The organism is Winogradskya consettensis (genome assembly GCF_018332715.1).
Classification (GTDB): domain Bacteria; phylum Actinomycetota; class Actinomycetes; order Mycobacteriales; family Micromonosporaceae; genus Actinoplanes; species Actinoplanes consettensis.
Window position 1 is genome coordinate 1 of sequence record NZ_BOQP01000034.1, and the last position, 110,636, is coordinate 110,636.

Here is a 110,636-nt window from a genome sequence, read left to right on the forward strand (position 1 = left end):
GGCGCTCAGCCGGGGTACGGCGCTCAGCCGGGGTATGGCGCTCAGCCGGGGTATGGCGCTCAGCCTGGGTATGGCGCGCAGCCTGGTTACGGCGCGCAGCCTGGTTACGGCGCGCAGCCTGGTTACGGCGCTCAGCCTGGGTATGGCGCTCAGCCCGGTCACGGGGCTCAGCCCGGTTATGGAAATCCGCCCGGCTACAGCGGTCAGCCTGGCTACAGCGGTCAGCCTGGCTACAGCACTCAGCCTGGCTACAGCACTCAGCCTGGATATGGGACTCAGGCCGGTTACGGGACGCAGCCGGGTTACGGGAGTCAGCCGGGTTCCGGGGGGCAGCCGGCTCAAGAGCAGCAGTCATATGGCCAGCAGCCCTACGGGCAGCCATCGTCCTACCCCCAGCCGCAGCAGGGCCAGGCTCAGCAGGGCCAGCCGCAGCAGGGCCAGGCGCAGCACGGTCTGGAAGCGGGTCAGGAGCCTGGTTATGTCCGGCCGAGCAGTCCAGGGCCCGGGACGGGTGGTCAGCAGGCCTGAGGGCGGCTCAGAGGTAGAGGCCGGTGCCGTCGGATTCGACGCGGTCGGCGGCTACGGCGTGGACGTCGCGTTCGCGGAGGAGGACGTACTCCTGGCCGTGGAGTTCTACCTCGGAGCGTTCCTCGGGGTCGAAGAGGACCCGGTCGCCGACGACGATGGAGCGGACGTTCGGGCCTACGCCGACGGCCTTGGCCCACGAGAGGCGGCGGCCCATGGAGGCGGTGGCCGGGATGACGATGCCGGAGCTGGAGCGGCGTTCGCCTTCGCCGCCGTCGAGGCGGACGAGGACCCGGTCGTGCAGCATGCGGATCGGCAGCCCGGCCTCGGTCTGGGTGTCGGTGCTCACGGCTGTGACGGTACGCCCGCGCCTGCACGGTACGTGTGCCGGTCTCGACTACGGTGAGTTGGGCCCGAGGCGGGGCTGGGGTGACTACGGCGAGGGGGTGGGCGGTTGAGCCGCTTGCAACGGGTCCGGTCCAACCTGCGTAAGGCGTACGAGGCGGGGCGGGAGTCGGTGCGGATGGCTCGCACCGATGAGCCCGCGACCGTGGACGATGACGAGGTTGAGTACGAGTTGCCCGCGCAGCCGGCGACCTTCGAGCATCACTCGACGGCCAGTCAGGATGATGCCGAGGTGCCGCATTCGTTGCGCATCGCTGCGGCGTGGTCGTGGCGGCTGATCGTGGTCGGGGTGGTCGGCTGGGTGTTGCTGCGCTTCATCGGCATCATCAGCATCGTTGTCGTTCCGCTCGCCATCGCGTTGCTGCTCTCGGCGCTGCTCGCTCCGGCCGTCGGGTGGCTGTCGAAGGCGCGGCTGCCACCTTCGCTGGCGACGTTCCTGGTGCTGATCTGCGGGCTCGCCGCGGTGGCCGGCACGTTGACGCTGGTGGTCACCCAGTTCGTCGACGGATTGCCGCAGTTGACGAACAAGGCAAGTGCGGGCATCCGGCAGATCCAGGACTGGGCGCGTACGGGGCCGTTGCACCTGTCCGATGCCCAGGTCAACCAGGCGATCGACTCGGCGCAGGACTGGATCAACTCGAACACGTCGCAGCTCACGGCGACCGGTGTGGCGACCGCGGCGACTCTCTTCGAGTTGCTGACCGGGGCGCTGCTGGTGCTCTTCGCGACGTTCTTCTTCCTGCGGGACGGCCGCAAGATCTGGCGCTTCCTGGTACGCCTCTTCCCCGTCAACGCCCGCTGGAGCCTTTCCGACGCCGGTGACGCCTCGTGGGCCACGCTCGGTGCCTACGTCCGCGCGACCGTCCTGGTCGCCTTCATCGACGCGACCGGCATCGGGCTGGCCCTGGTGTTCCTGAAGGTGCCGTTCCCGTTCCCGCTCGCGGCGCTCGTCTTCCTGGGCGCCTTCGTGCCGATCGTGGGCGCGAGCGTGTCGGGCGCGGTGGCCGTGCTCGTGGCGCTCGTCGATCAGGGCTGGATCGCGGCGGTGATCGTCCTCGGCGCGGTGATCCTGGTCCAGCAGGTCGAGGGGCACGTGCTCCAGCCGTTGATCATGGGCCGCGCCGTGGCGATCCACCCCCTGGTCGTGATCATCGGCATCGCCTCCGGCGTCGTGCTGGCCGGCATCATCGGCGCGCTCGTAGCCGTGCCGCTGATCGCCGTCCTCAACACCGGCGTCCGCCGCCTGGCCCGCCGCCGCCCCGAAATCCCCCCGGACGCGGTCTTCGTCACCGCCGGCGAAAGAACCTGACCCCCGGCGGGCAAGAACCAACCCCGGCAAGGACGAAGAGGCCCACCCCGGATAGACAGGGCCAGCCCGCGCAGAGGGGCCGGCCCGTCAGCGGAGGGGTCAGGACTTGGCGAGGCGTTGGAGGGCGCCGAGGGCGACCTCCTGGCGGGTCGTGTACCAGAACGGTGGCAGTGACTTGCGAAGGAAGGCGCCGTAGCCGCGGGCGGTCTCCAGCCGGGAGTCCAGGACCGCGACCACGCCCTTGTCGCCCGTGGAGCGGATGAGCCGGCCGACGCCCTGGGCGAGCCGGATCGCCGCGATCGGCACGCTGACCGAGGCGAAGCCGGAGCCGCCCGTGGCGTCCACCGCGGCTGCTCGGGCCGCGGCCAGGGGCTCGTCGGGGCGGGGGAACGGGAGCCGGTCGATCACCACGAGCTGGCAGGCGTCGCCGGGGACGTCGACGCCCTGCCAGAGGGACATGACGCCGAACAGGCAGCTTTCCTTCTGCTCCTTGAACTTGCGGACCAGGATCGGCAGGGTCTCCTCGCCCTGGACCAGGATCGGGAGGTCGGTGCGGGCGCGGAGCAGTTCGGCGGCCTGGGTGGCGGCCTTGCGGGAGGAGAAGAGCCCGAGGGTACGCCCGCCGAGCGCCTCGACCAGTTTCAGCAGCTCCTCGCCGGCCTGGTCGGGCAGGCCGGAGGCGGCGGGGCGGGGCAGGTGGGACGCGACGTAGAGGATGCCCTGCTTCGGGTAGTCGAACGGCGAGCCGACGTCCATCGAGGTCCAGCCGTCGCCCGAGACCGGGGTCGCATCAGGGGTGAGGCCGGCGCGCGGTGCCGGGGCGGGGGAGCCCGCCGGGAGGCCGAGGGCGCGGGCCACGGTGTCGAAGCGGCCGCCCAGGGTCAAAGTCGCCGAGGTCGCCACCACGGTGCGCTCGTCGTACAGCCGGGTGGCGAGGGTGCCCGCGACCGAGAGCGGGGCGACCACGATCGCGCGGCGGCCGTTGCCGAGGTCGCTCTTCTCCACCCAGGCGACGTCGAACTCGGACTCCTCCAGGAGCCGCTGGGCGGTCGTCGAGAGCTCGTCGAGGGTGGCCTTGGCCTGCTGTTTGCGCACCGGGTCGGGATCGTCGGCCTTGATGTCGCCGATGGTCTCGAGGCCCCGCCGGGTGGCCGTGTCGATGAGCAGCACCGCCTGGTGCAGGTGCGGCGGCAGCCCGGTGGTGAGCCGCCCGGCGGGGATGTCGGCGAGCCCCACGGTGAGCGAGTCGGCGGCCTCGGCCAGCGAATCCGCGACGTCCTGGGGGAGCAGCGTGCGGGATCGCTTGGCGGCCCGCTCGACAGCCTCGGGGGTGAGCTCGGCCTGGGCGGCGGACGAGACCCGGTCGGCGAGCTCGTGTGCCTCGTCGACGATCAGCAGCTTGTGCGGCGGAACGATGTTGCGCTCCGCGAGCATGTCGACCGCGAGCAGGCTGTGGTTCGTCACCACGATGTCGGCCTCGCGGGCGCGCACGCGGGAGGCCTCCGCAAAGCAATCAGCACCGTACGGGCACCGCGCGACACCGGGGCAGTCACGCGACGGCATCGAGACCTGACGCCACGCGGTCTCGTCGACGCCAGGGTCCAGCTCGTCCCGGTCGCCGGTCTCGGTCTTCTCCGCCCAGGACTGGATCCGCAGGATCTGTTTGCCGAGCTTGCCCGCCTCACCGAGCCACTGGGTCGCGCGCGGCGGAGCATCGTCGAAGAGCGTGTCGGTCGGCGCTTCCTCGTCGGCGTGCTCGAGCTTGGCCACGCACAGGTAGTGGTGGCGACCCTTGAGCACGGCGAAGGTGGGGCGGCGGCCCAGCACCGGCTCCACGGCGTCGGCGAGTCGCGGCAGGTCCCGCTCGACCAGCTGGTGCTGCAGCGCGAGGGTGGCCGTCGACACCACCACCGGACCGTCCACGAGCAGTGCCGGTGTCAGGTAGGCGAGCGACTTGCCGGTGCCCGTGCCGGCCTGGACGAGCAGGTGCTCCCGCTCCTTGACGGCGCGCTCGATCGCCTCCGCCATCTGCTCCTGGCCGGGGCGGGTGGAGCCACCGGGCACGGCGCCGACCGCGGCGGTGAGCAGGTCTTTGGCGGAGGCGCGCTTGCGGCGGGACTTGGCGGGGGCAGTCACAGCGAAGACCGTACCCGGGACCACCGACAGAAGCGTCGCACCAGTAGGGTCTTGTCATGCGGAGTGAGATGGTCCGGGTCGTCTACACGAAGTACGACGGTTCGGCTCACCGGGACTACCCAGCTCGCCGCCTCAACGAGGATGACCTGGGGATCTGGGTCGGTGTGACGCGCGGGACGAAGTCGGTCTACCACGGCCACCCGTCCGTCGAGCAGATCCCGTTCGTGCTGCTCGTCCCGCATCACGCGTGGTGGACCGGCATGTTCAACCCGCCGCCGCGCACCAGCGAGGTCTACTGCGACATCACCACCCCGGCGCGCTGGGAGGGTGACACGGTCCACATCATCGACCTCGATCTGGACGTCTCGCGCCGCCGCGACTCCGGGCTGGTCGAGCTGCGCGACGAGGACGAGTTCGAGGAGCACAGGGTCCGGTTCGGCTACACCGACGAGGTGGTCACCGAGGCCCGCGCCGCGGCCGGGCGACTGTTCGGGGCGCTCGGCGACGGCACCGAGCCGTTTGCCACGGGCTATCGGAAATGGCTATCGGCCGTCGCCGACTGACGTGAGTTTGGCCGGGTTGAGCTGGCTGTAGAGAGCGGCGATGCGGCCGTCGTCGGTGACCACTGCCGTCATCACCGCGAAAGCGTCGCCCCGGACCACAACGCCGGCCGCACCGTTGACCAGCACCGGCTCGACGGTGACGTTGCGGGCCTTGCGGGTGAGCAGGCCCACCACGAAACGCGCGACCTTGTCGGCGCCGTGGACCGGGTTGCGGCCCGCGCTGACCACGCCACCGCCGTCGCTGATCGCCACCACGTCGGGGGCGAGCACGGCGGCGAGCGTCCGCAGATCGCCGGATGCGGCCGCCGCCAGGAACGCGTTCAGCACCCGACGCTGCTCGGCCACGTCCGCGGTGTGCCGGGCCTGGCCCTCCGCGGTCGCCTTGCGGCCCCGGGAGGCGTGCTGCCGGGCCGCCGCGACGCTCGTCCCGAGCACCTCCGCGATCTCCTCGAACGGCACCGCGAACGCGTCGTGCAGCACTACCGCGACCCGCTGCTCGGGGGTGAGCTTCTCCAGCACCACGAGCAGGGCAAGGCTGACTTCCTGTCGCTGCGCGACCTGTTCCGCGGGATCCTCCTGCGGGGAGACGACCGGTTCGGGAAGCCATTGACCCGGGTACGCCTCCCGCCGAACCCTGGCCGACTTGAGCACGTCGAGGCAGATCCGCCCGGTGACAGTCGTGAGCCAGCCCCGCACGTCGCGGATCTCGTCACCGCCCACCCGGGCCCGGTCGTAGCGCAGCCACGCCTCCTGGACGACGTCCTCGGCCTCGGCGCGGCTGCCCAGCATCCGGTAGGCGACCGCGAGCAGGTGCGGTCGCTCGGTCTCGAACTCGTTCACCAATGCGGCGGGCATGGCTGAATTCTGCGCGACGTTGCCCGTGCACGGATGTCACATGTGACACAGTGGTGGGCACTATATCTGCTTTGACCCGATTCGTGTACGGGAGAAACGGGGGACCGACAGTGGCGCAGGACGTGGCAGCCCTGCTCGGCGGCGTGGCCGGCGTTGCCGGTGTGACCGGGGCGGCGACGCTCGGGATCGCGGCGGCCCGCCGTCCACGCCCCTATCTGCCCGCGGGCCACGCGGTCGTCGACGAGCGCTACGGCGATCCGCTGCCCGAAGTGCTGCGGCGTGGGCTGGCCGGGCTGACCGTTCCCGTGCGGCCCGGGCCCAACGGCGAGTTGTTCCTGGGGGCGGGAGATCCGAAGCCCGGGCGTACGCTGCGCCGCCTGGTCCTGTCGCCCCTGTTCGCGCGCGCCCGGGCCCGCGGCGGGCGGCTCTGCCGGGATCAGCGGGCGCCGTTCCGGCTCGTGGTCGAGGTTGCCGGGCCGACTCGGGACGCGGTTGCGCTGCTCCGGGCGTACCGAATGCTCGATCAGCAGTTGAGAGACCATGCGCCCCTGCTCAGCCGGTGCCTGGACGGCCAGATCGAGCCGGGGGCCGTAACGGTGTCCGTAACCGGGATCGTGGACGTGCGGCAGCTGCTGGCAGGCGAAACCGACAGGTACGCGTTCGCGGACGGCTCGTTCGACGACATCGGCAACCCGGCTGCCCCGCCCGAGCTGGTGCCGATGCTCAGCGAATCCTGGACGCGGCGCTTCGGCTGGGACGGCTGCGAGGTCATGCCTGCCGAGGAGCGTCACCACCTGCACGGTCTCGTCGCCGCCGCGCACGAGGATGACCGTACGGTCCGGATGGGTGGGGTGCCGGGCGCGACCAAGGCCGCCCGCCGGGCCATCTGGCAGGAACTGCTCGCTGCCGGGGTCGATGTGATCGCCGACGCGGACCTCAGTGGTCTGGCGCGGCAACTGCGCAGGCATCCCGTACGCCAGGACGCGCCGCCGCCGTTAACCCGCAGTGCGCAACCTGCCTGAAAGATCCACATAAGCGACCGTTCAAGGTTAACTGGAGATGAACGAACTCTGAACGGGTGCTGAGCGGGGGTAGGCGGGCTCGGCAACCGGGGAGGCGTTTCCTAGCATTCCCTCGAATCCGCCCACCCTTCAGCGAGGTCCGCGCCGTGAAGTTCTCCTTCCGCCCCACCGAGGGCGCCTTCTACGAGCTGTTCACCCGGGCAGCCCAGAACCTCGTGCGCGGCACCGAGCTGCTCAATGAGCTGGCCCTGCCCGGGGTCGACGTGCAATCGGTCAGCGATCGGCTGACCGACGTCGAACACGACAGCGACGAGATCACCCACACGCTCTACAAGAAGATCAACTCGACCTTCATCACCCCGTTCGACCGCGAGGACATCTACTCACTGGGCTCCCAGCTCGACGACGTGATGGACCACCTCGAGGCGGTCGGCAACCTGCTCTACCTCTACGGCCTCACCGAGCTGCCGTCCCTGCCCCGCGAGATGCACGAGCTGGTCAACGTCCTCGACCAGCAGGCGAAGATCACCGCGGACGCGATGCCGAAACTGCGCTCGATGAAGGGCCTCGAGGAGTACTGGATCGAGATCAACCGGCTCGAGAACGACGGCGACCGGGCGTACCGGATGCTGCTCGTCCGCCTCTTCTCCGGCGAGTACGACGCTCTCACCGTACTCAAGATGAAAGAGGTCGCCGACGAGCTCGAGGCCGCCTGCGACGCGTTCGAGCACGTCGCGAACACGGTCGAGACCATCACGGTCAAGGAGTCCTAGACCTTGTCCCCCGAGCTCATCGCCACCCTCGCGGTGATCATCGCCGCGATGGCCTTCGACTACACCAACGGCTTCCACGACGCGGCCAACGCCATCGCCACCAGCGTCAGCACCCGGGCGCTGACCCCCCGCGTCGCGCTCGCCATGGCCGCGGTCGGCAACTTCATCGGCACCCACTTCGGCGCCGGCGTCGCCAAAACCGTCGGCGACGGCCTGGTCAAACTCCCCGAAGGCGTCCCCAGCCTCGGCGTCGTCTTCGCCGGCGTCTGCGGCGCCATCGTCTGGAACCTCCTCACCTGGTACTTCGGCCTGCCGTCCAGCTCCTCACACGCCCTCTTCGGCGGCCTCGTCGGCGCCACCTTCTTCGCCGCCGACGCCAAAATCGAATGGGCCACGATCACCGACAAGGTGCTCATCCCGATGGTCGTGTCCCCGGTCGTCGGCCTGGTCCTCGGCTTCGGCGTCATGCTCGCCATCCTCTGGATCTTCCGCCGCGGCAACCCGGGCAAACTCAACCGGGGCTTCCGCGTCGCCCAGACCGTCTCCGCCGCCTTCATGTCCGTCGGCCACGGCATGCAGGACGCCGCCAAGACCATGGGCATCATCGTCCTCGCGCTCTACACCGGCGGCTTCCAGGACAGCTCCACCGACATCCCCTGGTGGGTCTTCTGGACCTCCGCCGCCGTCCTCGCCGCCGGCACCTACGCCGGTGGCTGGCGCATCATCCGCACCCTGGGCCGCAAAATCATCGACCTGGGCCCCGCGGAAGGCTTCGCCGCCGAGGTGGTCGCCAGCTCGATCCTGTACTTCAACGCGCTCGTCCTGCACGCCCCGATCTCCACCACCCACACCATCACGTCCGCCATCATGGGTGTCGGTGCCACCAAGCGCCTCAACGCCGTCCGCTGGAACGTCGCCGGCAACATCGTCATCGCCTGGATCACCACATTCCCGGCTGCGGCGGCAATCAGCTGCGTCGTCTACTTCTGCGTGCGTCCGCTGTTCCACGCCTGATCACACACGCCACATGGTTGAGGCCGTCACCCGACCCGGGCGACGGCCTCACATCTGTTCAGGGCAGCGGAGCAATTACGAACTTCGCACCGAGCGCTCTGACGATCTTCTCAAGCGTTGCCTGGGTGGGATTAGCTTTGCCTCGCTCGATTCGCGAGATCTCCGACTGCCGCACGCCGGACCGTTCGGCAACCTGCTCCTGTGTCAGGTTGAGTTCCTCGCGGCGTGCGGCGATGCGTTCCCCCATCCCGAAGGTGCGCTCGGCGGCAGTCTTGAAGTGAACCTCGGCTGCGGCCGTGAACGCCAGAACGTCTGGGTCGGTGCTGACGAAGTCCTGCATGACCTCATCGAACGAACGGTTCATAGGTAACCCTCCCGCTGGGATTATGGGTTATAACACATGTGGTTGTCAAGAGACTAGCGCCGCATGTGGGCGCGGTTCACTGGTCTCGCCTGAACTCCCTGAGGATGGAGCGGGCTCGCCTGATCTCTCGTAGCTGGCGGAACCGCGACGGATCTCTGCCCTTGTTGTATCCGCCGAGTAAAAGCACGATTCGATCTCCGTAGGCGACAAAAAAGACGCGAAGTAGTACTCGTCCACCGCCAGGGATGCCGGAGGGGGGCTCGATTCCCGCCTCACTGCAGATCGCTGCCAGAGTTCGACGCACGCGGAACTCGTAGAGGCCTTTCCCGAGGGGCTTGCCCCATTCTGTTTCGCATACGGCATGCCCTCGGGTGGCGAGGACTGTCCTGATCGCGGTAGCGGCAATTGCTCGCTGGTATGGATTGAGTGAGCTGAGAAACGTGGTGAAGGGTTCACGTCCGGCCCGGGTTTTGCACACTTCGATCGTCCAGGTCGCTGGGGTGGGATCCGGCTGCTTGTTCATGCGCGTCACTCCGCTGTTGAGCCGCATCGAAGGGCATCGGTTGCTCCGCGACTAGGCTAGCGGGGTGACTAGATTTGATCCAGGGTGACGGTGGACACAAAAATGCCCCTGTCCCGGGCGGCGGGACAGGGGCGGGCGGTGCGGAAGGAGGTCAGTAACTGACACCGATCTCGGCACGGATGGTGTCCATCAGGGTCATGATTTCGAGCGTGGTGGTGTGCGGGACCAGCGGGCTCTCGGGGAAGTTGTGGGCCAGGCAGCGCTGGACCTCGATCGCCTCGAACTGGTAACCGCTGCCCTCGTAGTCCAGGTCGAAGGTTTCCACCGAACCGTTGCGGATCAGGTTGAACGACCGGGCGTTGAAGAAGCCCGGTGGGACCTCGATGCGGCCGCGGGTGCCGGTGATGGTGGCGGCGTTGCGGGATTCGCCGGAGATGCTGCAGGTGAGGGTGGCGACTGCGCCTGAGGCGTAGCCGAGCAGGATGCCGGTGGTCTCGTCGACGTGTTCGGGGGTGAGGGTGGCCCAGCTGTGGACCGTTTCCGGGGCGCCGAGCATGAGGTCGGCGAAGTGGATGGGGTAGACGCCGAGGTCGAGCAGGGCGCCGCCGCCGAGGGCGGGGTCGCGCAGGCGGTGGGTGGGTTCGAACGGGCCCTGGAGGCCGAAGTCGGCGTGGAGGGTGACGACGTCACCGATGGCGTCCTCGGTGATGAGCTCGCGGATCTTGCGGATGGCGGGGTTGCAGCGCATCCACATGGCTTCCATGAGGAAGAGCTCGCGGGTGCGGGCTTCCTGGACGAGCTGGGCCGAGCTGGCCAGGTCGAGGGTCATCGGCTTTTCGATGAGGACCGATTTTCCGCCTTCGAGGCAGACCATCGAGGCGGCGTGGTGGGACGAGTGCGGGGTGGCCACGTAGATCACGTCGACGTCGGGGTCGGCGGCGAGGGCGGCCCAGGAGCCGTGGGCGCGGGCGGCGCCGTGCTTGGTGGCGAACGCGTCGGCGGCTTCCTGGGTGCGGGAGCCGACTGCGGCCAGTTCGGCGCCGGGGACGAGCGGGAGGTCGGACGCGAACGTGGCGGCGATGCCTCCGGTGCCGAGGATGCCCCAGCGGGTGGTCTGAGCGGTCATGATCGCCACGGTATCTCCCGGTGGCGGCCGGAGGGCAGGCATCGCCGGGCGATGGGAGGATCTGGGGGTGAGTCTTTCGATGCCGTTGCCGGACGCCATGGTCAAGCGGGCGCGTGAGTTCTCCGGTCCGCCGGCGGTGGCTCGTCCCGCGGCGACCGTGGTGCTGCTGGATCCGGCCAGCCGTGACGTCTACCTGCTGAAACGGGCCGGGACGATGGTCTTCGGCGGTGTTTACGCGTTTCCGGGTGGGCGCGTGGATGCGGCTGACCGGCCCGAGACGATTCGCGCGGACTGGGCGCAGCGGCTCGGTGTGCCCGACGAGCAGGCGCGGGCCGTGGTCGGTGCGGCGATCCGGGAGCTGTTCGAGGAGGCGGGGGTGTTGCTGGCCGGGCCGGTGGGCGAGCCGGACCGTACGGTCGGGGACGTGAGCGGGCCCGGATGGGAGGCCGATCGGGCGGCTGTCGCGGCGCGGGAGCTGACCCTGGAGGCGCTGCTGGCGAAGCGGGAGTTGCGGTTGCGGGACGACCTGCTGCTGCCGTGGTCGCGGTGGATCACCCCGGAGTTCGAGCCGAAGCGATTCGACACGTGGTTCTTCGTCGCGCTGCTGCCGCAGGCTCAGACGGCGCGGGACGTTTCCGGCGAGGCTGAGGGGACGACGTGGGTGAGCCCGGATGCTACGGGCAACCTGGCGATGCTCCCGCCTACGCGAGTGACTCTGAACCAGCTGACGGCGTACCCGAAGATGGAAGATCTGGTGGCAGCGAGCGCGAGCAGAAACGCCGCCGTCCCGGTCATACCCCTGGTGGAGTTGACCGATGACGGCGGCGCCGTGGTGACGATTCCGTGAGGATCAGCCGAAGCGGCCGGTGATGTAGTCCTCGGTCTTCTTCTCCGTGGGGTTGGAGAAGATCTTCTGTGTGTCGGCGTATTCGATGAGGCGGCCGGGCTCGCCGGTCTTGTCGATCGAGAAGAAGCCGGTCTTGTCGCTGACCCGGGCGGCCTGCTGCATGTTGTGCGTCACGATGATGATCGTGAACTGGTCCTTCAGCTTGAACATCAGGTCCTCGATCGCCAGCGTGGAGATCGGGTCGAGCGCCGAGCAGGGCTCGTCCATCAGGACGACCTGCGGCTGGACCGCGATGGTGCGGGCGATGCAGAGCCGCTGCTGCTGACCGCCGGAGAGGCCGGCGCCGGGGCGGTTGAGCCGGTCCTTGACCTCGTCCCAGAGGTTCGCGGAGCGCAGCGACTTCTCGGCCGCGTCGTCCAGCAGGGACTTCTTCTTGACGCCGTTGAGCTTGAGACCCGCGACCGCGTTCTCGTAGATCGACATCGTCGGGAACGGGTTCGGGCGCTGGAAGACCATGCCGATCATCCGGCGGACCGCGGTGACGTCGACGTCCGGGTCGTAGATGTTCTGGTCGTCGATGGTCAGCCGGCCCTCGATGCGGGCGTTCGGCAGCACCTCGTGCATGCGGTTGATGGACCGCAGGAACGTCGACTTGCCGCAGCCGGACGGGCCGATGAGGGCCGTGATCGTCTTCGGCTCGACGGTCATCGAGATGCTGTCGATCGCCTTGAAGGAACCGTAATAGGACGAGACGTTGCTCGCCTCGATGCGCTTGGCCATGGGGGACACCTCTACTTCAGGACAGCCGGTTGCGGCGGGCGAGCAGCTTCGCTGCGATGGTCAGGATGAGGACCAGGGCGACCAGCGTCAATGCCGCCGTCCATGCGCGGTCGGGGGCATAGCGGGAGGCGTCGCCCGCCTGCTGGTAGACGAAGAGCGACAGCGACGACTGGTTGCCCGCGAACGGGTCCATGTTGATCGCCGCGGCGCCGCCTGCGACGAGCAGCACCGGCGCGGTCTCACCGGCGGCACGGGCGACCGCGAGCATGACGCCCGTGACGATGCCCGGCAACGCGGTGGGAAGGACAACCTTCAAGATCGTCTTCCATTGGGGTACGCCCAGAGCGTACGCACCCTCGCGAAGCGGCCCCGGCACGAGGCGCAGCATCTCCTCGGTCGACCGCACGATCGTCGGCAGCATCAGCACCGTCAGCGCGAGCGACGCCGCGAAGCCGGAGAACCGCGGTGTGCCGTCGTTGAACCAGGGGCTGACGATGAGCACCCAGAACGCCAGCACGAACAGGCCGGCGACGATCGACGGGATGCCGGTCATGACGTCGACGAAGAAGCGGACCGTCAGGGCGAACTTGCCCCGGCCGTACTCGACGAGGTAGATCGCGCCGAGGACGCCCAGCGGGACGGCCAGCAGGGTGGCGATGCCGACCTGCTCCAGGGTGCCGATGATGGCGTGGTACGCGCCACCGTTGGCGTCCCGGGCACCGATGTTGTTCATCGACGAGCCGAAGAAGTCGCCGTCGAGACGGGCGGCACCCTTGGAGACCAGCGTCCACACGACCGAGGCCAGCGGCAGGATCGCCAGCAGGCAGGCCGCGTAGATCATGGTGCGCCAGATCTTGTTCTTCGCGGACCGCTTGCCCTCGACCCGGCTCGCGGCGACGAAGAGCCCGACCAGGTAGAAGACGATGCCGAGGAACACGACCAGCACCCAGTTGCCGATGCCGGTGCCCAGTACCAGCGCCGCGGCGACGACCAGGGCGACGACCGCGACACCGAGTTCGGCGACGAGCGGCAGCTTCTTGGTCCGGATGTTGTCCGGCGTCATGATGACGCCATCGGTCTCACGCTCAAGAAGACTCATACTGAACTCACCTTCGGCATGCCCTTCTGGCCCTTCCTGCATTCCTTACGTTCGGTGCAGTCGGTCATGCTGTGCTCACCTTCGGCATGCCCTTCTGGCCCTTCCTGCATCCCTTACGTTCGGTGCAGTCGGTCATGCCGCACTGTCCCGGAACTCGCGGCGGCGGTAGATGATCGCCCGCGCTGCCATGTTGACCACCAGGGTGATGGCGAAGAGCACCAGGCCGGAGGCGATGAGTGCGCCGCGGCCGGTGGCGTTCGCCTCGCCGAAGGTGTTGGCGATGTTGGCGGCGATCGAGTTGCCGCCGCTCTGGATCAGGTTGGCCGAGATGGTGAACGTGATGCCGAGGGTCAGCGCCAGGGCGATGGTCTCACCGAGGGCGCGGCCCAGGCCGAGCATCACCGCGGCGAGAACGCCGGGCTTGCCGTAGGGCAGCACGGCTGTCCGGATCATTTCCCACTTCGTGGCGCCGAGGGCCAGCGCGGCTTCCTCGTTCATCCCCGGTGTCTGCTGGAAGACCTCGCGCGACAGCGAGGTGACGATCGGCAGGACCATGATGGCCAGCACCAGCGAGCCGAGCATGACCGAGCGGCCGAACGGGCCGTCGCCACCGAAGAGCGGGATCCAGCTGAAGTACTTGTTGAGCCAGATCGAGAAGCTCTGCACCGGCTCCAGGAAGACGTCGCGGCCCCACAGGCCGAAGACGACACTGGGCACCGCGGCGAGCAGGTCGATGACGAAGCCGAGCGGCGTGGCGAGCCGCTTCGGCGCGTAGTGCGACAGGAAGAGCGCGATCCCCAGCGCGATCGGTACCGCCACGATCAGCGCGATGACGGAGGTGAGGACCGTTCCGAAGGCCAGCGCCGCGATACCGAAGTGCGGCTGCGTGTCGTTCGGGAACCATTCCTTGGAGGTCAGGAAGTTCGCGTCGTTCTTGCTGAGGGCGGGCACGGCCTTCGAGACCAGGAAGATCGCGATGGCCACGATGATGACGAGCACCATCGCGCCGGCGGCCGTGCTCAGCCCTCTGAAGCCGGTCTCCATGGAGAACCGGGCCTTCTTGGGCAGCGCACCCCCACCACCCTGCGGCGGGCGGTTGCCGGAGAGGTCGTCGGGAGGGATCGGCGATACGCCGTCGCCGGCGGCCCGGGCGTGACGTGCTGTCACACCAGGACCGCCGGCGGCGTTGCTCGCCGAGCGGGACGGATAGTCACCCATTCGCTCGCTCGCTGTCGTCTAGAGGGGGTTGGCTACCGGCGGGGGTTAATTCAGGAGATCTTCGCGACCGAGGCCTCGACCTTGCTGCGCACCGACTCGGGGAGCGGCGCGTAGCCGAGCTCGGCGAGGGCCGACTGGCCACCCGTGCTCGAGGTGTAGGTCAGGAAGCCCTTGATCGCGGCGGCCTTCGCGCTGCCCTTGCTGCAGGCGATCTCGTACGTCACCAGAACGATCGGGTAGGCACCCGCCGTGGTGGTGCTGTAGTCGATGTCGAGCGCGAGGTCATCGCCGGTGCCCTTGACCTTGGCACCCTCGATGGTCTTGCCGGCGCTCTCGCCGGTCAGCTCGGTGTACTCGCCCGCGCCGTTCTTGATCTTGGCCTTGGACAGGTCGCTGTTCTCCGCGAAGGAGAGCTCCACGTACGAGATGCTGCCCGCGGTGCTCTTGACGGCCTGCGCGATGCCGTCCGAGCCCTTGGCGCCGGTGCCGCCCGGGGCCTTCCACGCCTTGGCGTTGCTGAAGGTCCAGTCAGCCTCGGCGGTCTTGCTGAGGTACTTGGTGAAGTTGTCGGTGGTGCCCGACTCGTCCGAGCGGTGGACGGTCGCGATGGCCGTGCTCGGCAGCGTGGCGCCGGAGTTCTCGGCGGCGATGGCCGGGTCGTTCCAGGTCTTGACCGTGCCGGCGAAGATCTTGGCGATCGTCGCGGACGAGAGGTTCAGGTCCTTGACACCCTCGACGTTGTAGACGACCGCGATCGGGCCGGTCACCATCGGGAGGTTCAGCGCCTGGCCACCGGGGCACTTGGCGTCGGCCTGCGGCTGCTCCTCCGGCTTCAGGGCGGAGTCGGAACCGGCGAAGTCGGCGGTGCCGGCGATGAACGCCTGGATGCCCGCGCCGGAGCCGGTGCCCTCGTAGCCGATCTTGGCGTCGGCGCACTGGCCCTGGTAGGTCTTGATCCACTCGTCCATCGCGTTCTTCTGCGCGGACGAGCCCTGCGCGGTCAGCTGACCGGCAGCGCAGTTCCCAGCTGCAGCCGAGGCGGCACCCGCGGTGGGTTCCTCGGCGTTGTCAGAGCCACACGCGGTGAGCGCGAATGCGGCGGTCATGGCAATACCAGCAACGTAGTACCGCTGGAGCTTCACGGTTTCCCCTTCAATGAAAATGCATATCCGGGCTCCGATGCTCCCGGCGGCCGAACTCTCATCGGCACATCGGAAAGCTAAAAGTTCCAGGTGACCGGGATGCCGGGCCTAAATGAACTGGGGGTGAACAGGTAGACCCCGCAAAGTTTCCTTTGGCTGAGGAGGGGTTGTCCGTTACGTGAACCGAGCGTCCGTTGACCGAAATGTCCGGCCATTTCCGGGCGAGTCACCACCCGATCACGCGGGTTGAGACGGGTGTGGCGGGTGGGATGTGCTCCTGATCACGAACCCAGAATTCACCTTCTGGACGTGCATTGGAGGCTTTTTCGTTTACCTGCTGATCATCCTGGGGCGCTGGTCAGGGGAGTGGGATGACCGGCTGCCACGGGAGGGGGGTTGACAGAACCATGGTGCTCGATGGCTGGCCGTACTTACCGAGTCTGTCGATCACCGTCTCGAAAGCCTCCATCGAGGCGGTCGCAACCCTCAGCACACTGCAGGCGTCGCCGGTGACCCGGTAGATCTCCATGATCTCCGGCCAGCCCGGCACCGCCTCGTCGAGCAGCAGGCAGGTCGCGCCGTAACAGGACATCGTGACCAGGGCGATCACGTCGCGTCCGGTCCGTGCCAGGTCGACGTGGGCGTGATAGCCGGTGACGACGCCGCTCTCCTCGAGCCGGCGGACCCGCTCGGCCACCGCGGGCGGCGACAGATGTACGCGCCGAGACAGCTCGCTGTAGGACAGCCGCGCATCGGCCTGGAGTTCCCGCAGCAGGGCCCAGTCCATCGCGTCCATCCCGGCCACCTTCCGATCTGAAACCGATCTTGCAAATCTAGTGTCCGATCACCTGTCCCGGGGGATCGGCACCGTTGATTCGGTATTCACCGCCGGGCGCTACGGCGAAAGGATGGTGATCGTGAATCTGGCATCGACGACCGCCGCGGAGCGGGACGAACGGGCGGCGCGTACCGGCGGCCGTCCCACCCTCGAGTTCGCACAGCGGGTGCCCTACGACACCTATACACACGCGAGCACCCTGCACACGCTGCAGCAACCCCTCAGCACGGACCCGGGCGAGATGTCGTTCCTGGTCGTCAGCCAGATCATGGAGCTGTACTTCAACCTGATCCGGCACGAGCTGCGCGAGGCCCGCACCCTGCTGCGCGCCGACGAGGTGTGGCCGGCGCTGGCCCCGCTGCGCCGCGCCGCACTGCACCTGGAAGGCCTCAACGCGGCCTGGCAGACGCTGCGCTGGATGACCCCGGACGACTTCAACCGGTTCCGGGACCTGCTGGGCGAGGGCTCCGGCTTCCAGTCGGCGATGTACCGGCACGTGGAGTTCCTGCTCGGTCTGCGTAACGCCGCCCTGGTCCGGCCTTTCCGCGGCAGCGACGTCCACGACGAGCTGACGACGGCGCTGCACGAGCCGAGCCTCTGGGACGAGGTGATCGCCCTGCTCGCCCGGCACGGTCACGACCTCGAGCCGGAGCTGCTCGACCGGGATCTGACCGTGGATCACGAGGCGGACGCGTCGGTGGCCGCGGCCTGGGTGCTCATCTACCGCGACAACGGCCCGGACAACCACCTGCGGATGCTCGGCGAGGCCCTCACCGACGTCGCCGACCGGTTCGGCGACTGGCGTTACCAGCACCTCAAAGCGGTGCAGCGCACGATGGGGGCGAAGGTCGGCAGCGGTGGCTCGAACGGGCTCGGCTGGCTGCAGCGCAGCATGAGCCGGACGGTCTTCCCCGAGCTCTGGACCTCACGAACCCAGATGTAGGCGACCGTATTGCACGTCGGTGGAGAAGACCTCGAAACCGAGGCGGCGGTAGAGCGCGACCGCCGCGGTGTTGGACTCGTCCACATAGAGCAGCGCGTCAGCGAGTCCCCGGGCGGCGAGGTGACGCAGGCCGGCGACGCTGAGCGCGGCACCGAGGCCGCGGCGGTGACCACCCGGGTCGACGCCGAGCACGTAGATCTCACCGATCGCGGGGGTGTCGCCCTCGGCGGCGTGGACCTTGGTCCAGTGGAAACCGAGCAGCCTGTCGTCGGCGTCGACGGCCAGCAGGAAACCGGCCGGGTCGAACCACGGCTCCGCGAACCGCACCCGCAGGTCGTCACGCGTCCAGCGGCCCTGCTCGGGGTGGTGGTCGAAGGCCCGGGAATTCACGCCCAGCCAGGCCTCGTCGTCCGCCCCCGGGACGAAGGCGCGTACCCGCACGCCGTCGGGAAGCGGAACGCCGGGCAGCTCGGGCGCGGTGAGGCTGCGGCGCATCTGCCAGAGGACGCGGTCACGGGTGAAGGCGAGCTTCTCCGCGAATGCGCGGGCGGCCGGCTCGTCGCCGTGGGCCCAGAACTGCAGCTCGCCGTCGCCCGCGGCGGTCAACAGCGCGGTGCCGTGGCCGTGCAGGCGGTGCTTGGGATGCACGATCAGCTCACCGGCGGTGCCGGAGACGTACGCATATCCCGCGAGGTCGCCGTCTTCGGCGTAGGTGAGAAGGTGCCGATGGGTCGTGCCGCGCAGACCGAGAACGCCGTCCTCGGAGAGCGGGTGGACGCCGTCGGCCTCAGCCGCCGCGGTGACCAACGCGGTTACGTCGGCCACCTCGGCGGCGGTGAGTTCAACTTCGGGCACTGACTCAGACCGGCAGCGAGACGGGCTCGTTGTCGGGAAGCTGGCGGCCGGTCGGCGGCACGACGAACTTGTAGCCGACCTGACGCACGGTGCCGATCATCGATTCGTACTCGGAGCCGAGCTTGGCGCGCAGGCGACGGACGTGGACGTCGACCGTGCGGGTGCCGCCGAAGTAGTCGTAGCCCCAGACCTCACGCAGCAGCTGGTCGCGGGTGAAGACCCGGCCCGGGTGCTGCGCCAGGAACTTGAGCAGCTCGAACTCCTTGTAGGTGAGGTCGAGCGGCCGGCCCTTGAGCTTGGCGGCGTACGTGTCGGGGTCGATGTTGAGCTCGCCGGCCCGGATGGAGCCACCGGCCCCGGCTGTGGCATTGGTCAGCCGGCCGACACCCAGGCGCAGCCGGGCCTCGACCTCGGCCGGTCCGGCGCTGGCCAGGATGACGTCGTCGACACCCCAGTCGGCGTTGAGGGCGATCAGGCCGGCCTCGGTCACGACGGCCATCAACGGCACGCCGATGCCCGTGGCGTGCAGCATGCGGCAGGTGGCCCGGGCCTCCGACAGCTCGGAGCGGGCGTCGACCAGCACGGCATCCGGGCTCGGGCCCGACACCAGAGTGCGCACATCGCGGGGAGCGGTGCGCACGGAGTGGGGCAGCAGGTCCAGGGCGGGGAGCACGGCGGAAGGCTCACCGGCGCGGGCCGTCACCAACAGGAGGATTTCCACACTCACCTCGATCCTCGCGGCACGAGGGCCGCTCGGGTGACCCGGTCTGCGCGGCACAGGGCTGCACATCCGGAGGGTCTCTTCCCGGCGTCACCGACGGGTGGGCTGCGAATACCTTAACCGATGCATTCGGTAGATCACCCATATCCGAACACCGAGTGATGTGATGAACGCCCCGGAGGTGGCCGAACGGCCAATTGGTAACCAGCCTTTTACCCGAGTGGCACATCACACCAGCTGGGAGCGTACCCATGTTGCCGGGGCGTGACGAAACGCCGGTCCGATCATGCCGGATAGCGGGACGGCCCGCGATGGGGACGTTTTGCTCCGGGTCTGGCACCATCGCAGACGTGTTTCCCACCACCCCGCGAGACAGCGATGCCTGGGACGAGGATGTCTCCCGGGAGATCGCTCGTTCCGCGCCGCGCCGGGGCGACTCCGGCTTCTACGCCGGCGACCGTCCGGAGGAGCCGGCCGAGGACGACGAGGACGAGTTCGAAGAAGAAGTTCGATTCGTTCCCGTACGCCGCCAGTTGTCGGTCGCTATCGGCGGCTTCGCGGCGCTGCTGGGTGCCGGCCTGATCCTCGGCGCGCAGTCGTCGGGCCCCGATGCGCGGCTGCCGTACGCCATCGTGCTCCTCGGTGTGCAGGCGCTCTACGTCCTGGCCTTCACGATGGCGATCCGGCCGCCCGCGGCCGGGATCGTCGCCGGGGTGTGCATGGCCACGGGCCTGGCAGCGGACTACCTGGCGGTGACCAGCGACCCGGCCGGCGTGCTGGACCTGATCTACCTGCTCGTCGGCGGTTTCGTGGTGGCGCTGGTCGGCCAGACCATCCGCGCCAAGGACCGGCTCCAGCTGCGTGACGCCCTCGGTGGCACGTTCGTCATCGTGCTCGGCGTGGTTTCCTTCGCGACGCCGCTCGTGCTCGTCCGCAAGCCGATCGGTACCCAGGCGGTGCTGGTCTGCCTCGCCGCCGTGGCGCTGTCCCTGCTGGTGGCGCATCTGACCGACGCGGTCTTCCCCAAGCCTCGGATCGCCCCGGCGGTGCCCCGCGGCGCGACCGGCGTGATCCTCGGCGCGATGCTCGGCACCCTCGCGGCCGCGGCTCTGGGCAGCGTCCTCGTGCTGCCGTTCACCCCCGCCAAGGGCGCGATCCTCGGCTTCGCGGTCGCGGGCATCGCGGGGCTGGTCGACCTCGCGGTCAATTTCTCCGAGGCGGGCCGCAGCATGGCCGGCGACGCGCCGACGTTCTGGGTGGCCCGGCACATGCAGGGTCCGCTCGGCGCGTTCGCGCTGTCCCTGCCCATCACGTACATCCTGACCTCCTTCATGCTTTCCTGACCCGTTACACGTGTTCCGGAGCGTGGCACTGGGCATATACCGTCGCCATCCCCTGAAGGTCGTCGCGAGGAGCAACAAGTGGCTGAGGTGTACGGGTCCGCCAAACCCCGCAAGAGGTGGGGCCGGCGCCTGCTGATCACCTTCCTGGTGCTCCTGATCCTGCTGGCAGTGGCGCTGGTCGTTGCCGACCGGGTCGCCGCGTCCTACGCGGAACGGGTCATCGGTGACCGCGTGTCGGACCAGCTCGCCAATCAGAAGGCGACCGCGGAGAAGCCCGACGTCACGGTTGAGGGCGTCCCGTTCCTGACGCAGGTCGCCAGCGGTGACTACCAGGAGATCAAGATCCTGCTGAACAACTTCACCGCCCCGACCGGCACCGCGGACCAGAAGATCAAGATGCCGACCCTCGACATCCGGGCCAAGGACGTCGACGCACCGATCGACACCCTGCGCAACGGCAACGGCGACATCAAGGCCGGCACGGTGACGGGCACCGGCACCATCGCGTACGCCGACCTGGCCACCCTCATCGGGCAGAAGGGCCTGACCGTGGGGGAGAAGGACGGCAAACTCGTCGGGACGGCGCCGGTCGAGGCACTGGGTCAGACGTTCAACGTCACCGGCACCGCGAATCTCGAGGTGACGGACGGCGTCGTGAAGGTCCGCTTCGCCGACGTGACCGCTGACGGGCTGCCGAACATCCCGCTGGTCCGCAACCTGATCGACAACTACGTGCAACAGCTCTCTTACGACCTCGCCGTGCCCGCGCTGCCGCTGAACCTCAAGGTCCAGAAGGTCGAACCCCGTGCGGACGGCCTGGTAGTGACCACGGGGGCCAACAATGTGTCGCTGAGTTCGGGCGGACTGTGACGGCCGCCTCCGTCCCGGATGGTGGTCGACGGTGTTCCGGGCTCTGGAACCGCTGGTAGGGTCAGCGACATGAGCCTCCTGCTGCTCACCAAGAGGCGCGCGGTCGACCTGTGCCGCGTGGCCGCCTGCCTGTGTTGCCCCGTCATCTGACGGGGCCACTTCCGCATTTCCTTAGCCCGGCAGTGGCGCCGTACGCAAAGCGTGATCCGTTTTCCCGGTTCAGCGCGCGTGCGACCTCTCCAAAGTCCCCCCGCGCTGACTCACCCCTCTCTCACCTGACCAAGGGAGTACCGCGATGAGTCGCGACACCGCACTCGTCTCTGCCGATTGGGCCGAGAAGAACCTCGAGACCCCGGGCATCGTCTTCGTCGAGGTCGACGAGGACACCACCGCGTACGACGGTGGCCACATCCCCGGAGCGATCAAGATCGACTGGAAGACCGACCTGCAGGACCCGGTCCGCCGGGACTTCGTGAACCAGGAGCAGTTCTCCAAGCTCCTCTCCGACCGCGGCATCGGCAACGACGACACCGTCATCCTCTACGGCGGCAACAACAACTGGTTCGCGGCGTACGCGTACTGGTACTTCAAGCTCTACGGCCACGGAGACGTGAAGCTGCTCGACGGCGGACGCAAGAAGTGGGAGCTCGACGCCCGCCCGTACACCAAGGACATCCCCACCCGGGCCGCTGCCACTTATGTTGCCAAGGCGCCCGACCTCTCGATCCGAGCGTTCCGCGACGAGGTCGTCGCCGCGATCGGCGAGAAGAACCTCGTCGACGTCCGCAGCCCCGACGAGTTCGCCGGCCGCCTCCTCGCCCCGGCCCACCTCCCGCAGGAGCAGTCCCAGCGCGGCGGCCACATCCCCACCGCGATCAGCGTCCCGTGGAGCAAGGCCGCCAACGAGGACGGCACCTTCAAGTCCGACGCCGACCTCACCAAGATCTACGGCGACGCGGGCCTGGACGGCAGCAAGGACACCATCGCCTACTGCCGCATCGGCGAGCGCTCCTCGCACACCTGGTTCGTGCTCAAGGAGCTCCTCGGCCAGGAGAACGTGAAGAACTACGACGGCTCCTGGACCGAGTACGGCTCGCTCATCGGCGTCCCGATCGCCCTCGGCGACGAACCCGGAAAGGCGTGACCCGGATGACCAGCCCCTCCAACATCGCGGACGGTTGCGCCGCCCCCGACCAGTCGGCCCCCATCCCGGCCAGCGTCGACCTCCAGAAGGAAACCGTCATCACCGGCACGGTGACCAGCGCCGAAGGCGAGGCGGTAGCCGGCGCGTACGTCCGCCTCCTCGACTCCACCGGCGAATTCACCGCCGAAGTCGTCACCTCCCCACAGGGCGTCTTCCGCTTCTTCGCCGCCCCGGGCACCTGGACGCTCCGCGCCCTCTCCCGCTCCGGCAACGGCGAACTGGCCGTCGACGCCACCCGCGGCGTCAACGAGGTAGGCCTCAGCGTCGCCGCAGCCTGACCCACGCTCTGCCACGACGGCCGGGATCCCGCGAGGGGTCCCGGCCGTCGCGCTTTATCCACAGGATTTCCCGACTTATCCACACCCACCGAGCAGGTCTCCTTCTTGATGGAATCGGCGGTGCTCCGCGGAGTGCGGGAGACCGCTGCCTCGAGAGGTGTACCGCTCGACGAGTTTCTCCGCCAGGCGGTCTGGCACTGGGCGATTGCCGAGTCCGCCAAGCTCATGGCGGACTACGAACGGCAGCACCCCGACGACATGCGCGACTGGCGGGAGCACCTCATGGACCAGATGTTCGCCAAGGAAACCGCATGAGGCGTGGCGAGATCTGGGTGGTTTCCCGCCTGGGCTCCAAGCGCTCAGTGGTCATCGTCGGCCACGACACGCTGACTGCTGAACGAGACGCGGTCCTGACCGCGCCGCTGTCGGACGTCATGCCGGTGCGGATCGCGGAGCCTGCCCTCAGAGACTCAACCGGAATGTCGGTGGGATCGCCCGGACACCCCTGCTCGGTCAGGTGATGAAGGACTATCTGATCGAGCGCCAGGGTGAGCTCGCGCCGGCCGGCGTGGCGAACCTGGATATCGCTCTCCGGGCGGTGCTCGACCTGTGAATGGGGCCGGGTTGGGGCGCGTGCGAGCATGGCGGGCGTGAGTTTGCCTGGCTACCCCGCTGACGCGTCCCCGCCTGATCCTGACGAGGCCGGGTCCGCTGGTGCCGGCGCACAGAATCCCGGCCCGGCCGACGCCGACGACGCCGGTCCTGAGCTGCCGACTTCCGGCCCACCGGCTAGCTCGTCCATTGGCATCGGGGGTGTCGGCGGGGAGCGCGCTGATCTTCAGTCGGCTACCTCTGAGCGCGCTGATCCTCGGACGGCTACCTCTGAGCGGGTTGATCCTCAGTCGGGTACCCCTGAGCTCGCCGACTCTGGCCCTAGCCCCGCTACCTCTGTTGCGTCCGCCGATTCCGCAACCTCGGAAACTGTCGGGCTTGAGGCGGGCATCTCCGAATCTGCGGCGTCCGAGGCTGCCATCTCTGAGCCCGACGATGCTGATGCCGCCGCCCCTGCCCCTGCCGCCCCTGCCGAGCCTGAGGCTGCTGCCCCTGCGGCTGCGGCTGCGGCTGCTGAGGCTGTGCCCCCCGCGGCTGTGACCCCTGTGACCTCTGGGGCCGTGACCCCCGCGGTTGCTGAGGCTGCTACCTCTGCGGCCCCGACTCCCTCGGCTGCTGCCCCCTCGGCTACTACCTCTGCGACTGCTGGCCCCTCAACTGCTGGCCCCGCGGCTGCTGGCCCCTCAGCTGCTGGCCCCGCGGCTGCTGGCCCCGCGGCTGCTGGCCCCGCGGCTGCTGGCCCCTCAGCTGCTGGCCCCGCGGCTGCTGGCCCCTCAACTGCTGGCCCCCCGGCTGCTGGCCCCTCAACTGCTGGCCCCCCGGCTGCTGACCCCTCGGCTGGGGTGGCGGGGGTTTGGGGGGTTGCGCCTGGTGGGGTGGGGGCGGGGTTGCCGGAGTCGTGGGCTGCTTGGCCTGGTCAGGTGGGGGCGCAGGGGGCGGGGGAGGCTGGGCCGGGTAAGCGGCGGTGGTGGCTGGTGGCGGTGGTGGTGGCTTGGGGGGTGGTGTTGGCGGGGGGTGTGGTGTGGTCGGTGCGCAATGATCCGCCGACCGTGGCTGAGCAGCGGGATATCGGTGCTGCGCTGCCGTTGGTGGAGCGGGTGACCGGGGCTGTTCTGGCTGCTGCTGATGGGCCGGATCGGACTGTGGAGCTGGGGGCTCTGAGGTTTGACCGGGGGTGTTCGCTCACGCCTGTCCGGGAGGGGGTGGAGGCGTTCCGGGATGTGGTTGTGCGGGTTCGTGATGACCAGGCGGCGGGGGTGCTGGAGTCGATCGCGAAGGGGTTGCCTGCGGGGTACGGGGCCGGGGTGCGGCACAACGCGGCGAGCACGCGGTTTGCGTTGCATGCCGATGCGGGGGAGTTCGTGGGGGTGGACTCCGAGGTTGCTGATACCTCGCGGGCGGTGACCGTGACGGTGAGTACGGGGTGCCGGCCGCTTTCGGCGGGGGTCGACTATGCGCCGGCTCCGGTGGTGCCGCCGCTCGGGGAGGTGCCTGATGCGTTCCTGGACGCACTGTCGGCGCTGAAGGGTGAACGCGTCTACAGCGGGGTTGAGGTGGCGTGCCCGGACGGGCGGGTTGCGCGGACGTTTGTGGCTGACAACGTCAAGGGGCCTGCTGACCTGGGGCGGGCGCTGGGGGATGTCACCGGTGGGGCCGTTGTGGTGCGGGCCGATGCGGGTGAGTGGGCGTACCGGGTCGGGGAGGTTTCTGTGGTGGTCACCGAGGGCGACGGGGTGGCGCGGGTTGCTGCCACGATCAGTTGCCGGTGAGTTGAGGGGCATCGACCGGCGGCTATCTATTTACGGCGGTGGTGGGGTGATTTACGATCCTGTAACAACAGGATTCGAACAGAATCCACCATGAGCGCACGCCCTGGCCCACCCGGAGGCTGCTGTGGATCGTCGCAAATTTCTGGCCGCAACCGCCGCCATCCCCGCCGGCGCGGCTATAACGCAACCGGCAGCCGAGCAACCAGCCAAACCGGCAACCAGACCGGGGGCCGGCCTCGGGCGGGCAGCTCCGGGCGGGTACGTCGTCAACCGCGCGCCGTTGCAGCCCGACGCCTTCATCCGTCTCGCGCCCGGCTCGACCCGGGCCACCGGATGGCTCGCCACGCAGCTCGATCACCAGCTCGCCGGTCTCAACGGGCGGATGACCGAGGTGTCGCACTTCCTGCAGTACGACAACACCGGCTGGATCCACCCGGGCCTTGGCGGCTGGGAGGAGGTTCCGTACTGGCTGAAAGGGTTCAGCAGCCTCGGCTACGTGACCGGCGACCCCCGGGTGCTGGCCGAGACCCGGCGCTGGATCGACGGGGTGCTCGCGGCGCAGGCGCCGGACGGCTATTTCGGGCCGGAAGGGCTGCGTACCAGTCTGAACAATGGCCCGGATCTGTGGCCGCACATGCCGATGCTGCATGCGGTGCGCGGGTTTCAGGAATTCACCGGGGACGCCCGCGTCCTGCCTTTCCTGACGCGCTTCTTCCAGTACGTGAACGCGCAGGCCACCAGCGTTTTCTCGCAGAGCTGGGGCAGTTTCCGCTGGGCTGACACGCTGGAGGTGGTGTTCTGGACCTACAACCGGACCGGGGACGCCTTCCTGCTCGACCTGGCGCGGAAGATTCACGCGAACTCGGCGAATTATCTGAACAATCTGCCCAGCCCGCACAACGTGAACCTCGCCCAGGGGTTCCGGGAGCCGGCCGTCTACTCGGTGCTGTCCGGGGAGGCCGCGCACCGGCAGGCCAGTTATCAGGACTATGCGGCGATCATGAGCGCCTACGGGCAGTTCGCGGGCGGTGGGTTCGCCGGGGACGAGAATGCCCGGGGCGGGTTCGGGGATCCCCGGCAGGGTTTCGAGACCTGCGGGATCGTCGAGTTCATGGCGAGCCACGAGATGCTGGCGCGGATCACCGGGGACGCCGTATGGGGGGACCGGGTCGAGGAGCTGGCGTTCAATTCGCTGCCCGCGTCGCTGGACAATCGGCAGACCGGGATCCACTACGTGACGAGCGCGAACAGTGTCGCGCTGCTGGACCGGGCCGGGAGCCAGGGACAGTTCCAGAACGGGTTCCCGATGCAGGCGTACATGCTGGGCATCGACAATTACCGGTGCTGTCCGCACAACTATGGGATGGGCTGGCCCTATTACGTCGAGGAGATGTGGGCCGCGAGTCCGGACGGCGGCCTGGTCGCGAATCTGCACGGCCCGTCCAAGGTCACCGCGGCAGTCACCGGCAACACGACGGTCAGCATTGCCTCCGATACCGCGTATCCGTTCGGGGACACGATCACCTACACCGTGAGTACGGCGAGCCCGGTGGCGTTCCCGCTCTACCTGCGCATTCCCGGGTGGTGTGCGGCACCGAGCCTCACGGTCAACGGCGAAGACACGCCAATAGCGCCGGGGCCCGCGTACGGAAAAATCAGCCGGACCTGGTCGGAGGGTGACCGGGTCGTCCTGAAGCTGCCCATGCAGGCGCGGGCCCGGACGTGGAGCGGCAACCACAATTCCGTCTCGGTCGATTTCGGGGCCCTGACCTTTTCGCTCGCGATCACCGAGAACTGGTCGCGGACCGGTGGCACCGACGAGTGGCCGACGCAGGAAGTGCGTCCCGGATCGGCGTGGAACTACGGGCTCGACCAGACCGCCGGTTTCGCCGTGACCACCGGGCTGGGCAATGCCGCGGACCCGTTCACGCCGGCGACCGCGCCGATCCGCATCACGACGACCGCGCGGAAGATTCCGGCTTGGACGGCGGATGCCGATCAGATCGTGACGACGTTGCAGGACAGCCCGACGCCCTCGGCCGAGCCGGTGGAGACCGTGACGCTCATTCCGATGGGCGCGGCGCGGCTGCGGATCACGTCATTTCCGAGGATCGGCGCCGGGCGGCCGTGGGTGCCGGCGGGGGTGGCGTTCCGGATCCAGAATCAGCACAGCGGGAAGGTGCTCGGCGTCGACCAGATGTCACTCGAGGACAGCGCGCGGGTGGTGCAGTTCGGGGACACCGGCACCGCCGATCATCTGTGGCAGATCGTCGACAACGGCGACGGTTTTGTGCGGCTGCGCTGCGTCAATTCGGGCAAGGTGCTCGGCGTCGACCGGATGCTGCAAACGGACAGCGCCCAGGTCGTCCAGTTCGCGGACAACGGCACCGCCGACCATCTCTGGGAAATCCTCGACAACGGCGACGGGTACGCCCGCCTGCGCAATAAGAACTCCGGCAAGGTCCTCGCCGTGTCCGGCATGTCCACCGCCGACTCCGCGAACGTCGTGCAGTTCAGCGACAACGGCACCGCCGACCACAATTGGCGATTCGTCCCGGACGGCACAGTCAAAATCGAGGCCGTCCACAGCGGCAAGGTCCTCGCCATTCAGGACATGTCGTCGGCGAACGGCGCGCAGCTGACACAGTGGCCGCCCACCGGCACGGCCGATCACGTGTGGCGCTTCGAGGACGCCGGCGCCGGGCATTTCCGGATCGTCAGCACCCTGACCGGCAAATGTGCCGACGTCAGTGGGGCGTCAACCGCGGACGGCGCGCGAGTGGTCCAGTGGGACTATCTGGGTGGCACCAACCAGCAGTGGCGGCTGGCCTGGGCCGGGCCGGGCATTTTCACGATCGTCGCCCGGCACAGCGGCAAGGTGCTCGGGGTCTCGGGCCAGTCCACGGCGGACGGCGCGATCATCACGCAGGCAGCCGACACCGGTCAGAAATGGCGCCTGATATTGGGTTAGTAGACGACAGCCTGGGCGCCGTCGGACATGATCTCCTCGACGAAGACGGCGGCGCCGGCGATGCGGATGCCGGGCAGCACGTCCGTCGGGGCGATGTCGCGGCGGGCGGCGCACTGGGTGCAGAGGGTCATCTTGCCGCTGGCCAGGATCAGGTCGATCAGGTCGGGCAGGGGGGCCGCGTGCGGCAGCTCGAACTCCGCGGCGCGGCCCGGCAGCGCGAACCAGGCCGACTCGCCGGTGAGCCAGAACGACACGTCGATGCCGGAGGCCGCCGCCGTGCTCGCGACCGTGAACGCCTGCGAGCAGCGCTCCGGGGCGTCCGCGCCGGCGGTGGTCTTGACGACGAGAAGGCGGGCCATACGGGTCAGCATAGGATGGCTCCGACATGGTTACTGAGATCGGGTACGTGAGCCTGCTGGTCGCCGGGATCGGTGCGCTGGCCGGTGGGCTGGGTTATCTGGCAATGCGCATAACAAGGGGACGCTGGTGAGCAGTGAGACGGAGAACCCGCTGGGACCGCCGCCCTGGATGAACGCCCCGCCGGTCGAGGAGTACCCGTTCGAGGACACCCACGACCTGCGTAAAGGCCCGGATCTGCACCCCGCGCTGCTGGGGCTGCTGCCGTTCATTGGGCTGTGGCGTGGCCGCGGTCAGGGTGGTTTCCCCGAGCCGGAGGACTTCAACTTCGCGCAGGAGGTGCGGATCAGCCACGACGGCCGGCCGTTCCTCGCGTACGAGTCGAGGATCTGGATTCTCGACGACGACTCGAAGCCGACCGGGATGGGCGAGCGCGAGGTCGGTTTCTGGCGCCCGGTGCTCAACGCCGAGGGCCGCCCCACCGACGAGATGGAAGCCACGCTGACCACGCAGAACGGCGTGATCGAGATCTACGAGGGCGCGGCGACCGGCACCCGGCTGGAGATGGCCACCGCGGGGGTCGGGCACACCGCCACGGGCCTCGCGGTCACCGGCTCGCACCGCCTCTACGGCATCGTCGACGCCGCGCTGCTCTACGCGCAGGAGCTGGCCACGGCCGACGGCCCGACGCTGCACCCGCACCTCTCCGCCCGCCTCATCCGGGTCGGTGGATAAAACCGAGCAGTCCGAGCAGGCGCGGCGTCCAGGGTGACGCCGCGCGTGCCGAGCCGTTCAACGTCCGGGCCTCGGCAAGACCCCGCAACGAGCTGACGAGCCAGATCGCATCGGCTTCCGCCAGCTCGTCGACGGAGATCATCCTTTCTTCGGTACGCAGCCCGAGCGCGACAACCGACGAGAGCAGCTTCGCCGCCGTGGTGCCGGGCAGGATCCCGGTCGGTTCAGCGGGAACCGTGCACAACGTGTCCCCGCTGAGCCAGACCAGGCTCGCGGTGGGGCCTTCGAGCGCGTACCCGTCGCTGGTCAGCCAGAGCAGGTCGTCGGCGCCCTGAAGCTCGGCCCAGCGCTTGGCGGCGAGGTTCTCGGCGTACGAGATGGTCTTGGCGCCGGAGAGTGACCACGGCGGCCGTTTCGTCAGTCCCAGGTCGTGCGTGATCAGCCGGATGCCGTCCCGGCGCTGGATCCGGGAGATCTGCGGCACATCGGAAACGGTGGCGAAACTCGTCGCGGGCGTGACCACGAGCCGCAGGGCGCCGTCCTCGTGGGTGAGCCCAGCCGCCAGATCGGCCAGCCCGTGCGGGACCGTGAGCCCGAGCAGCGCCGCTGACCTGGCTAAACGCTCCAGATGTGGGCCGAGCTCCCACGGCCCGTCCGGGCGCAGGTGCACGGTTTCGAAGACGCCCTCGCCGTAGAGCAGCCCGCGGTCGGTCGCGGTCAGCTCGCCGGAACCAGGAATTACCAGGATCGGTGCGCTCACAGCGCGGAGGGTATCGCCGCGCGAACTATGCTCGTAACGTGTCCGCCACATCCCTTGCCGAGATGCTCCGGGAGCGCGGCCTGCGTCTGACTCCGCAGCGCCAGCTGATCCTGGAGGCGGTCCACGACCTCGGCCATGCCACCCCGGAGCAGATCCATCACTGTGTGCGTGAGCGCGCCGCCGGAGTGAACATCACCACGGTCTATCGCACCCTCGAGCTGCTCGAGGAGCTGGGCCTGGTCAGCCACACCCACCTTTCGCACGGCTCGCCGACCTACCACGCCGCGGGCGAGGACCAGCACGTCCACCTCGTCTGCCGCAACTGTGGCTCGATCGACGAGGTCGACCCGGGGATCATGGCGCCGGTGAGCGAGAAACTGCTCGCCGACCGCAACTTCCGGGTCGACGTGGGCCACGTGTCGCTGTTCGGCGTCTGCGGCGACTGCAAGGAGGAGCCCTCATGACCACCGTCCTCATCCAGGATCTCGAGCCGGAGTCGGCCGACATCGGCGTGCCCGCGCACTACGGCGACCCGATGCGCGAGCAGCGCACCCTCGACACGGCGGTCGGCCTCGTCGACCGCTCCAACCGTGACGTCATCGCGGTGCCGGGTGTCGAGCGTGCGAGCTGGCTGCACACCCTCACCACCCAGCACCTCAGCGACCTGCGCGAGGGCCAGGGCACAGAGCTCCTGGTGCTCTCGCCGAACGGGCACGTCGAGCAGCACGCGATGGTCACCGAGGACGGCACGACGGCGTGGCTCGACACCGAGCCCGGTGCCGGCGCGGGGCTGTTCAAATACCTCACGATGATGCAGTTCTTCACCCAGGTCGAGCCACGCGACGCCACCGCTGAGATCGCGGTGCTGTCGCTGGTCGGCCCGGAAGCCGCGGCGACCGCGGCCCGGCTGCTCGGCGTCGAGCTGGCGGAGCCCCGGGTCTTCGACGTGCCGGGGCCGAAGTTCGCCGCCGGTTCCGTGCCGAACGAGCCGACTGCGCTCTACGAGGTGCGGGCCTTCGACGGGGGCCTTGCCCGGCGGGTGCCGCTCGGTGTTGACCTGCTGGTGCAGCGGGAGCGGCTCGACGACGTGCTCGGGAAGCTCGCCGACGTGCCCAGGGCCGGGTTGTGGGCCTATGAGGCCGTGCGCGTCGCGCGCAAGCTGCCGCGGCTGGGCTGGGAGACCGACCACCGCACGATTCCGGCCGAGGCGGAGCTGCTCGCGCCGGCCGTGCACCTCGACAAGGGCTGTTACCGCGGGCAGGAGACGATCGCCCGGGTGCACCACCTCGGCCGCCCGCCCCGGCGCCTGGAGCTGCTGCACCTCGACGGCATCGCCAGTGATCACCCGCCGGCCAAGGGCACCGAGGTCATGCTGGACGGGCGTGCGGTGGGCTTCATCGGCACGGCGGTGCGTCACTACGAGCTCGGCATGGTCGCGCTCGCCGTGCTGAAGCGCAACGTCGCCCCCGACGCGAGCCTGCTGGTCGGCGAGTCGGCCGCGGCCATCGACGCTGACTGAGAGCGGCGCCGGCGGGTCGGCCGCGGCCATCGATGCTGACTGAGGATGGCAGCGGCCATCGACCGTGGGCCGTGACGATCTCCGTGGCAGGATCTCGGTTATGACCGGGACCCTGATCACTGTCGCGCCCACCGGCGCGGAGAGCAGTAAGGCGGCCGTACCCGCGCTGCCGGTGACCCTGGACGAGCTCGTGGCCACCGCCAAGGAGTGCGAGGCGCTCGGCGCCGCGATCGTCCACGTCCATATCCGCGACGACGCGGCCGAGCCGACCCTCGACCAGGGCCGGCTGCGCGCGACCGTGGCCGCCTTGCGTGAGTCGACGGATCTGATCGTGCAGCTGTCCTCGGGTGGGGCGGTGACCGACCCGGAGGCCGCCCGGCTGGCGGTGCTCGACGCCGGCCCCGAGATGGCCTCCTGCACGATGGGCACGGTCAACTTCGGGGACGGCGTGTTCCTGAACCGCTGGGAGTTCATCGTCGACCTGCACACCCGCATGCAGGAGCGCGGCATCGTCCCCGAGTACGAGATCTTCGACCTGGGCCAGCTCACGACGCTGCAGGTGCTGCTCGACCGGCACGGGCTGCCGGCGGGCGGGCACGTCCACGTCGACCTGGTGATGGGCGTTCCGGGCGGGATGCCGGGAACGGCCGACGCGCTGGTCGCCTGTCACCGCGTGATCCGGGACCTGCCCGCAGGCACCACGTTCTCCGCCACGGGCATCGGGCGCAGCAGCATCCCGGTGATGCTCGCCTCGGTCTCGGCCGGCGGTCACCTGCGGGTCGGTATGGAGGACACCCTGACGTACGCGAAAGGCCGTGCCGTGGAGTCGAACATGCAGCTCGTGGCCCGCGCCGTGGGGCTGGCCCAGCTGGCTCAGCGCCCGCCGCTGACCACGGCTGAGGCGCGCGACCTGCTGGGGGTTCCGGTCCGATGATTCTCGCCGAGGTGGTGCGCTCGGGTTTCACCGAGTGTGTGCACGAGGGTGCCGTGGTGGTGCTGGACGCCGCCGGCGCGGTGGTGGCCGAGGCGGGCGACGTGACCGGGCCGATGTTCCCGCGTTCGTCCAACAAGCCGTTGCAGACGGTCGGGATGTTGCGCAGCGGTCTGCGTACGGCGGATCCGGCCGATCTTGCCCTGATCAGCGGCAGTCATTACGGCGAGCCGTTCCATGTGGCGCGGGCCCGCCGGATCCTGGAGACGGCCGGGCTGACCGAGGACGCCCTGCGCTGTCCCGAGGCGCTGCCGTCGCTGGAGAGCGAGCGCGACCTGGTCCTGCGTGAGGGCGGTGGGCCGTCGCGGATCCGGATGAACTGTTCCGGCAAGCACGCCGGGATGCTCGCGACCTGCGTCGAGAACGACTGGCCGCTCGACGATTACCGGGATGCCAAACACCCGTTGCAGGCTGCCATCGCCGCGGCGGTGACCGAGCTGGTAGGCGAGCCGATCGCCGCGACGGGGATCGACGGCTGTGGCGCGCCGGTCTTCGCGTTCTCGCTGACCGCGCTGGCCCGGGGGTTCCAGCGGCTGGTCGCGGCGCCGCCCACATCGTTCGAGCGGCTGGTCGCGGACACGATGCGGGCCGACCCGGAGCTGGTCGCGGGCACCGGTGCCGAGGACACGCTGCTGATGAGCGGGGTGCCGGGGCTGCTGGCGAAGGGCGGCGCGGAGGGCGTACAGGTGGTGGCGATCCCTGAGGTCGGTGCGGTCGCTCTCAAGATCTCCGATGGTGCCATGCGGGCGCGGATGCCGGTGCTGGTCTCGGGTCTGCGCAGGCTCGGCGTGGACGAGCCGGTCCTGACGCGGCTGGCCGCCGTGCCGGTGCTGGGCGGCGGCAACGAGGTGGGCGAGGTCCGCGCGACCTGGTGACATGCTTCACGCTAACTCTTGCTAGCGTTTTGCTTGCAAGAGTTAGCACCCCGCGCTACCTTCGATTCATGGCCACCGGTAAGGATCTGCCCCAGGACGTCGGGACGTTCATCCGCGACCTGCGGCAGACCGCGAAGATCTCGCTGCGGCAGCTGGCCGACCGGGCCGGGGTGAGCAACCCCTACCTCAGCCAGATCGAGCGGGGGCTGCGCAAGCCCAGCGCCGAGGTGCTGCAACAGCTGGCCAGCGCATTGCGGGTGTCGACTCCCGCGATGTACCTGCGCGCCGGCCTTCTCGACGGGGAAGGTCAGCAGGGGGTGATCGCGGCGATCGCGGTCGACCCCGATCTGACGATCGCCCAGAAGCAGTCGCTGACCCAGATCTACGAGACGTTCCGCAACGAGAATGCCCGCCAGGCCGCCGACGACGCTGCCGCGGCCGCTGATGCCGGCGCCACGGTGCCCGATCCCGCCACCGGCGAGGTCGAGGTCCCGGATGAGGACGCGGCCATCAAGGCGGAGCTCCTGAAAACGCAGACCACCAGCACTCAGCCCGAGGAGAAACCGTGACCGAGCAGACCAAGACCCGTTTCCCTGCCCCGCTCTACGCCGCCGCCGGTGCCGGTGACCTCGCCTGGCAGGAGCTTCGCAAGCTCCCCGCCGTGGTGAGCGAGCTCAGTGACCGCGCTGCCGCGTCGCTGAAGACCGCGAACGACACCGCCACCACCACCGCCGGATCGCTGCGGGAGAAGGCCGGCACGACCGACTTCGACAGGCTGCGCAGCACGGCCACCACGTCCGCCCTCACCTTCGCCCAGGTGGCGCAGGAGCGTGCGGTCTCCGTCTACACCACGCTGGTCGCCCGGGGCGAGCGCGTCGTCGGCACCGGCGTCGTCGACGCCGCCGACGTGGTCAACGCCGACATGCTCGCCACCGAGGAGCCGGCCGCCGCCATCGAGCCCGCCACCACCCCGACCCCGGCGACGGTGAAGCCCCGCAAGCGCGTCACCAAGCCGGCCGCTGAGTAATCGGCGACACGACCTTGATCAGCGGGCCCCCGTGAAAGCGGGGGCCCGCGGCATAGAATCGTCGACATGATTTCCAGCGCGCCGCTGTTCTATGGCCATGTCAAGTTCTACATCGACGTGCTCGTTGTCATCGGATCGATGGTCGTGCAGGCCGTCGCCTTCATCCACTGCGTCACACAGCGCGGCGACGGGTTCCAGGCCATCGGCACCCTGCCCAAGGGTGCCTGGCTCGCGATCCTCGCGGTCTGCATGGTGCTCACCCTGCTCGGCGGGGCCACCGGCATCTTCGGGCTGATCGGCATCGCCGCTGCCCTGATCTACCTGCTCGACGTCCGTCCCGGCCTGCGTGACCTGTCGGACGGCAAGGGCTTCTGGTGAGGTTCCGCCGCCCGGCACCCCCGGACGGTGGCCCACGGGCGCACGGCCCGGGACCCTCCGCGCCGCGGACCGGCCGGCCGACACTCCCGGCACCGCCGACCCAGCTCATCGAGACTCCGCACGGCGCGAGCATCGAGCAGCTGGTCACCGGCACGGGCGAGCCGGTCACGGTCTTCGCCCACGGGCTCGCCGGCGACATCTCGGGCACCCGTCCGCTCGGCAGCGCCGTCCTCGGCCGCCGGGTCTTCTTCCATTTCCGGGGCCACGGCCGCTCCGCGGCGCCGCCCGGGCCGTGGAGCTTCGGTGACCTCGCGGCCGACCTGCGCGCGGTCGCCGACAACGCCGGGGCGACCCGGGCCGTCGGGGTCAGCATGGGTGCGGGTGCGCTGTGCCGGTTGCTCGCCGAGGATCCCGGGCGGTTCGAGCGGATCGTCTGCTACCTCCCGGCGCCGCTGGACGGCGTGCGCCCCAAGGCGGCCGAGGAGCGGTTGACGCGGTTGCTGGCCGCGGTCGAGTCCGGCGAGGCCGCGGCGGTGGCGTGGGCGGTCGAGGAGGAGCTGCCCAACGCTGTTCGCGACACCCCGACCGGGTGGAGCTACCTGCGTCACCGGGTCGAGCAACTGCTGCGGGACGGGCTCGCGCCCGAGCTGGAGACGTTGTGGCGGGAGCCCGCTGTCGCGGATGTCGGGGCGCTCCGGGCGTACACAGGGAAGGCTCTGGTCATCGGTTGTCAGGGCGACGAGGTGCATCCCGTTCCCTGGGCGGAGCAGCTCGCCGAGCTCCTGCCCGACGCGCAGCTGCACGTGTACGACCGGCCGTCCGTGCTGTGGACGAACCGCCAGGAGTTGCGGGACCGAATCTCCACGTTCCTGAACAAGCCGTAACTTTTCGCGGGTTCGAGCGGTGTTAATGGCGTGCGGCTCACCCCGAAATCAGTCTTCCTCGGCATCGTGCTGCTCGGGTTCCCGTTCGCGGTTGTGCTCGGCTGGTCCCTGGGTCACCAGGAGGCCCCGCCGGCGATCGTGAGCGCGGAACCGGGCGGAGCGGGTGGCATCGGCGCGGCCCCGGTCCGGGTCGACCACCCCACGGCCGAGGCCACCACCTCACCTCGATCGGAGTCCGGACCGGTCTCCGTGATCGAACCCGTAGCGACCAGCGTCGCCCCCAGCGCGCCGCCGTCGTCCCCCGCGCCGGCCACCTCCGAGACCACGTCACCGGCACCGACGCTGACCGAACCGCCGGTGCCGACCCCGACCTCGGCGACCCCGAGCGAGCCGAGCGCGTCGCCCTCGCCGTCGGAAACTTCGGAACCTGCCCCCTCCTGGCTGGGCGGACTGTTCCTGAGGCGCTAGTCTCACGGGCCGTGACCGACTCTCCGCTCCGAGCCGCGGCCCAGCAGACCGGCGGCGCCGCCCGTGACTTCTTCACCGGGGCGGGCCTGCTCGGCCGTGGCCTCGGTCTGGTTATCGCCTCCCCGCGCCTGCTCGGCCTGGGCCTGCTGCCCGCGCTGCTCGCCGGGGTCCTCTACACCGGTGCCCTGTTCGCGCTGATCGCGTTTGTCGGCGACCTGGCCGCGGCGGTGACCTGGTTCGCCGACGGCTGGTCCACGGTGTGGCGGGACCTGATCCGGGTGATCGCCGGCGCCGCGCTGATCGGCCTGTCCGGGCTGCTCGGCGTCCTGACCTTCACCGCGGTGACGCTGCTCATCGGCGACCCCTTCTACGAGAAGATCTCCGGCCTGGTGGAGCGTCGCTACGGAGGCGTTCCCGACGAGGTCGAGGTGCGGCTGCTGCATTCGCTGCGCCGGAGCCTGACGGACTCGCTGCGGCTGATCGGCCTGTCGATCGCGGTCGGCATCCCGCTGTTCCTCGGCGGGTTCATCCCGGTGGTGGGTCAGACGGTGATTCCGGTGATCGGCGCTGCGGTCGGTGGCTGGCTGCTCGCCCTGGAGCTGACCGGGGTCCCCTTCGAACGCCGCGGCAAGCGCCTCAAGCATCGCCGCGAGGAGCTGCGCAAACGGCGGCCACTCGCGCTGGGCTTCGGCGTCGCGGTCTTCCTGTGCTTCCTGATCCCGCTCGGCGCGGTGCTGCTCATGCCCGCCGCCGTCGCCGGCTCCACCCTGCTCTCCCGCAAGGTGTTCGGCCTGCCTACCTCCATCGAGCGGGTGGCGTCGATCTAGGCGGAGGCGCGGACGACCAGCTCGGTGGGGAGGACCACTGCGGCGGGTACGTCGAGCCGGTCGTCGATCACGCCGAGCATCTGCCGTGCCATGGTGCGTCCCATGTCGACGATCGGCTGCCGGACGGTGGTCAGCGGCGGGTCGCTGAGCCTGCTGATCTCGACATCGTCGAAGCCGATGACCGCGACGTCCTGCGGGATCCGGCGACCCGCCTCCCGCAGGGCCTGCAGCGCGCCGTGGGCCATCATGTCGGAGGCCACGAAGACCGCGTCCAGCCCGGGGTCGCCGTCGAGCAGGACCCGCATCGCGCGGATGCCCGACTCGCGGGTGAAGTCGCCGATCGCGACCTGCTCGCTCAGGCCGGCCTCGGCGAGCGCGATGCGGTATCCGGCGAGCCGGTCGATGCCCGCGACCATGTCCTGGGGCCCGGCGATCGTCGCGATCCGGCGGCGGCCGGTGGCCAGCAGGTGACGCACTGCCGCGGCGACCCCGCCCAGATGGTCGACGTCCACGTAGGGCACCGGCAGCTCGGTGGGGGTCATCGGGCGCCCGCTGCACACCACCGGGATGCCGAGCCGGGCCAACGTGCCGGGCAGCGGGTCGGCGCCGTGCATCGAGGCGAACATGACGCCGTCGACGTGGCCGGCCATGGCGTACCGCTCGACCCGGTCGTGGCTCGCGGCCGAACCGGCCATCATCAGGACGAGCTGCTTGTCGGCCGCCTCGAGCTCCGTGCTCACCCCGCGGATCACCGCGGGGAAGAACAGATCGTCGGAGAAGACCCGGTTGGCCGTCTCGGGCAGAATCAGCGCGATCGACTCCGTGCGCTGGGTGACCAGGCTGCGCGCGGCCTGGTTGGGCACGTAGCCCAACTCCTCCACCGCCTGCTTGACCGCGTCGCGGATGGCCACCGCGACCGTGGTCGAACCGTTGACGACGCGGGAGACGGTCGCACGCGACACCCCGGCCCTGCGGGCCACCGCTTCGAGCGTCGGCCGCTCCCGCGTCACCATCAACTCACTCCAGACCGTTCCGTCGGATGACCGCGCTGTACCACTTGGCGCTCTGCTTGGGGAGCCGCTCCTGGGTCGCGTAGTCGACGTGCACGAGACCGAAGCGCTTGTTGTAGCCCTCGGCCCATTCGAAGTTGTCCATCAACGACCACGCGAAGTATCCCCGAAGGTCCACCCCGTGGGAAAGGGAGTCGAGACAGGCGCGCAGGTGCCCGTCGAAGTAGTCGATCCGGTCGGTGTCGTGCACCTCACCGGTCTCCGCGGACGGCCCGTCGCCGTACGACGCGCCGTTCTCCGTGATCATCATCGGCACGCCGTAGTCGTCGTGGATCCGGTTCAGCAGCCGGGTCAACGCGGCCGGCTCGATCTGCCAGCCGATGTCCGTGATCGGGCCGACCGGCTTGCGGAACGCGATGCCCTCGCTGCCCGGGGTGTCCAGGGCAGCCGGTGTGCCAGGCTTGGCCGATACGTACGTCGGCGTGTAGTAGTTCACGCCGAGCACGTCGATCGGGGCGTTGATGATCGCCTCGTCGCCGTCGTGGATGTAGTCGAGGTCGCCGAAGCGCGCCATGATCTCGCGGACGTCGGCGGGATACTCGCCCTTGAACAGCGGCTCGAGGAAGATCCGGTTGCCGACGCCGTCGACGATGCGGGCCGCGTCGACGTCGCCGGGGTTGGCCGGGTCGAGCGGCGCGACAGCCGTCGGGTTCAGGGTGATGCTGACCGTCCGGGCGCCGGCGTCGCGCAGTGCCCGCGCGGCGAGCCCGTGCCCGAGCAGCAGGTGGTGCACGGCCTTGAAGGTCGAGCCCGGGTCCTGGATGCCGGGGGCGTGCACGCCGTTGCCGTACCCCAGGTAGGCCGAGCACCACGGCTCGTTCAGCGTGGTCCAGGTGTTGATCCGGTCGCCGAGGCGGGCGTGGACGATCTGGGCGTACTCGGCGAAGGCCTCTGCGGTCTCGCGGTTGGTCCAGCCGCCGCGGTCCTGCAGCGTCTGCGGCAGGTCCCAGTGGTAGAGGGTGACGACCGGGTCGATGCCCTGGCCGATCAGCTCGTCGGTGAGGCGGTCGTAGAAGTCCAGACCGCGGGTGTTGACCGGGCCCGTGCCGTCGGGCTGGATGCGCGGCCAGGCGACCGAGAACCGGTAGGCGGCGAGCCCGAGGTCCTTCATCAGCGCCACGTCGTCGACGTAGCGGTGGTAGTGGTCGCACGCCACATCACCGGTGTGGCCGCGATGGACCCGCCCGGGTGTGCGGCTGAACGTGTCCCAGATGGACGGGCCGCGGCCGTCCTCGTTGACCGCGCCCTCGATCTGGTAGGACGCGGTAGCCGCACCCCAGACGAAGCCCTCCGGGAACCGGAGCCCCGCTGTCCGTGGCTCGCCGCTGGATTCCACCTCGACGGTTGCCGTCATGCGTCACCGCTCCCTGCGTGAAGGCCGCCGCTGCCGGTCGGCTGCGACCGGCCCCGGGGGCGCCGAACTTAACCGGTCCAGCGTACGGCCAAACACCTTCCCGGGAACCCTCCGGAAGTTGCGGAACCGACTGTTCAGCCTGCTCGCAGCGCGGAAATCAGCCGCGGATCGCCAACAATGTGAAGAATGTCTGGTTCGACGCGGCCCATCAAAGCGAGCAATAGGTCGCTCGCCGTGCCCGTGGCCTCGGCGCGCGGGTGATGATCGTCGGAGTCGAGGATCGTGCCCGTGTCGAGCAGCGAAATACCCGCGCCCCGCAGTCGCACGAACCACTCGTAGCTCGCGTCGGTCGCCACCAGGTGCACCACGCCGTGCAGATCGATCGGACCCTTGCGGCGCCCGGCCGGCAGCCAGGTGTCGAGCACCTCGTTGACACCGTCGGCGGCGAGTTTGGTCTCGATCGCGGTCGCTCGCCCGGCGGCCGCCTCGGCGTCCCAGCGGTGCACCGAGACCTCGTGGGCGATCCGGCGCTGCCAGAACACCGCTTTCTTGGCCTGCGCCGGCCAGGACCAGGCGGGCAGATCGGGATCGAGCGCGTCCAGCGTCTCGACCGTGCCGGTCAGCTCGCGGCGCAGAGCGTCCAGCGCCTCCGGCCATGGCGCCCGCGGGGGCTTGTCGGGATCCTCGGGCCGGTCGGTGACGCCGCGTGGCGCCGTCTCCCGGACCTGCCGCAGCACCGTGGTCAGGTGCTCGACGAGGTCGGCCACCGTCCAACCCGGACATGCGGACACGGTGACCTCGGGGCCGGTCTCGGCGACGGCGTCCTGAAACGCCGGGCCATCGGCGCGCAGCGCCGCCAGCCAGAAGTCCTTCGTCGCGTTGAGCCTGTTCATTCAGCTTCTCCCGCTGGAGGAGGACTACCTGTACGTCCCCTAGGGTGGACGTCGTGCCTGACGTTAGTGCTGATTCCCCCGCGACCGCATCCGCAGTGCATGCCAGTTCGCTGGAGGCGTACACGACGCTACGCCTCGGTGGCAAGGCGGGCGCGGTGACGGTCGCGTCCGAACCGGACGAAGCGGTTGCAACGGTACGCTCCGCGGCTCGCCGGGGTGAACCGGTCCTGGTCCTCGCCGGTGGCAGCAACGTGGTCATCGGTGACGACGGCTTCCCGGGCACGGTGCTCCTCCTGCGTACGCGTGGGGTGAAGATCGTCAAGCGGGACTCACGCGGTGTCCTGGTGCGGGTGGCCGCCGGCGAGCCGTGGGACGAGTTCGTGGCCACGACCCTCGGGGACGGGCTCGCCGGGCTCGAGGCGCTGTCCGGCATCCCGGGCTCCGCGGGTGCGACCCCGATCCAGAACGTCGGCGCGTACGGCACGGAGGTCGCCCGGACCATCGAGGCGGTGCACGTGTACGACAGGGAAGCCGACGAGGTCAAGGAGTTGTCGCTGCCCGAGTGCGGCTTCGCGTACAGGTCCAGCGTCTTCAAGAACAACGACCGTTGGCTGGTCCTGGAGGTCGACTTCCGGCTCGACGATGCCACGGTCTCAGCGCCTGTCCGGTACGCCGAACTCGCGCGGCAGCTCGGAGTGGAGATCGGGGAGCGGGTGGGTGCTGATCGCGTACGCGAAACGGTCCTGAAGTTGCGTGCCAGTAAAGGCATGGTCCTGGATCCCGAAGATCTCGACACGCGTTCCGTGGGTTCGTTCTTCACCAACCCGGTCCTTTCCGCGCAACAGTGGGCCGAGGTGCAGGATCGGCTGGTCGATGCCGGTGAGCCGCCGAGCTGGCCGGCGCCGAACGGCACGGTCAAGGTCCCGGCCGCCTGGCTGATCGAGAAGGCGGGCTTCGCCAAGGGGTACGCCGGACGTGACGGCGTGGCCATCTCCTCGAAGCACACCCTTGCGCTCACCCATCGCGGTGGCGGCTCCACGGAGGCGCTGCTCGATCTGGCCCGGGAGATCCGCGACGGGGTCCGGGACCGGTTCGGGGTCGTGCTGCACCCCGAACCCGTCCTGGTGAACTGCGCTCTATAGCGGGAGCCAGAGCGCGAGCACGTTCGGCGGCTCCCAGCTCACGATCGAGGTGTGCGCCTGCCGGCACTGGTAGCGCTTACCGCCGTAGGTCACGATCTGCCCGACCGTGTACGCGGTGTTGGGCGTCCACGCCGTCCCGGTGGGCGGGCTGGTCGTGGGCGGGGTCGTCGGCTTGCTCGTCGGCGGGGTGCTGGGCGGGGTTGAACTGGGCGTGCTCGGCGGCGTGCTCGGCGGCGCTGTCGTCGAGCCGCCGGACGTGAAGCTCTGCATGATCTGGCTGAACTGCCAGGTGCTCTGAGCGATCCCGGAGCAGTTGTCGGCCGCCGCGCCACCCGGGCACCCGCCGTTGTCGCGTTGCAGCGCCCAGAAGGACAGCGCCGCGATGCCCTGGGTCTTCGCCCAGGTGGTGACGGTCTGCGCGTTGGCGATGGTGAACGTCTCGGCCGGCCCGAAGTCGTCCACGCCGATCATCTCGATGATGCCGACCATCGCCCACAGCTGGGCCGTGGTCTTGGCCGGGTAGAGCGTACGCAGCTGCGTCACCAGCCCGTTGGCGGAGCTGATCGTGTCACTGGCCATGTTGTGCGCGGCGTTGTCGTAGTAGTCGAACGTCATCATGTTGACGATGTCGACCTTGGCGTTGTTGGCCACCGCGTTCTGCAGCACCGCGAGCCCGTTCGCCTCGAGCCCGTGCGTGGTGGTCGGCAGGGTGTAACTGAACTCGACCAGCCGCCCGTTCGCGGCTGCCCAGTCCTGCACCTTCTTGATCGCCTTGTTGCGCCGGTCGATGCCGTCGCTGCGGGTCAGCGAGTTGTCCTCGATGTCGAGGTCGATCCGGGTCACGTCGTACGTCGTGACCATCTTCTCGAACTGCGCGGCGATCGAGTCGACGCTGGTGCAGCTGTCGGCGATCTCGGTGCCGGTGTTGTCGGCTGCGTACCCGCCGAACGACGGGATGACGTCGCCGCCGCGCGCCCGGATGGCGCTGATATCGGAGCCGAACGTCGAACTGGCGACGGGCATCGACGTGTCGCCGTTCCAGTACGCGGTGCACGAGCCCACCGTGGCCGTCTGTACGAAGGCCATGGTCAGGAACTTGTTGCCGGACTGCTGGGACAGCGTGTTCAGGCTGTCGCCGTTGTACGCCTCGAAGTACGGGGCGAACACGTGCTGGGGGATGCGCGAGGCGGTCGCCGCCTGGGCGTCGGGGGAGGTGAGGGTGACGAATCCGGTCACCCCGGCGGTTACCGCGAGGGTGACGGCCAGGGTGGCGAGACGGGATCGGCGCATGGGGACTCTCCGGGGCGCGAGCGATCGTTAATAAAACTAACTAAGAGAACCGCTCGCGCCCGGATATGTCAATGCATCGATCTGATTCAGCGGTAGCCGAACACCTGAGCCCAGTAGTAGGTGCCGTCCACCGCACGCTGCACACCCGCCCCGAACGACCGGGCATCGCAGTTCAGGATGTTCTCGCGGTGCGGCGGGCTCGCCATCCAGGACGCCACGACCCGGTCCGGGCTGAGGTACCCCCAGGCGATGTTCTCTGCCGCGGGGGCCTCGTAGCCGATGGCCTTCGAACGGGTCTCGAACGTCGATCCACGCCAGCCCCGATGGCTGAAGTCGCCGGTCGCCGCCATGTAGTGGGCCTGGCGGACCGAGGCGATCATCAACTCCGGATCAACGCTCAACGGTTGGCATCCGCCGATCGCGCGCTGCTCGTTCGTACGATCCACCACCTGCGCCATCAGCAGTTGCTCGGTGGTCGGTTGGGCATCCGGATTGATCGCGGCCCGCGCGGGTGCTGCGGTGGCAGCGAGGATTGCGGCCGGCACGGCCGCGGCAAGGGTGATGCGGCGTACGAGGTCGAACACGGTACTTGCCTCCCGGTCCAAGGCCGGGTCCCTGTTCGCCCGGCAAACGTATCGGACCTGGCTTTCCGGCTGTCCGTCCCTTCTTTCATTGTTTCCGGCGGTACGGCAGGGTTGCTGTGTCAGTCTGTGGGGATGGTCAGGGGTAGGCGGATCTGTGCCCCGGCGCCCGTCTCGGGCTCGTAGGTCAGTTCGACCGTTCCGCCGTGCGCCGCCGCGATCGCCTCGGCGAGCAGGATCCACAGCGCGGTGCTGCGTCGCCGGTGCGGCGGCTCCGGATCGGCGAGCATCCCGGACATCAGGCTCTCGTCGGTGAGCTCCTCCGAGCGCTGCGCGGTGACCGTGACCGCCCAGCCGCCGGCTTCCGATACCGCGCTGACCGCGGCGCAGCGGTCATTGGCCCCGCTGGCCACCGTCCCGACCACGGCGTAGAACAGGTCGCGCAGCAGGGGCGCGTCGGCCTTGATCGTCGGTCCGGCGGTGGCCTCGACCGTGGCGGCGGTGTACGGCTCCCCGCTCGCCAGCAGGTCCGCGGCCTCCCGGATCAGCGCCCCGAGGTCGATGTCCGTGGGCCGCAGCTCCAGATCGCCGCTGTGCAGCCGGCTGACCACCATCAGATCCTGGGCCAGGGCGAGCATCCGGTCGGTGTTACGGCGTACGGCGGCCAGCGCGATCGAGCGCTCGATCGGCGCCAGATCGTCCGTGTCCAGGCTCTCGGTGAACGAGGCGATCGTCGTCAGCGGCGTACGCAGCTCGTGGGAGATCACCGCGAGGAAGCGAGCCTGCAGCGCGAAGGTGTTCGTGGGGGTTCGCACGCTGAACTATAACTTTCCGTATATGAACAGACACGTAACGCTATCGTGGGTTTTGGACATTTCATCTTCGTCACCCGCGGCTGCGGGGGGCGTGAGCAAGACGCTGACCCGCGACCGAGGGCGTGCCGCCCGGGCGGGCAGCCGCGTCAGGCGACGCGGGCGAAGGGTGTGGTGGTGAGCTCAATGAGCAGGTTGCTCGTGGTCGAGGATGACCCGGACATCGCACTGGCCCTGCGGTTGCTCTTCAGCCGGGCGGGCTACGAGGTGGCCCACGCCGGCGATGGGCGAACCGGACTCAAGGAGGCGTACGCCGAGCATCCCGACCTGGTCGTGCTCGACGTCGGCCTGCCCGAGATGGACGGCTGGCAGGTGCTCGAGCGGTTGCGGGACGTCTCCGACGTGCCGGTGCTCGTCCTCACCGCCCACGGACAGGAAGCCGAGAAGGTCCGCGGCCTGCGCGGCGGGGCCGACGACTACCTGACCAAACCGTTCGCCAACAACGAACTGCTGGCCCGGGTGGAGGCGCTGCTCCGGCGTTCGTCCGGCGGGCAGAACAGCTGGGCCAGCCAGATCTACGACGACGGTCTGGTCCATCTAGACCCGACGAAACGCCGGGTCTACGTCAAGGGTGACGAGAAACGCCTCACCCCGACCGAGTTCCGGCTGCTGAACGCGCTGGTCCGGCATGCCGGGGCGGTGCTCAGCCCCAACCAGCTGCTGACCCAGGCGTGGGACGACCCGACGGGCATCGGTCAGGAACGCGTCAAGTTCGCGGTACTGCGGCTGCGGCGAAAGCTCGGCTGGTCGGATCCCGAGGAGTCCCCGATCGAGTCCGTACGCGGATTCGGTTACCGCTACCGCCGGTCCGGCGGAGACGCCTGAGCGGTAGCCGCCCGGGTGTCCTCAGGTGGAGCTCTCGCAGGTCGATGAGGGCATTGGGAAACGAGCAGGAGGTAGGGCGTTGGAAGACCTTGGCGAGATCGTCGGCGAATTCCTCATGGAGAGCCACGAGAACCTGGACCAGATCGACCGGGACCTCGTGGCACTGGAGCAGGAACCCGGATCGCGTGACTTGATCTCCCGTATCTTCCGGGCGATCCATACGATCAAAGGCACGAGCGGCTTTCTGGCCTTCGGCCGGCTGGAGACGCTGGCACACGCGGGCGAGTCGCTGCTGTCCAGGCTGCGCGACGGTGTTCAGCCGGTAACGCCGACCACGATCACCACGCTGCTGGCGACGATCGACGGCGTCCGTAACCTCCTGGAAGCCATCGAGCAGAACAACTCCGAAGAGGGAGTTGACGTCGAGAGCATCATCACCGCGGTCCACGCGCAGATGGCTGCCCCGACCTCGGATGCGCCGGCAGCACCGGCCACGCCGGCCGCGGAGGCCGACAAACCTGAACCGCTGCAGGAGGTGCCTGCCCGTCCGGCGCCCGAGCCGGTCGAGGATCAGCGCCGCCCGCTGGGCGAGATGCTCGTCGAATCCGGCGCGGCCGAGCCCGCCGACGTCGGCTCCGCACTGCAGTCCCAGCTGGAGGGTGACGAGCGCAAGCTCGGCACGATCCTGCTGGAGGAGGGCAAGGCGCAGCCCGCCGCGGTCTCCGAGGCCCTGCAGAACCAGGCCCCGAAGCGCAGCGTCGCCGACAGTGCGATCCGGGTCGACGTCGACCTGCTCGACACCCTGATGAACATGGTCGGCGAGCTGGTCCTCGCGCGTAACCAGCTCGTTCGCGGCGTCATGGAGACCGGTGACTCCGGTCTGGTCCGCAGCGCCCAGCGGCTCGGCATGATCACCTCTGAACTCCAAGAGGGCATCATGAAGACCCGGATGCAGCCGATCGAGCACATCTGGTCCAAGCTGCCCCGGGTCATCCGGGACCTCAGCCAGTCGCTCGGCAAGAAGGTCGAGCTGGTGATGGAGGGCAAGGAGACCGAGCTCGACCGCTCCCTGCTCGAAGCGGTCAAGGACCCGCTGACCCACCTCGTACGCAACGCCGTCGACCACGGTATCGAGGAGGAGGCCCGGCGCATCGCCGCCGGTAAGAGTCCTGAGGGGACGTTGACGCTCCGGGCGTACCACGAGGGTGGGCACGTCGCCGTTGAAGTTGCCGACGACGGTGCCGGCATGGACGTCAACCGGATCGCCGAGAAAGCTGTCGAGAAGGGTCTGCTCCGCGCGGAGCAGGTGCCCGGCATGGACAAGCGCGAGATCATGGCGATGGTCTTCCAGCCCGGCTTCTCCACCGCCGCCAAGGTGACCAACGTGTCCGGCCGCGGCGTCGGCATGGACGTCGTCAAGACCAACATCGAGCGGATCGGCGGCGCGGTCAGCGTCGACTCGACCCTGGGTGAAGGCACGGTCTGGCGGCTCAACATCCCGCTGACCCTGGCCATCGTGCAGGCGCTCACGGTCGACTGCGGCGAGCAACGGTACGTCATCCCGCAGATCGCCGTGCTGGAGCTGGTCTACATCGACGGCAACTCCACGAAGGTCGAGTACGCGTCCGGCGCGCCCGTCTACCGCCTGCGCGGCAAGCTGCTCCCGCTGGTCCGCCTGGACCGCACGCTGGGCCTCGAGGTCGGCGGTGACAAGGGCGTCTACATCATGGTCCTGCAGGCGGACGGGCGGCGTTTCGGCCTGGTCGTCGACCGCGTCCTCAACACCGAGGAAGTCGTGGTCAAGGCGCTCAACAGCCGCTTCAAGGACATCGGGCTCTACTCCGGCGCCACGATCCTCGGCGACGGCAAGGTCGGCTTGATCCTCGACGTGTCGCAGCTCGCCCGCCGCTCGCACCTCACGGCCGAAGGCGACCGCGAGAACACGCTCGGCACCTCCCGCGCCACGGCCGGGGCCACCAACGGGGAGCGTCTGCTCATCACCGCGGTCGGCGAACGCCGGGTCGCGATCCCGCTCGACACGGTCACGCGGCTCGAGGAGTTCCCGCGCAGCCGGATCGAGCAGGCCGGTTCCCGCGAGGTCGTGCAGTACCGCGGCCAGATCCTGCCGCTCATGCGGTTGTCGCATGTGCTCGGGGCGTACAGCGACGCGGAAGAGGGCGACACCGTGTCGGTGGTCGTCTACAGCGAGGGAGGCCGCAGCGTGGCGCTGGTCGTGGACCGGATCGTCGACATCGCCGAGAATTCCACCACGGCGCGACGCGACGTGGAGGAGGACGGCCTGGTCGGCACCGCGGTCATCCAGCAACGGGTGACCGAGCTGCTGGACGTGCGCCGCGCGATCCTCGCCGCGGACCCGAACTTCTACCGCGAGATGACCGCCGACGAACTGGTGGAGGCCTGAGATGGCGAGCCGTCAGTTCGCCACCTTCGAGGTGGCCGAGCAGCTCTTCGGAGTCGAGGTCGACACGGTCCAGGAGGTGCTCTCCTACAGCGAGTACACCCCGGTGCCGCTCGCACCGCCGGCCGTCGGCGGGCTGTTCAACCTGCGCGGTCAGGTGATCGCGGCGGTGGACCTGCGGGTGCAGCTGGGCCTGCCCCGGCAGACCCTGGCCGGCCCGAAGATGAACGTGATCCTGCGGGGCGACGGCGAGCCGGTCAGCCTGCTCGTCGACCGCATCGGCGAGGTCGTCGACCTGGACGACGACGCGTTCGAGCCGCCGCCGGACACGCTCAGCGGGCACACCCGGGAGCTCGTCGTGGGCACGTTCAAGCTCGACGGGCGGCTGATGCTGGCCCTTGACGTGACCCAGGCTGTCGATACGTATCGAGCCACCACCTGATGTACAGCCTCGTCAGTGCCCCCGTTCTCGGCTTCGACCTGACCCGCCTCAAGGGCGGATCGGCGACCGCCGAGGTGCTGTTGCGCGCCCTGCGCCTCAGCCTCGGGGACCTGCCGATCCTCGCCGAGCGGTTGCCGGACGAGGGCGTACGCGGGCCGCTCTGGGTCGAGGTGGAGGGCGCGGCACGCAAGCTGCCGTCGCTGAAGGGGATGAAGGCCGACGACCCGGCGAGTTCGCTCGCCCTGGTCGAACGCGCCCCGATCGGCTCGGTGGACTCGCTGCTCACCTGCCTCCGGTACGACGTGATGGCCTGGACCTGGGAGGGCAGCGGCCGCGACGCCAAGCAGTCGGAGCAGGCCGCCGCGGCGACCGCGCTGCTGTGCGACGCCGCGGTCGCCAGCTACCTGCGTGAGGTGCTGGACGACTCGACGCGGCGGATGCTCGGGGCCGGCTGGGTGTCAGCGGTGCGCAAACTGCCGGTCGGCAAGCCGATCGACCTGGGACCGCACCACTACGCGGTATCGGCGCTGCTCGACCGGCTCCGGTCGATCACGCCGAGGGACCTGGCCCGGCTCGGGCAGTCGGCGGAGGACTCGCGCAAGAGCGCCGGAGGGTGGTCGCCGGCGGTGCACTCGGCGTCGTGGGCGGCGTACCTGTCGGATCGCGTCCGCACCGCCGCGGCAGCGCAGATGCTCCTCGTGCAAGCGATCGACACCGCCGCCATTCCGCTCGCGGAGCGGGCGGGCGGCGTCTGGAACATGCTCAGCGGCGCTGTCCAGGCCCTGGTCGTGCGCGACCTGCTGGACACCGCAACCGCCCACCGGCTGCTGGCCCCGGTGATCGCGGCGCTCGGCCCGGCCTGGCTCGGATGAGGGACGGAGGGTATCGATGATCAAAGTGCTCGTCGTCGACGACTCCGTGGTGGTACGCAGGCTCATCGTCGACTCGCTCGGCGGCGCCCCGGACATCGAGGTGGTCGGCACCGCCGCCAACGGGCTGCTGGCCCAGGCGAAGATCGACTCGTTGAAGCCCGACGTCGTCACGATGGACATCGAGATGCCGCAGATGAACGGCATCGAGGCTGTCCGGGAGTTGCGCAAGCGGCACCCACGACTACCGGTGATCATGTTCAGCACGCTCTCGGCCGCCGGGGCGAGCGCGACGCTGGAGGCGCTCTCCGCAGGCGCGACGGACTACGTGACCAAACCGAGCAACGTCGGTTCCGTCGCGCAGTCCATCGCCGCTGTGCGGGAGCAGCTCATACCGAAGATCCACGCACTCGCCGGCCGCCGCACCGTGGCACCGAGCCGGCCGGGTCTCGGCAACGCGCCGTCCCGGCCCGGAGCGCCACCTCCCATGCCCGGGCGACTCGGTCTTCCGCCCCGCCCCGGCTCGCAGCCCCCGGCGCGTCCTGCCGGCGCACCGGCGGTTCCGGTCCGGCGCGGACCGGCCGGCCGGGTGGACATCCTGGCGATCGGCTCGTCGACCGGCGGTCCGGACGCCCTGACCAAGGTGCTCCAGTCGCTGCCCAGCGACCTGCCCGTACCGATCGTGGTGACCCAGCACATGCCGCCGGTCTTCACCCGGATGTTCGCCGAGCGGCTGGACCGCAGCACCCCGCTGCACGTCGTCGAGGCTGTGGACGGCATGGAGCTGGCGCCCGGCACTGTCTATATCGCTCCCGGCGACAAGCACCTCGTGCTGCATCGCCGGGGCACCGCGACGCTGACCCAGCTCAGCGGCGCGCCGCCGGAGAACTCGTGCCGTCCGGCGGTCGACGTGATGTTCCGCTCGGTGTCGGCGCTCTTCGGGGCGTCCGTCTTCGCGACGGTGCTGACCGGCATGGGATACGACGGACGGAGTGGTGCGAAGGTGCTGCGTGACGCAGGCGCCGAAGTCCTGGCGCAGGACGAAGCGAGCTCGGTGGTCTGGGGGATGCCCGGGGCCGTCGTGGGCGCGGGCCTCGCCGACGAAGTGCTGCCCCTGGACCGGATCGCGGCCGCGCTGATCCAACGGGTCCAGGCCGGCCGCGCACCACGAGCTACGGCGGTGACCCGATGACCCTTTCGCAGTCCGACTTCGAATTCGTGTCGGCGATGGTCCGGCGTGAAGCGGCGATCGTACTCGCGCCCGGCAAGGAATACCTGGTCGAAGCGCGGCTGATCCCGGTCGCACGGCAGGTCGGCGCCGCCAGCGTCGCCGAGTTCCTGGCCAATCTGCAGCGCAAGCCGAACCCGGCCGACCAGCGCCGGATCATCGACGCGCTGACCACGAACGAGACCTCGTGGTTCCGCGACCGGGAGCCGTTCACCGCGCTCACCGACGTGGTGCTGCCCGACCTGGTCAAGAGCCGGGCCACCACCCGCAAACTGCGGCTCTGGTCCGCGGCGAGCTCCAGCGGGCAGGAGGCGTACAGCCTGGCCATCACGTTGCAGGAACAGCTGCCGGCCGGGTGGCAGTACGAGATCATGGGCAGTGACATCTCCACCGAGATGGTCAAGCGGGCCGAAGCGGCCGAGTACAGCCAGGTGGAGGTCAACCGCGGCCTGCCCGCGAGCCAGCTGGTGCAGTACTTCGAGCGCGCCGGCGCCCATTGGCGGATCGCGCAGCACCTGCGGCGCAACGTCTCGTTCAAGCACATGAACCTGACCACGCCGCTACCGGCCATGGCGCCGTTCGACGTGATCTTTCTGCGAAACGTACTCATCTACTTCGACGTCGCGACGAAGAAGTCGGTGCTGCGTAACGTCGCCCGGTTACTTCGACCGGACGGCTGGCTTTTCCTCGGTGCGGCCGAGACGACGATCGGGATCGATGACAACTACGAACGGGTGGCAGCCGGCCGGACCTCTGCCTACCGAGTTCGAAGCGCGGTACCAGCCGGTGCCGTTAGGAAGGGGTGAGCTGCGGTGCGCGCCATGGTGATCGACGATTCGCGGGCGATGCGGATGATTCTGAAGCGCATCGTCGCCAAACTGAACTTCGAGGCGGTGGAGGCAGGGGACGGCCAGGAGGCCCTCGACCTGCTCGCCACGATGACCGAGGTGCCGGAACTGGCCCTCATCGACTGGAACATGCCCAACATGAACGGGCTCGAGTTCGTGACCAAGGTCCGCTCGGAGCCGCGGCTCCGGGAGATGACCCTGGTCATGGTGACCACCGAGAGTGAACAGAGCCAGATCGTCCGGGCGCTCGCCGCGGGCGCCCACGAATACGTGATCAAGCCCTTCACCGAAGGGGCGATGATCGAGAAGCTGGCCCTGTTGGGCCTGGTACCGACCGGAGCGAACTCATGAGCGTCGAAACCGTGGTGACCCAGGACGACCTTGCCGAGATGGTGGAACAGGTCTGGGCGTCCTACCTGGACCCCGAGGGGGTCAGCCCGCTGATCCCCACCGGGGACGACAAGCAGGCCACGGAGGTGCACTCCACCGTCTCGATCACCGGGACCTGGCACGGTCACCTCGTGTACGCGTCGTCCATGCTGGCCGCCCGCAGGGCCGCCGCCGCCTTCCTGGCGATGGACGCCGACGAGGTCGGCGCCGAGGACATCTCCGACGTACTCGGCGAGCTGGCCAACATCGTCGGCGGCAACGTCAAGGCGATGCTGCCGGCCGGTTGCTTCCTGTCGCTGCCGACCGTGGTCCTGGCTCCCGAGACCGCGTCGTACTACCCGGCCGCCGAGCGGATCAGCGGCCTGTGGGGTCAGTGGGAGGGCGAGAGCATTTCTATTTCGATGTGGCAGAGCGTCAAGCATGGGGAGGCGGCATGAAAATCCTGATCGCGGATGACAGCCGGGTCATGCGTCAGATCGTGACCCGGACGCTACGCCAGGCCGGATTCGACGGCCACGACCTGGTCGAGGCCGCCGACGGCCAGGAAGCCCATGACAAGGCCCAGGCGGAGAAGCCCGACCTGGTCATCTCGGACTGGAACATGCCCGAGATGACCGGCATCGAGGTCCTGCGCAAGCTCCGCGCCGCGGGCAACGACGTCAAATTCGGCTTCGTCACCTCCGAGTGCACGGAGGAGATGAAGAGCGCCGCGGAGAGCGCGGGCTCGGCCTTCTTCATCGTCAAGCCGTTCACAGCAGAGCAATTCGACGAGGTCTTCTCTCCTATTTTGGGATGATATAGCTATGTCTGACACCTCGGTTATCCCCGTCGCCCTGACCGTCAAGAACCTCTTCGAGGACCTCCTCGGCAGGGACGTCACCGTCGCCTCCGGCGACCCCATGACCGCGACCGACCTGCCGACGGGCGTGTTCGCCATCTACACGGACACCTCCCAGCAGCTCTACGCGGTGCTGGGCATGCAACTCTCCCTGGCGGCGAACGCCGGAGCGGCCCTCGGCCTGCTCCCCGCCGGCGCCGCCGAGGACGCCATCGACGAGAAGAAGCTCTTCCCGAACCTCGCCGAGAACGTCTTCGAACTCTGCAACGTCCTGACCAGCCTGCTCAACCGCCAGGGTGCCCCGCACATCAAGCTCTACCAGGTGATCACCCCGGGCATGGACCTGCCCAACGACGCGCGGGCGCACCTGCTCGCCCTGGGCAAACGGCTCGACCTCACCATCGAGGTCGCCCGCTACGGCAAGGGAAAATTCTCGCTGTCACTGGCCTGACCGCGACACCCACTCGCAGAACGGGCCAGGGCCGAGCAACACGGCCCTGGCCCTTCCGCATGTGTGACGACCATCGCTGTCCGGTATCTGGCAGCGCCTGGAGGGCGTGTGCAGCTACGGCATCGCTAACGTGGTCGAATGCACTTGACTAGTGACAACCCTCTGCGATGCATCGGCGCACGATGCGACAGTCCAGGGAAAGAAAGTGGGGAGCGGCCTCAAAGAGGCGGCTCCCCAGCTTTAGTCGTCGAGCTTCCAGCTCTGCCACCCACCCTAGCATCGGGTGACTGACATGCCCAGCAACTTGGATGCGCCGCTGGGCTCCCCCTACGGTGCTCATGTCACGGCCAGGCTTCTCGACTTCTTCGCGGATACGACGCCGTGGCCGCGTCGATTGTGGGACGTCAGCAGCGTCCTCGCGCTGGAGGAAGCGTGGGAAGCCGGTGACTGGCAACGTCAGCAGGTTCTCTCCGCGGGTGCCGTGTCGTGGTATCTCCACACTCTCGAGCGAATACTCGGCCCTGACCGCGGGCTTGGTGACGGCATGGTCCGTAAAGAGTTGACCCAGTTGCTGCGTTCCGGTTTGGCCCCTGACAGCCAGCAGCGGCGGCGTCTGCGTCAGCTCATGCCGCTGGTTACGGATGGTTACCTGGCGCGGTGGATGGCAGCGGTGGAGGTCGTTGCTCCGCCATCACCTGAGCGGCTCGCGCGGGCCGTGGCGACCCACCTGCTGGATCGCGGCTGGAGTTCGGGCCGGCTGCACCGATGGGTGCGCGATGCCCTGTTGCTTCCGGGTGTCAGCCTTCGGGATCTCCTTCAGGAAGCCGCCGACTTCGCCGCGCTCGACGACAGCGAATTCGAGGTGCTGGTGCCATTCGTGTCTCTGCCCGATCATCAAGATCTGGCGGAATGGCTACCGGAGTGGCGCCCGGCGCCCGTGGTGGCAGCCTGGTTCGAAGGCCAGGGAGTGGCAAGCCGCCCGCGGCACAATGGGGCTTTTCTCTATCGGATTCAGGCCAAGGACGCGGTGGCGGCTGCGCGCAAGGCTGGGGCGCTGGTGTTGAGGCTGGAAGCGCGGAGCTCTTTCGCGCGTACCGGCAGGGACCGGCTACAGCCTGTCGGGCGGGTGTGGGTCGGGAATTATCCCGAGCCGTTGCCTGTGCAGTTTCCAGCCCGTGGCGCGGACGTTCTGGCTCTTCAGCGGGAGCGGACGATGTATTCGGTCACCGGCTCCGATCGTCTGGACGACGCGTTGGAGTTGGCGGCGCCTGTCAATGGCGGCCCACCCGCGTCGGCGGTGTCGGGGGCATGGGCGGCGATCGAGTCGTTGATGTACCACCCCGGGGACAAGAGCGACCCGAGTGCCGGTCGTGCGGTGGCGGCCGACCGCATGGCCTCTCTGGTGGCCTGCTCCTGGCCGCGAGCTGAACTCACTGCTTTGTCCTACCGCCACAAGCCGCCGGAGCCCGACGAATTGAGCCTCGCTCTTGCGAACGCACAGAGCAACGCTGAGCGCTGCGACGTGCTGGTCGGGGTGCTCAGCACGCCCGGCCAGCCGGCGCTGACGAGAGCGAGTGACGTTGCGGCCCGTCAGCGGATGGCGAATTTGCTGATGAGCCCGCACCGGGAGCTCGCTGACGTGCAGCTCGTGTACTCAGGCGTGTTGCGGCGGTTGTACAGGCAGCGCAACATCGTTGCTCACGGCGGCACCACTGCGGCGGTTGCTCTTGAGGCTGCGCTTCGAACGGCTGCGCCGCTGGTCGGCGCGGGCCTCGACCGTCTCGTGCATGCCTCGCTGACGCAGGGCCTCGAACCGCTGGAACTGGCCGCGCGGGCGGAGAATTCGCTTGCCCTGGTGGGCGACCCGCTCGGTCGAGGCGTGACCAGGCTGCTGGATTGAGGGGACCGAGAAGGTCGGCACGGGTCAGGGTTGGGTGGCGTCCATGCGGCGGTGGGCGCCCCCCTGTTCCGGGGGTGTGGTGAGGGCGGCTGTGGGGAGGTGGGCGAGGTTCTGGTCGCGGCGGAGGCGGGTGGCGGCCCGGCTGAGGGTCTGGCGGGCGGGGTCGAGGCGTTGGGGGGCTGCTGACCAGCCGTAGCGGAGCAGGTCGGCGGTTGGGGGGCGGGTGGTGGTGGAGAGTTCGTAGCCGTTGGCTTCGAGGCGGCTGCCGAGGGCTGCTTCGCAGAGGGCGATCTCTTCGGCGGTCAGCCGGGACTGCCAGCTGCGTACGCGTTGCGTGGTGACGGGTGTGTGCGTACGCGCGTGCCAGGTTTTGAAGGTCGGGACCGCGACCTGCGCGACGGCTGAGGGTTGGGCCATGGCCGGGTGGTAGTCCTCGCCGAGGTATTCGCAGAGTTCGGTGAGGCGGCCGTGCGGGTCGGCGACCAGGTCCTCGTAGCGTAGTTCGAACCACTGGGACGAGTTCAGTCTGCGGGCTGCGCGGCGGGCGTCGTCGACGGCGCGGGACCAGGCGGCGACCGTGGCGTAGATGTCCTTGCGGTGCCAGGACATTTCCTTCAGAGAGGCTACGCAGTCGCGGCCGTCGCGGACGATGTTGACGAACTGGGCGTCCGGGAAGAGGCGCAGCATGATGTCGATGTTGTGGAGGTACGCCGGCCGCTTGTCGCCCCAGCGCGGTTTGCCGAAGCGGGCCGCGTACTGCTGGAAGATCGTGCCGAGGGCGGAGCCGAGGGTGGCCTGTGCGGCGGTGATGCGCTCGACGGTGTCCTCGGGGTCGAGGCCCAGGTCGCAGAAGCGGGTTTCGCGCCGGTCGACGATGCTCCGGGCGAGGGCTCGCCGGTTCTCCGGCCGGCGCAGGTCGCCGTGTTCGCGGCGGTCCCGGTAGGCCGCCAGGACGAAGCGGGTTTCCGGCGGGATCGCGATCCGGGGGTGGGCATGCAGCATGAGCTGCAGCATCGTGGTGCCCGAGCGTGGGCAGCCGACGACGATGATCGGTCGGTCTGGGCAGTCGCTCACCGGACTTACCATATTGCCCGAAATGCCGATTGTTAACTAATTGTCAACGCGTGTCGCAAAGGTTAGCTTTCCGAAGCGGAAGAGGGACCGGGTGTCGGCGTCACCCGGGTCCCCGGCTCCTCCGTCCTGCCGTACCCCGCGGTGACAAAACGCAGGCCGGCCAGCAGTATCGCGGCGATCGGCACGGCGATGAGGAAGCGCAGCAGCACCTCGCCGATGTCGACCTCGTTGAGCACGTAGCGATACAGCGCCGGCGCGCTGATCAACAGCGCGAACGCCAGGACGGAGGGCCGGATCACGGGTCAGCCCCGGCGGGCCGGCCGGCGGGGCAGCGCAGCCATCGGCACCACGTCCGCCGCGATCCGGGCGCAGAGCATCGCAGCCCAGGAGTGCGGGGTGGCGGGCTTGCCGTCCAGCGAGACGATCGGCAGGTCCAGGCCGAGCACGGTGGCCGGGTCCGAGGTGATGTCCACCCCATGGACGACCAGCGCCTCGACGTCGCCGAGAGCGCGCAGATGCCGTGCGGTGTCCGCGGTCTTGCGCGTGGCGTCGACCACCGCCCACACCGCGGTCGCCCCGATCGCCGCGCACATGTCGGTGACCCAGATCGGATCGGTACGCCCCACGGTCGCGTCCACCACGACGATCCACGCGTGATCGGCGCTCTGCAGCTTCTCCGCCTTGGTCCTGGCGGTTTCCGGGTCGCCCAGGATCCGCGAGGAGTGCATGCCCGTACCCGCCGCTGTCGGTCCGCCCATGAGCAGGTGTGCCTGGTCGATCCCGGACTGCTCGCACAGCCGCTTGCCGATCGGCACGGCATGGTCGAAGTCGCCGGCCAGCACCAGGATCTCGCCCGGAGCGTCCGGGACACCCGGTGCCATCGGGCGGGAGGCGAGGACGCTCAGGACGCCGGCGTACGTGTCGCCGCCGACGATCTGGGCCGCCATCTCCTCGGGCATGCCGACCTTGATCAGGTTCTGCTGCACCGTGTCGTAGTGCTGGTGCCGGATCGTGGCGGGCGGCTGCGCCATCGGGCTCGTGATGTGCGTCGCCGGGATCGCCGACACCGGGCGGTCCAGGCCGAGCCCGCCGAGCTGCTCGACCAGGCTGGTCGCGGCCGGTGAGGTCGGGGCCAGCCCGTACGCCTCGGCGGGCGTGCGGGGCGGTGCCGGGCTCTGTGCCGCTCGCATCGCGGCCGGGGTCGGTGGCACCTGCGGGCTGTCGTTCACCCCGAGACCGCCCATCAGCTCCGCCAGGGACGGGACGGGAGGCAGGGGGCGTACGCCGCCCGCGGACCCGCCGTTGACCGGTGACCCGGTGGCCTGCGCCGGCCGGAAGGGCCGCACGGTCGGGCTTTCCGGCCGTTCTGGTTCGGCGGCCGCGGCGGGCGGCAGTGGTGGTGCCGTGGCGCGCGGAGCCGGCCTGTTGTACGCCTCAGCCCGGTCCAGGTTCGCCATCAGCTCGGCAAACGCCGTCTGCGGATCGCTCAGGCCACGAGAAGCCACCGGCCCGTCGCCGCTGAACGGGCCCCCGAGCCCAGAACCGCCGCCAAGCCCGAGACCGCTCCCAAGACCGGGCCCGCCAAGACTGGGCCCGCCTAGATTGGGCCCGCCTAGATTGGGCCCGCCTAGATTGGGCCCGCCTAGATTGGGCCCGCCAAGACTGGGCCCGCGCCCGGTCATGGCGGCGACGGTGTCGTCCATCCCCGCGCCCCGGCTCACGGCCCGGTCGATGCCGGCCGGCCCGTCGTCGTGCGCGATCCGGTCCCGGGACTCGGCCCGGGCCAGCAACTGCTCCAGCGTCTGCGGGCCGTCGTCGGCCGGAGCCGGGCGGCGTGGAGTGGCGGCGTGTTCGTCGGGGTCGGGAACCTCGACGGACAGCTCGTAGTGTTGCTTGGCGAAGAACCCGCCGAAGCCCCCGGACCGGACCTTGTCCGCCGAGATGATCCGTACCGAGGAGCCGTATTCGTCGCGCACCTGCGCGAGCAACGGCTCGATGGCCGGCCCCTCAAGCAGCACCCGCGTAGGCACCGTTCACCACCCCCATCGTTTCTATCTGTGCGGTGGAACCAGAGATCTCCGAGTAGGACAGCACCTGCACGCGTCGGGAACCGGCGCGCAGGAGACGCATGAGTGGCAGCCGTAGCTGCGGGGAGCAGGCCAGCACCGGGGTGATCCCGGACTGCTCGGCGGCCTCGACGAGCCGGCCGGCCTCGCTGACGATCGCCTCGGCACGCAGCCCGTCGATCGCCATGAAGGCACCGGTCTCGCTGGGCCGCAGGGCTTCGAGCAGGCCTTGCTCCAGCATGGGGTCGAGGGTGATCACCGTGAGCCGGCCGCCTGCGGCGTACTGGGCGGCGATGGCCGGGCCCAGCGCGGAGCGGGCCGCTTCGACCAGGCCGTCGTGCTCCGCGGAGACCTTCGCGCGCAGGGACATCGACTCGAAGATCCGGACCAGGTCGCGGATCGGTACGCCCTCGTCGAGCAACGCCTGCAGCACCCGCTGGATCTGGCCGAGGCTGAGCAGCGTCGGGGTCAGCTCCTCGACGACGACCGGGTGGGTGCGCTTGACCATCTCGGTCAGCGACCGCACGTCCTCGCGGCCGAGCAGGCGGCTGGCGTTGGTCCGGACGATCTCGGCGAGGTGCGTGATGATGACCGAGGCCCGGTCGACGACCGTCGCGCCGGAGAGCTCCGCCTGGTAGTGCAGCTCGGCGGGAACCCACTTGCCGGCCAGGCCGAACACCGGTTCCACCCCGGCGCGCCCGGGCAGCGCCTGCAGGCTGTCGCCGATCGCGAGGACCGTGCCGGGCGGCGCCTGGCCGGTGCCGGCGTCGACTCCGGAGATCCGGATCGCGTACGACGAGAGCGGCAGATCCAGATCGTCACGCGTACGCACGGGCGGCATGATGATGCCGAGCTCGAGCGCCATCTTGCGCCGCAGCGCGCGGACCCGGTCGAGCAGGTCGCCGCCGTTGGTGTCCACGAGGTCCACGAGGTCGGGCGAGAGTGCCAGTTCCAGCGGGTCGACCCGCATCTCACCGAGCAGCTGCTCGGGGGAGTCCGGCGACGGTTTCTCGACGTCGGCCACGGCAGCGGCGGCCGCCTCCTCGGGGTCCGGTTCCTTGATCCGCTGCGCGATGAGCAGCACCGTCGCGCCGATGATCAGGAACGGGACCTTGGGTAGGCCGGGGATGATGCAGAGGCCGAGCGCCGCGCCACCGGCGATCCGCAGGGCCAGCTTGTTCTGGCCGAGCTGGGCGGTGACGCTGGTGCCCATGTCGCCCGACGTCGCCGAGCGGGTGGTGATCAGACCGGTGGAGACCGACAGCAGCAGCGCGGGGATCTGCGACACCAGGCCGTCGCCGACGGTCAGCAGGCTGTAGACGTTCATCGCGTCGGCCGGGGACAGCCCCTGCTGGAGCATGCCGACGGCGAACCCGCCGACCAGGTTGATGACGGTGATGATGATGGCGGCGATCGCGTCGCCCTTGACGAACTTGGAACCACCGTCCATTGCGCCGTAGAAGTCGGCTTCCGCGGCGACCTCGGCGCGGCGGCGCTTGGCCTCGGCATCGTCGATGAGCCCGGCGTTGAGGTCGGCGTCGATCGCCATCTGCTTGCCGGGCATGGCGTCGAGGGTGAACCGGGCACCGACCTCGGCGACCCGCTCGGCACCCTTGGTCACCACGATCATCTGCACGATGATCAGGATCAGGAAGATCACCAGGCCGATGACCAGCGAGCCGCCGACCACGAAGTCGCCGAACGCGTGGATCACCTTGCCGGCGTCGCCGTCACGCAGCACCAGCCGGGTCGCACTGATGTTGAGCGCCAGCCGGAACAGCGTCATGACCAGGAGCAGAGCCGGGAAGACCGAGAATTCCAGCGGCTTCTGGACGAACATCGAGACCAGCAGGACCAGCAGCGCGATGGTGATGTTGGTGGCGATCAGCAGGTCGAGCAGGAAGGTCGGCAACGGCACGACCATCATGACGATGATGCCGATCACCCCGATGGGTACGGCAAATCTGCTGAGGTTGCGATCCTTCACGGCCCCCCTTCCACCTGCTGATACTGACGCAGGCGGGCCGCCGATGTGAGGAAAACTCCCAGATGGGACGGATTGTCAGGAGGGGTGTGGGTTCGGGTTGCGGTGCGTCCCGGCCGCCGCGCCCTTCGACTTGAGGCTCATCACGAACGCGAGCACCTTGGCCACCGCGCCGAAGAAGTCCGCGGGGATCTCCATCCCGATCTCGACGTTCTTCTCCAGGGCCCGGGCCAGGGCGATGTCCTGGACCAGCGGGATGCGGTTCTCGGTCGCCACGTCGCGGATCTTCTGCGCGATCGCGCCCTGTCCCTTGGCGATCACCCGCGGCGCGCCCTTGTCCGCCTCGTAGCGCAGCGCGACGGCGACGTGGGTCGGGTTGATCAGCACCACGTCCGCGGTCGGCACGTCGGCCATCTGGCGGTTGCGGGCCATCGCCATCTGCTTGGCCCGGATGTGGCCCTTGAGGTGCGGGTCACCCTCGGAGTTCTTGTTCTCCTGCTTGACCTCTTCCTTGGTCATGCGCAGCTGCTTGTTCGTGCGGCGGCGGACCACGAAGTAGTCGGCCGCGGCCATCACGATGCCGGCTACCGAGGCCGCCCGGATCAGCCCGATGGTGGCGTCGTTGACCACGGCGAGCAGGGACCCGATCTGCAGCCGGCCGGCGGTCATCAGCAGCGGGACGATGTCCTTCATCGTGGACCAGAGCACGAGACCCAGCACCGTGGTCTTGATCAACGCCTTGCTGCCCTCCCACAGCGCCTGCGGGCCGAGCATCTTCTTGATGCCGGGCAGCGGGTTGAGCCGGCTGAACTTGGGGATGAAAAGCTTGGTGGCGACCCGGATGCCGCCCTGCGCCCCGGCCGCCGCGATGCCGACCGCCATCATCGTCAGGGCCAGCGGCAGCACCGCCCAGGCCGCGCTCATCAGGCCGTTGCGCAGGATGCTGAGCGCCACCGAGGGGTCCGGGTCGGCGATGATCTCCGGGATCTTCGTCATCAGCTCGCGGGACTGGCCCATCGCGGAGCGCATCGTCCGGGGCAGCATGATGCTGGCGGCGAGCATGCCGAACCAGGCGCCGACGTCCTGGCTGCGGCCGATCTGGCCTTCGGCTTTGGCCTTCTTGAGTTTCTGGGGTGTCGGTTGTTCGGTTTTCTCACCGGACACGGATCACCCCCCGCCGCTGAGGTGGACGACCGCGCTGACCGCGTGGTTGACCAGCGTCTCCAGTGCCTTCGGCAGGATCGCGATCGCCGTGCCGGCGAGGGTGAGCACGAGGAAGATCTTCGCGGGGAACCCGAGCTGGAACGCGTTGAGCGCGGGTGCCACCCGGTTGAGCAGGCCGAACGCCACATCGGTGAGGAACAGGACGGCGATCAGCGGCCCGGCGATCTGCAACGCGGACACGAACATCTCGCCGACGCCCTCGATGAGCAGCTTGTTGAACGTCTCCATGGAGAAGCTCGCGTCCAGCGGCAGCGTCTTGTAGGACTCCATGAAGCCCCGGAGCACGAGCTGGTGGCCACCGCTGGCGAACAGCAGGGTCACCGCCACGAGGTTGTAGAAGCGGCCGAAGACCGAGCTCTGGTTCTGCGACAGCGGGTCGTACGCCGAGGCCAGGGTGAAGCCACCGAAGACGTCCAGCAGGTCACCGGCGGCCTGGACCGCGGCGAAGAGCAGCAGCGTGATGAAGCCGAGCGCCGCGCCGACGAAGACCTGCAGGGCGGTCGCCGCGATGATCGCCGACGTCTCGATCACCGGCACCGCGGAGGTCAGGTACGGCGCCATCGGCAGCGAGATCCCGATCGAGAGCAGCACCTTCACCTGCGCGGGGATCAGCCGGGAGTTGAACGGCGGGCAGAGCATGAGCCAGGCACCGGCGCGCGCCGCGCCGAGGAAGATCGCGATCAGCTGCCCGATCGGGATGTCCCAGTTCATCGGTACGAGCTGACAAGCGCCGTGATGATCAGCCCCCACCCGTTGACCAGCACGAACAGCAGCAGCTTGAACGGCATGGCGACGGTCACCGGTGGCAGCATCATCATGCCCAGCGACATCAGCGACGCCGAGACGACCATGTCGATGATGAGGAACGGGATGAAGACGACGAACCCGATGATGAACGCGGCCCGCAGCTCGGAGAGCACGAACGCGGGGATCAGCGTGGTCAGCTCGACGTCGTCGACCTTGGCCGGGGCCTCCTGACCGGACACCTTGATCATCAGGGCGAGCTCGTCCTGGCGCGTGGTCTTGAGCATGAACCCGCGCAGCGGCTGCACGCCGTCCTTGAAGGCCTGCGACTGGGTCTTGTCACCGGCGAGGTAGGGCTGCACGCCCTGCTCGTTGATGTCGCTCAGCACCGGGCTCATGATGAAGAGGCTGACGAACAGCGCCAGCCCGGCGAGCACCTGGTTGGGTGGCATGCTGGTGAGCCCCAGCGCGTTGCGGCAGATCCCGAGGACCATGAAGACCTTGGTGAAACAGGTGCAGAGCAGCAGCGCGGCCGGCGCCACCGAGAGCAGCGTCAGGCCGAGCACGATCACCAGCGAGGTCGCCGGTTTGCTGCCGTCCGGGTTCGTCCCGTTGATGTTGAAGTTGATGCTGCCGCCGCTCGGGGTCACCTCCGGCGCGACGGGCGCGGTCGGCCCGGGTGCCCGGGGAAGTTCATAGCGAACCGGCACGGGAACGGGTTGCGGCGGTGCGGCCTGTGCGGCTGCCGCGGGCAGCAGCCAGCCAAGGGCCAGCAACAGGATGATCACCGTACGCCGCCACATGTCAGCGCCTCGTCGTCCGGTCACGCAGAAAGTTCAAGGTCGAGCTCCAGGTACGCGGTGACAGCACCGAGCCGTCCAGCTTGCCGCCGTGATGGGGCAGCACCATCGGATGTGCCGGCAGCAGGTCGTCCGGCTCCATGGCCAGGTGGTCACGCTTCTTGAGCAGGTGGTGCGTCTCGTGCTCGAAGGCTTTCAGTTCGGTCTCGCCGAGCAGGCTGACCTGGGCGTCCGTGACACCGAGGATCAGTGCCCGGTCTGCCACCTGGACCACCGCGATCGACGAGCCCCGGCTGAGCGTCTGCCGGTTGAGCACGTGCAGGTTGCCGTGCCCGCTGCCGATGCCACCGCGCCGGATGACCCTCGCCAGCCCCCAGAGCAGGCCGAAGACGACCAGCAGCGAGAAGCCGATGCGCATGGCGAGCTCGAACAACGGTTACTCCCGTTCGCTGCCGGGAGAGACGATCTCCGTGATCCGGATGCCGAAGTTCTCGTCGATCACGACCACCTCGCCACGGGCCACGAGCCGGCCGTTGACCAGCAGGTCGGCGGGGCTGCCGGCGGCCCGGTCGAGCTCGACGATCGCCCCCGGGCTCAGCGAGAGCAGCTCGCGCACGCTCATCCGGGTCCGGCCCAGCTCGGCCGAGACCTCCATCTCGACGTCGTGCAGCATGTCCAGACCGCCACGCATCACCCCCGCGCCGGCCGGGCCGCGCTTCGCCATGCCACCCGGCGCACCGTCGGACGGCCACGGGCTCAGCGCCAGCGCCAGCACGGCCCGGATCTCGCCACCGTCGAGCAGCGGTACGGCGATCGCGTCGGGCTTGGCCGCGATCGCGCTCAGCGCCACCCCGGGTTCCATCAGCTGACCCGGGTCGAGCACGGTCGGCCCGAACGCCCGGGACGCGGCTTCCAGGGCCGGGCGTACGGCGGCGGTCAGGTCCAGCTCGCCGAGCGGGCTCTCCTTCAGCGCGTCGGCGAGGTCCTGGCCCACCACGACGACCACCTCGCCGGTGGCCGCGCCGGTGAACTTCGCGGTGATCGCCTGCCCGGTGGTCAGCATGTCGGGGGAGGCCGGCACGGGTGCGCCGACTATCAGCTCCCGGCTGGTCGGCAGCACCGCCAGGGCGGCCTCCGCGGCGGTACGGACCAGCGCGAGCTGTGGCTCGGTGATCGTGGGCGCGGTCATCTACGTTCTTCCTCCTTGGGCGACGGCACGACCAGGCACGCGAGCCGGGCACCCTGATTGCCGGGAACCGCATGAGCGAAAACGGTCTCGTTGACGGTCACCTCGAGCGGCACGCTGGTCAGATGGCCCAGCGGCACGACATCGCCGGGGCGTAGATCCACGATGTCATCGGTGCGCATCCGGATGGGGTGGAATCGGACAGCTACGTCGATCGGCGCCGCGGAAAGTCCGGCTGTGAGGTTGCGCAGGGAGTTCTCGCGTACCATGCGCTCGGCCGGGGTGAGCTCGATGGTCTCCTGCTTCTCCAGCACCGGCAGAATGGTGTTGAACGGCAGGCAGATGCTGGCCACGCACTCCTCGGTGCCGATCTTCATCTCGAACGAGGCGATCACCACCGCGTCGCCGGGCTGGTGCGCGCGCAGGAATTGCGCGTTGTACTCGATCTCCTTGAGCTTCGGGTGGATGTCCACCAGCGACTCGAAGCCGTAGCGCAGTTCGCCGAGCATCCGTTCCTGCAGCCCGCGCAGCAGCGGCATCTCCACCTCGGTGAGCGGCCGCTCCGGCTGGGCACCGCCGGGGCCACCGAGCATGTGATCAATCGCGGTCATCACGGCGGACGAGGCCATCTCCATGAGCACCGTGCCGGGCAGCGGGTCGATGGAGACCACGGCGATGACCGTCGGGTTGGACAGGGAGGCGACGTACTCGTCGTAGTTCAGTTGTTCGATCGAGACCAGTGAGACGCTGCTGATGACGCGCAGGCGGGTGGTGAACAGGGTGCCGCAGCTTCGGGCGTACGTCTCGAAAGCGATCTGCAGGGTCCGCACGTGGTCGCGGGAGAGCTTGATCGGCTTGCGGAAGTCGTACGTCGTCGGCCCCGCGCCGGCGCCTCGGCGGGACATCTTTCCGGAGGGACGGGTCGCGGAGGTGGTCACGTCGTCCTCATCGGCTCCCTTCCGCAACCGCTGAGGCGTACGGCGTGCTATGTCCTTATCTACGGCGAATGGGCGGATCCGCTCGCCGCGGACCCGCCCATGTCTGTGCCGGTGTTACTGGGTGACGAAGGAGGTGAAGTAGATGCCCATCACCAGGTCCTTGTCGTCGACGTTGTACGCCTTCTCGATCTTCTCGAGCAGTTCGCCCTTCACCGTCTCGCGGCCCTTCTCGGTCTCCAGCTCGCCGATCGCCATCCCGGTGTACTGGTCGATCGCGAGGTCGATCGCCTCCGCGGTGTCGACCTCCGTCTCGCCGGCCTCCTCGGTCATCTGCAGCGCGAACCCGAGCTTGAGGTAGTGGCCGTCGGCCAGGTTGATGGTCAGTGCGTTCTCCAGCGAGACGACCGCGCCCTTGACCGGAGCCTTCGGGGTGTCGTCGCTCTTTTTGAAGAAGAGGAAGTACGCGGCCGCACCGCCACCACCGAGCAGCACGACGGCCGCGATGATGATGATCAGCATCTTCTTGGACTTCTTCGGCGCTTCCGCCGCGGCGTCCTTTTCCTTCTCGTCCTTCGCCATCGGAACTCCTTCCGTCCTGCTCAGTCGTGGGTGGTGGTCGTCGTGGATTCGGTGGTGGTGCTGGTCTTGCCCGTCTCGGCCTTCTCCGCGGCCTCGGCGGCGGTCTTGGCCTGCTCCGAGGTCTGGCCGGAGTGCAGCTTGGCGTCGTCACCGGCCGCGGCCGGCAGCAGTGCCGCCTGCTCCGGGTTGAGCGTGGTCAGGACCACGACGTCGACGCGGCGGTTCATGGTGACCGCCCGCGGGTCCTTCGGGTCGATCAACGGCTTGGTGTCGGAGTTGCCGACCGCGGTCATCCGACCCTTGGCCAGCCCGTGGTCGATCAGGTAGCGCACGGTTGTCGAGGCACGTGCCGCCGACAGCTCCCAGCCGCTCGGGTAGAACGTCGTCGTCGCCTTGAGCTGGTTGGTGTTGCCGTCGACCTCGATGTTGTTCGGCAGCTTCACCAGGGCCGGCGCGATCGCGTCCAGGATCTTCTTGCCACCGGCCTGCAGGTCCGCCCGGTTGCCCGCGAAGACCACCTCGTTGGTCACGATGGTGACCACCAGGCCGCGCCGGTCGATCGTGAACTTGACCTGACCGAGCAGCTTGTTCTTCTCGAGCTGGTCGGCGATCTTGTTCTCGAGCTTCTTGAGGTCCTCGGCCTCCTTGGTCGCCGCCTGCGCGTCCTTCGAGGCCTGCGCCCGGCTCGCCGCCTGGACGGCGCGCTCGACGGCTTCCTTCTGCTCCTTGGTCATGCCGGCCGTGCCGCTCCCGCCGCTGCCGGGGTTGACGCCCGGGTCGATCGGGACGACGTTGGTGGCCTGACCCGCGCCGTCAAGGTTGGACACGTTGCCCTGGAAAGCCGCGCTGGAGGCGCCGAACCCCTCGGAGAGGCCGGCCGCCAGCTCGGCGAACTTCTTCTGGTCGACGCTGCTCATCGAGAACAGCACCACGAACAGCACGAAGAGAAGCGTGAGCATGTCGGCGTACGACACGAGCCAGCGCTCGTGATTGACGTGCTCTTCGTGCTCCTCGTGACCGCCCTTCTTCCGACGGCCCCCGCCTCCTGAGCTCATTCGTTATGCCGCCTTCTTGGTGGATGCGGCCTCAGCGGCCTTCGCAGCGTCGGGGGGCAGGAGACTACGCAGCTTCTGGGCGACCAGACGCGGGTTCGAGCCGGCCTGGATAGCGAGGACACCGTCGATCACGAGCTCCATCTCCTCGGCCTCGATACCCGAGAGCCGGGCGAGCCGGGCGGCGACGGGCAGGAAGATCAGGTTGGCCGAGAGCACACCCCACAGGGTCGCGACGAACGCCGCGGCGATGGAGTGGCCCAGCGACTCCGGCTTGTCGAGGTTCTCGAGCACGTGCACGAGGCCCATGACCGTGCCGATGATGCCGACGGTCGGGGCGTACCCGCCCATGTTCTCGAAGATCTTCATGCCGGCCTTGTCGGCCTTCTTCTTCGCGGCGACCTCGGCGTGCAGGATGTCGTGCAGCTCCTCCGGGTCCGTGCCGTCGATCGCCAGCTGCAGGCCGCGCTTCAGGAAGGGGTGCTCCACGGTCTTGACCGCGTCCTCGAGGGCCAGCAGGCCCTCGCGGCGGGCCCGCTCGGCCAGCTTCACGACATCGTCGACCAGCTTGTTCGGCGGGGCGACCTTGGCCAGGAAGGCCTTCTGCAGCAGCTTGCCGGCGCCGAGGGCGTCCTTGAGCACGCCACCCGCCATACCGGCACAGAACGCGCCGCCGAAGACCAGCAGCATCGACGGGATCAGGATGATGGAGGCGGGGCTACCGCCCTCCAGGATCTGCACGGTGAAGACGATCACCAGGGCGACGACTACACCAATGATGGTGGCGAGGTCCATCAACGGTCCTTTCGGTGCAGCGGCAGCACGGTCGCGTTCTTCGACGGTGCGTCCTCGGCGGTCAGGTCGGCGGTGGCCGGCTCGGCCTCCATGCGGCTCGCCTGGGCGATCAGCGAAGCGCGGTAGTGCCGCACCGAGTCGATGAACTCGGGCACGGACTCGGCAATGACGTACTTGGTGCCGTCCACCAGCGTGATGACCGTGTCGGGCGTGCAGTCCGCGCGCTCGACCAGGTCGGGGTTCAGGGCGAAAACGGCTCCGTTGAGGCGGGTTACGAGAATCACGACATCCGTCCTTGGGGCGTCTATTGGCTGGTGGGCCGTCCGTGGCCCTTCACATGACCATTCGGCCTGTTTCCGGTTGCCGATGAGCGCGTTCCGGTCGCATTCCGGGTGCGAGCATCGCCGGAAACGCAGATGCCGGGGCGGGCCATGCGGCCCGTCCCGGCATCGCCGGCTGTGCGGTCTATCAGCGCTTGAGGTTGACGAGCTCCTGGAGGATCTCGTCGCTGGTGGTGATGATCCGGCTGTTGGCCTGGAAACCGCGCTGCGCGATGACCAGGTTGGTGAACTCCTGCGCGAGGTCGACGTTCGACATCTCCAGCGCGCCGTTGGTGATCGTGCCGAGCCCGGCCGAGCCGGCCGCACCGACCTGAGCGAGGCCGGAGTTCACGGTGCTGCGGAACATCGAGTCGCCGATCTTCTCCAGCCCGTTCACGTTGTTGAAGTTGGCCAGAGCGAGCTGGCCGAGCGTTTGCTTGAGACCGTTGGAGAACACGCCGACGATCTGCCCGGTGTTCGACACCGTGTACGAGCTCAGAATGCCCGCCCCCGACCCGTTCGCGTCGCTGACCCGGGCCTCGGTGTTGCCGCTGTAATGCGTGAGGTCGGTGATGTCCACGTCGTAGGTCTCGGTGCCCTCGGTGAGGGTCAGGCTGGTCAACGGCGTGACACCGTCGGCGGCCACCGGTTTACCGTTCACGAACGTGATCGGGACGGCGGTGCCGGTCGGGGTCTTGGCGGTCCACTCGTTGGCCCCGGATTTGGTGAGGGTCACGTTCAGCGTGCTGGAGGCGCCGTTCTCGTCGACGACGGGAATCGGGATCACCTTGGAACTGCCCGCTGTGGCACCCGTGGCGTCGATCGGGGCCTCGTACGACAGATTGCCGGTCAGGGTGAACTTGGTGGTCTGCTCCGGCGCCAGGCTGATACCGATCGGCAGCTTGATGTTGCCGGGGGCCCCGGCGATGTTGACCTCGCCGTCGGTGTTCGCGGACCAGCCCTGCACGATCTGGCCGTTCGGGGTGGTCAGCGAGCCGTTGGCGTCGAAGTTGAACGAGCCGGCCCGGGTGTAGACCGACTCCCCGCCGCTCTTCACGACGAAGAAGCCGTCACCCTGGATCATCATGTCGCCGGACTTGCCGGTGGTCTGCGCGGCGCCCTGGCTGAAGTTCGCGTTGATGCTCGCCGTCTTCACACCGAGGCCGACCTGCGCCGGGTTGGTGCCGCCCGCGCCGTTCTGCGGGGCACCGGCGGCGTTGACCATCTGCGACAGCGTGTCCTGGAAGACGGTCTGGCTGGACTTGTAACCCGTGGTGTTGACGTTGGCGATGTTGTTGCCCGTCACATCCATCATCTGCTGGTGCGCGCGCAGGCCACTGATGCCGGAGAAGAGGGAACGCAGCATAGGTCAGATTTCCTTCGTGGTAGAGGAATCGGAGGCGGTGTTCTCAGTTGCGGTCTGCTCAGCCGGTTTTGCCCCGGCGGCCGGCGTCGGCGTTGCCGCGGCCGGGGTGGCTGCGACAGGCGCGGGGCTGGTGGTGGCCGCGGGCGTGGCGCCCGCCGCTTGCTGAACTTCCGTGACCTTGGACAGCTGCACATCCATGTTCCCGACCACGAGCGTCGGTTCGCTGTCTCCGTTGAGCTTCGTCTTCGTGACGACGCCCGAGTGGGTGTTGCCGTCGCCGTCCTGATACGTGACGGTCTGGCCGACCAGCGCGCTCGCGCCGATCAACTGCTGGGCCTGCAACATGTCGGCGATCTGGCCCAGCTTCTCGACCTGGGTGAACTGCGCGGTCTGCGCGAGGAACTGGGTCGAGTCCGCCGGATTGCTGGGGTCCTGATACTTCAGCTGGGCGACCAGCAGCTTCATGAACGTGTCCTGGTCGGCGACCGACTTGCTCGCGCCGGCGTCCGTTGTCGTCTTGGTGGTGTACATCGACGTGGACTTGGCGGTCTTGTCGTCGTACTTGCCGTTGCTGACGATTCCGTTGATCGGCGAGGTCATGACCGGCCCTCCTGAAGTAGCGGTTGGTGCCCTCGCACAACAGGTTCGGCCAGGTTGCCAAATCGCTTAGGCCCTGTTTACGGGGCTGTTACAGCGGCTAAGCCTCGATGTCGAGGCGACTGTTGCCGGTGGGACGCGACGGGACCGGGGTGGTCTCGGCAGGCACGTCGGTCGCTCCCGCATTCCCGTTACCCGTACGCCCACCGCCCCCGCCCCCGTTGTTCATGAACGCGAACTGCTGGCGAGCCTGCTCCTGCCCCGAACCCTGGCGCAGATCCACCGACGTACCCGTAAATCCCGACTGTTCGAGCTCGCGCCGCAGGTCATCCAGGGCATTACGCAGCGACTCATGCCCCGCGTCGGTGGAACTCGTCAACTGCACGCTCACCTCGCCGTTACGGATCTCGGCGACGACCTGCACCGGTCCCAGGTCGACCGGGTGCAGATTCACGGTCAGCCGGTGTACGCCGTCCGCGTCGAGCTTCAGCGGAGTGATCCGGGTTGCCAGCTGCATGGCGAGCGGCCCGGGCGTGGGCGGCGCGGGCGGCGGCGCGACGTTCGACACCGGTGCGGCGGGTGCGGTCGGTGCGGTGGGCCCGACCCCGGTGATGCCCCCGATGGGGAAGTCCTGACCGGGGATTCCCGGTGTGGCTCCGGCCCTCTGCGCACCTGCCTGACCGGCAAGATCCTGGCCGGTGCCCTGGCTGTTCGTGCCCTGACTGTTCGAGTTCTGGCTGTTCGAGTCTTGGCCGCTGGATTCCTGGCCCGGGTTGCCGGTCTCGGAGGACGGGTCGCCCGTTGTCGCGTCGGCGGAAGCGCTGGTCGCGGGATCGCCCACGGCGAGGTCGTCGCGGCCGGCGGGCTGGTCGCCGATTCCGGGGTTCGCATCGGTGTCGCTCAGCGGTGTCGCTGTGACGTCGGCGGCGGCCGGACCGTCGGCGGCTGCAACGGCGGGCGCGTTCGCGGCACCCGGGTCGGTTGCGGCCGGCCCCGTTGTCGTCGCGGCCGGGTCCGTTGCTGCTGGGCCTGTTGCTGCTGGGCCGGTCATTGCTGGGCCGGTTGTTGGGCCGATTGTCGCTGGGTCGGTAGTTGCTGGGCCGGTCGTTGCCGACGCGCCGGTTGCGGCCGGGCCGGTCGTCGCGGCGCCGGCTGAGGGAACGGTCGTCCCACCGCTGATCGCGGCCTCGGCGGTGGTGACAAGATCGGCGGTGTTGGCCGCGCTCACTGCGGCTGCCGCGGCGGGTCCGATGGGTACGCCCGCAGCGCCGGTCCCCGTACCCATCCCATCCGCAATCGCCTGAGCCACCGCGTCCGGGGTCATGGCACCGGCCTGCCCCATGGCTGCCTGCGCGCCGACCGGAAGTCCGGACTGCGGCCCGATCGCCACGCCGGTGAGCGACTGGGGCTGCCCGGCCAGATCTACCTCGGCCTGCGAGACGGCGTCCGCCTGGGTCATCGCGGTCTGAGCGGCACTGCTCGGCGCCAGCGAGATGCCGGGCGGCGGGGCGGCCGCGGCTTTCGCAGCCGCCTGCGTCTCGGCCTGAGCCCACGCTGCGGCCTGTGCGGTGCCCACGTTCGTGATCGGCGCGGCGCCTGAGCCGGCCTCCTCGCTGGCCGCCGCGTTCGCCGCGGTGCCGGTCGCGACAAGCGCGATCTGCGGCACCGGGGTCAGCACGGCTGCCTGCGTGATTCCGGCGGTTTCGGTCGTCCCGGCGCTCACCTCGGCCTGTTCATCGGACGACGCGGTCTCGTCCGCCGCTGCCCGGGCTTGCGGGCTCGGCGCCTCGGCTCCTTCCGGCCTGCCGTTCTCCGATCCGGGGCGCAGGGCTTCCGGGCGGCGGTGCTCGGGCCTGCGATGCCCAGCCCGTTCGAGGCCAGCCTGCTCGGCGCTCGGCCGTTCGGCGCCGGGACGGTCCGGGCCGGGCCGGGCCTGCTCAACCCGTTCCGGACGGTCGTTCGCGCCGCGCTCGATCCGGCTGCGCTCAGCGTTGTCGCGTTTGATCCGGCTGCGCTCAGCATTGCCGCGCTCGATCTGGCTGCGCTCTGTGCTGTCGCGTTCGATCCGGCCGCGCTCTATGGGGTTGCGCTCCACTGGGCGATGTTCGATGGGGCGACGTTCGATGGGGCCACGTTCGATCGGGCCACGTTCGATGGGGCGGCGTTCGATGGGAGGCCGGTCGATCTGGGTGCGCGCTGCCGGGTGGCGGTCGAGTGCGGGCGGTTCGATGCGGGGTCGTTCGATCTGGGGTCGTTCGATGCTGGGCCGTTCGATCGGGGGTCGTTCGGCGAGGGCGCGCTGGGCGGTGGCTCGGCGGGCGGCGGCGAGGCTCTGGTCCGACTTCTGGTCCGTCCGTTGTTGATCTGCCCGCTGCTGGGTGGCGCGTTCCAGCAGCTGCTCGGTGCGGGAGCGGCGCAGATCGGCCAGGCGGCTGTCGGCTGCCCGGCCCGCGTCCAGGCCGGGGTCGATCGGGGTGCCACGGTCGAGTTCGGCCGAGAGCGCTGATCCGAAGGCCTCGCCGCCGTCGCCCCCCGAGCTTGCCGAGCGGCGGGAGGTGTCAATCGCGGGCCTGCGTTCGGGGCCGTTGACAGAGCTCGTCATGGGCGCGTCCTTTCAGTTCAGCCGGGCTCGGCCCGTCCGGGCGGCCCATCCAGGCGGCTCAGCCGAGCGCGGCGAGCGCCTTCTGGACCTTCGGCACGTACGCCTGGGTCTCCGCGAACGGCGGGATGCCGCCGTACTTGTGGACGTTGCCCCCGCCCGCGTTGTACGCCGCGAGCGCCAGCGGCACCGACTTGAATTCCTTCAGGTGGCTGGAGAGCAGCTTCGCGGCGCCGTTGATGGCCTGCTTCGGGTCGAAGGCATCGTCCACACCGAGGCCGCGTGCGGTGGCCGGCATGAGTTGCATCAGACCCTGGGCGCCGACCTTGCTGACGGCTTTCGGGTTGTAGCCCGACTCGACCTTCGCCACGGCGGCGAGGAGCTTGGGAGAGACGCCGTACTTCGCACCCGCCTTGACGAACATGTCGGCGTACGGCACTCCCGCGAGCGAACTGGAGTTCTGCAGGCTGGCCGGGCGGACAGCGGCTGCCGCTGCGGCACCGTTCGCCCCGGTCACCGCGGCGGCACCGGTGGCGTCCGAGGTGCCGACGACCCGGCGGATGTGGGTCGGCGTCTCGTAGACCGACTGAATCTTGACATGGTCGCCGGGCTTCGGCGCCGCGATCATCTTGTTGTTGCCGACATAGATGGCGACGTGGTCGACCGGCTTGTCGAACGCCAGGATGTCGCCGGGCTTCGCGTTGGCCAGGCTGTCCACCTTGGTGCCGGCCTGGGCCTGCTGCTTCGAGTTGCGCGGCAGATCGACACCGAGATCCTTGTACGCCCGCTGCACCAGCGCCGAGCAGTCCAGACCCTTGGCGGGGTCGGTGCTCCCGAAGACATACTTCGTGCCGAGGTACTTCTTCGCCGAGTCGACCACGGCCTGGCCGGTGACGCCGGGACTGGTGGGGCCCGCGGTGGCTCCCGCGAGCGCATTCGCGAACGACGTGCCCGAGGTCGTAGAGGTGCCGGTAGCGGTGGTGGTGCCGGTGGTGCCAGTGGTCGTGGGCGCGATCCCGAGCTGCGTCTTAAGCTCGGAGATGCGCGACATGACACCCTGAACACCGATCATTCCCGGCTCCCGTCGTCCGCGTCCTCATCTTCGAGTTCGGCGCGATCGGCGGGCCGCTTAGCGACAACGGCCAACCGGTCCCGGGCGGCGTCGATGGACTGCCGCGCGTCGGCCAGGTCGATCATCGGACGCTGAGCGGCGACGGAGTTCGCGGTCTCCCGGGCCTCGTCCTCCCGCTCGGCGGCCGACCGCCGATTCGCAACCGACCCGGCCCCCGTACGCAGCACACTTCCCCGCTCCTCCGCCGTGTCAACGCCCCGAGCGGCATTGCGGGCCTTGGACGTCACCGCGATCTCGTCAAGATTGTTCTGCTCGGTAGCCAGATCAAGATGCTTGATCGTCTCGGCGTGCCGCTCGGCCATCATCTCCACCGCACGCCGGCGTTTCGCAGCATCGGCCAGCTCAGCGACCTTCTCCCGGGTGCGCTCCTCCGCCTCATCCACCAGCTTGTGCGCCCCGGAGAGGGTGGCAGCCAGCGACTGCCGCGCCACCATCGACGCCACCATCGCCCGCGCGGTCCCCTCACTCGGGGCATCGGCACCGGCCAGGTCAAGCTGGCGCCGCTTCACCAGCGCCTGCGCGTCCCGGATCTCCTGCCGCGACTGGATGACCGCGCCACGAGCGGCATCCTCCTGGGCTTTCCGCGCCCGCAGCACGGGCCCGAGCCGGAACATCCGATTCACAAGACCTCCCAGAGAAGCGCCTACACAGACCCGGTCGGCCCGTCACCCCAACCACTGAGCCTCTGCACCCGACCTGCAACCCGGCCCCAAAAGCCGGACCGTTACCACCTCATTGCACCCAGCTAGATTGCCCACAATTAAGTTGCCCACAATTAGGTTGTGCGCAATTAAATTGTGCACAACCTAATTGCGCACAACCTAATGCGGAGCGGTCGGCTGGATTGAGGCTTATGTCCGTATATCGGGGGGCGGATGCCCGGTTCCACCCGCGCCGCGAGTTCCGTGACCGGGTCGGCGGCGAGCACTGCATCACGGCAGGCGGGCACCGGGAATTTGCTCCGGGCGTACTGAAACGGTCAGGAATTTGCGATGAGCTGGCGCAATTGCGCCCAGGCCTGGTCGGCGGGGACCTTTTCGTCCAGGCCCTGGCGCAGGAAGGCGGTGATCTGCGGCCAGATCGCCGTGGCGCGGTCGGCCTCCGGGTTGGTGCCGGGGACGTAGGCGCCGATCTCGACCAGTTCGCGGACGTCGCGGTGGGCGGCCATCATGCGGCGGAGTTCGGTGGCGTCGCTCTTCTGTTCGGCGGTGGTGATCTTGTTGGCTACGCGGGAGATGGAGTCGAGGGACTGGATGCTGGGGAAGTGGCCGGCGGTGGCCAGTTTGCGGTCAAGGACGATGTGGCCGTCGAGGATCGAGCGGGCGGCGTCGGCGATGGGTTCGTTGTGGTCGTCGCCCTCGACGAGGACGGTGTAGAGGCCGGTGATGCTGCCGCGGGCGCCCGGGCCGGCTCGTTCCAGCAGGGAGGCGAGCATGGCGAAGACCGAGGGTGGGTAGCCGCGGGTGGCGGGGGGTTCGCCGACGCTGAGGCCGACTTCGCGCTGGGCCATCGCGGCGCGGGTGACGCTGTCCATGAGCATCAGGACGTCGCCGCCCTCGTCGCGGAAGTATTCGGCGATGCGGGTGGCCACGAGCGGGGCGCGGAGCCGGACCAGCGGCGGGGTGTCCGAGGTGGCGATGACCACCACGGAGCGGGCCAGGCCTTCGGGGCCCAGGTCGTGCTCGATGAACTCGCGGACCTCGCGGCCACGCTCGCCGACCAGGGCGACGACGTTGAGCTCGGCGGTCGTCCCACGGGTGATCATGGACATCAGGGTGCTCTTGCCGACGCCGGAGCCGGCGAAGATGCCGATCCGCTGGCCGCGGCCGCAGGGGACGAGTGTGTCCAGGACGCGTACGCCCAACGGCATCGGCCGGTCGACCAGCTGCCGCTCCATCGCCGACGGCGGGGCGGCCTCGATGCTGACCATCTCGCCCCTGAGCGGGGGTCCGCCGTCCATCGGGCGGCCCAGCCCGTCCAGGATCCGTCCGCGTAGGTCCGGGCCGACGGCTACCCGTAGCGGGCCGCCGGTGTTGGTGACCGGGCTGCCGGTGCCGAGGCCGGCGATCGGGCCCAGCGGCAGGCAGGCGAGCCGGTCCCCGTCGAGCGCGGCGACCTCGGCCAGGATCGCGTCGGGGCCCTCGTTGATCTGCAGGAGGTCGCCGACCCGCGCCTCCAGGCCGCTCACCGTCACGCGCAGACCCACCGCCCCGGTGACCTTGCCCCGGCTCAGCGGCTGGGCCGCGGTGAGGGCGGCGTTGATGCGGTTACGGAAGACGTCGGTCACAGTCGCAGGGCTTCCTTCGCTCTAGCCACGGCGGCCGCGATCGAGGCGTCGACCGTCGTGGTGCCGGTCTCGGCCACGGCGTCGCCGGGGTGCAGGGCCGGCTCGGGGCGCAGATGCACCGGCCGGCCCTCGTAGTTGTAGTCCGCGTCGGTTGCCGTGCCGACCAGACTGCGGAAGTCGTCGGGATGCAGGCTCACGACGACGTCGCCCTGGTCGGGGGCGGCGTTCATGGCCCGGCGCAGCGCTGCCGCGGCCCGGCCCTCGGCGTCGTCCATGGCCCGCCCGATGATGGCCTCGGCCAGCTCGAACGCGTGCCCCAGCACCGCCTCCTGCAGTTCGTGCAGGGTCGGCATGAGCTGGGTCTCCAGGTTGGTGACCGCCCGGCCGAGCGCGTTCACCGACTGGGCGAGGGCGGCCGCGCGGCGCTGGTCGTGGGCGTTTTCCCGGGCCTGGGCCCGTTCGGCGGCCGCTTCCGCCTCGAGCGCGGCGGCCCGCTGGCCCTGCGCCCAGCCCTCGGCGTACCCGGCGGTGCGGGCTTCCTGTTTGGCCCGTTCGACCGGGGCGGAATCCATGGGTACGCCGCGGCGCAGATCCACGCCGAAGCTGACCGCGGTCGCCGATTCGGCCACCGAGCCCCGCAGCACCGGCTTCTCCTCAGGCAATGAGTTCCTCCGCCTCGCCGCGCTGGATCTCGATCTGGCCGGAGTCCTCGAGCGAGCGGATCACCGAGACGATCTTCTGCTGCGCCTCCTCGACCATCTTGACCTTGACCGGACCCATCAGGTCCATCTCCTCGACCAGGTTCTCCCGGCCGCGTTCGGACAGGTTGCCGGTGACCTTGTCGCGGACGTCGTCGCCGACACCCTTGAGCGCGAGCGCGAGGTCGGCGGGTTCGACCTGACGCAGCACCAGCTGGATCGAGCGGTCGTCGAGGGACGTGATGTCCTCGAACATGAACATCCGCCGGCGGATCTCCTCGGCGATCTCCGGGTTGCGCTTCTCCAGCGCCTCCAGGATGAGCCGCTCGGTGGTGCGGTCCGCGCGGTTGATGATGTCGACCAGCGGTTGCAGGCCACCGACCGTGGACAGCTCGTCGGGCTGGAGCACGCTGGACAGCTTGCGTTGCAGCGCCATCTCGACCTGGCGGATCACGTCCGGCGAGGTGCGGTCCATGACGGCGATCCGGTGTGCGACGTCCGACTGCACCTCGGGGGCGAGCCCGGACAGGATCGACGAGGCGAGCGCCGACGGGATGTGCGCGAGGACCAGCGCGATCGTCTGCGGGTGCTCGTACTGCACGTAGGAGAGCAGTTGGCGGGGATCGGCGTGGCTGAGGAAGTTGAACGGCATGTCGGTCATCGAGGCCTGCAGCCGGTCCAGGATCAGCTGGGCGCGTTCGACACCGAGGGAGGCTTCGAGCAGCTCACGGGCGTACGCCATGCCACCCGCACCGGCGTGCTTGGTCGTGGCCAGCGCGTAGAACTCGTCGATGACGTCGCCGACCACGTCCGGCTCGAGCTTGCCGAGCCGGGCGATCTCGGCGGAGAGCTCCTCGACCTCGCCCTCGCTCATGTTGGCCAGGACCCGGGTGGAGTACTCCTTGCCCATCCGCACCAGCAGGATGGCCGCCTTGCGCAGGCCGGTCATCGACGTGGTGCTCAGCGCTGCTGGCGTGGTCAATGTGGTTCCTCCTTGAACCAAGGGGCGGGGGACGAGCTTGAACCAGGGGGGGCGGGGGACGAGCTTGAACCAGGCTCAGCGACCGGCGCCGAGCCAGCCCCGCAACAGTGCGGCCATCTCCTCGGGCTGGTCCTCGACCATCTGCTCGATCTCACGCTGACGCTCCTCGAGCTCCTGGAAGCTCGCGTTCGCCTCGATGGCCGCCGACGGGATCGCCGCGTTCAGCTCGGCGAGACGCTGCGCCTCCAGGGCGGCCTGCATCTCCTCGAGGTGTTTGAGCTCGGCGGTGGTCAGCGACTTGCGCTTCTTCTGCTTCCGGCTCCAGCGCCAAGCGATGAACATCAGCAGGAGTACGACCAGCGCCATCGCGGCGGTCCTGATCAGCGAGGTCTGCTTGGCCGTGGTGTCGGCCGCGACGGAGGCGGCCAGCGCGTCCTTGGCGGCGGTCGCGGCGCTGGTGTCGAACGCCATCGCGCTGACCGCGATCGTGTCCCCGCGGGTCGCGTCGATCCCGGCGGCGGCGCTGACCAGCTGCTGCACGTCCGCCTGGTTGACGGCGCCGGCGGTGGTGGCGTCCAGCAGCACCGCCACGCTCAGGCGCTTGATGCTGCCCGGGGCGCTGTTGCGGGTCTCGGTGGTCTTGTCGACCGCGTTGTTGCGCACGGTGTTGCTGTTCTCGTACTGCCCGGTCCCGGCCGTGTTGGTGGTGCCGTTCGGAACCTGGATGTTGTCCGGGCCGAGCACCCCGCCCTGGCCGTTGCCGTTGCCGTTGTACGCCTCCCGGCTGATGCTCTCGGACAACGCCGCGACCGACGGGTCGGAGGTGAACTTCTCGGTGTTCGTCTCCACCGTGTCGAAGTCGAGCTCGGCGGTCGTGGTGACCACGGAGTGCCCCGGCCCGACCACGGAGTCCAGCATGGCCTGCAACGAGTTGTTGAGCCGGGTCTGGAACTGCACGGTCGCCGAGTCGGAGCCGCTGTCGCTGCCGCTGCCGCCGATTGCCGCGCCGCCACCGGTCGAGAGGATCTTGCCGTCCGCGCCGGCCACGGTCACCTGGGTCGGGTCGAGGCCTTCGACGCTCGACGCGACGAGGTGGACGATCGACTGCACCTGGTCGCCGGAGAGCGGTTCGCTCGGCGAGGTCTGCACCAGCACGGACGCCGTGGTCTTGTTCTGGTCGTCGGCGAAGACGTCTTTCTGAGGCATGACGAGGTGTACGGTCGCCGCCTCCACGCCGTCGATCGCTTTGATGGTGTTCGCCAGCTCGCCCTCGAGCGCCCGCTGGTAGTTCGTGTGCTGCATGAAGTCGCTGGTGGTGATCCCCTGCTGGTCGAGCAGCGAGTAGCCGGTGTCGGCATCCCCGGGTAGGCCCTCACCGGATAGCTGCAGCCGCAGATTATTCACCTGGTCCTGCGGGACGAGGATCGTGGAGCCACCGTTGGCCAGCTCGTACGCCGTCCCGGACTTGTCCAGCGACTCGACGATCGCACTCGCGTCCTTCGTCGACAGATTGCTGAACAGCGGGGAGTACGAGGGTTTGGAGGCCCAGGTCGCGAAGAAGTAACCGCCGATGAGCAGCGCGAGCAACGCCGCGACCGTCACGGCCTTCTGGCCAGGGGTAAAGGACTTGAAGGTGTCGCCGACTTTACGAACAGGCGCGGGGAGACGGTCAGACATTTTAGGCCTGCATTCTCATGATTTCCTGAAATGCTTCGACAGCTTTGTTACGGATGGCCATGGTCATCTGCAGGCCGAGCGAGGCCTCGGTGGCCGCCATCGTGTACTGCGCCGGGTCCTGCAGGGATCCGTTGGCCACCTGTACGGCGAGATCGCTCGCGTTCGCCTGGGACGCCTGCACGCTCTCCAGGCCCTTCGACAACATGCTCGCGAAGTCGCCGCCGGCCGCACCGGCTCCGGTGGTGGCCGCCGCGCCCGAGGCACCGCTGATCGCGCTGACGCTGGAGAGACCGTTCACGGCACCGAGCGCGCTGATGGGGGACGTCATGATCAGCCCTTCCCGAGGTTGATCGCGGCCTGGTAGGACTCCTTGGCGCGGTCGACGACCGAGATGTTCGCCTGGTACGCCCGCTGCGCCATCATCAACTGAGCCATCTGGCTGCCGAGGTCGATGTCGGGGCGGCGCACGTAGCCCTCGGTGTCGGCGAGCGGGTTGTCCGGCTCGTACGCGAGCTGGCCCTCGGCACTGCCATAGGCGATCCCGCCGACCTGGGCCCCGTTGCCGTCCTGGGCCTCCTGCGCAACGACGTACCGGGCCTGGAAGGCACTCTCCGAGGTCCGGCTGACGTTGTCCATGTTGGCGATGTTGTCCGAGACGGCGTCGAGCCATTTGCGGTAGACGGTGACGCCGGATGCGGCTGTGCCGATCGCGTTGAAGGTGCTCATCTAGGATCAGGCCCCCTTGATCGCGTCGCGGATCAACCCGTACTTGCTGTCGAGGGCGCGGATCGTCAGCTGGTAGCGCATCGTGGTGTCGATGTGCGACAGCGTCTCCTCGTCGAGGTTGACGTTGCTGCCGTTCAGGCGCGACGGCTCCAGCGAGTTCTGCACGCTCGGCGTCACCGACGAGGGCGAGGCACCGTGCTTGACGGCGCTGCTGAGCGCCTCCTCGAACTTGACCTTACGGGCCTGGTACCCAGGGGTCTCGATGTTCGCGATGTTGTTGGAAATGGCGTTCTGCCGGGCGGACAGGCCGGCGACTGCGACGCGGAGCGAGGACGATGCGACGTCATCGAACACGGCAGTGTTCCTTCCAGTGGTGCGAGGCCGCCGTTCCTTGGCGAGCTGTACGAGCAGTCCGTTGCTCGTACTCTCAGGTTCGGCCTGACCGTCGATCCGCTGAGGCGCAAATGGTTGCCGGACGGTTGCTGTGTCCCTACCCAAGCCTGGACTATCAGTCGGCGAAGCGAAAAACCCGGGACCAGAGCAAACGGTCCCGGGTGTCGTCTTTCGTCTGTTACATGGCGCAATCGAGGAAGACGGGGCGTTTGGTGGCCTCGCCGGTCTCGATCCTGCTGGTCATCACCTGCTGGACCCGCGTGCTCGTGAGCCGTCGCGCGATCTCCTCGGCGGCCGCGAGCTGACGGGTGAGGATCTCGTCGGCCCGCGGCCTGAGCTCCAGTGGCAGTGCGCCGAGCTCGGTCGGCGGTTGCCACAGGTTCGACTCGGGCAGCTCGGCGAGGCGTCGCTCGTCGGCCAGCATGGTCTCGATCGTGACGACGTCCAGCTCGAGCTCGTCGAGCGCGGCGGTCCAGGCGCTTCGCCACTCTGTGGTCACGCTGTTTCCCGCCTCGCTCTGGGTGCTCATCGGTGTGATCAGGCCGGATTGGCCGCTGCCAGCAGGGCTGCTTCGCGCCAGGCGTCGCGCAGCGGTTCGATCATGCCCCGGCAGGTGGCCACCCGGTCGGCGTCCCGGGCGATGTTCGCCCCGATCAGCTCGGTGAGCAGGTAGCCGTAGAGGTTGGCCAGCCCAGGTGCGCCGGCCCACGCGTCGACGTCGAGCGTCGTGCGCAGCTCCAGGATGATCTCCTGGGCGTGGTTCAGCTTGTCGTTCGCGACTTCCCGTTCGCCGTTGCGCAGCGACTCCTCGCCTTGCACCAGGTCCATCACGAGGCGGTCGTAGAGCATGATCAGTAGCTTCGCCGGCGAGGCCGTGTTGATGGAGTCCTGCAGGTAACGGTTCAGCGGTGAGGTCATCGGTTCCCTTTGCTCAGGAATGGGCGGATTCCATGGGCGATCAGGTGCTACGTGGTGCACAAAACTCGTCAGCCGAGGCTGGCGATCTGGCCGGAGAGCCAGGTGGACTGTGATTTGAGCGTTCCGAGTGAGGTCTCGAGGGCGGTGTACTGCTTCTGCAGTGCCACCTTCTTCGCGGCCAGCCGTACGTCCCAGTCGGAGATCTGGAGGTTCATCGAGTCGATGGCGTTCTTGCGGCCGGTGATGGCCGAGGTGACGTTCGTGATCTGGGTGTTGGCGACGGCCCGGAAGCTGTCACCGAGCGCGATGCCGGCGGTCTTGATCGCGGTGGGGTCCGCGTTGTACGAGGCGGTGAACTTCGCGGCGTCGAAAGTCAGCTGCCCGCTGCGGTCGAGCTGGATGCCGAACTTGCTGAGGCTGCCGAAGTTGACCTTGTCGCCGTTCTCGTCCTTGTAGTTGAGGCCCTGGCTGACCGTGCTCAGGATGTTCTGGCTCATCTGGCGCACCATGAAATCACCGGTCAGCGGCGAGCCCTGATTGGTGTCCGGGTCGTACTTGGTCTGGCCGGTGACCTCGGTCAGGGCGGCGTTCGCGGCGTCGACGAGGGCCTGGAACTTCGCGGCCATGCCGGAGACGTCGGACTCGGTGTTGAGGGTGACACCGGTTTCCTTCTTGCTGACCGTCACCGTCACGCCGGCCATCAGGCCGGTGAACGTGTTGGTGCCGCTGGTGACGGTGTAGCCACCCTCTTCCTCGGTGCCGCCGACCTGCAGCTGGGCGTCCGTCGCGGCGCTGGTGGCGACGGCGACGTCGTCGAGGCCGGTGATCGTGAAGGCGTTCGCGGTCCCGGGCTTCGAGCTGGTCATCTGCAGGATGTTCTGGGCGCCGCCGGTGGTGACGACGGAGGCCTTCACGCCGATGCCGGCCTTGTTGAGCGCGTCCGAGATGCCCTGCGCCGACTTGTCGGTGAGGTTGATCGTGACCGGGTCGCCGGTGCCGACCTGCACGGTGAACGAGTCCGCGGAGGTGACGTCGCCGGTGGGGGCCACGCGGGCGGTGCTGGACTGACCCTTGGCGAGTGACACCACGTCGAACGTGAGGCTGCCGGTGGTGGTGTTCGTGCCGCCGATCGCGGTGGCCGTCACCGAGCTGGAGGTCGAGGTGGGCTTGATCGCGCGCCAGGTCGACAGGGCGCCGACGTCGGCGGCGGCGTTCTTCAGCGCCACGAGCTTCGAGTTGACCGACTGGTACGAGGAGACAACGGTCGACGCCGTGTCGACCTTGGCCTTGAGCCGGGTCTGGGGGGCAGCCTCCACCTGCAGGAGGCTGGTGATCATCGAGGAGGTGCTGAGACCACTGACGAGTCCGTCAACCGAGCTGGTCATCGCGCGCCCTTCCTTCCTTGCCGGGGGATCCACAAAAAGTGAATCGGGGGTAGCCGGCGCCGTCTGCCAGCTACCCCCGACTATTCGGTTGTCAGCGATATTCGGTTAGTGCCAGTTGGTAGCGGTTCGGTTAGCGCAGGAGCGACAGAACGTTCTGCGAGGCCTGGTTGGCCTGCGACAGCATCGAGGTGCCGGCCTGGGTCAGGATCTGGTTCCGGGTGAACTGGACCATCTCCTGAGCCATGTCGGTGTCACGGATACGCGACTCCGACGCGGACAGGTTCTCGACCGAGACGTTCAGGTTGTTGATCGTGTGCTCGAACCGGTTCTGGTACGCACCGAGGGTCGCCCGGGTGTCCGAAACCGAGGTGATCGCCTTGTCGAGCGCCTCGATCGCCTTGTCCGCGCCGCCCTCAGCGGTCAGGTCCAGGGCGTTGGTGCCCAGGGCCGACGAGCTGACGGCACCGATGGAGATGCTCAGGGTCTCACCGCTGTTGGCGCCGACCTGGAACTGGCCGCTGTTGGCCTTCGGGTCGGCGGTGCTGGTGGTGCCCGTGACACCGACCGCGCTCAGGTCGCCGCTGATCTCGAAGCCCTTCGAGCCGCTGAGGCTGAACGAGGCACCGGTGGCGTCGGCGGCGACCGAAGCGCTCACCTTGACCTCGTTGCCCGTGAAGCCCTGGCCGGCTGCGGGACCACCCGCGGTCTGGTCGGTCAGCGCCGCCTTGATCGCCGTGTTCATGGCATCCGCGACGTCCTTGGCGGTGGCGGTCGCCGGGATGGCGGCCGTCGTGACGACGATCGGGTTGGCCGACAGGTCCTTGTCGCCGATCTTCGTGATGTTGAACGTCTGGGCGCCGGTCGGCAGCGTCGTGACCTTGCTGCTGCCGTCGATCTTGTTGCCGTTGCCGAAGGAGCCGTCGAGCAGCTTCGACTTGCCGAAGGAGGTGGTGTTGCTGATCCGGTCGAGCTCCTCGTTGAGCTGACTGAACTCCTTCTGCGCCGCACCCTTGGCCTCGGCGTCGTTGGAGCCACCGTTGGCGGCCTGCACGGAGAGGTCACGCATACGCTGGAGGATCGAGGTGGTCTCGTTGAGCGCACCTTCAGCGGTCTGCGCGACACTGATGCCGTCCTGGGCGTTACGGACGGCCTGCTTGAGACCGCCCACCTGGGAACGGAGACCCTCGGAGATCGAGAGGCCGGCCGCGTCGTCCGCCGCGCGGTTGATGCGGAAACCACTGGACAACTTCTCCAGCGACTTCGACATCTGCCCGTCGGTGACCGACAGGTTCCGGTAGGCGTTCTGGGCGGCGATGTTCTGGTTGATGCGAAGACCCATGGTGTTTCCTCCTTGAGTGGGGTCGTACCGGCTCATCCGTAAGCCGTTGGCGTAACGCCAGTCAGATCGGCGGTCGCCCGCCGGTCATGAGCAGTCTCCGAAATTTCTTCGGGCTTTTCGGGCAAATGCCAGATCCGGCCGTCGCTACCTGCCGGAAACCCCTCAGAGACCGATTCGCTGTGCCGACTTGTCCGGATGAGCAGGGAACACGCCGTGAATTGGCCTTCCCGTTAAGGAAGACGGAGGACCGGGGTGAGCCTGACCGACCTGTCCAGCGTCCTGTGGCGAGCCAGGGAACTGCTGGAACTGCTGCTGTTCAAGCTCGAGGAGGAGCAGTTGCTGCTCGCCTCGAACCGGTCCCGGTGGCTCGCGCACGCGACCCGCGAGGTCGAGGTCGTGCTGGATCAGATCCGTCAGACCGAGGTCGCGCGGGCGGCGTACGCACAGGCTGTCGCTCTTGAACTGGGTCTGCAGGCGGAGGCCTCGCTCGGCCAGCTCGCCGATGCCGCCCCGGCGCCCTGGTCCGACCTGCTCCACCAGCACCGTAAAGCGTTCCTGACACTGACAAGTGAGATCAGCACCATGGCCGACGCCAACCGTGACCTGCTCACCGCCGGCCAGCGCGCGGCAAGGGAAACCATGCTCGCGTTCGCCGGAACCGTGGAAACGTATTCATCTCAGGGCAAGACCGTCAGCGGCGGGGTCCGCCGCCCGAGCCTGGTGGACGAGGCAATCTGATGGGTAGCAGCTTCGGCAGTATCAACACCGCGCTGACCTCGCTCTACGCGCAGCGACGCGGCCTGGACGTCACCGGGCAGAACATCGCGAACGCGAACACCGAGGGATACACCCGGCAGCGCGTGGACATGCAGGCGTCGGTCGGCTCGGTGGTGCCCGTCCGATGGGCCACCACCGACGGGCTCGGCACCGGCGTCGAGATCAACGACGTGCAGCGGCTGCGCGACCAGTACCTGGAGAACCGCGGGCGCACCGAGCACGGCAACAATTCGTACCTGACCAACCAGGCCGCGGCGTACAACTCGCTGGAAGATGTCTTCGCCGAGCCGGGGGACACCGCGCTGCAGGCCCAGATCCATGACATGTGGGCGGCGTGGGGTGACGTCGGTGACGAGCCGAACAGCACCGCCGCGCGCTCCGCGCTGGTGCAGCAGAGCAAGGTCGTGTCGGACAACATCAACAGCGCGTACGGCGCGATGGATGCGCAGTGGTCGGCGAACTCCAGCCAGCTGACCAAGTACGCCACCGAGGTCAACACCACCGCCGGCACGATCGCGCAGCTCAACGACTCGATCGTCAAGGCGAAGGCCACCGGCGTGGTGGTGAACGAGCTCGAGGATCGCCGTGACTCCGCGGTCCTGCACCTGTCCGAGCTCACCGGCGCGACCGCGCAGCTGCGCAAGAACGGCTCGATGGACGTCTTCGTCGGCAACTCGCTGCTGGTCAACTACAACACCACGCGGCAGATGTCGGCCACCGGGGGCGTCGCCACGATGGACGCGCAGCGCGACTACAACGACGGACTGCTCCCGCCGGGCAGCAAGCCGGCCGGTCTCACGTGGACCGACAACGGCGACACGGTGCAGGCCGGCGGCACGATGGGCTCGATGGTCGACACGATGACCTCGATCCTGCCGGACATGGCGGCGAAGCTCGACAAGGTAGCCAAGTCCATGGTGGACATTGTGAACACCGCGACGAATGCGGCGTACAAATCGGATGGCACCGCCGGCGGGGACTTCTTCGTCGGTGATTTCACCACCGGCCGTTACGCCCGCAACATGCGCGTCGGGATCACCAACCCGTCGGACATCGCGGTCTCCGGCAAGAACGAGACGAATGCCGACGGTACGCCGAAGCTCGACCCGGTGTCGGGTCTTCCGGTCGGCACCAACGACGGTTCGGTCGCCAATACCCTCGCGTCGACGGCGAAGCTCCCCACCAGCCCGGATGTCTCGTATCAGAGCATGATCGCGGACCTCGGCGTCAACGCGCAGACCGCGACGCGGCGCAGCGAGATCCAGGCGAACGTCACCGACCAGGTGGACGCGGCCCGCGAGGCCGAGTCCGGCGTCAACCTCGACGAGGAGATGACGAACCTGCTCACGTACCAGCGCGGTTACGAGGCCGCGTCGCGCGTCCTCACCACGATCGACTCGATGCTCGACCAGCTCATCAACCGCACCGGCCTGGTCGGAAGGTAAGGGGATAAGTCATGGCAGGCAGAGTCACCGAGCGCAGCATCCACACCCGGGTGCTCAACAACCTTCAGCGCAACATCGGGCGGGGCGAGAAGATCCAGGAGCAGCTCTCGAGCGGCAAACAGATCAACCGCCCCTCCGACTCGCCGAACGGCACGCTGCAGTCGATGCAGCTGCGTGGCGAGACGCGCGCCAACAATCAGTATGTGCGCAGCTCCGGCGACGGACTCGGCTGGCTGAGCACCCTCGACGGCACGCTCAGCAGCACCTCGACGATCCTGCAGAAGGCCCGCTCACTGACGGTGCAGGGCCTCAACGCCGGCGGTGGCAGCGCTGACTCGCGCGCGGCGATCTCCGCGGAGCTGGACCAGATCAGGACCACCGTCCTCGGGTACGCGAACACGACCTACCTGGACCGCCCGGTGTTCGGCGGCACCACGAACGGCACGACGGCGTTCGACGAGACCGGGACGTTCGTCGGCAACGAGGACGCCGTGAACCGGACCGTCGGACCGAACTCGAAGGTACGCGTGGATGCGAGCGGGACCGCTGCGTTCGGCGAGGGGGACGCCTCGGTCTTCAAGGTGCTGGACGACCTTTCGCAGGCGTTGACCGACAACGACATGGACGCTCTCAGCAAGGGCCTGGAAAGGCTCGATACCGCGTCCAATAACGTGAAAAACACTCTTTCGGATGTAGGCGCCCGATACAATCGCATTACGCAGATGAAGCAGTCTGCGGAGGACCGGCTGCTGGACGTGACGGCTCAGCTTTCCGAGGTCGAGGACGTCGACCTGCCGAAGACCATCATGGACATGCAGCTCCAGCAGACCTCGTACCAGGCGGCTCTGGCCGCTTCGGCAAAGGTGATTCAGCCCTCGCTCATCGACTTTCTGAGGTGACCATGAGTACTCGCACCGCGTCCCGTCCGATTGGGGCCATCATGACCGACACCGAACTCGATCTTCCGGTCATCGACATGGCCATTCCGATGCCCGGGTTCCCGGCGCACCGGCAGTTCGTTCTGGTCCGCCTGAACGACGAAGGCCTGCTCTACGCGTTCACGTCGATCGACGACCCCGAGCTGCGCTTCCTGGTGGCGCCGCCCGAGCCGTTCTTCCCGGACTACGCTCCCGAGATCGAGAGCGAGGTGTTCGCCGCGCTGAACACCAAGGACCCCGACCGGCTGCTGGTCATGGTCGTCATCACGGCCGGTGTCAACGAGACCACCGCCAACCTGCTCGCGCCGATCATCGTCGACCGGGACAGCCACCGCGCCATCCAGGTCGTCCTGACCGGCAGCGAGATGCCGGTCCGCGCGATCATGCGTAAGACCTACTGACGGCGGTAACGAGCGCAAGGTCCTGTCCACGGATGGAGAGGGGCGGCTAGATGCTCGTGCTGACCAGGAGGGCCGGCGAGAGCGTGATGATCGGTGACACCATCGTCATCACCGTGCTGGAGGCCCGGGGCGACGTCATCCGGATCGGCATCCAGGCCCCGCGCGACGTGCAGGTGCACCGCGAAGAGGTCTACAAGGAACTGCAGGACGCCAACCGTGAAGCGGCATCGCCGAACGAGGACGCCGTTCGCGCGCTGACCGAGATGCTCGACCCCAGAAAACCGTAGGAACGAAGCGGCATTTTCGGCCCGATCCCCACAGGGGACCGGGCCGTAGCCGTTTATGCGGAGCCGAACGTCAGGCCCACGGCTGACATGAAGTCGATCGGGCTGACGGCGTTGGCGCGGGTGGCCGGCGCGCCCACGTGCACCTCGAAGTGCAGGTGGGGCCCGGAGGAGGAGCCGGACGTGCCGACGTGGCCGAGGACAGTCCCGCGCCCCACGACCTGCCCGACGGCCACCGAGGGCTGCCGGATCATGTGGCAGTAACGGGTCACGATGCCGTCGGCGTGCTGCACCTCGACGTACCAGCCGCAGCCGCGCAGCGACCGGCTGCCGTCGACGTCGCAGCTGCCCCTGGAGACGTTGCAGACGACCCGGATCACGGTGCCGGCGCTCGCCGAGCGAATTGCGGTGTTGCGGGCGGCGCCCAGGTCGACGCCGTCGTGAACGGGTCGCTCGACGGTGCGGAAACCGCTGACCAGGCCGGCTCTGACGGGCAGCATCCAGATCCCGGAGACCGCCGGGATCGCGATGGCGGTGGTCGCGCACTTGGGAATGTCGGTGCTCTCACGCTGCACGAAGGCGTCGGAGATGAAGCTGTTGTCCGCCAGCCGGTCCCAGTAGCCGGTGTTGGTGACGCTGCCGGTGATGAACTCGCCGGCGACGCGGCAGGAGATGGCGATGGTAGTGCCGTTGGTGAGCGCCCCGATGCGCGAGCTGGCCGATGACGGGCCGATGCGCGTGTTGAGCCCGGTGCTCGCGGTGACGATCGTGCCGATGGCGGCGATGTCCGGCGTGACGGTGTCCGCATGGGCCGGAGCCGGGCCGAGCGTCAGGGCGCTGCCGAGCGTTCCAGCGGCGGCGAACAGGGTGGTGGCGCGCTTCATCGCTGTGGGATCCCTTCGCAGTGGCGCGGGACAGTTACGGCAAAAAACGTGAAACGCCGTCTACACCCGCAATCACCGTAAAAATAGGGGTAATGACCACGTCGAGGAGCCGTAGATGTCCCGATTGATGCAACTAGGGGTCGCCAAGCGAATCGGCCTGATCGTCGCCTGCGGTGTGGTAGGGCTGGCCGTTCTGATGGCCGGGTCCTGGGTCACCCAGGGTCAGCTGGTCAGCCAGGCCGACCTGGTGCGGAACCTCGAGGTCGGGCTTGCAGCGCTCAACCATCTCGACACCCGGCAGAGCGAGCTCAAGGTCGACGCCTACCGCTCGGCTCTCGGTGACGACGTCACCAAGGACGTCGCCGACGACGTGACCTCGGCGACAGAGGCCGCGGACGCGGTCGAAGCCGCGGGCCTGCCGGCCGATCTCGCCGCGGAGTTCGCGAAGATCCGGCCGAACGTCAACGACTTCGGCACGTTCATCAGCGACTTCGTGACGCAGGCGACCGCCGGCAAGACCCCGGACACGGGTGACATCGCCGATCGCAACAGCGTGGTGGACGACCAGCTCGGTGCGCTGAACGAGAAGGTCGTCGCGGCGGCGGAGCAGGAGCGTGCGGACATGGACAAGGTGGTCGACGCCGCGCGGTGGGGTCTCGCGATCGTCGTGCTGGTCTGTCTCGTCGTGCTGATCGGGCTCGCCGTCCCGCTGACCAGGTCCATCACCCGCCCGGTGGCGCGGCTCGCCCATGTCATCGACGGGCTGGCGAAGGGCGATTTGACCCAGCGCACCGGCATCACCAGCCGCGACGAGGTGGGGCGGATGGCGACCGGCATGGACACCGCGATCGCCTCGATGCACCGGTCGCTGAGCACCATCGGGCAGAACTCCGACACGCTGGCCAGCGCGGCGACCCAGCTCTCGGCGGTGGCCGGGCAGATCGCCGAGGCGGCGAGCGACACCGACCGGCAGACGAGCTCGGCGTCGAACGAGGCCGAGGAGATCTCCCGCAACGTGCAGACCGTGGCCGCGGGCTCCGAGGAGATGGGCCTGAGCATCCGCGAGATCTCCCGCAATACCAGCGAGGCCGTCCAGATCGCCGGGGTCGCCGTGTCGGAGGCGGCACACGCCACCGAGACGATCCGGCAGCTCGGCGAGTCGTCGGCGGAGATCGGCAACGTCATCAAGTTGATCACCTCGATCGCCGAGCAGACGAATCTGCTCGCCCTCAACGCGACCATCGAGGCAGCCCGCGCCGGTGACGCCGGCAAGGGCTTCGCCGTGGTCGCCTCCGAGGTCAAGGACCTGGCTCAGGAGACCGCCCGGGCCACCGAGGACATCGGGGCCAGGGTCAACGCGATCCAGGCGGACACCAGCGGCGCGGTCGAGGTGATCAGCCGGATCAGCGAGGTCATCGCGAAGATCAACGACTTCCAGACCACCATCGCCAGCGCGGTCGAGGAACAGACCGCCACCACCGGTGAGATGTCCCGCAGCATCGGCGAGGTGGCCTCCGGCAGCAGCCGGATCGCGATGAACATCGCCGACGTCTCCACGGCCAGCTCGACCGCGGTGCAGGGGGTCGCCCAGACCCGGCAGGCCAGCGACGAGGTGGCCCGCACGGCGGAGGAGCTGCGTACCCTGGTCGGCGGTTTCAAGCTCTGAGGCGGTGTAAAAGCGGTAACGACGCGCGCACCCGTACTGCACCTGGCGCGGCCCCGGTCCACAACACCGGGGCCGCACTGTAACTGGCAGGGCGAGAACACTCGTCCTGCTGGAGCGGCCGGGGAGTCATCGTGGGTGCAGAGCGCGAATCGGTCATGGACGGCACCACCATCGCCGCGCCGGCGGACGTCCTCGATCTGCGCTCGGACGCGCATGTGCACACCGGCTTCGCCGCCGGCCGGGACAGCGTCGGGGTGGTCGTGTCGGCTGCCGACCGCGCCGGGCTCTCGTCGCTCACCTTCGCCGATCAGGTCGGCCCCGACACCACCTGGCTCCCCGCGTACGCGGATGCCGTGCGCCGGGCCCGGCACCGCACCGAGCTGAACCTGCGGGTCGGTGCCGAGGTGGAGGTCGTCCGGGAGGACGGCTGGCTGGCCTGGCCCGCGGACCTGGGCCATCTCGAGGTCGTCTCCGTGGCCGTCTCCGGCCTTCCGCTCGCCGACGGCCCCCTCACCCCGCGCGAGGTGCGCACCCAGCTCGCCGCAGGCCGCCTCACCCCGGACCGCGTCGCCGAGATCGTGGTGACCGCGACCGTCCGCGGCATCGAGCGCGCCTCCCGCTATGCCCCGGTCCAGCTGTCCCGCCCCCTGAGCCTGCTCGCCCAGGTGGGCCTGGACGACACCGCCGTCACCCCGGAGGTCCTCGGGGTGCTCGCCGCCGCCTGCCGGGCCACCGGGACGGCCGTCGAGGTCAGCGAGGCGTGGCGCAGCCCGTCCCCGCGCGTGGTGGCGCTGCTGCGCGATGCCGGTGTGACACTGCTGGCCGCGAGTGACGCCAGGTACGCGGCCGAGGTCGGCCAATGGCAGTACCTGCGCCGGGTCTGACCGAAAGACCGATACGAAACGTAGTCGCTTACGTACTCTCTGTCATGCCAGCACTTCAGCATGGGAGAGATTCCGATGAGTATGGTTCAGCAGGCAGTCGAGATCAGCGCGCCGCTGCACGCGGTTTACGAGCAGCTCGCCAAGTTCGAGAACTACCCGCGGTTCATGACCGGCGTCCAGCGGGTCACCCCGATCGGCAACGACCAGACCCACTGGGTCATGGATGTCGAGGGACGCCGCAGGGAGTTCGACGCGCAGATCACCGAACGCTCCCTTGACGAGCGGGTCTCCTGGGCGACCACCGAGGGCCCGCTGCTCGCGGAGACGATCACGCTGCGCCCGATGGGTGAGACCCGGACGCAGATCGTCGCCCAGCTCGAGGCCGACGTCGCCTTCCTGCTCCCGAGCGATCGCCACGGTACCGAGACGCTGAGCAAGCGGCTGCGTGCCGACCTGAACACGTTCAAAGGCCTCATCGAGACCGGCAAGCTGGGTGAGCAGGGCAGCCTGCGCGGGGCCAGCACCAAACAGCTGACGGGTACGTCCTTCGCGTCCCCCTCCTCGGTGGCGACCCGGGCGCACGGCGGACGCCCGCAGCCCGGCGCCGGCTGGGGCACCAGCGCGGGCGAGTTCAGCAACGCCAACCCGGACGGTCTCGGCCGGCTGCGCCCCAATGCGGACACCGCCCCCCTCGGCCTGCAGAACACGGGCACGAACGTGGACATCTCCTCGGCGCCCGGCATCAAGAGCGCGCACGACCTCGACGATGTGCTGGCCCCGGGCCGCCGGATCGTCGGCGCCCCGACCGTCAGCGGCGGAGCGGGCCGGCAGTCGGCAGCCACGGCACGGATGGGCGGTCGATCGGTGGGCGGGCGTGACGTCCGCGGAGACGGCATCATCAGCGAGGAGGAGCGTGGGAGCGCTTAGACCGACGCCGCTTCCCAGGTCGTGATCAGGCAGGCGCCGTGGGGTTCGGTCCGCTCGTAGCGGACCGAGCCCCCGTTCGCTTCCACGAGGTGCCGCACGATGAAAAGACCCAGGCCCGACCCGCGCATGAACCGGTCGAAAAGCCCCGGCACCAGCTCCTCCGGGATGCCCGGGCCGGCGTCCTCGACGACCAGCACCACGCATTCCCCCTGGCGTTCGGCGTGGATCTCCACCGGCGCCCCGCCGTAGGCCAGCGCGTTGCCGAGCAGGTTGCGCACCACGTGCCAGACGTGCTGCCGGTCGGCGAGGGCGGACAGCTCCTCGCCCACGTTCACCTCGACGTCGCCCTCGGCCCTCAGCTCGCCCGTCACCGACGTGACCACCTCGAGGAGGGGCACCGGAGTGCGCCGTGCGGTGACCGAACCGGTGTCGAGCCGGAAGAGCAGTTGCAGGTCGTTCGTCATCTTGATGAGCCGGTTGGTGTTCTTGTCGATCTTCGCGACCAGCTCGAGCCGGATGTCGTCGGGAAGATCGGCCCAGTCCGCGTGGAGCAGCTCGGAGAGGCTCGCGATCGAGCTGATCGGCTGCGCCATGTCGTGCGTCAGCATCGAGGTCAGGTCGTTCTTGAAGGCCAGCGCCGCCTCCAGCCGGGTGTTCGACTCCTGGAGCCGCTCATTGCTCACCGTGAGCTCGGCGGCGCGGGCGTTCAGCTCGTCCTCGGCGCGTTTGCGGTCGGTGATGTCGACGTAGGTGGCGACATAGCCGCGGGGCGCTCCGGTGGCGTCGGGGATGGTCGCCATCGTGGCCAGCACCGGCACGTCGGTCCCGTCGGCTCGCCGGACGAGCCAGTCGCCCGTGCCGCTCGGGGGAAGGGCCGGGGAATCGATCGGCCCGGGATGGCCGGTCAGCTCTCGCCAGCGCCTGTTCACGTCGATGACGTGGTAGTTCGCGTCGAGGACCAGCACGGCCTCGTTCATCGACTGGAGCAGCGTGTCGGCGAAGTCGCGCTGCTCGTGCAGCTCGGCGACCAGGGTGCGTTGCTTACGGTCGGCACCCTCCAGGGACCGGACCAGAAAACCCACCAGGGCGAGGACGGCGAGCGCGGCCAGGATCGCCCCGGTGCTGATCGCGGCCGCCGGACGGCTTATGCCCGTACGCACAGCGAGCGCACTGACCAGCGCGGCGATGACCGGCACGGCGACGACGGCGGGAAGGGCGCGCCGCACCTTGACGCCGGGCCCGGCAGCGGCGGCGGTGCGCAGCGGCCCAGACTCGGGGCGGGCGAGCAATGCACCGACGGCGAGGGTGAGCAGCGCCCCCGCATGCAACGGGGTCATCAGGCTGTCGGGGCCGCGACCGTCGGGGAAGGTCGGCGCGAACATCCGCGGGACCAGGGCCACCAGCGTGATGATCGACGCGCCGACGAGCAGCGGGTCCGCGATGCGGTACCGGGCGGGGTCACCGGGTCGCCGGCGCAGCTGGACGTCGAGCCCGGCCAGTGCGAGCCCGGAGAGCACGATGGCGACCCCCGCCGCGGGATGCCGGGACAGGGCCGCGACGCCGACGGCGGCGGCGAGCACCGCGAGGACATAGGCCACGCCGCGACGGACCCGTCCGGCGCCGGACGGGGCCAACAGGCACAGGGCGAGCCCGGCGGCCGGTAGGGCGGCCCCCGGGCTCGACAGGAGTGGTTCGCGATCGTCCGCGGGCATGCTGAGCAGCCCAGCGGTACCGAGCGCGGCGACGGTGAGCCCGGCACACCCGGCGAGGAGCCGGGACAGCCTGCCCACGTCCTGCGCCGCGATCTGCACCGGGAACCCCTCTTAAAATGGGGCGTATCGCCCCAACCGTGAGGGATTGATCATATCGCGGCGGATGGGATCAAGGGGTCACGCCGACGGAGACCGCCCAGCCCATTCGAAGCCCTCCTCGAGGGTGACCTTGGTGGCCATCGAGACGAGCCGCTCCGCGTGCTTGTTGGCGTGGTGCCCGCAGAATGCGAGCGATCCGCCGCTGGAGAGGGCGAGCTCCATCTTCGCAGCCGCGTTGCAGCTGTCGCAGCGCTCGGTGAGCTCGGCGGCGGTGACAATCTCGGGCGACAGCAGGCTGGTCATAACGCTCTCCTTGCTCGGTGGCGGCGCCAGCGTCCCATAGGGGCGCAAACGCTCAGTGGCGGTGCAAGCGATCCTGACAGCGGGTACTTCGGCCCGCGGTCCGAGCGACTTAGTCATCGAGGCCCGGATCGCGCGCATGCAACCCACGCGCAACCTGGACGGTCCCGGAGTGGCTCTGTCGCATAGCCAATCTTGCCCCCAGGAGCTTCCCGCATGCCTCTCCCTCCGGGGTGATGTCAGTCGCTGGAAGCAGTAACCAGGAGGAGCCCCCTTATGTTCCGCAACGACGGCCGGCGCCGAACAGCGCGCCTCGCGCTGACCGCCGGTATCGCAACCGTAGCCGCTGTCACCGGGGTTACCGGAAGCGCTTTTGCTGGCACACCCGATGCGCTGCCCCTCGGCACGGTCCGGGTCGCCAGTGTCGGGGCGATCACCAACAGCTACATCGTGGTGCTGAAGTCGGCTACCGCAGCTCAGGTGCCTGCCACCGCGCAGGCGCTCGCCAGGCGGTACGGCGGTCAGGTCCTCGAGAGTTATTCCGCGACGGTACACGGATTCCAGACGCGGATGACCGGCCTGCACGCTCGCAGACTCGCCGCGGACCCGGCCGTCGACTACGTGGAGCAGGACGCCACCGTGCGCCTCGCCGACGTTCAGACCCAGAACGACCCGGTTTGGGGCCTGGACCGGGTCGACCAGACATCGCTCCCGCTGTCGAAGACCTACACCTACCGGTCGGCGTCGAAGGTGACCGCGTACGTGCTGGACACCGGCATCCGGATCAACCATCAGGAGTTCGGCGGCCGGGCGACCAACGGCTGGGACTTCATCGACAACGACGCCACCGCGCAGGACTGCAACGGCCACGGTACGCACGTAGCCGGCACGATCGGCGGTAAGACCTACGGCGTCGCCAAGGACGTCAACCTGGTCGCTGTCCGGGTGCTCAACTGCCAGGGCGTGGGCTCCTACTCCGCGATCATCAAAGGCATCGACTGGGTGACCCGCAACGCGGTGCTGCCCGCCGTCGCCAACATGAGCGTCGGCGGAACGAAGAGCAGCACGCTGAACGCCGCGGTCGCCAAGTCGATCGCCGCCGGGGTCACGTACGCCGTGGCGGCCGGCAACGACGGCAAGAACGCGTGCGCCTACTCGCCGGCGTCGGCCACGGACGCGATCACGGTCGGGGCCACGGATGCCTCCGACGTCCGGGCGGACTTCTCCAACTACGGCTCCTGCGTCGACCTCTTCGCGCCGGGGGTGCGGATCACGTCGGCGGCGTACAACTCGACAACCGGGACCGCTGTGATGAGCGGGACCTCGATGGCGACCCCGCACGTGGCCGGAGCAGCCGCCCTGGTCGCCGCCGCGCACCCCGGCTGGACCCCGGCTCAGATCGCTGCTGCGCTGATCGCGGCCGCCACCTCGAACAAGGTGGCCGACCCGGCCGGAACTGCGAACAAGCTGCTCTACACCGGGTTTCTGAACACGTCATCGGTCACCACGGCGGCGTGCGGCCCGTTCGTCCTCGGCACCGACGTCGCGATCGCCAGGAAGGGGACGGCCGCCAGCTCCAAGACGGTCTCCGGCTGCTCCGGGACGGCGTCGGCCAACTCGGCGGTCAGCGTGACGGTCAACCACCCGTACCGCGGCTCGCTGGTCGTGGTCCTGACCAGCCCGAACGGCCTCAAGTACACGCTGAAGCCGGCGGATAGGGCGGACAAGTCGACCAACCTGGCACACACCTACCCGATCGACCTGTCGGGCGCCCCCCGCAACGGTAAGTGGACGTTGCAGGTCAAGGACACCTACGGCACCGCCACCGGGGTTCTCGACAAGTGGTCCCTGACGCTCTGATCTGCCCAAATGCATCCGTGGCGGCCCGCGGCGCCACTAGCGTGTTCGTCACACACCCCAGGAGGCTCTTATGTCGGAGGCTTCGCAAGAGCGTCCCACCGTCCTCGTCGTCGACGACGAGGAAGATCTGCGTGACATCATGCGGCGGATGCTCGAACGCCGCGGTTTCGCGACCCTGGTCGCCGGCGACGCAGACCAGGCGGTCGGGGTCTGCCGGGAGCACCCGGGCCCGATCGACGTACTCGTCACCGACCTGGGCCTGCCCGGGGTCTCCGGCGGCGACCTGGCCCGCAGCGCCTCCGGGTTGCGCCCCGAGATGGGCGTCGTCTACATCTCCGGCCTGCCCAAGGACATCGCGGTCAGCAAGGGCCTCATCGCCGAGGACTCCCTGCTGGTCAAGAAGCCCTTCACCTCCGACCTGCTCCTCGAGGCGCTGCGGCTGATCCTCGCGGAGAAGGCAGCGACGGCCTAGTCACCCTCGCAGGGACGACCAGGGCACGGTCAGTTCGCCGCGCCGCCACCGATTCACACCGTCCTGTACGGGCCACAGCTCCCGGAACCGCGCCACGCTCGCCAGCCACCGCTGCTTCGGACCGAACGGCGTCGCGCTCGCGTCCCAGGCGGCGCCGAGCGTGCCGAGCAGGTCATGGACGCGGTGACCGGGCACGTTGTGATGGATCAGCGCCTTCGGCAGCCGCTCGGCGAACGTCGCCGGATGATCCAGATCGGACAGTCGCGCGGACAGCGTCAACGTGCTCGGCACGCCCGCCTCGACGACCGCCCAGGTGGCTATCCGGCCCAGCTCGTCACAGGTGCCCTCGACCAGCAGGGCTCCGGTGGCGGTCATCGTCTGCCAGGCGGCGTCGACCTCGTCCTCCGGATACTGCCGAAGCACGTTGAAGGCGCGGACCACCGTGGGTGACAAACCGGCCAGTTCAAAACCGCCGCGACGAAATTCCAGGACCGGGGGCTGCGCGTACGGCTGCGCGCCGGCAACCCGCCCCGGATCGATCTCCAGCCCCACAACCGCCACGTCGGAGCGGACCGCACCCGCCAGTCGTGCCCGCAACTCGATCGCCGTGATCGGTGTCGCGCCGTAGCCGAGATCCACGACCAGCGGCTTGCGTGCGGCCTTCAGCAACCCCTCGCAGCGGTACGCGATGAAGTTGTCGACCCGGCGCAGCCTGTTGGGGTTGGTGGTGCCCCTTGTGACTGCGCCGAGCGGTTTCATCATGCTCTTACCTCGGTTTTCCGCCGCGGGTCAGATCTGTTCCCGGACCACCTTGTGCTGCGCTGCCTGGGCGATCGGGCGGACCACGAGCCGGTCGATGTTGACGTGTTGCGGGCGGGTGGCGACCCACGCCACACAGTCGGCGATGTCATCGGCGACCAGTGGTTCCTTGACACCGGCGTAGACCGAGTCGGCCTTCGCCTGGTCGCCGAGGCGCTTCAGGGAGAATTCCTCGGTGTGCACCATCCCCGGATCGATCTCGACCACCCGCACGGGCTTGCCGGCCAGCTCCAGGCGCAGCGTGCCGACCAGAGCGGTCTGCGCGTGCTTCGCCGCCGCGTAACCCGCGCCACCCTCGTAGACCGTGAACGCCGCGGTCGAGCCGATGGTCACCACCGTGCCGGCGCCGCTCGCCTCCAACGCGGGCAGCAGTGCCTGGGTGACGCGCAGGGTGCCGAGCGCGTTGACGTCGTACATCCACTTCCAGTCGTCGACCGATCCCGTCGCGACCGGGTCCAGACCGCGCGCGCCGCCGGCGTTGTTGACCAGCAGGGCGACCTTGCCGTCCAGGGCGGTCACCGCGGTCGCGAGCGCGGCGACCGACTCGTCCGACGTGACGTCGCACACCACAGCGGTCGCGTCGCCGAGCTCCTTGACGAGGGTCTCCAGCCGGTCAGCCCGGCGAGCCGCTGCCACCACGTGGTAGCCCTCGGCGACGAGCCGGCGGGCGGTCGCTGCCCCGATTCCGCTGGACGCGCCGGTAACCACGGCGATCTTCTTCTGCACCATGCCCCGATCCTCCCCCATCGCCCGAGCTTCACCCGCAGCGGAAAACCCGGGAAAAGTCGTTACCTGGGTCACCCCGGGCTCGCTGCGTTGGGATTCACAGCCGCGGGATGGGGAAGATGAACGACGGCGTAAAAGTTGAACGTAACGTTTGGGTCGTTTGTCGAAGGGACACCACGTGGCACAGCTGAGGGCCGCCGGCCTCTGGCCAACTCCCCGGCGCATTGCCACCCTGTCGGTGCATACCTCGCCGCTCGAGCAACCGGGCACGGGCGACGCGGGCGGGATGAACGTCTACATCGTCGAGGTCTCCAAACGGCTCGCCGCCTGGGGCGTCGAGGTGGAGATCTTCACCCGGGCCACCTCCAGCGACCTCCCGCCGGTGGTCGAGATGGCGCCGGGCGTGCATGTGCGCCACATCACCGCCGGGCCGTTCGAGGGCCTGTCGAAAGAAGAGCTTCCGTCGCAATTGTGCGCGTTCACCAATGGTGTCCTGCGTGCCGAGGCGGCTCACCCACCGGGCTACTACGACCTCATCCACTCCCACTACTGGATGTCGGGTCAGGTCGGCTGGCTGGCCCGGGAGCGCTGGGGCGTGCCGCACGTGCACACCGCGCACACCCTCGCGAAGGTCAAGAACAGGCTGATCGCGACCGGTGATCGTCCCGAGCCCAAGGCCCGGGTGATCGGTGAGGAGCAGGTCATCACCGAGTCGGACCGGCTCGTGGCCAACACCCGCTTCGAGGCGCAGGACCTCGTCACTTGTTACGACGCCGACCCTACGAAGCTCAGCGTGGTGCAGCCCGGCGTCGACCTCGGCCGGTTCCGGCCGAGCTCGGGCGATCCGGCCACCGCCCAGGCGGCGGACCGGCGGCGGCTGGGCCTGCCGGAACGCGGCCACCTGGTCGCCTTCGTCGGGCGCATCCAGCCGCTCAAGGGCCCCGACGTGCTGATCCGCGCGCTCGCCGCCGATCCGCTGCGCGAGACCGACCTCACCGTCGTCATCTGCGGCGGCCCCAGCGGCAGCGGCCTCGACCGCCCGACCTCGCTGATCGAGCTCGCCGCCTCGCTCGGCGTCTCCGACAAGGTGCGCTTCCTGCCGCCGCAGACGGGCGAAGCGCTCGCCGCGCTCTACCGGGCCGCGGACCTCGTCGCCGTCCCGTCCCACAACGAGTCGTTCGGGCTCGTCGCGGTCGAGGCGCAGGCCTGTGGCACGCCGGTGGTCGCCGCGGCGGTCGGCGGCCTGGTCATGGCGGTCACCGACGAGGTCAGCGGGGTTCTGGTCAACGGGCACGACCCGGCCGACTGGGCCCGGGTCCTCGACGACCTGCTGCGCAGCCCGGCCCGGCGCGCGCGGCTGTCGCTGGGCGCCGTCCAGCACGCGGCCAACTTCTCCTGGGACCGCACGGCCGACGGCCTGCTGCGCGTCTACCGCGAAGCCGTCTCCGAGCACCGCGCGCTGATCGCCGCCCGTCTGGCAGGCTCCTACTCGTGGTGAACGACATCGGCACCCTCATCGAACGGGTCTGCGCGGAGCGGGAGCTGCCCTGCGACGCGACCGGCGCGTCGTCCTGGGTGGTGACCATCCCGGGCACGCACAAGCTCAAGACGGCCTGCAACCTCATCGTGGGCGAGCACGCGCTGCGTGTCGAGGCGTTCGTCATGCGCCACCCCGACGAGAACAGCGAGGAGTTGTGGGCCTGGCTGCTGCGCCGTAACGCCCGCATGTACGGCGTCGCGTTCTCGATCGACGCCGCCGGTGACGTCTACCTGACCGGCCGGGTCAACCTCAAGGGCCTCGACGAGGACGAGCTGGACCGGCTGCTCGGCGCGGTCCTGACGTACGCCGACGAGTCCTTCGACCAGATGCTCGAGATCGGCTTCGGCACGGCGATCCGCCGCGAATGGGAGTGGCGCGTCAAACGCGGCGAGTCCCTGGCCAACCTGCAGGCCTTCGCCCACTTCGCCGACCCCGAGGGCAAACAATGATCCAGGCCGAGACCGTCGAGGCCGAGTTCATGTACGCGTACGAGTCCGGCGTTTCCGGCTCGCCGCTCGACATCACCACCGCGCGGATCGGTGGCGGGGTGGCGCTCGCGATGCGCAACGACCCGGCGGGCGGGTACTGGAACAAGGCGCTCGGGTTCGGCGTCACCGAGCCGGTGACCCGGGAGGTCGTCGGTGCGGTTGTCGAGCACTTCCGGGCGTACGGAAACGGTCGTGCCGTGATCCAGATCGCGCCGTCCCTGCTGCCACCGGATTGGGACGACATCAAGGCCGCGTACGGGATCACGAAGGGTACGTCGTGGATGAAGCTCGGCGCCCGGGCCGACGCCATCGAGGCGGCGCCGACCGATCTGCGGATCGCCCCGGTGACGCCACGGGACGCCCGGGAGTGGGCGGCGGTCGTGCTGGAGACGTTCGGGATGCCGGCCGGCGGCCTGACGGAGATGCTGGTCGCGTCGGTGGAGCACCCGAGTTTCCACCCGTTCGCGGCGTGGGACGGCGACCGGATCGTGGCCGCGGCGAACCTCTTCGTGCACGACGGGATGGCGTCGCTCAACACCGGCGCCACCGTGCCCGGATATCGCGGCCGGGGTGCGCAGTCGGCTCTGATCGCCGCTCGCGCCGACGTTGCCCGCAAGGCCGGCTGCGAATGGATCGGCGCCGAGACCGGAGTGCCCGCCGAGGGTGCCCGTAATCCGTCGCTGGAGAATCTGCGCCGGCTGGGCCTGCGTGATCTCTACATCCGCGACAACTGGATCTGGACCCAAAAATAGGACAGTCCAGAAATAAGGACGGCCCAGAAATAAGGACGGCCCGGAAACAAAGGCCGGCCCAGAAGGTTGCCGGCCCACAAAGAAGCCGGCCCACAAGTGAAGGCCGGCCCACAGACGAAAGCGCCGGCGGCGGCGGGCGACACCCATCCCCATAGGCGTCGCCCGCACTAACCGCCGGTCTCGGGTCGCGCCGTCCCCCAACGGCTGATGCCACCCGTCCCCGAACGCCGATCCGCGGCGATCCCGAAGGATCAACCCGTTCCCCGAACTAACGGCTCGGCGTCCATCGACCACGCTAGTTGGGGCCGTCAAGGGCCACAAGCCAGTTGGCTGTCTGCCATCTGTCTGAACCGTCACAGAAGGCAACTCCGGCCTCACGGATGATGCGCAACTCGCCCGTAAGGCCAATTCCCGGCAAAGCCCTGGACGGGCTCAGCAAAATCGCGGCACGGCCGAACGGGGGTGAGAAGACCCGAACGACGACGCCAGGAGCACCTATGGCCCAGCCCGCCCCTCAGCTCGAGGCGGATGCCGCCCTCCAGCAAGCCTCGTTGAACCTGCTGATGCACGAGCGGCTCATCGCCACCGTCAATGCGCGCTCGGGCGTCGTGGTCGCGGCGAACGAGCGGTTCTACGACCTGGTCGGCCGCGACGAGTCGGAAGTTGTCGCGAAGCGGCTGAGCGATATCTGGAACACCTCGGCCTCCTCCGTCGACCGCCTGCTCGACGCGGCCCGCGGTGGTGAATACCTCGAACAGCTGGTCGAGGTGGTCGACAGCTCGGACCGGCACAAGTGGCTGCGACTGAACTGCGGCCCGGTCGCCCCCGCACCCGGCGCCAAGGTGTCCGACGGTCAGATCGTCCTGGTCACCGGGTACGACATCACCGAGGACCGGCGGCAGGTCACCGAGCTCAAGGGCAAGTACGCCGCCATCGATCGCTCCCAGGCAGTCATCGAGTTCGACCTCGACGGCATGATCCTGACGGCGAACGAGAACTTCCTGGAGCTGATGGGTTACTCGCTCGGGGATCTGGTCGGCCAGCATCACCGCATCCTCTGCGAGGAGCGGTACGCCGAGAGCCAGGAATACCAGGCCTTCTGGGAGCGCCTGCGCATCGGCGAGGTGGAGAACGGCGAGTTCAAGCGGGTCGGCAGGGGCGGCCGGGAGGTATGGATCCGGGCCAGCTACAACCCGATCTTCAACCTGGACGGCAAGCCGTACAAGATCGTCAAGTACGCCATGGACGTCACCGAGACCAAACTGCGCAACGCGGAGTACGAGGGCAAGGTCAACGCCATCGGCCGCTCGCAGGCGGTCATCGAGTTCGACCTGTCCGGCGTGATCCTCTCCGCCAACCAGAATTTCCTGAACACGATGGGCTACACCCTCGACGAGGTTCTCGGGCAGCACCACCGGCTGTTCGTCAGCGAGGAGGAGGCCCGCAGCGCCCAGTACCGCAACTTCTGGCAGGCCATGGCCCGCGGCGAGTTCGAGTCCGGTGAGTACAAGCGGGTGGCGAAGAACGGCCGCGAGATCTGGCTGCAGGCCTCCTACAACCCGATCTTCGATCTGGACGGGCGGCCGTTCAAGGTCGTCAAGTACGCCTCCGAGGTGACCGAAGCCAAGATCAAGAGTGCCGAGTACGTCGGGAAGGTCACCGCCATCGGCCGCGCCCAGGCCACCGTGGAGTTCGATCTCGACGGCAGGATCATCGACGCCAACGAGAATTTCCTCAGCGTCGTCGGCTACAAGCTCGACGAGATCCGCGGCCAGCATCACCGGATCTTCATGGAGGCCGAAGCCGCCCGCAGCGCCGAGTACCAGCGGTTCTGGGAGCGTCTGGGCCGCGGTGAGTACGAGGCCGGCGAGTACAAGCGGATCGGCAAGGGCGGCAAGGAGGTGTGGCTGCTCGCGTCGTACAACCCGATCTTCGATCTGGACGGCCGGCCGTTCAAGGTCGTGAAGTACGCCACCGACGTCACCGAGGGCAAGCTGCGCAACGCGGAGTACGAGGGCAAGGTCGACGCGATCGGGCGTGCCCAGGCCGTGGTCGAGTTCGACCTCAAGGGCAAGGTGCTCAACGCCAACCGCAACTTCCTCGACACCACGGGGTACGCCCTCGACGAGGTGCGCGGCCAGCACCACCGAATGTTCGTCACCAAGGACGAGGCGGCGTCCCCGGAATACCTGCAGTTCTGGGAGAAGCTGGGCCGCGGGGAGTACGACTCGGGCGAGTACAAGCGGGTCACCAAGGGCGGCCGGGAGATCTGGCTCCAGGCGACGTACAACCCGATCCTCGACCTGGACGGCCGCCCCTACAAGGTGGTCAAGTACGCCACGGACATCACCGAGGCCAAGCTGCGCAACGCGGAGTACGAGGGCAAGGACGTCGCGATCAATCGCGCCCAGGCGGTGATCGAGTTCGATCTCGAGGGCCAGATCCTGATGGCGAACGAGAATTTCCAGCGCACGCTCGGCTACTCGGCACGCGAACTCGTCGGCCAGCACCACAGCATGCTGTGCTCCGGCGACTACGTGACCTCCGCGGAGTACCGCGACTTCTGGCTGCGGCTGCGCAAGGGCGAATACCTCACCGGCCGGTTCCACCGGATCGGCAAGTTCGGGCGCGACGTGTGGATCCAGGCCACGTACAACCCGATCTTCGACATGCAGGGCAAACCGTTCAAGGTCGTCAAGTACGCCCACGACATCACCGACCAGGTGCAGCTGGAGCAGTTGCTGTCCTCGAAGACCCGGGAGATGAGCCAGTCGATCAGCGAGCTCACCGGCTCGATCGACGAGATCGTGGTCAGCGCCCGGCAGGCCAGCTCGCTGGCGGGGGAGACCCAGCACAACGCCCAGGAGGGCTACGAGGAGCTGCGCAAGTCCATCGAGGCGATCGACCTGATCGAGAAGTCCTCGGACCAGATCGCGGCCATCGTCAACGTCATCGGGGAGATCGCCAGCCAGACCAACCTGCTGGCCTTCAACGCCTCCATCGAGGCGGCCCGGGCCGGCGAGCACGGCGTCGGGTTCTCCGTCGTCGCGGGTGAGGTGCGCAAGCTGGCCGAGCGCTCGTCCGAGGCGGCCCGCGAGATCACCACGCTCATCCACGAGTCGGCGCAGCGGGTCGGGCAGGGTTCCACGGTCTCGCACCGCGCCCAGAGCGCGTTCGGTCAGATCCTCAAGAGCGTCGCCTCCACCAGCGAGTCGATCACGCGGATCGCGGACTCCACCCAGCTGCAGCAGAAGGCGTCCCGCTCGGTCAACCAGCTGATCAACGACCTGATCGGCACCGACGCCGCGATGGCGCCGGAGGGCACCCAGGTCACGTCATGAGCAGCATCGAGGCCCTCTACGGGGTGTTCAACACCGGCCGGGTCCGGGTCGCGCTCCCGCTGGACGAGCTGCGCGAGGTCATCATGCGGCCGTCGAGCTTCACCGCGCTGCCGGTCACCGCCGAAGGCCTGCTCGGTGCGGTCAACCTGCGTCATGTCGTGATCCCGGTGCTGGACCTGTGCCGGCTCGCGGGCTACGAGGAGACCGACGAGTTCGGCAAGGTCATCGTCATCGTCTCCCGCGGTGACCAGCTGTTCGGCCTGCTCGCCGAGGAGATCGAGGGCGTCACCCGGATCACCGAGGAGGCCCTGCTCGAGACGTCGGTGGCCGGTGACCGGCCGGCGCTGTTCTCGCACACGTTCGAGCGGCCCGAGGACGGCGAGGTGGTGTCGCTGCTCGACGCGCAGGCCATCTCCCAGCTGCCCGGTGTACCGGTCGTGCGGGACAGCGGGACGCGTGGCACGGGGATCGAGCTCGGGGACATCAACAGCGACAACTCCCGGCGTACGGTGCTGCTGTTGCGGTGTGGTCCGATCGGTCTCTGCATCGACGTGGGGCATGTGCACTCGGTCATCCCGCAGCTCACCGTGCATCCCTCGCCGTTGGACGGTGGCACGTGCCGGGGCGTGGTGCACCTGCACGACAAGGCGGTGCCCGCCGTGGACCCGCTCCACATGCTGGGGCTGGGCAGCGTCCCGGACGACGGGAATCTGCGTGGGCTGGTCATCGCCCTGCCCCGGGGCCTGGTCGTGCTGACCGTCTCCGACATCGCCGACATCGCGTCCGTGCCGGTCGGGGACGTGCTGCCGCTGCCACCGGTCGGGATGCGCAAGGACGGCTTCCTCACCGGGGTGCTGCGGATCGAGTCGGGCGACCAGCACCTGTTGCTCGACGGCGAGGCGCTGCGTGCCGACGCGGAGCTGGATGCCCTGAGCAACCTGGGGGTGTCCCTGCCCGGCAAGGAGCACGTCGCGCCGCCGGCCTCGGTGACCAGCAAGGTCGCCGAGGAGAGCGAGGGCCCCGACGGGCGCCGGGTCGTCCCGAGCGTCCGCAAGTTCCTGACCTACAACGTCGGGATGGAGGCGGCCACGCCGCTGGGCCAGATCACCGAGATCGTGCCCTACCCGCAGCACGCGATCGCCCTCGACGGCGGCGGGCCGCTGCTCGGCATCTTCACGCATCGCAGGCTCTCGGTCCCGCTGCTCTCCCTGCCGGCCCTGCTCGGCATCTCGGAGCCACCCGACCCGGCCACCGCCCGGGTCCTGCTGATCGACGCGCCGACCGGGGAGCTGCTCGGCTTCGTCGTGCCCGCGCTGCACGCCATCGAGGACTCGGTCTGGGAGGAGAGCGCCCAGAAGGAGCACGCCGATCCGAGCGCGATGCTCCAGCGCGGTCCCCTGGTGAAGATCGGAACCGAGGCTCAGGGGCGGCTGCTGCCCAACATCGACCTCACCGAGCTGGCCGCGGCTGAACTGGTGGCGTGACGTCCTCCTCGTGCCTGACCTCCGTCGCGACCGGTGCCGGCATCGCGCTCGGCTCAGGGCTCTGCAGCTCCCGGGCGCGACGCTCCCGGGCCGGCCCCGACAACAACTGACCCACGGCGACCAAGCCGCCGATCGCCGCGCAGGAGAGCCATAGCGCCGTATTGCCGGCGTGCTGCTGGACGAAGCCGCCGACGACCGGGGCGAGCGCGCCGGCCGCCGACCACGACAGCGAGTTGACGCCCACGTAGCGCCCGCGCAGCAGCGACGGAGACAGCTCGGCGACCAGGGCCGAGTTGGACGGGGTCTGCAGCATCTCGCCGAGCGTCCAGATCACCACGGTGACCACGTAGATCGAGACCGTGCCGGCGAACGCGTTGAGGCCGAAGCCGGCACCCATGACGAGCGTGGCCAGCGCGAGCACCCGGGACCGGTTGTGCCCCTCGACCAGCTTGGGGATGAAGAGCTGCCCCAGCACGATCATGATGCCGTTGACGGCGATCACCCAGCCGTATGTCGCCGGGCTGAGGCCGTCGGAGGCCATCGCGATCGGCAGCGTCGACATGTGCTGCATCATCACGAGGACAATGAAGAAGTTCAGCGCCAGGAAGCTCACGAAGACCCGGTCCCGGAAGACCGTGCCCAGCCCCGGGCCGCCGCGCACCCGTCGCACCGCCGCCCGGACCGGTCGCGTCTCGGCCAGGAAGATCAGGCTGATCACGGCCGTGATCAGTGTCGTGCCGGCGTCGACCACGAAGAGCAGCAGGAAGTCGAACTTGGCGGCGATGCCGGCCAGGACGGCCGAGGTGGCGAATCCGAGGTTGATCGCCCAGTAGTTCAGCGAGTAGGCCCGCACCCGGTCCTTGTCCGGTACGACGTCGATCATCATCGCCTGGAACGCGGGCCGGACGCCCTCGGCGAACGTACCCAGCAAAAACGTGCCGATGATCAGCTGCCAGAAGCCCTGCGCGAAGCCGAGCGTCAGCATCAGCACCGCCGCACCGAACTGGGCGGTCAGCATCGTCGGCCGGCGGCCCCAGCGGTCGGCGAGCACCCCGCCGGTCAGCGTGCCGGCCGCGCCGCCGACGCCGTAGGCGCCCAGTACCAGGCCGGCCGAGCTCGGGGTGAAATGCAGGTCCTGGGTCAGGTAGATCGCCAGGTAGATGACGACGAACGAACCGAGGCGATTGATCAGCGTCCCGGTCCAGAGGAACCAGAACTGCCTCGGCAGCCCGCCGGCCGCTTCCCGCAACCACCCGCGCACGTGGTGACCCCCTGTGTTCGTGTAAGTACCGATAAACCTGGCAGGACTTACACGCTAGTGATCTACGCCCCGGCGCGCAGCCCGGTTTTGTTGTGGTGGCCGCCACCCTGCAGGGTCGGCGCACGTCGCGCATCGTGCTGGGGCAGGATGGAGGTCATGACTGGGACTCTTGTGCTGCTGCGCCACGGCGAGAGCGAGTGGAACGCCAAGAACCTCTTCACCGGCTGGGTCGACGTCGACCTGAACGCCAAGGGGGAGACCGAGGCCCGCCGAGGCGGCGAGCTGCTCAAGGAGCAGGACCTGCTGCCGGACGTCGTGCACACCAGCTTGCTGCGTCGCGCGATCCGGACCAGCGAGATCGCACTGCACACCGCCGACCGCCACTGGATCCCGGTGAAGCGGTCCTGGCGGCTCAACGAGCGGCACTACGGCGCGCTGCAGGGCAAGGACAAGAAGCAGACCCTCGAACAGTACGGCGAGGAGCAGTTCATGCTCTGGCGCCGGTCGTACGACGTCCCGCCGCCCCCGATCGAGGACGGCAACGAGTTCTCCCAGTTCGCCGATCCGCGCTACGCCGCCCTCCCGCCGGAGCTCAAGCCCCGCTCCGAGTGCCTCAAGGACGTCCTGCTCCGCGCGCTGCCCTACTGGTACGACGCGATCGTCCCCGACCTGATCGCCGGCAAGACGGTGCTGGTCGCGGCGCACGGCAACTCGCTGCGCGCGATCGTCAAGCACCTCGACCAGATCTCCGACGAGGCCATCGCGAAGCTCAACATCCCCACGGGTATCCCGCTGCGCTACAACCTGGACGACGCCCTGCGCCCCCTCAACCCCGGCGGCGAGTACCTCGACCCCGAGACGGCCAAGGAAGCCGCTGCCGCGGTCGCCAACCAGGGTCGCTGAGGTTTCACAAAAAGCCGGGATGCCCCGTGGCATCCCGGCTTTTGCGTGTCTTCGGTCAGGCTTCCTGAGCGGTCACCGGCTGACCGGTGATCAGGTAGATCATCTGCGCGCCGGAGTTGACGGCGTGGTCGGCGTAGCGCTCGTAGAAGCGGCCCAGCAGAGCACCGTCGATCGCGGTCTCGGCGCCGTAGGGCCAGTCGTCGGCAAGCATGACCTTGAAGAGCTCACGCTCCAGGTCATCCATCGCGTCGTCGTCCTTGTCCAGCTCCGCTGCCAGGTCGGCGTCGGGCGTGGCGAGGACGGTGGCCATCTTCTCGGCCATCCGGTCCGCGACATCGCCCATCTGGCGGAATACCGGGCGCAGCTCGGCGGGCACGGCCGGCGACGGGTGGCGGCGCAGGGCGGTCTTGGCGACGTGCTCGGCCAGGTCACCCATCCGCTCGAGGTCGGCGGAGATGTGCAGGGCGGTGATGACCATCCGCAGGTCGGAGGCGACCGGCGCCTGGCGGGCGATGGTGTCGGCCACCTTCGTCTCCACCTGGGTGTAGAGCTCGTCAACTTCGGCGTCACGGGCCAGGACGGACTCGGCGGCCTCCCGGTCGGCGGTCAGCAGGGCGGTGGTCGCCTTGCGAAGCGCAGCGCGCACCGCCTCTGCCATGGTCACCAGCAGGCGACTGACCTCGGTGAGGTCGGCCTGGAACTCCTCGCGCATGTTGTAATCCCGGGGTCGTGGGCCGCCCGCCGGTGCGGCAGGCAGCCGTGGTGAGCAGGGCTTGCATGGGTGCTGCAGGGGTCACGCTATGAGGGTCCGGCGGCGTGGACGTGAACGGCGGTGAACGACGCCGGACCGGGTGATGAACATTCTTCGAAGCGCGCCGGATTTGTCCGGTTAGCCGTACGGTCCAGGTAAACAATGACCCTACGATCGCTGCGTGGACACGGTGCTCGGCATAGCCCTTCTTCTCATCGCGCTCGCCGTCGGTGTGGCGGCAGGGCTGTTGCTGTCCCGCATCGGCAGGTCCGGCTCGCCCGAGCGAGCCGCCGACCCGACGCCGTCCAAGCCGATCGAGGGGGGACGAAAGATCGACACCGAGGATGAGCGCGGCGGGAAGTCCGGGCTCAAGGGCCTGGGCCGCAAGAGCCTCGACTCGCTAAGAGTAGGCGTGGTCGTGCTCGACGGCGAGGATCAACCCGTTCTCGTCAACCCCGCCGCACGGGCGATGGGGCTGCTCCGCTCCGGCGGCGCCCCGGGCACGATCGCCGCGCACCCGATTCTGCGTACGCTCGCGGGGCAGGTCCGCCGCACCGGGGTCCGCCGCGAGGTGGAGCTCGATCTGCCCCGCGGCCGGGCCGGCAGCGCCAGCGCCCCGCTCGGCCTGCACCTGCGCGCGGTCGCCCTCAACTCGACGCACGTCGCGGTCGAGGCCGCCGACGTGACCGAGTCGCACCGCCTGGCCCGGGTCCGGCGAGACTTCGTGGCGAACGTGAGTCACGAGCTCAAGACCCCGATCGGCGCGCTGCAACTGCTGGCCGAGGCGCTGCTCGACGCCACCGAGCTGCCCGAGACCCCGCCCGAGGAACGATCGGAGGACCTGATCGCCGCCCGGCGCTTCGCCGAGCGGATCCACCACGAGTCCGCGCGGATGGGCCGGCTGGTCAACGAGCTCCTGGAGCTCACCCGGCTGCAGGGTGCGGAACCGCTGCCGACGCCCGAGCCGGTCGCCCTGGACTGGGTCATCGCCGAGGTCGTCGACCGCACCCGCACCACCTCGTCGGCGAAGAACATCGAGGTCGTCTATACCGGGCCGAAGGGTGCCACGGTGTACGGCAGCGACAGCCAGGTCGCCACCGCGGTCACCAACCTGGTGGAGAACGCGATCGCGTACTCGGGTGAGGACACCCGGGTCGCGCTCACCATGCGTCAGGACGAGGACTGGATCGAGATCGACGTCACCGACCAGGGCATCGGCATCGCGCCGCACGACGTCGACCGGATCTTCGAGCGGTTCTACCGCGCTGACCAGGCACGATCCCGTTCCACCGGCGGCACGGGGCTCGGCCTGGCCATCGTCAAGCACATCGCTACGAACCACGGTGGCCGGGTCGCGGTCTCCAGCACACTTGGTGGTGGTTCGACATTCACACTGCGCCTACCGGCGCGACCCCCGGAATCCCCGCTGCCGTTACCGGCGGCTATTGAGATCGAGTCCGGCGCGGCCGGACTTCCTTCGGCCTGACGGCCGGCGGAGTAGGAAAGGAACCCCCATTGGCTCGCGTGCTCGTGGTCGAGGATGAGGAGTCGTTCTCCGACGCCCTGTCGTACATGCTCCGCAAGGAGGGCTTCGAGGTATCGGTCGCTGCGACCGGCACCTCGGCGCTGACCCAGTTCGACCGGACCGGCGCCGACATCGTGTTGCTCGACCTGATGCTGCCCGAGATGTCCGGCACCGAGGTGTGCCGTCAGCTCCGGCAGCGCTCCGCCGTACCGATCATCATGGTGACCGCCCGGGACAGCGAGATCGACAAGGTCGTCGGTCTCGAGATAGGTGCCGACGACTACGTCACCAAGCCCTACTCGCCCCGCGAGCTGGTCGCCCGAATCCGGGCGGTCCTGCGCCGCCAGGGCACCGAGGCCGCCGAGGTGACGACGCCGACGCTGGCGGCGGGCCCGGTCCGGATGGATGTGGAACGCCACGTCGTGACGGTTGACGGCGCCGGGGTGCAGTTGCCGCTGAAGGAGTTCGAGCTGCTCGAGCTTCTGCTGCGCAACGCCGGCCGGGTCCTGACCCGCGGTCAGCTCATCGACCGGGTCTGGGGAGCCGACTACGTCGGCGACACCAAGACGCTGGACGTGCACGTCAAGCGGCTGCGGTCCAAGGTCGAGCCGGAGCCGTCGGCGCCGCGCTACATCGTGACGGTGCGTGGTCTGGGCTACAAGTTCGAACCGTGATCGTCATGTGAAAAAACGGGGGCACCGATCGGTGCCCCCGTTCTTCGTCACGGTCAGATGGGCGGGGTCGCCGGTTCCTTGCCGCCGGGCTGCTTCGCCGCGGCGATGGCCCTCGCGGCCACGGTCGCCGGGTGCTCCGCGACGAGACCGGCCGCCAGCCGGGCAGCGCACAACCGGGAGAGCTCGTCGTACGCGTCCTGGCCGACCAGCGCGATCAGCTCCGGGCCGTACGACTGGTACATCGGCTCGGTGCCCACGTGCGCGTCCGGTGAGGACGTGCACCACCAGTCGAGGTCGTGCCCGCCCGGGCCCCAGCCGCGCCGATCAAACTCGGTCAGCGTCGAGAGCAGGTACTTCGTGCCGTCCGGCCGCTTGGTCCAGTCCTGTTCGCGGCGCACCGGGAGCTGCCAGCAGACGTCCGGCTTGTAGGTCAGCGGGTGCACCCCGTCGCGCAGCGCCTGGGCGTGCAGCGCGCAGCCACCCCCACCGGCGAAATCGGCGTCGTTGAGGAACACGCACGGACC

General features: G+C 68.9%; 116 protein-coding genes (1 of these 116 running past the window's edge). 58 read left to right on the plus strand and 58 right to left on the minus strand.

Annotated elements, in window-relative coordinates; translation table 11 throughout:
• Positions 1–535: 535 nt before the first annotated feature.
• Entirely contained in the window at positions 536–832 is a 297-nt protein-coding gene (locus Aco04nite_RS28805) for a GroES family chaperonin (RefSeq protein ID WP_203838072.1), read from the minus strand.
• A 147-nt stretch (positions 833–979) separates the two neighbouring features.
• On the opposite strand from Aco04nite_RS28805, the gene Aco04nite_RS28810 reads away from it, so the two are divergent.
• Positions 980–2,239 carry an AI-2E family transporter gene (locus Aco04nite_RS28810; RefSeq protein WP_244876373.1) on the plus strand — a complete coding sequence of 420 codons (1,260 nt, stop codon included), beginning with the start codon at positions 980–982 and terminating at the stop codon, positions 2,237–2,239.
• A gap of 99 nt (positions 2,240–2,338) precedes the next feature.
• Here Aco04nite_RS28810 and Aco04nite_RS28815 read toward each other — a convergent pair whose 3' ends face one another.
• A complete protein-coding gene (locus Aco04nite_RS28815; RefSeq protein ID WP_244876397.1) occupies positions 2,339–4,267 on the minus strand; it encodes an ATP-dependent DNA helicase in 1,929 nt (642 codons plus the stop codon).
• A 164-nt stretch (positions 4,268–4,431) separates the two neighbouring features.
• Between Aco04nite_RS28815 and Aco04nite_RS28820 the strand changes: the two genes are divergently transcribed.
• Positions 4,432–4,938, plus strand: a complete 507-nt coding sequence (locus Aco04nite_RS28820; RefSeq protein WP_213000406.1) for a DUF402 domain-containing protein — start codon at positions 4,432–4,434, stop codon at positions 4,936–4,938.
• Here Aco04nite_RS28820 and sigJ read toward each other — a convergent pair.
• Positions 4,918–5,793, minus strand: coding sequence for an RNA polymerase sigma factor SigJ (gene sigJ / locus Aco04nite_RS28825; RefSeq protein WP_213000407.1), 876 nt, complete (start codon positions 5,791–5,793; stop codon positions 4,918–4,920). The genes Aco04nite_RS28820 and sigJ overlap by 21 nt on opposite strands.
• 110 nt (positions 5,794–5,903) lie before the next feature.
• On the opposite strand from sigJ, the gene Aco04nite_RS28830 reads away from it, so the two are divergent.
• The 3 genes from Aco04nite_RS28830 to Aco04nite_RS28840 all read left to right on the plus strand — a co-directional run bounded on the left by Aco04nite_RS28830 (position 5,904) and on the right by Aco04nite_RS28840 (position 8,602).
• Entirely contained in the window at positions 5,904–6,815 is a 912-nt protein-coding gene (locus Aco04nite_RS28830; protein ID WP_213000408.1) for a PI-PLC domain-containing protein, read from the plus strand.
• A 146-nt stretch (positions 6,816–6,961) separates the two neighbouring features.
• Positions 6,962–7,588, plus strand: a complete 627-nt coding sequence (locus tag Aco04nite_RS28835) for a DUF47 domain-containing protein (protein WP_213000409.1) — start codon at positions 6,962–6,964, stop codon at positions 7,586–7,588.
• Between the two features lie 3 nt (positions 7,589–7,591).
• The gene (locus tag Aco04nite_RS28840; protein ID WP_213000410.1) at positions 7,592–8,602 is read left to right on the plus strand and encodes an inorganic phosphate transporter; all 1,011 of its coding nucleotides are present in this window, start codon (positions 7,592–7,594) and stop codon (positions 8,600–8,602) included.
• Between the two features lie 58 nt (positions 8,603–8,660).
• Here Aco04nite_RS28840 and Aco04nite_RS28845 read toward each other — a convergent pair whose 3' ends face one another.
• Positions 8,661–8,966, minus strand: a complete 306-nt coding sequence (locus tag Aco04nite_RS28845; RefSeq protein WP_213000411.1) for a helix-turn-helix domain-containing protein — start codon at positions 8,964–8,966, stop codon at positions 8,661–8,663.
• A gap of 674 nt (positions 8,967–9,640) precedes the next feature.
• Positions 9,641–10,615 (minus strand): Gfo/Idh/MocA family protein, encoded by a 975-nt coding sequence (locus Aco04nite_RS28850; protein WP_213000412.1) that lies wholly within the window; start codon positions 10,613–10,615, stop codon positions 9,641–9,643.
• A gap of 79 nt (positions 10,616–10,694) precedes the next feature.
• Here Aco04nite_RS28850 and Aco04nite_RS28855 point away from each other — a divergent pair, with 79 nt between their 5' ends.
• Entirely contained in the window at positions 10,695–11,462 is a 768-nt protein-coding gene (locus tag Aco04nite_RS28855) for an NUDIX hydrolase (RefSeq protein ID WP_213000606.1), read from the plus strand.
• Positions 11,463–11,465: 3 nt separating this feature from the next.
• On the opposite strand, the gene pstB is transcribed toward Aco04nite_RS28855, so the two are convergent.
• The 5 genes from pstB to Aco04nite_RS28880 all read right to left on the minus strand — a co-directional run bounded on the left by pstB (position 11,466) and on the right by Aco04nite_RS28880 (position 16,497).
• Positions 11,466–12,242 carry a phosphate ABC transporter ATP-binding protein PstB gene (gene pstB / locus Aco04nite_RS28860; protein WP_203838069.1) on the minus strand — a complete coding sequence of 259 codons (777 nt, stop codon included), beginning with the start codon at positions 12,240–12,242 and terminating at the stop codon, positions 11,466–11,468.
• 16 nt (positions 12,243–12,258) lie between these two features.
• A complete protein-coding gene (pstA, locus tag Aco04nite_RS28865; protein WP_438874952.1) occupies positions 12,259–13,305 on the minus strand; it encodes a phosphate ABC transporter permease PstA in 1,047 nt (348 codons plus the stop codon).
• Between the two features lie 168 nt (positions 13,306–13,473).
• Positions 13,474–14,559, minus strand: coding sequence for a phosphate ABC transporter permease subunit PstC (gene pstC / locus Aco04nite_RS28870; RefSeq protein WP_213000414.1), 1,086 nt, complete (start codon positions 14,557–14,559; stop codon positions 13,474–13,476).
• Positions 14,560–14,609: 50 nt separating this feature from the next.
• Positions 14,610–15,701 carry a phosphate ABC transporter substrate-binding protein PstS gene (gene pstS, locus Aco04nite_RS28875; RefSeq protein ID WP_213000415.1) on the minus strand — a complete coding sequence of 364 codons (1,092 nt, stop codon included), beginning with the start codon at positions 15,699–15,701 and terminating at the stop codon, positions 14,610–14,612.
• 358 nt (positions 15,702–16,059) lie between these two features.
• A complete protein-coding gene (locus Aco04nite_RS28880; protein WP_213000416.1) occupies positions 16,060–16,497 on the minus strand; it encodes an Lrp/AsnC family transcriptional regulator in 438 nt (145 codons plus the stop codon).
• Between the two features lie 112 nt (positions 16,498–16,609).
• On the opposite strand from Aco04nite_RS28880, the gene Aco04nite_RS28885 reads away from it, so the two are divergent.
• Complete coding sequence (locus Aco04nite_RS28885) at positions 16,610–17,482, plus strand: tryptophan 2,3-dioxygenase (protein ID WP_213000417.1); 873 nt, start codon at positions 16,610–16,612, stop codon at positions 17,480–17,482.
• Here Aco04nite_RS28885 and mshD read toward each other — a convergent pair.
• Both mshD and Aco04nite_RS28895 read right to left on the minus strand, forming a co-directional pair.
• The gene (gene mshD, locus Aco04nite_RS28890; RefSeq protein ID WP_213000418.1) at positions 17,465–18,337 is read right to left on the minus strand and encodes a mycothiol synthase; all 873 of its coding nucleotides are present in this window, start codon (positions 18,335–18,337) and stop codon (positions 17,465–17,467) included. The genes Aco04nite_RS28885 and mshD overlap by 18 nt on opposite strands.
• A gap of 4 nt (positions 18,338–18,341) precedes the next feature.
• Positions 18,342–19,064 carry a winged helix-turn-helix transcriptional regulator gene (locus tag Aco04nite_RS28895; RefSeq protein ID WP_203838081.1) on the minus strand — a complete coding sequence of 241 codons (723 nt, stop codon included), beginning with the start codon at positions 19,062–19,064 and terminating at the stop codon, positions 18,342–18,344.
• 344 nt (positions 19,065–19,408) lie between these two features.
• Between Aco04nite_RS28895 and Aco04nite_RS28900 the strand changes: the two genes are divergently transcribed.
• From Aco04nite_RS28900 to Aco04nite_RS28930, 8 genes are all read left to right on the plus strand, one after another.
• Positions 19,409–20,401 carry a hypothetical protein gene (locus Aco04nite_RS28900; RefSeq protein WP_213000419.1) on the plus strand — a complete coding sequence of 331 codons (993 nt, stop codon included), beginning with the start codon at positions 19,409–19,411 and terminating at the stop codon, positions 20,399–20,401.
• Between the two features lie 78 nt (positions 20,402–20,479).
• Positions 20,480–21,271 carry an LmeA family phospholipid-binding protein gene (locus tag Aco04nite_RS28905; RefSeq protein WP_239158988.1) on the plus strand — a complete coding sequence of 264 codons (792 nt, stop codon included), beginning with the start codon at positions 20,480–20,482 and terminating at the stop codon, positions 21,269–21,271.
• 69 nt (positions 21,272–21,340) lie between these two features.
• Positions 21,341–21,421, plus strand: coding sequence for an Ms5788A family Cys-rich leader peptide (locus Aco04nite_RS50065; protein WP_344572287.1), 81 nt, complete (start codon positions 21,341–21,343; stop codon positions 21,419–21,421).
• Positions 21,422–21,566: 145 nt separating this feature from the next.
• Positions 21,567–22,415, plus strand: coding sequence for a sulfurtransferase (locus Aco04nite_RS28910; RefSeq protein ID WP_213000420.1), 849 nt, complete (start codon positions 21,567–21,569; stop codon positions 22,413–22,415).
• 5 nt (positions 22,416–22,420) lie between these two features.
• A complete protein-coding gene (locus tag Aco04nite_RS28915; RefSeq protein WP_203838084.1) occupies positions 22,421–22,753 on the plus strand; it encodes a DUF1416 domain-containing protein in 333 nt (110 codons plus the stop codon).
• Between the two features lie 120 nt (positions 22,754–22,873).
• The gene (locus Aco04nite_RS28920) at positions 22,874–23,068 is read left to right on the plus strand and encodes a hypothetical protein (RefSeq protein ID WP_213000421.1); all 195 of its coding nucleotides are present in this window, start codon (positions 22,874–22,876) and stop codon (positions 23,066–23,068) included.
• A 1,271-nt stretch (positions 23,069–24,339) separates the two neighbouring features.
• A complete protein-coding gene (locus Aco04nite_RS28925; RefSeq protein ID WP_213000422.1) occupies positions 24,340–25,134 on the plus strand; it encodes a hypothetical protein in 795 nt (264 codons plus the stop codon).
• A gap of 124 nt (positions 25,135–25,258) precedes the next feature.
• Complete coding sequence (locus Aco04nite_RS28930; protein WP_213000423.1) at positions 25,259–28,105, plus strand: RICIN domain-containing protein; 2,847 nt, start codon at positions 25,259–25,261, stop codon at positions 28,103–28,105.
• Here the strand turns inward: Aco04nite_RS28930 and Aco04nite_RS28935 are convergent.
• Positions 28,102–28,476: a DsrE family protein gene (locus tag Aco04nite_RS28935; RefSeq protein WP_213000424.1), complete on the minus strand. Its 375-nt coding sequence runs from the start codon at positions 28,474–28,476 to the stop codon at positions 28,102–28,104. The genes Aco04nite_RS28930 and Aco04nite_RS28935 overlap by 4 nt on opposite strands.
• Before the next feature lie 14 nt (positions 28,477–28,490).
• Here Aco04nite_RS28935 and mtfM point away from each other — a divergent pair, with 14 nt between their 5' ends.
• Both mtfM and Aco04nite_RS28940 read left to right on the plus strand, forming a co-directional pair.
• Positions 28,491–28,595: a small membrane protein MtfM gene (gene mtfM / locus Aco04nite_RS49740; protein ID WP_275411766.1), complete on the plus strand. Its 105-nt coding sequence runs from the start codon at positions 28,491–28,493 to the stop codon at positions 28,593–28,595.
• 38 nt (positions 28,596–28,633) lie between these two features.
• The gene (locus tag Aco04nite_RS28940) at positions 28,634–29,197 is read left to right on the plus strand and encodes a heme-binding beta-barrel domain-containing protein (RefSeq protein ID WP_213000607.1); all 564 of its coding nucleotides are present in this window, start codon (positions 28,634–28,636) and stop codon (positions 29,195–29,197) included.
• Here the strand turns inward: Aco04nite_RS28940 and Aco04nite_RS28945 are convergent.
• A complete protein-coding gene (locus Aco04nite_RS28945; RefSeq protein ID WP_244876374.1) occupies positions 29,178–29,957 on the minus strand; it encodes an aminotransferase class IV in 780 nt (259 codons plus the stop codon). The genes Aco04nite_RS28940 and Aco04nite_RS28945 overlap by 20 nt on opposite strands.
• Before the next feature lie 62 nt (positions 29,958–30,019).
• Here Aco04nite_RS28945 and Aco04nite_RS28950 point away from each other — a divergent pair, with 62 nt between their 5' ends.
• From Aco04nite_RS28950 to Aco04nite_RS28995, 10 genes are all read left to right on the plus strand, one after another.
• Positions 30,020–30,421, plus strand: a complete 402-nt coding sequence (locus Aco04nite_RS28950) for a Fur family transcriptional regulator (protein WP_203838182.1) — start codon at positions 30,020–30,022, stop codon at positions 30,419–30,421.
• The gene (ygfZ, locus tag Aco04nite_RS28955; protein ID WP_213000426.1) at positions 30,418–31,476 is read left to right on the plus strand and encodes a CAF17-like 4Fe-4S cluster assembly/insertion protein YgfZ; all 1,059 of its coding nucleotides are present in this window, start codon (positions 30,418–30,420) and stop codon (positions 31,474–31,476) included. The genes Aco04nite_RS28950 and ygfZ overlap by 4 nt, the downstream gene beginning before the upstream one ends.
• 100 nt (positions 31,477–31,576) lie before the next feature.
• The gene (locus Aco04nite_RS28960; RefSeq protein ID WP_213000427.1) at positions 31,577–32,410 is read left to right on the plus strand and encodes a beta-keto acid cleavage family enzyme; all 834 of its coding nucleotides are present in this window, start codon (positions 31,577–31,579) and stop codon (positions 32,408–32,410) included.
• Positions 32,407–33,342, plus strand: coding sequence for an asparaginase (locus tag Aco04nite_RS28965; protein WP_213000428.1), 936 nt, complete (start codon positions 32,407–32,409; stop codon positions 33,340–33,342). Before Aco04nite_RS28960 ends, Aco04nite_RS28965 begins: the two co-directional genes overlap by 4 nt.
• Before the next feature lie 68 nt (positions 33,343–33,410).
• Positions 33,411–33,911 carry a helix-turn-helix domain-containing protein gene (locus Aco04nite_RS28970; protein WP_244876375.1) on the plus strand — a complete coding sequence of 167 codons (501 nt, stop codon included), beginning with the start codon at positions 33,411–33,413 and terminating at the stop codon, positions 33,909–33,911.
• On the plus strand, positions 33,908–34,369 hold the full coding sequence (locus tag Aco04nite_RS28975; RefSeq protein ID WP_213000429.1) for a hypothetical protein: 462 nt from the start codon (positions 33,908–33,910) through the stop codon (positions 34,367–34,369). The genes Aco04nite_RS28970 and Aco04nite_RS28975 overlap by 4 nt, the downstream gene beginning before the upstream one ends.
• Before the next feature lie 66 nt (positions 34,370–34,435).
• A complete protein-coding gene (locus tag Aco04nite_RS28980) occupies positions 34,436–34,747 on the plus strand; it encodes a DUF2516 family protein (protein WP_203838097.1) in 312 nt (103 codons plus the stop codon).
• Complete coding sequence (locus Aco04nite_RS28985) at positions 34,744–35,631, plus strand: alpha/beta fold hydrolase (protein ID WP_438874948.1); 888 nt, start codon at positions 34,744–34,746, stop codon at positions 35,629–35,631. The genes Aco04nite_RS28980 and Aco04nite_RS28985 overlap by 4 nt, the downstream gene beginning before the upstream one ends.
• A 30-nt stretch (positions 35,632–35,661) precedes the next feature.
• Entirely contained in the window at positions 35,662–36,099 is a 438-nt protein-coding gene (locus tag Aco04nite_RS28990; RefSeq protein ID WP_213000430.1) for a hypothetical protein, read from the plus strand.
• Positions 36,100–36,110: 11 nt separating this feature from the next.
• Positions 36,111–36,926, plus strand: coding sequence for an EI24 domain-containing protein (locus tag Aco04nite_RS28995; RefSeq protein ID WP_213000431.1), 816 nt, complete (start codon positions 36,111–36,113; stop codon positions 36,924–36,926).
• Here the strand turns inward: Aco04nite_RS28995 and Aco04nite_RS29000 are convergent.
• The 3 genes from Aco04nite_RS29000 to Aco04nite_RS29010 form a co-directional block, all read right to left on the minus strand.
• Positions 36,923–37,939, minus strand: a complete 1,017-nt coding sequence (locus Aco04nite_RS29000; RefSeq protein WP_213000432.1) for a LacI family DNA-binding transcriptional regulator — start codon at positions 37,937–37,939, stop codon at positions 36,923–36,925. The two genes, Aco04nite_RS28995 and Aco04nite_RS29000, sit on opposite strands and share 4 nt — an antisense overlap.
• A gap of 4 nt (positions 37,940–37,943) precedes the next feature.
• The gene (locus Aco04nite_RS29005; RefSeq protein WP_213000433.1) at positions 37,944–39,350 is read right to left on the minus strand and encodes a GH1 family beta-glucosidase; all 1,407 of its coding nucleotides are present in this window, start codon (positions 39,348–39,350) and stop codon (positions 37,944–37,946) included.
• Positions 39,351–39,484: 134 nt separating this feature from the next.
• Positions 39,485–40,243: a maleylpyruvate isomerase family mycothiol-dependent enzyme gene (locus tag Aco04nite_RS29010; protein WP_213000434.1), complete on the minus strand. Its 759-nt coding sequence runs from the start codon at positions 40,241–40,243 to the stop codon at positions 39,485–39,487.
• Positions 40,244–40,296: 53 nt separating this feature from the next.
• On the opposite strand from Aco04nite_RS29010, the gene Aco04nite_RS29015 reads away from it, so the two are divergent.
• The gene (locus Aco04nite_RS29015) at positions 40,297–41,385 is read left to right on the plus strand and encodes a UDP-N-acetylmuramate dehydrogenase (protein ID WP_213000435.1); all 1,089 of its coding nucleotides are present in this window, start codon (positions 40,297–40,299) and stop codon (positions 41,383–41,385) included.
• Here the strand turns inward: Aco04nite_RS29015 and Aco04nite_RS29020 are convergent.
• The 3 genes from Aco04nite_RS29020 to Aco04nite_RS29030 form a co-directional block, all read right to left on the minus strand.
• Positions 41,380–42,675, minus strand: a complete 1,296-nt coding sequence (locus Aco04nite_RS29020; protein WP_213000436.1) for a carbohydrate-binding protein — start codon at positions 42,673–42,675, stop codon at positions 41,380–41,382. The genes Aco04nite_RS29015 and Aco04nite_RS29020 overlap by 6 nt on opposite strands.
• A gap of 86 nt (positions 42,676–42,761) precedes the next feature.
• Positions 42,762–43,259 carry a CAP domain-containing protein gene (locus Aco04nite_RS29025; RefSeq protein ID WP_213000437.1) on the minus strand — a complete coding sequence of 166 codons (498 nt, stop codon included), beginning with the start codon at positions 43,257–43,259 and terminating at the stop codon, positions 42,762–42,764.
• A 119-nt stretch (positions 43,260–43,378) separates the two neighbouring features.
• On the minus strand, positions 43,379–44,071 hold the full coding sequence (locus Aco04nite_RS29030) for a sensor histidine kinase (RefSeq protein WP_213000438.1): 693 nt from the start codon (positions 44,069–44,071) through the stop codon (positions 43,379–43,381).
• 183 nt (positions 44,072–44,254) lie between these two features.
• Between Aco04nite_RS29030 and Aco04nite_RS29035 the strand changes: the two genes are divergently transcribed.
• The 11 genes from Aco04nite_RS29035 (at position 44,255) to Aco04nite_RS29085 (ending at position 54,338) form a co-directional block, all read left to right on the plus strand.
• Positions 44,255–44,953 (plus strand): response regulator transcription factor, encoded by a 699-nt coding sequence (locus Aco04nite_RS29035; RefSeq protein WP_213000439.1) that lies wholly within the window; start codon positions 44,255–44,257, stop codon positions 44,951–44,953.
• A 79-nt stretch (positions 44,954–45,032) separates the two neighbouring features.
• Positions 45,033–47,375 carry a chemotaxis protein CheW gene (locus tag Aco04nite_RS29040; protein WP_213000440.1) on the plus strand — a complete coding sequence of 781 codons (2,343 nt, stop codon included), beginning with the start codon at positions 45,033–45,035 and terminating at the stop codon, positions 47,373–47,375.
• A 1-nt stretch (position 47,376) separates the two neighbouring features.
• The gene (locus Aco04nite_RS29045; RefSeq protein WP_203838108.1) at positions 47,377–47,814 is read left to right on the plus strand and encodes a chemotaxis protein CheW; all 438 of its coding nucleotides are present in this window, start codon (positions 47,377–47,379) and stop codon (positions 47,812–47,814) included.
• Positions 47,814–48,686: a hypothetical protein gene (locus Aco04nite_RS29050; RefSeq protein ID WP_213000441.1), complete on the plus strand. Its 873-nt coding sequence runs from the start codon at positions 47,814–47,816 to the stop codon at positions 48,684–48,686. The genes Aco04nite_RS29045 and Aco04nite_RS29050 overlap by 1 nt, the downstream gene beginning before the upstream one ends.
• Positions 48,687–48,702: 16 nt before the next feature.
• Positions 48,703–49,875 carry a protein-glutamate methylesterase/protein-glutamine glutaminase gene (locus Aco04nite_RS29055; protein WP_213000442.1) on the plus strand — a complete coding sequence of 391 codons (1,173 nt, stop codon included), beginning with the start codon at positions 48,703–48,705 and terminating at the stop codon, positions 49,873–49,875.
• A complete protein-coding gene (locus Aco04nite_RS29060) occupies positions 49,872–50,717 on the plus strand; it encodes a CheR family methyltransferase (protein ID WP_213000443.1) in 846 nt (281 codons plus the stop codon). The genes Aco04nite_RS29055 and Aco04nite_RS29060 overlap by 4 nt, the downstream gene beginning before the upstream one ends.
• A gap of 15 nt (positions 50,718–50,732) precedes the next feature.
• On the plus strand, positions 50,733–51,110 hold the full coding sequence (locus Aco04nite_RS29065; RefSeq protein ID WP_239158991.1) for a response regulator: 378 nt from the start codon (positions 50,733–50,735) through the stop codon (positions 51,108–51,110).
• Entirely contained in the window at positions 51,107–51,586 is a 480-nt protein-coding gene (locus tag Aco04nite_RS29070; RefSeq protein WP_213000444.1) for a chemotaxis protein CheX, read from the plus strand. Before Aco04nite_RS29065 ends, Aco04nite_RS29070 begins: the two co-directional genes overlap by 4 nt.
• Positions 51,583–51,945: a response regulator gene (locus Aco04nite_RS29075; protein WP_203838114.1), complete on the plus strand. Its 363-nt coding sequence runs from the start codon at positions 51,583–51,585 to the stop codon at positions 51,943–51,945. The genes Aco04nite_RS29070 and Aco04nite_RS29075 overlap by 4 nt, the downstream gene beginning before the upstream one ends.
• Before the next feature lie 7 nt (positions 51,946–51,952).
• Entirely contained in the window at positions 51,953–52,438 is a 486-nt protein-coding gene (locus tag Aco04nite_RS29080; RefSeq protein ID WP_213000445.1) for a hypothetical protein, read from the plus strand.
• Between the two features lie 292 nt (positions 52,439–52,730).
• Positions 52,731–54,338 carry a hypothetical protein gene (locus Aco04nite_RS29085; protein ID WP_213000446.1) on the plus strand — a complete coding sequence of 536 codons (1,608 nt, stop codon included), beginning with the start codon at positions 52,731–52,733 and terminating at the stop codon, positions 54,336–54,338.
• Positions 54,339–54,362: 24 nt separating this feature from the next.
• Here the strand turns inward: Aco04nite_RS29085 and Aco04nite_RS29090 are convergent, their stop codons facing one another.
• The 17 genes from Aco04nite_RS29090 to Aco04nite_RS50070 all read right to left on the minus strand — a co-directional run bounded on the left by Aco04nite_RS29090 (position 54,363) and on the right by Aco04nite_RS50070 (position 70,522).
• On the minus strand, positions 54,363–55,412 hold the full coding sequence (locus tag Aco04nite_RS29090; protein WP_244876376.1) for a sulfotransferase family protein: 1,050 nt from the start codon (positions 55,410–55,412) through the stop codon (positions 54,363–54,365).
• A 62-nt stretch (positions 55,413–55,474) separates the two neighbouring features.
• Positions 55,475–55,711: a hypothetical protein gene (locus tag Aco04nite_RS29095; protein ID WP_213000448.1), complete on the minus strand. Its 237-nt coding sequence runs from the start codon at positions 55,709–55,711 to the stop codon at positions 55,475–55,477.
• 3 nt (positions 55,712–55,714) lie between these two features.
• Positions 55,715–57,442, minus strand: a complete 1,728-nt coding sequence (locus Aco04nite_RS29100) for a hypothetical protein (protein ID WP_213000449.1) — start codon at positions 57,440–57,442, stop codon at positions 55,715–55,717.
• A complete protein-coding gene (locus tag Aco04nite_RS29105; protein ID WP_213000450.1) occupies positions 57,420–59,465 on the minus strand; it encodes a flagellar biosynthesis protein FlhA in 2,046 nt (681 codons plus the stop codon). The genes Aco04nite_RS29100 and Aco04nite_RS29105 overlap by 23 nt, the downstream gene beginning before the upstream one ends.
• Before the next feature lie 75 nt (positions 59,466–59,540).
• A complete protein-coding gene (locus Aco04nite_RS29110) occupies positions 59,541–60,626 on the minus strand; it encodes an EscU/YscU/HrcU family type III secretion system export apparatus switch protein (RefSeq protein ID WP_213000451.1) in 1,086 nt (361 codons plus the stop codon).
• A 3-nt stretch (positions 60,627–60,629) separates the two neighbouring features.
• Positions 60,630–61,397, minus strand: coding sequence for a flagellar biosynthetic protein FliR (gene fliR, locus Aco04nite_RS29115; RefSeq protein ID WP_213000452.1), 768 nt, complete (start codon positions 61,395–61,397; stop codon positions 60,630–60,632).
• A complete protein-coding gene (gene fliP / locus Aco04nite_RS29120; protein ID WP_244876377.1) occupies positions 61,394–62,257 on the minus strand; it encodes a flagellar type III secretion system pore protein FliP in 864 nt (287 codons plus the stop codon). Before fliP ends, fliR begins: the two co-directional genes overlap by 4 nt.
• Positions 62,235–62,663: a flagellar biosynthetic protein FliO gene (gene fliO / locus Aco04nite_RS29125; protein ID WP_203838123.1), complete on the minus strand. Its 429-nt coding sequence runs from the start codon at positions 62,661–62,663 to the stop codon at positions 62,235–62,237. The genes fliP and fliO overlap by 23 nt, the downstream gene beginning before the upstream one ends.
• Before the next feature lie 3 nt (positions 62,664–62,666).
• On the minus strand, positions 62,667–63,419 hold the full coding sequence (gene fliN, locus Aco04nite_RS29130; protein ID WP_213000453.1) for a flagellar motor switch protein FliN: 753 nt from the start codon (positions 63,417–63,419) through the stop codon (positions 62,667–62,669).
• Positions 63,416–64,354 carry a flagellar motor switch protein FliM gene (locus tag Aco04nite_RS29135; RefSeq protein WP_244876378.1) on the minus strand — a complete coding sequence of 313 codons (939 nt, stop codon included), beginning with the start codon at positions 64,352–64,354 and terminating at the stop codon, positions 63,416–63,418. Before Aco04nite_RS29135 ends, fliN begins: the two co-directional genes overlap by 4 nt.
• 114 nt (positions 64,355–64,468) lie before the next feature.
• Positions 64,469–64,933: a flagellar basal body-associated FliL family protein gene (locus tag Aco04nite_RS29140; protein WP_213000454.1), complete on the minus strand. Its 465-nt coding sequence runs from the start codon at positions 64,931–64,933 to the stop codon at positions 64,469–64,471.
• A 20-nt stretch (positions 64,934–64,953) separates the two neighbouring features.
• The gene (locus Aco04nite_RS29145; protein ID WP_213000455.1) at positions 64,954–65,988 is read right to left on the minus strand and encodes a flagellar motor protein MotB; all 1,035 of its coding nucleotides are present in this window, start codon (positions 65,986–65,988) and stop codon (positions 64,954–64,956) included.
• Positions 65,989–65,991: 3 nt separating this feature from the next.
• The gene (locus Aco04nite_RS29150) at positions 65,992–66,780 is read right to left on the minus strand and encodes a flagellar motor protein (RefSeq protein WP_203838127.1); all 789 of its coding nucleotides are present in this window, start codon (positions 66,778–66,780) and stop codon (positions 65,992–65,994) included.
• Entirely contained in the window at positions 66,780–67,064 is a 285-nt protein-coding gene (locus Aco04nite_RS29155) for a flagellar FlbD family protein (protein ID WP_203838128.1), read from the minus strand. Before Aco04nite_RS29155 ends, Aco04nite_RS29150 begins: the two co-directional genes overlap by 1 nt.
• 184 nt (positions 67,065–67,248) lie before the next feature.
• Positions 67,249–68,466 carry a flagellar hook protein FlgE gene (locus Aco04nite_RS29160; RefSeq protein WP_213000456.1) on the minus strand — a complete coding sequence of 406 codons (1,218 nt, stop codon included), beginning with the start codon at positions 68,464–68,466 and terminating at the stop codon, positions 67,249–67,251.
• A gap of 3 nt (positions 68,467–68,469) precedes the next feature.
• Positions 68,470–69,066 (minus strand): flagellar hook assembly protein FlgD, encoded by a 597-nt coding sequence (locus Aco04nite_RS29165; RefSeq protein ID WP_213000457.1) that lies wholly within the window; start codon positions 69,064–69,066, stop codon positions 68,470–68,472.
• Positions 69,067–69,163: 97 nt separating this feature from the next.
• Complete coding sequence (locus tag Aco04nite_RS50070) at positions 69,164–70,522, minus strand: flagellar hook-length control protein FliK (RefSeq protein ID WP_369076657.1); 1,359 nt, start codon at positions 70,520–70,522, stop codon at positions 69,164–69,166.
• A 642-nt stretch (positions 70,523–71,164) separates the two neighbouring features.
• On the opposite strand from Aco04nite_RS50070, the gene Aco04nite_RS50075 reads away from it, so the two are divergent.
• Positions 71,165–71,569, plus strand: coding sequence for a hypothetical protein (locus tag Aco04nite_RS50075; RefSeq protein ID WP_369076658.1), 405 nt, complete (start codon positions 71,165–71,167; stop codon positions 71,567–71,569).
• A gap of 154 nt (positions 71,570–71,723) precedes the next feature.
• Here Aco04nite_RS50075 and Aco04nite_RS49745 read toward each other — a convergent pair whose 3' ends face one another.
• From Aco04nite_RS49745 to Aco04nite_RS49750, 13 genes are all read right to left on the minus strand, one after another.
• Positions 71,724–72,734, minus strand: coding sequence for a transglycosylase SLT domain-containing protein (locus Aco04nite_RS49745; RefSeq protein WP_213000460.1), 1,011 nt, complete (start codon positions 72,732–72,734; stop codon positions 71,724–71,726).
• Positions 72,731–73,408 carry a flagellar FliJ family protein gene (locus Aco04nite_RS49135; RefSeq protein ID WP_498370767.1) on the minus strand — a complete coding sequence of 226 codons (678 nt, stop codon included), beginning with the start codon at positions 73,406–73,408 and terminating at the stop codon, positions 72,731–72,733. Before Aco04nite_RS49135 ends, Aco04nite_RS49745 begins: the two co-directional genes overlap by 4 nt.
• A gap of 365 nt (positions 73,409–73,773) precedes the next feature.
• A complete protein-coding gene (locus Aco04nite_RS29190) occupies positions 73,774–75,081 on the minus strand; it encodes a FliI/YscN family ATPase (RefSeq protein ID WP_213000461.1) in 1,308 nt (435 codons plus the stop codon).
• A complete protein-coding gene (locus tag Aco04nite_RS29195; protein WP_244876381.1) occupies positions 75,078–75,743 on the minus strand; it encodes a FliH/SctL family protein in 666 nt (221 codons plus the stop codon). The genes Aco04nite_RS29190 and Aco04nite_RS29195 overlap by 4 nt, the downstream gene beginning before the upstream one ends.
• A complete protein-coding gene (gene fliG / locus Aco04nite_RS29200) occupies positions 75,736–76,761 on the minus strand; it encodes a flagellar motor switch protein FliG (RefSeq protein ID WP_213000462.1) in 1,026 nt (341 codons plus the stop codon). The genes Aco04nite_RS29195 and fliG overlap by 8 nt, the downstream gene beginning before the upstream one ends.
• Before the next feature lie 75 nt (positions 76,762–76,836).
• A complete protein-coding gene (gene fliF, locus Aco04nite_RS29205) occupies positions 76,837–78,438 on the minus strand; it encodes a flagellar basal-body MS-ring/collar protein FliF (RefSeq protein WP_213000463.1) in 1,602 nt (533 codons plus the stop codon).
• A 1-nt stretch (position 78,439) separates the two neighbouring features.
• Positions 78,440–78,766 carry a flagellar hook-basal body complex protein FliE gene (fliE, locus tag Aco04nite_RS29210; protein WP_213000464.1) on the minus strand — a complete coding sequence of 109 codons (327 nt, stop codon included), beginning with the start codon at positions 78,764–78,766 and terminating at the stop codon, positions 78,440–78,442.
• Positions 78,767–78,768: 2 nt separating this feature from the next.
• Positions 78,769–79,164, minus strand: a complete 396-nt coding sequence (locus Aco04nite_RS29215; RefSeq protein WP_203838137.1) for a flagellar basal body rod protein FlgC — start codon at positions 79,162–79,164, stop codon at positions 78,769–78,771.
• A gap of 6 nt (positions 79,165–79,170) precedes the next feature.
• Positions 79,171–79,518 carry a flagellar basal body rod protein FlgB gene (flgB, locus tag Aco04nite_RS29220; protein WP_213000465.1) on the minus strand — a complete coding sequence of 116 codons (348 nt, stop codon included), beginning with the start codon at positions 79,516–79,518 and terminating at the stop codon, positions 79,171–79,173.
• 217 nt (positions 79,519–79,735) lie between these two features.
• On the minus strand, positions 79,736–80,086 hold the full coding sequence (locus Aco04nite_RS29225; protein ID WP_244876382.1) for a hypothetical protein: 351 nt from the start codon (positions 80,084–80,086) through the stop codon (positions 79,736–79,738).
• Positions 80,087–80,094: 8 nt separating this feature from the next.
• The gene (fliS, locus tag Aco04nite_RS29230; protein ID WP_203838139.1) at positions 80,095–80,475 is read right to left on the minus strand and encodes a flagellar export chaperone FliS; all 381 of its coding nucleotides are present in this window, start codon (positions 80,473–80,475) and stop codon (positions 80,095–80,097) included.
• 68 nt (positions 80,476–80,543) lie between these two features.
• Positions 80,544–81,860 carry a flagellar filament capping protein FliD gene (gene fliD / locus Aco04nite_RS29235; protein WP_213000466.1) on the minus strand — a complete coding sequence of 439 codons (1,317 nt, stop codon included), beginning with the start codon at positions 81,858–81,860 and terminating at the stop codon, positions 80,544–80,546.
• Positions 81,861–81,990: 130 nt separating this feature from the next.
• Positions 81,991–83,199 carry a flagellin N-terminal helical domain-containing protein gene (locus tag Aco04nite_RS49750; RefSeq protein ID WP_203838141.1) on the minus strand — a complete coding sequence of 403 codons (1,209 nt, stop codon included), beginning with the start codon at positions 83,197–83,199 and terminating at the stop codon, positions 81,991–81,993.
• A gap of 252 nt (positions 83,200–83,451) precedes the next feature.
• On the opposite strand from Aco04nite_RS49750, the gene flgN reads away from it, so the two are divergent.
• The 5 genes from flgN to csrA are packed head-to-tail and all read left to right on the plus strand — an operon-like array spanning position 83,452 to position 87,047.
• Positions 83,452–83,937, plus strand: coding sequence for a flagellar export chaperone FlgN (gene flgN / locus Aco04nite_RS29245; protein ID WP_203838142.1), 486 nt, complete (start codon positions 83,452–83,454; stop codon positions 83,935–83,937).
• Positions 83,937–85,421, plus strand: a complete 1,485-nt coding sequence (gene flgK / locus Aco04nite_RS29250; protein WP_213000467.1) for a flagellar hook-associated protein FlgK — start codon at positions 83,937–83,939, stop codon at positions 85,419–85,421. The genes flgN and flgK overlap by 1 nt, the downstream gene beginning before the upstream one ends.
• 11 nt (positions 85,422–85,432) lie before the next feature.
• A complete protein-coding gene (gene flgL / locus Aco04nite_RS29255; RefSeq protein ID WP_213000468.1) occupies positions 85,433–86,320 on the plus strand; it encodes a flagellar hook-associated protein FlgL in 888 nt (295 codons plus the stop codon).
• A 41-nt stretch (positions 86,321–86,361) separates the two neighbouring features.
• Positions 86,362–86,760 (plus strand): flagellar assembly protein FliW, encoded by a 399-nt coding sequence (gene fliW / locus Aco04nite_RS29260; protein WP_213000469.1) that lies wholly within the window; start codon positions 86,362–86,364, stop codon positions 86,758–86,760.
• A 50-nt stretch (positions 86,761–86,810) separates the two neighbouring features.
• Positions 86,811–87,047 (plus strand): carbon storage regulator CsrA, encoded by a 237-nt coding sequence (gene csrA / locus Aco04nite_RS29265; protein ID WP_213000470.1) that lies wholly within the window; start codon positions 86,811–86,813, stop codon positions 87,045–87,047.
• A gap of 53 nt (positions 87,048–87,100) precedes the next feature.
• Here the strand turns inward: csrA and Aco04nite_RS29270 are convergent, their stop codons facing one another.
• Positions 87,101–87,928, minus strand: coding sequence for a M23 family metallopeptidase (locus Aco04nite_RS29270; RefSeq protein ID WP_213000471.1), 828 nt, complete (start codon positions 87,926–87,928; stop codon positions 87,101–87,103).
• Positions 87,929–88,043: 115 nt separating this feature from the next.
• Here Aco04nite_RS29270 and Aco04nite_RS29275 point away from each other — a divergent pair, with 115 nt between their 5' ends.
• The 3 genes from Aco04nite_RS29275 (at position 88,044) to Aco04nite_RS29285 (ending at position 91,405) form a co-directional block, all read left to right on the plus strand.
• On the plus strand, positions 88,044–89,594 hold the full coding sequence (locus Aco04nite_RS29275; RefSeq protein WP_213000472.1) for a methyl-accepting chemotaxis protein: 1,551 nt from the start codon (positions 88,044–88,046) through the stop codon (positions 89,592–89,594).
• A 131-nt stretch (positions 89,595–89,725) separates the two neighbouring features.
• Positions 89,726–90,478: a hydrolase gene (locus Aco04nite_RS29280; RefSeq protein WP_213000473.1), complete on the plus strand. Its 753-nt coding sequence runs from the start codon at positions 89,726–89,728 to the stop codon at positions 90,476–90,478.
• A gap of 75 nt (positions 90,479–90,553) precedes the next feature.
• Positions 90,554–91,405 carry an SRPBCC family protein gene (locus tag Aco04nite_RS29285; RefSeq protein ID WP_244876383.1) on the plus strand — a complete coding sequence of 284 codons (852 nt, stop codon included), beginning with the start codon at positions 90,554–90,556 and terminating at the stop codon, positions 91,403–91,405.
• Here the strand turns inward: Aco04nite_RS29285 and Aco04nite_RS29290 are convergent.
• The gene (locus Aco04nite_RS29290) at positions 91,402–93,216 is read right to left on the minus strand and encodes a sensor histidine kinase (protein ID WP_213000474.1); all 1,815 of its coding nucleotides are present in this window, start codon (positions 93,214–93,216) and stop codon (positions 91,402–91,404) included. The two genes, Aco04nite_RS29285 and Aco04nite_RS29290, sit on opposite strands and share 4 nt — an antisense overlap.
• Positions 93,217–93,294: 78 nt before the next feature.
• Positions 93,295–93,519 (minus strand): DUF7455 domain-containing protein, encoded by a 225-nt coding sequence (locus Aco04nite_RS29295; RefSeq protein WP_203838151.1) that lies wholly within the window; start codon positions 93,517–93,519, stop codon positions 93,295–93,297.
• 273 nt (positions 93,520–93,792) lie between these two features.
• Here Aco04nite_RS29295 and Aco04nite_RS29300 point away from each other — a divergent pair, with 273 nt between their 5' ends.
• Positions 93,793–95,376, plus strand: coding sequence for a S8 family peptidase (locus tag Aco04nite_RS29300; protein WP_213000475.1), 1,584 nt, complete (start codon positions 93,793–93,795; stop codon positions 95,374–95,376).
• Between the two features lie 70 nt (positions 95,377–95,446).
• Positions 95,447–95,848 (plus strand): response regulator, encoded by a 402-nt coding sequence (locus Aco04nite_RS29305; RefSeq protein WP_213000476.1) that lies wholly within the window; start codon positions 95,447–95,449, stop codon positions 95,846–95,848.
• Here Aco04nite_RS29305 and Aco04nite_RS29310 read toward each other — a convergent pair whose 3' ends face one another.
• Entirely contained in the window at positions 95,849–96,610 is a 762-nt protein-coding gene (locus Aco04nite_RS29310; RefSeq protein ID WP_213000477.1) for a class I SAM-dependent methyltransferase, read from the minus strand.
• 27 nt (positions 96,611–96,637) lie between these two features.
• Positions 96,638–97,414: an SDR family oxidoreductase gene (locus tag Aco04nite_RS29315; protein WP_244876384.1), complete on the minus strand. Its 777-nt coding sequence runs from the start codon at positions 97,412–97,414 to the stop codon at positions 96,638–96,640.
• Positions 97,415–97,553: 139 nt separating this feature from the next.
• On the opposite strand from Aco04nite_RS29315, the gene mshA reads away from it, so the two are divergent.
• The 5 genes from mshA to Aco04nite_RS29340 all read left to right on the plus strand — a co-directional run bounded on the left by mshA (position 97,554) and on the right by Aco04nite_RS29340 (position 104,998).
• On the plus strand, positions 97,554–98,891 hold the full coding sequence (mshA, locus tag Aco04nite_RS29320; protein WP_213000478.1) for a D-inositol-3-phosphate glycosyltransferase: 1,338 nt from the start codon (positions 97,554–97,556) through the stop codon (positions 98,889–98,891).
• Positions 98,888–99,382 (plus strand): type III secretion system chaperone family protein, encoded by a 495-nt coding sequence (locus Aco04nite_RS29325; RefSeq protein WP_213000615.1) that lies wholly within the window; start codon positions 98,888–98,890, stop codon positions 99,380–99,382. The genes mshA and Aco04nite_RS29325 overlap by 4 nt, the downstream gene beginning before the upstream one ends.
• Entirely contained in the window at positions 99,379–100,173 is a 795-nt protein-coding gene (locus tag Aco04nite_RS29330) for a GNAT family N-acetyltransferase (RefSeq protein WP_213000479.1), read from the plus strand. Before Aco04nite_RS29325 ends, Aco04nite_RS29330 begins: the two co-directional genes overlap by 4 nt.
• A 497-nt stretch (positions 100,174–100,670) precedes the next feature.
• Positions 100,671–103,514: a methyl-accepting chemotaxis protein gene (locus Aco04nite_RS29335; RefSeq protein ID WP_244876386.1), complete on the plus strand. Its 2,844-nt coding sequence runs from the start codon at positions 100,671–100,673 to the stop codon at positions 103,512–103,514.
• Entirely contained in the window at positions 103,511–104,998 is a 1,488-nt protein-coding gene (locus Aco04nite_RS29340) for a chemotaxis protein CheW (protein WP_213000480.1), read from the plus strand. The genes Aco04nite_RS29335 and Aco04nite_RS29340 overlap by 4 nt, the downstream gene beginning before the upstream one ends.
• Here Aco04nite_RS29340 and Aco04nite_RS29345 read toward each other — a convergent pair.
• Positions 104,964–106,259 carry an MDR family MFS transporter gene (locus Aco04nite_RS29345; RefSeq protein WP_213000481.1) on the minus strand — a complete coding sequence of 432 codons (1,296 nt, stop codon included), beginning with the start codon at positions 106,257–106,259 and terminating at the stop codon, positions 104,964–104,966. The two genes, Aco04nite_RS29340 and Aco04nite_RS29345, sit on opposite strands and share 35 nt — an antisense overlap.
• 156 nt (positions 106,260–106,415) lie before the next feature.
• Between Aco04nite_RS29345 and Aco04nite_RS29350 the strand changes: the two genes are divergently transcribed.
• Entirely contained in the window at positions 106,416–107,162 is a 747-nt protein-coding gene (locus Aco04nite_RS29350) for a phosphoglyceromutase (protein WP_203838159.1), read from the plus strand.
• Between the two features lie 55 nt (positions 107,163–107,217).
• Here Aco04nite_RS29350 and phoU read toward each other — a convergent pair whose 3' ends face one another.
• Positions 107,218–107,874, minus strand: a complete 657-nt coding sequence (gene phoU, locus Aco04nite_RS29355) for a phosphate signaling complex protein PhoU (RefSeq protein ID WP_213000482.1) — start codon at positions 107,872–107,874, stop codon at positions 107,218–107,220.
• A 229-nt stretch (positions 107,875–108,103) separates the two neighbouring features.
• Between phoU and Aco04nite_RS29360 the strand changes: the two genes are divergently transcribed.
• Positions 108,104–109,399, plus strand: a complete 1,296-nt coding sequence (locus tag Aco04nite_RS29360) for a sensor histidine kinase (protein ID WP_244876400.1) — start codon at positions 108,104–108,106, stop codon at positions 109,397–109,399.
• A gap of 29 nt (positions 109,400–109,428) precedes the next feature.
• On the plus strand, positions 109,429–110,112 hold the full coding sequence (locus Aco04nite_RS29365) for a response regulator (RefSeq protein ID WP_014447701.1): 684 nt from the start codon (positions 109,429–109,431) through the stop codon (positions 110,110–110,112).
• 53 nt (positions 110,113–110,165) lie between these two features.
• On the opposite strand, the gene Aco04nite_RS29370 is transcribed toward Aco04nite_RS29365, so the two are convergent.
• Positions 110,166–110,636 carry the 3' portion of a DUF3109 family protein gene (locus Aco04nite_RS29370; protein ID WP_213000618.1) on the minus strand. It continues 369 nt past the right edge of the window, so the window shows 471 of its 840 coding nt (coding positions 370–840); its start codon lies off the right edge, out of view — the gene reads right to left on this strand; the stop codon is at positions 110,166–110,168.

Bases quoted from the DNA above. Each gene is read 5' to 3' on its own strand.
- Aco04nite_RS29075 (WP_203838114.1), top strand. From the start codon at position 51,583: ATGAAAATCCTGATCGCGGATGACAGCCGGGTCATGCGTCAGATCGTG.
- fliD (WP_213000466.1), bottom strand. From the start codon at position 81,860: ATGACCAGCTCGGTTGACGGACTCGTCAGTGGTCTCAGCACCTCCTCG.
- Aco04nite_RS29010 (WP_213000434.1), bottom strand. From the start codon at position 40,243: ATGAACAGGCTCAACGCGACGAAGGACTTCTGGCTGGCGGCGCTGCGC.
- mtfM (WP_275411766.1), top strand. From the start codon at position 28,491: ATGGTTACTGAGATCGGGTACGTGAGCCTGCTGGTCGCCGGGATCGGT.
- Aco04nite_RS29350 (WP_203838159.1), top strand. From the start codon at position 106,416: ATGACTGGGACTCTTGTGCTGCTGCGCCACGGCGAGAGCGAGTGGAAC.
- Aco04nite_RS28970 (WP_244876375.1), top strand. From the start codon at position 33,411: ATGGCCACCGGTAAGGATCTGCCCCAGGACGTCGGGACGTTCATCCGC.
- Aco04nite_RS28820 (WP_213000406.1), top strand. From the start codon at position 4,432: ATGCGGAGTGAGATGGTCCGGGTCGTCTACACGAAGTACGACGGTTCG.
- Aco04nite_RS50070 (WP_369076657.1), bottom strand. From the start codon at position 70,522: ATGACCCAGGCGGACGCCGTCTCGCAGGCCGAGGTAGATCTGGCCGGG.
- Aco04nite_RS29215 (WP_203838137.1), bottom strand. From the start codon at position 79,164: ATGAGCACCTTCAACGCGATCGGCACAGCCGCATCCGGCGTCACCGTC.
- flgK (WP_213000467.1), top strand. From the start codon at position 83,937: ATGGGTAGCAGCTTCGGCAGTATCAACACCGCGCTGACCTCGCTCTAC.
- Aco04nite_RS29225 (WP_244876382.1), bottom strand. From the start codon at position 80,086: ATGAGCACCCAGAGCGAGGCGGGAAACAGCGTGACCACAGAGTGGCGA.
- Aco04nite_RS29035 (WP_213000439.1), top strand. From the start codon at position 44,255: ATGAGCAGGTTGCTCGTGGTCGAGGATGACCCGGACATCGCACTGGCC.
- Aco04nite_RS29275 (WP_213000472.1), top strand. From the start codon at position 88,044: ATGTCCCGATTGATGCAACTAGGGGTCGCCAAGCGAATCGGCCTGATC.
- Aco04nite_RS29150 (WP_203838127.1), bottom strand. From the start codon at position 66,780: ATGGACCTCGCCACCATCATTGGTGTAGTCGTCGCCCTGGTGATCGTC.
- Aco04nite_RS29045 (WP_203838108.1), top strand. From the start codon at position 47,377: ATGGCGAGCCGTCAGTTCGCCACCTTCGAGGTGGCCGAGCAGCTCTTC.
- Aco04nite_RS28950 (WP_203838182.1), top strand. From the start codon at position 30,020: ATGCTCCGGGAGCGCGGCCTGCGTCTGACTCCGCAGCGCCAGCTGATC.
- Aco04nite_RS28940 (WP_213000607.1), top strand. From the start codon at position 28,634: ATGAACGCCCCGCCGGTCGAGGAGTACCCGTTCGAGGACACCCACGAC.
- Aco04nite_RS28850 (WP_213000412.1), bottom strand. From the start codon at position 10,615: ATGACCGCTCAGACCACCCGCTGGGGCATCCTCGGCACCGGAGGCATC.
- flgL (WP_213000468.1), top strand. From the start codon at position 85,433: ATGGCAGGCAGAGTCACCGAGCGCAGCATCCACACCCGGGTGCTCAAC.
- fliN (WP_213000453.1), bottom strand. From the start codon at position 63,419: ATGACCGCGCCCACGATCACCGAGCCACAGCTCGCGCTGGTCCGTACC.
- Aco04nite_RS29270 (WP_213000471.1), bottom strand. From the start codon at position 87,928: ATGAAGCGCGCCACCACCCTGTTCGCCGCCGCTGGAACGCTCGGCAGC.
- Aco04nite_RS28805 (WP_203838072.1), bottom strand. From the start codon at position 832: ATGCTGCACGACCGGGTCCTCGTCCGCCTCGACGGCGGCGAAGGCGAA.
- pstA (WP_438874952.1), bottom strand. From the start codon at position 13,305: ATGACGCCGGACAACATCCGGACCAAGAAGCTGCCGCTCGTCGCCGAA.
- Aco04nite_RS28910 (WP_213000420.1), top strand. From the start codon at position 21,567: ATGAGTCGCGACACCGCACTCGTCTCTGCCGATTGGGCCGAGAAGAAC.
- Aco04nite_RS50075 (WP_369076658.1), top strand. From the start codon at position 71,165: ATGTTCGATGGGGCGACGTTCGATGGGGCCACGTTCGATCGGGCCACG.
- Aco04nite_RS29295 (WP_203838151.1), bottom strand. From the start codon at position 93,519: ATGACCAGCCTGCTGTCGCCCGAGATTGTCACCGCCGCCGAGCTCACC.
- Aco04nite_RS29330 (WP_213000479.1), top strand. From the start codon at position 99,379: ATGATCCAGGCCGAGACCGTCGAGGCCGAGTTCATGTACGCGTACGAG.
- Aco04nite_RS29060 (WP_213000443.1), top strand. From the start codon at position 49,872: ATGACCCTTTCGCAGTCCGACTTCGAATTCGTGTCGGCGATGGTCCGG.
- Aco04nite_RS29285 (WP_244876383.1), top strand. From the start codon at position 90,554: ATGAGTATGGTTCAGCAGGCAGTCGAGATCAGCGCGCCGCTGCACGCG.
- sigJ (WP_213000407.1), bottom strand. From the start codon at position 5,793: ATGCCCGCCGCATTGGTGAACGAGTTCGAGACCGAGCGACCGCACCTG.
- Aco04nite_RS49750 (WP_203838141.1), bottom strand. From the start codon at position 83,199: ATGGGTCTTCGCATCAACCAGAACATCGCCGCCCAGAACGCCTACCGG.
- Aco04nite_RS29145 (WP_213000455.1), bottom strand. From the start codon at position 65,988: ATGAGCTCAGGAGGCGGGGGCCGTCGGAAGAAGGGCGGTCACGAGGAG.
- ygfZ (WP_213000426.1), top strand. From the start codon at position 30,418: ATGACCACCGTCCTCATCCAGGATCTCGAGCCGGAGTCGGCCGACATC.
- Aco04nite_RS29050 (WP_213000441.1), top strand. From the start codon at position 47,814: ATGTACAGCCTCGTCAGTGCCCCCGTTCTCGGCTTCGACCTGACCCGC.
- Aco04nite_RS29160 (WP_213000456.1), bottom strand. From the start codon at position 68,466: ATGCTGCGTTCCCTCTTCTCCGGCATCAGTGGCCTGCGCGCGCACCAG.
- fliR (WP_213000452.1), bottom strand. From the start codon at position 61,397: ATGAACTGGGACATCCCGATCGGGCAGCTGATCGCGATCTTCCTCGGC.
- Aco04nite_RS28935 (WP_213000424.1), bottom strand. From the start codon at position 28,476: ATGCTGACCCGTATGGCCCGCCTTCTCGTCGTCAAGACCACCGCCGGC.
- pstC (WP_213000414.1), bottom strand. From the start codon at position 14,559: ATGGGTGACTATCCGTCCCGCTCGGCGAGCAACGCCGCCGGCGGTCCT.
- Aco04nite_RS28980 (WP_203838097.1), top strand. From the start codon at position 34,436: ATGATTTCCAGCGCGCCGCTGTTCTATGGCCATGTCAAGTTCTACATC.
- Aco04nite_RS28960 (WP_213000427.1), top strand. From the start codon at position 31,577: ATGACCGGGACCCTGATCACTGTCGCGCCCACCGGCGCGGAGAGCAGT.
- Aco04nite_RS50065 (WP_344572287.1), top strand. From the start codon at position 21,341: ATGAGCCTCCTGCTGCTCACCAAGAGGCGCGCGGTCGACCTGTGCCGC.
- fliF (WP_213000463.1), bottom strand. From the start codon at position 78,438: ATGTCTGACCGTCTCCCCGCGCCTGTTCGTAAAGTCGGCGACACCTTC.
- Aco04nite_RS29065 (WP_239158991.1), top strand. From the start codon at position 50,733: ATGGTGATCGACGATTCGCGGGCGATGCGGATGATTCTGAAGCGCATC.
- Aco04nite_RS29340 (WP_213000480.1), top strand. From the start codon at position 103,511: ATGAGCAGCATCGAGGCCCTCTACGGGGTGTTCAACACCGGCCGGGTC.
- Aco04nite_RS28815 (WP_244876397.1), bottom strand. From the start codon at position 4,267: ATGGCGGAGGCGATCGAGCGCGCCGTCAAGGAGCGGGAGCACCTGCTC.
- Aco04nite_RS29300 (WP_213000475.1), top strand. From the start codon at position 93,793: ATGTTCCGCAACGACGGCCGGCGCCGAACAGCGCGCCTCGCGCTGACC.
- Aco04nite_RS29000 (WP_213000432.1), bottom strand. From the start codon at position 37,939: ATGGTGACGCGGGAGCGGCCGACGCTCGAAGCGGTGGCCCGCAGGGCC.
- Aco04nite_RS29070 (WP_213000444.1), top strand. From the start codon at position 51,107: ATGAGCGTCGAAACCGTGGTGACCCAGGACGACCTTGCCGAGATGGTG.
- Aco04nite_RS29305 (WP_213000476.1), top strand. From the start codon at position 95,447: ATGTCGGAGGCTTCGCAAGAGCGTCCCACCGTCCTCGTCGTCGACGAC.
- Aco04nite_RS29020 (WP_213000436.1), bottom strand. From the start codon at position 42,675: ATGCGCCGATCCCGTCTCGCCACCCTGGCCGTCACCCTCGCGGTAACC.
- Aco04nite_RS28855 (WP_213000606.1), top strand. From the start codon at position 10,695: ATGCCGTTGCCGGACGCCATGGTCAAGCGGGCGCGTGAGTTCTCCGGT.
- Aco04nite_RS29315 (WP_244876384.1), bottom strand. From the start codon at position 97,414: ATGGGGGAGGATCGGGGCATGGTGCAGAAGAAGATCGCCGTGGTTACC.
- Aco04nite_RS29310 (WP_213000477.1), bottom strand. From the start codon at position 96,610: ATGATGAAACCGCTCGGCGCAGTCACAAGGGGCACCACCAACCCCAAC.
- Aco04nite_RS29165 (WP_213000457.1), bottom strand. From the start codon at position 69,066: ATGACCTCGCCGATCAACGGAATCGTCAGCAACGGCAAGTACGACGAC.
- fliW (WP_213000469.1), top strand. From the start codon at position 86,362: ATGACCGACACCGAACTCGATCTTCCGGTCATCGACATGGCCATTCCG.
- Aco04nite_RS29335 (WP_244876386.1), top strand. From the start codon at position 100,671: ATGGCCCAGCCCGCCCCTCAGCTCGAGGCGGATGCCGCCCTCCAGCAA.
- Aco04nite_RS29005 (WP_213000433.1), bottom strand. From the start codon at position 39,350: ATGACGGCAACCGTCGAGGTGGAATCCAGCGGCGAGCCACGGACAGCG.
- Aco04nite_RS29055 (WP_213000442.1), top strand. From the start codon at position 48,703: ATGATCAAAGTGCTCGTCGTCGACGACTCCGTGGTGGTACGCAGGCTC.
- pstB (WP_203838069.1), bottom strand. From the start codon at position 12,242: ATGGCCAAGCGCATCGAGGCGAGCAACGTCTCGTCCTATTACGGTTCC.
- Aco04nite_RS29085 (WP_213000446.1), top strand. From the start codon at position 52,731: ATGCCCAGCAACTTGGATGCGCCGCTGGGCTCCCCCTACGGTGCTCAT.
- Aco04nite_RS29080 (WP_213000445.1), top strand. From the start codon at position 51,953: ATGTCTGACACCTCGGTTATCCCCGTCGCCCTGACCGTCAAGAACCTC.
- Aco04nite_RS28965 (WP_213000428.1), top strand. From the start codon at position 32,407: ATGATTCTCGCCGAGGTGGTGCGCTCGGGTTTCACCGAGTGTGTGCAC.
- fliE (WP_213000464.1), bottom strand. From the start codon at position 78,766: ATGACGTCCCCCATCAGCGCGCTCGGTGCCGTGAACGGTCTCTCCAGC.
- Aco04nite_RS28880 (WP_213000416.1), bottom strand. From the start codon at position 16,497: ATGGACGCGATGGACTGGGCCCTGCTGCGGGAACTCCAGGCCGATGCG.
- Aco04nite_RS49745 (WP_213000460.1), bottom strand. From the start codon at position 72,734: ATGATCGGTGTTCAGGGTGTCATGTCGCGCATCTCCGAGCTTAAGACG.
- phoU (WP_213000482.1), bottom strand. From the start codon at position 107,874: ATGCGCGAGGAGTTCCAGGCCGACCTCACCGAGGTCAGTCGCCTGCTG.
- Aco04nite_RS28885 (WP_213000417.1), top strand. From the start codon at position 16,610: ATGGTGATCGTGAATCTGGCATCGACGACCGCCGCGGAGCGGGACGAA.
- Aco04nite_RS28915 (WP_203838084.1), top strand. From the start codon at position 22,421: ATGACCAGCCCCTCCAACATCGCGGACGGTTGCGCCGCCCCCGACCAG.
- csrA (WP_213000470.1), top strand. From the start codon at position 86,811: ATGCTCGTGCTGACCAGGAGGGCCGGCGAGAGCGTGATGATCGGTGAC.
- Aco04nite_RS28845 (WP_213000411.1), bottom strand. From the start codon at position 8,966: ATGAACCGTTCGTTCGATGAGGTCATGCAGGACTTCGTCAGCACCGAC.
- Aco04nite_RS29140 (WP_213000454.1), bottom strand. From the start codon at position 64,933: ATGGCGAAGGACGAGAAGGAAAAGGACGCCGCGGCGGAAGCGCCGAAG.
- Aco04nite_RS49135 (WP_498370767.1), bottom strand. From the start codon at position 73,408: ATGTTCCGGCTCGGGCCCGTGCTGCGGGCGCGGAAAGCCCAGGAGGAT.
- fliS (WP_203838139.1), bottom strand. From the start codon at position 80,475: ATGACCTCACCGCTGAACCGTTACCTGCAGGACTCCATCAACACGGCC.